At 42.4% G+C, this 115,343-nt stretch carries 121 protein-coding genes, 2 pseudogenes and 1 other annotated feature (2 of these 124 cut by a window edge); of the genes and pseudogenes, 3 read left to right on the forward strand and 120 right to left on the reverse strand.

Going from position 1 to position 115,343, the window contains the following annotated elements; all coding sequences use genetic code 11:
• The 75 genes and pseudogenes from rseP to ACFOZY_RS02265 form a co-directional block, all read right to left on the reverse strand.
• On the reverse strand, nt 1-360 hold the beginning of the coding sequence (gene rseP / locus ACFOZY_RS01895; RefSeq protein ID WP_378151667.1) for an RIP metalloprotease RseP. It extends 900 nt beyond the left edge of the window; 360 of the gene's 1,260 nt are visible here — the first part of the coding sequence; the start codon lies at nt 358-360; the stop codon falls past the left edge of the window.
• A 40-nt stretch (nt 361-400) separates the two neighbouring features.
• The gene (locus ACFOZY_RS01900) at nt 401-1,549 is read right to left on the reverse strand and encodes a 1-deoxy-D-xylulose-5-phosphate reductoisomerase (protein ID WP_378151669.1); all 1,149 of its coding nucleotides are present in this window, start codon (nt 1,547-1,549) and stop codon (nt 401-403) included.
• A gap of 16 nt (nt 1,550-1,565) precedes the next feature.
• On the reverse strand, nt 1,566-2,357 hold the full coding sequence (locus ACFOZY_RS01905) for a phosphatidate cytidylyltransferase (RefSeq protein WP_378151671.1): 792 nt from the start codon (nt 2,355-2,357) through the stop codon (nt 1,566-1,568).
• The gene (locus ACFOZY_RS01910; RefSeq protein WP_378151673.1) at nt 2,354-3,145 is read right to left on the reverse strand and encodes an isoprenyl transferase; all 792 of its coding nucleotides are present in this window, start codon (nt 3,143-3,145) and stop codon (nt 2,354-2,356) included. Before ACFOZY_RS01910 ends, ACFOZY_RS01905 begins: the two co-directional genes overlap by 4 nt.
• A 766-nt stretch (nt 3,146-3,911) precedes the next feature.
• The gene (gene frr / locus ACFOZY_RS01915) at nt 3,912-4,469 is read right to left on the reverse strand and encodes a ribosome recycling factor (protein WP_378151675.1); all 558 of its coding nucleotides are present in this window, start codon (nt 4,467-4,469) and stop codon (nt 3,912-3,914) included.
• Nucleotides 4,469-5,194: a UMP kinase gene (gene pyrH / locus ACFOZY_RS01920; RefSeq protein WP_378151677.1), complete on the reverse strand. Its 726-nt coding sequence runs from the start codon at nt 5,192-5,194 to the stop codon at nt 4,469-4,471. The genes frr and pyrH overlap by 1 nt, the downstream gene beginning before the upstream one ends.
• Nucleotides 5,195-5,269: 75 nt before the next feature.
• Entirely contained in the window at nt 5,270-6,154 is an 885-nt protein-coding gene (tsf, locus tag ACFOZY_RS01925; RefSeq protein ID WP_378151679.1) for a translation elongation factor Ts, read from the reverse strand.
• A gap of 134 nt (nt 6,155-6,288) precedes the next feature.
• Nucleotides 6,289-7,017: a 30S ribosomal protein S2 gene (rpsB, locus tag ACFOZY_RS01930; protein ID WP_378151681.1), complete on the reverse strand. Its 729-nt coding sequence runs from the start codon at nt 7,015-7,017 to the stop codon at nt 6,289-6,291.
• A 146-nt stretch (nt 7,018-7,163) separates the two neighbouring features.
• Entirely contained in the window at nt 7,164-7,631 is a 468-nt protein-coding gene (locus ACFOZY_RS01935; protein WP_378151683.1) for a hypothetical protein, read from the reverse strand.
• 5 nt (nt 7,632-7,636) lie between these two features.
• Nucleotides 7,637-7,930: a hypothetical protein gene (locus ACFOZY_RS01940; protein WP_378151685.1), complete on the reverse strand. Its 294-nt coding sequence runs from the start codon at nt 7,928-7,930 to the stop codon at nt 7,637-7,639.
• Between the two features lie 15 nt (nt 7,931-7,945).
• Entirely contained in the window at nt 7,946-8,713 is a 768-nt protein-coding gene (locus ACFOZY_RS01945) for a FliA/WhiG family RNA polymerase sigma factor (protein ID WP_378151687.1), read from the reverse strand.
• 62 nt (nt 8,714-8,775) lie between these two features.
• Nucleotides 8,776-9,267, reverse strand: coding sequence for a chemotaxis protein CheD (locus tag ACFOZY_RS01950; protein WP_378151689.1), 492 nt, complete (start codon nt 9,265-9,267; stop codon nt 8,776-8,778).
• Between the two features lie 2 nt (nt 9,268-9,269).
• Nucleotides 9,270-9,911 (reverse strand): chemotaxis protein CheC, encoded by a 642-nt coding sequence (locus ACFOZY_RS01955; RefSeq protein ID WP_378151691.1) that lies wholly within the window; start codon nt 9,909-9,911, stop codon nt 9,270-9,272.
• On the reverse strand, nt 9,892-10,356 hold the full coding sequence (locus ACFOZY_RS01960) for a chemotaxis protein CheW (RefSeq protein ID WP_378151693.1): 465 nt from the start codon (nt 10,354-10,356) through the stop codon (nt 9,892-9,894). The genes ACFOZY_RS01955 and ACFOZY_RS01960 overlap by 20 nt, the downstream gene beginning before the upstream one ends.
• Before the next feature lie 19 nt (nt 10,357-10,375).
• On the reverse strand, nt 10,376-12,424 hold the full coding sequence (locus tag ACFOZY_RS01965; protein ID WP_378151695.1) for a chemotaxis protein CheW: 2,049 nt from the start codon (nt 12,422-12,424) through the stop codon (nt 10,376-10,378).
• Between the two features lie 13 nt (nt 12,425-12,437).
• Nucleotides 12,438-13,520: a protein-glutamate methylesterase/protein-glutamine glutaminase gene (locus tag ACFOZY_RS01970; RefSeq protein WP_378151697.1), complete on the reverse strand. Its 1,083-nt coding sequence runs from the start codon at nt 13,518-13,520 to the stop codon at nt 12,438-12,440.
• A gap of 1 nt (nt 13,521) precedes the next feature.
• Entirely contained in the window at nt 13,522-14,385 is an 864-nt protein-coding gene (locus ACFOZY_RS01975; RefSeq protein ID WP_378151699.1) for a MinD/ParA family protein, read from the reverse strand.
• Entirely contained in the window at nt 14,378-15,499 is a 1,122-nt protein-coding gene (gene flhF / locus ACFOZY_RS01980) for a flagellar biosynthesis protein FlhF (RefSeq protein ID WP_378151701.1), read from the reverse strand. Before flhF ends, ACFOZY_RS01975 begins: the two co-directional genes overlap by 8 nt.
• A gap of 2 nt (nt 15,500-15,501) precedes the next feature.
• Nucleotides 15,502-17,535, reverse strand: a complete 2,034-nt coding sequence (gene flhA / locus ACFOZY_RS01985; protein ID WP_378151703.1) for a flagellar biosynthesis protein FlhA — start codon at nt 17,533-17,535, stop codon at nt 15,502-15,504.
• Between the two features lie 20 nt (nt 17,536-17,555).
• Nucleotides 17,556-18,635: a flagellar biosynthesis protein FlhB gene (gene flhB / locus ACFOZY_RS01990; RefSeq protein WP_378151705.1), complete on the reverse strand. Its 1,080-nt coding sequence runs from the start codon at nt 18,633-18,635 to the stop codon at nt 17,556-17,558.
• Nucleotides 18,636-18,640: 5 nt separating this feature from the next.
• Nucleotides 18,641-19,423: a flagellar biosynthetic protein FliR gene (gene fliR / locus ACFOZY_RS01995; protein ID WP_378151707.1), complete on the reverse strand. Its 783-nt coding sequence runs from the start codon at nt 19,421-19,423 to the stop codon at nt 18,641-18,643.
• Between the two features lie 4 nt (nt 19,424-19,427).
• A complete protein-coding gene (fliQ, locus tag ACFOZY_RS02000; RefSeq protein ID WP_378151709.1) occupies nt 19,428-19,697 on the reverse strand; it encodes a flagellar biosynthesis protein FliQ in 270 nt (89 codons plus the stop codon).
• 12 nt (nt 19,698-19,709) lie between these two features.
• Nucleotides 19,710-20,375, reverse strand: a complete 666-nt coding sequence (gene fliP / locus ACFOZY_RS02005; RefSeq protein ID WP_378151711.1) for a flagellar type III secretion system pore protein FliP — start codon at nt 20,373-20,375, stop codon at nt 19,710-19,712.
• On the reverse strand, nt 20,375-21,052 hold the full coding sequence (locus ACFOZY_RS02010) for a flagellar biosynthetic protein FliO (RefSeq protein WP_378151713.1): 678 nt from the start codon (nt 21,050-21,052) through the stop codon (nt 20,375-20,377). The genes fliP and ACFOZY_RS02010 overlap by 1 nt, the downstream gene beginning before the upstream one ends.
• Nucleotides 21,053-21,058: 6 nt before the next feature.
• Nucleotides 21,059-21,421 (reverse strand): response regulator, encoded by a 363-nt coding sequence (locus tag ACFOZY_RS02015; RefSeq protein ID WP_378151716.1) that lies wholly within the window; start codon nt 21,419-21,421, stop codon nt 21,059-21,061.
• Nucleotides 21,422-21,442: 21 nt separating this feature from the next.
• A complete protein-coding gene (gene fliY / locus ACFOZY_RS02020; protein WP_378151719.1) occupies nt 21,443-22,624 on the reverse strand; it encodes a flagellar motor switch phosphatase FliY in 1,182 nt (393 codons plus the stop codon).
• On the reverse strand, nt 22,617-23,612 hold the full coding sequence (gene fliM, locus ACFOZY_RS02025; protein ID WP_378151721.1) for a flagellar motor switch protein FliM: 996 nt from the start codon (nt 23,610-23,612) through the stop codon (nt 22,617-22,619). Before fliM ends, fliY begins: the two co-directional genes overlap by 8 nt.
• A gap of 27 nt (nt 23,613-23,639) precedes the next feature.
• Nucleotides 23,640-24,068: a flagellar basal body-associated protein FliL gene (gene fliL / locus ACFOZY_RS02030; RefSeq protein WP_378151723.1), complete on the reverse strand. Its 429-nt coding sequence runs from the start codon at nt 24,066-24,068 to the stop codon at nt 23,640-23,642.
• Complete coding sequence (locus ACFOZY_RS02035; protein ID WP_378151725.1) at nt 24,058-24,279, reverse strand: flagellar FlbD family protein; 222 nt, start codon at nt 24,277-24,279, stop codon at nt 24,058-24,060. Before ACFOZY_RS02035 ends, fliL begins: the two co-directional genes overlap by 11 nt.
• 66 nt (nt 24,280-24,345) lie before the next feature.
• Nucleotides 24,346-25,323, reverse strand: a complete 978-nt coding sequence (gene flgG / locus ACFOZY_RS02040) for a flagellar basal body rod protein FlgG (RefSeq protein ID WP_378151727.1) — start codon at nt 25,321-25,323, stop codon at nt 24,346-24,348.
• Nucleotides 25,324-25,417: 94 nt separating this feature from the next.
• A complete protein-coding gene (locus ACFOZY_RS02045; protein WP_378151729.1) occupies nt 25,418-25,786 on the reverse strand; it encodes a TIGR02530 family flagellar biosynthesis protein in 369 nt (122 codons plus the stop codon).
• Between the two features lie 15 nt (nt 25,787-25,801).
• Nucleotides 25,802-26,437: a flagellar hook assembly protein FlgD gene (flgD, locus tag ACFOZY_RS02050; RefSeq protein ID WP_378151731.1), complete on the reverse strand. Its 636-nt coding sequence runs from the start codon at nt 26,435-26,437 to the stop codon at nt 25,802-25,804.
• A 12-nt stretch (nt 26,438-26,449) separates the two neighbouring features.
• On the reverse strand, nt 26,450-27,622 hold the full coding sequence (locus ACFOZY_RS02055; protein WP_378151733.1) for a flagellar hook-length control protein FliK: 1,173 nt from the start codon (nt 27,620-27,622) through the stop codon (nt 26,450-26,452).
• Nucleotides 27,623-27,651: 29 nt separating this feature from the next.
• Nucleotides 27,652-28,344: a MotE family protein gene (locus ACFOZY_RS02060; RefSeq protein ID WP_378151735.1), complete on the reverse strand. Its 693-nt coding sequence runs from the start codon at nt 28,342-28,344 to the stop codon at nt 27,652-27,654.
• A complete protein-coding gene (gene fliJ / locus ACFOZY_RS02065; RefSeq protein ID WP_378151737.1) occupies nt 28,265-28,714 on the reverse strand; it encodes a flagellar export protein FliJ in 450 nt (149 codons plus the stop codon). Before fliJ ends, ACFOZY_RS02060 begins: the two co-directional genes overlap by 80 nt.
• Nucleotides 28,711-30,045 (reverse strand): flagellar protein export ATPase FliI, encoded by a 1,335-nt coding sequence (gene fliI / locus ACFOZY_RS02070; protein WP_378151739.1) that lies wholly within the window; start codon nt 30,043-30,045, stop codon nt 28,711-28,713. Before fliI ends, fliJ begins: the two co-directional genes overlap by 4 nt.
• Complete coding sequence (fliH, locus tag ACFOZY_RS02075) at nt 30,042-30,803, reverse strand: flagellar assembly protein FliH (RefSeq protein WP_378151741.1); 762 nt, start codon at nt 30,801-30,803, stop codon at nt 30,042-30,044. The genes fliI and fliH overlap by 4 nt, the downstream gene beginning before the upstream one ends.
• Nucleotides 30,796-31,815 carry a flagellar motor switch protein FliG gene (fliG, locus tag ACFOZY_RS02080; RefSeq protein ID WP_378151743.1) on the reverse strand — a complete coding sequence of 340 codons (1,020 nt, stop codon included), beginning with the start codon at nt 31,813-31,815 and terminating at the stop codon, nt 30,796-30,798. The genes fliH and fliG overlap by 8 nt, the downstream gene beginning before the upstream one ends.
• 14 nt (nt 31,816-31,829) lie before the next feature.
• Nucleotides 31,830-33,413, reverse strand: a complete 1,584-nt coding sequence (gene fliF / locus ACFOZY_RS02085; protein WP_378151745.1) for a flagellar basal-body MS-ring/collar protein FliF — start codon at nt 33,411-33,413, stop codon at nt 31,830-31,832.
• A 43-nt stretch (nt 33,414-33,456) separates the two neighbouring features.
• Entirely contained in the window at nt 33,457-33,759 is a 303-nt protein-coding gene (gene fliE, locus ACFOZY_RS02090) for a flagellar hook-basal body complex protein FliE (RefSeq protein ID WP_378151747.1), read from the reverse strand.
• 44 nt (nt 33,760-33,803) lie between these two features.
• On the reverse strand, nt 33,804-34,265 hold the full coding sequence (flgC, locus tag ACFOZY_RS02095) for a flagellar basal body rod protein FlgC (RefSeq protein WP_378151749.1): 462 nt from the start codon (nt 34,263-34,265) through the stop codon (nt 33,804-33,806).
• 2 nt (nt 34,266-34,267) lie between these two features.
• On the reverse strand, nt 34,268-34,657 hold the full coding sequence (gene flgB, locus ACFOZY_RS02100) for a flagellar basal body rod protein FlgB (RefSeq protein WP_378151751.1): 390 nt from the start codon (nt 34,655-34,657) through the stop codon (nt 34,268-34,270).
• 237 nt (nt 34,658-34,894) lie between these two features.
• Nucleotides 34,895-35,674 carry a GTP-sensing pleiotropic transcriptional regulator CodY gene (gene codY / locus ACFOZY_RS02105; RefSeq protein ID WP_378151753.1) on the reverse strand — a complete coding sequence of 260 codons (780 nt, stop codon included), beginning with the start codon at nt 35,672-35,674 and terminating at the stop codon, nt 34,895-34,897.
• Between the two features lie 95 nt (nt 35,675-35,769).
• Nucleotides 35,770-37,164 (reverse strand): HslU--HslV peptidase ATPase subunit, encoded by a 1,395-nt coding sequence (hslU, locus tag ACFOZY_RS02110; RefSeq protein ID WP_378152195.1) that lies wholly within the window; start codon nt 37,162-37,164, stop codon nt 35,770-35,772.
• The gene (gene hslV / locus ACFOZY_RS02115) at nt 37,151-37,708 is read right to left on the reverse strand and encodes an ATP-dependent protease subunit HslV (protein ID WP_378151755.1); all 558 of its coding nucleotides are present in this window, start codon (nt 37,706-37,708) and stop codon (nt 37,151-37,153) included. Before hslV ends, hslU begins: the two co-directional genes overlap by 14 nt.
• A gap of 18 nt (nt 37,709-37,726) precedes the next feature.
• Nucleotides 37,727-38,623, reverse strand: a complete 897-nt coding sequence (xerC, locus tag ACFOZY_RS02120; RefSeq protein ID WP_378151757.1) for a tyrosine recombinase XerC — start codon at nt 38,621-38,623, stop codon at nt 37,727-37,729.
• Between the two features lie 139 nt (nt 38,624-38,762).
• Nucleotides 38,763-40,838 (reverse strand): type I DNA topoisomerase, encoded by a 2,076-nt coding sequence (gene topA / locus ACFOZY_RS02125; protein ID WP_378151759.1) that lies wholly within the window; start codon nt 40,836-40,838, stop codon nt 38,763-38,765.
• 217 nt (nt 40,839-41,055) lie between these two features.
• On the reverse strand, nt 41,056-41,946 hold the full coding sequence (gene dprA / locus ACFOZY_RS02130) for a DNA-processing protein DprA (protein WP_378151761.1): 891 nt from the start codon (nt 41,944-41,946) through the stop codon (nt 41,056-41,058).
• Between the two features lie 56 nt (nt 41,947-42,002).
• A complete protein-coding gene (sucD, locus tag ACFOZY_RS02135) occupies nt 42,003-42,905 on the reverse strand; it encodes a succinate--CoA ligase subunit alpha (RefSeq protein WP_378151764.1) in 903 nt (300 codons plus the stop codon).
• A gap of 18 nt (nt 42,906-42,923) precedes the next feature.
• Entirely contained in the window at nt 42,924-44,084 is a 1,161-nt protein-coding gene (gene sucC, locus ACFOZY_RS02140) for an ADP-forming succinate--CoA ligase subunit beta (protein ID WP_378151766.1), read from the reverse strand.
• 207 nt (nt 44,085-44,291) lie between these two features.
• Complete coding sequence (locus ACFOZY_RS02145; protein WP_378151768.1) at nt 44,292-44,579, reverse strand: EscU/YscU/HrcU family type III secretion system export apparatus switch protein; 288 nt, start codon at nt 44,577-44,579, stop codon at nt 44,292-44,294.
• Complete coding sequence (locus ACFOZY_RS02150; protein WP_378151770.1) at nt 44,576-46,366, reverse strand: hypothetical protein; 1,791 nt, start codon at nt 46,364-46,366, stop codon at nt 44,576-44,578. The genes ACFOZY_RS02145 and ACFOZY_RS02150 overlap by 4 nt, the downstream gene beginning before the upstream one ends.
• A 5-nt stretch (nt 46,367-46,371) precedes the next feature.
• The gene (locus ACFOZY_RS02155) at nt 46,372-47,139 is read right to left on the reverse strand and encodes a ribonuclease HII (protein ID WP_378151772.1); all 768 of its coding nucleotides are present in this window, start codon (nt 47,137-47,139) and stop codon (nt 46,372-46,374) included.
• A gap of 92 nt (nt 47,140-47,231) precedes the next feature.
• Nucleotides 47,232-48,086, reverse strand: coding sequence for a ribosome biogenesis GTPase YlqF (gene ylqF / locus ACFOZY_RS02160; RefSeq protein WP_378151775.1), 855 nt, complete (start codon nt 48,084-48,086; stop codon nt 47,232-47,234).
• A 16-nt stretch (nt 48,087-48,102) separates the two neighbouring features.
• Nucleotides 48,103-48,672, reverse strand: coding sequence for a signal peptidase I (gene lepB, locus ACFOZY_RS02165; RefSeq protein WP_378151777.1), 570 nt, complete (start codon nt 48,670-48,672; stop codon nt 48,103-48,105).
• Between the two features lie 172 nt (nt 48,673-48,844).
• The gene (rplS, locus tag ACFOZY_RS02170) at nt 48,845-49,189 is read right to left on the reverse strand and encodes a 50S ribosomal protein L19 (RefSeq protein ID WP_378151779.1); all 345 of its coding nucleotides are present in this window, start codon (nt 49,187-49,189) and stop codon (nt 48,845-48,847) included.
• A 505-nt stretch (nt 49,190-49,694) separates the two neighbouring features.
• Nucleotides 49,695-50,429 carry a tRNA (guanosine(37)-N1)-methyltransferase TrmD gene (gene trmD, locus ACFOZY_RS02175; protein ID WP_378152197.1) on the reverse strand — a complete coding sequence of 245 codons (735 nt, stop codon included), beginning with the start codon at nt 50,427-50,429 and terminating at the stop codon, nt 49,695-49,697.
• The gene (gene rimM / locus ACFOZY_RS02180; protein ID WP_378151781.1) at nt 50,429-50,938 is read right to left on the reverse strand and encodes a ribosome maturation factor RimM; all 510 of its coding nucleotides are present in this window, start codon (nt 50,936-50,938) and stop codon (nt 50,429-50,431) included. The genes trmD and rimM overlap by 1 nt, the downstream gene beginning before the upstream one ends.
• A gap of 51 nt (nt 50,939-50,989) precedes the next feature.
• Nucleotides 50,990-51,223: a KH domain-containing protein gene (locus tag ACFOZY_RS02185; RefSeq protein WP_378151783.1), complete on the reverse strand. Its 234-nt coding sequence runs from the start codon at nt 51,221-51,223 to the stop codon at nt 50,990-50,992.
• 14 nt (nt 51,224-51,237) lie between these two features.
• Nucleotides 51,238-51,510, reverse strand: coding sequence for a 30S ribosomal protein S16 (rpsP, locus tag ACFOZY_RS02190; protein ID WP_378151785.1), 273 nt, complete (start codon nt 51,508-51,510; stop codon nt 51,238-51,240).
• Nucleotides 51,511-51,635: 125 nt separating this feature from the next.
• Nucleotides 51,636-52,982, reverse strand: a pseudogene (gene ffh / locus ACFOZY_RS02195) (signal recognition particle protein); the annotation flags it as partial.
• Between the two features lie 12 nt (nt 52,983-52,994).
• A complete protein-coding gene (locus tag ACFOZY_RS02200) occupies nt 52,995-53,330 on the reverse strand; it encodes a putative DNA-binding protein (RefSeq protein ID WP_378151787.1) in 336 nt (111 codons plus the stop codon).
• Between the two features lie 67 nt (nt 53,331-53,397).
• A complete protein-coding gene (ftsY, locus tag ACFOZY_RS02205; protein WP_378151789.1) occupies nt 53,398-54,417 on the reverse strand; it encodes a signal recognition particle-docking protein FtsY in 1,020 nt (339 codons plus the stop codon).
• A 14-nt stretch (nt 54,418-54,431) separates the two neighbouring features.
• Complete coding sequence (gene smc / locus ACFOZY_RS02210; protein ID WP_378151792.1) at nt 54,432-57,995, reverse strand: chromosome segregation protein SMC; 3,564 nt, start codon at nt 57,993-57,995, stop codon at nt 54,432-54,434.
• Between the two features lie 2 nt (nt 57,996-57,997).
• Complete coding sequence (gene rnc, locus ACFOZY_RS02215; RefSeq protein ID WP_378152199.1) at nt 57,998-58,675, reverse strand: ribonuclease III; 678 nt, start codon at nt 58,673-58,675, stop codon at nt 57,998-58,000.
• Between the two features lie 207 nt (nt 58,676-58,882).
• Complete coding sequence (gene acpP / locus ACFOZY_RS02220) at nt 58,883-59,119, reverse strand: acyl carrier protein (protein WP_378151794.1); 237 nt, start codon at nt 59,117-59,119, stop codon at nt 58,883-58,885.
• 37 nt (nt 59,120-59,156) lie between these two features.
• Nucleotides 59,157-59,903 carry a 3-oxoacyl-[acyl-carrier-protein] reductase gene (gene fabG, locus ACFOZY_RS02225; RefSeq protein ID WP_378151796.1) on the reverse strand — a complete coding sequence of 249 codons (747 nt, stop codon included), beginning with the start codon at nt 59,901-59,903 and terminating at the stop codon, nt 59,157-59,159.
• A complete protein-coding gene (gene fabD / locus ACFOZY_RS02230; RefSeq protein WP_378151798.1) occupies nt 59,903-60,850 on the reverse strand; it encodes an ACP S-malonyltransferase in 948 nt (315 codons plus the stop codon). The genes fabG and fabD overlap by 1 nt, the downstream gene beginning before the upstream one ends.
• Before the next feature lies 1 nt (nt 60,851).
• The gene (gene plsX / locus ACFOZY_RS02235) at nt 60,852-61,838 is read right to left on the reverse strand and encodes a phosphate acyltransferase PlsX (RefSeq protein ID WP_378151800.1); all 987 of its coding nucleotides are present in this window, start codon (nt 61,836-61,838) and stop codon (nt 60,852-60,854) included.
• Nucleotide 61,839: 1 nt separating this feature from the next.
• Nucleotides 61,840-62,421 carry a transcription factor FapR gene (gene fapR, locus ACFOZY_RS02240; protein WP_378151802.1) on the reverse strand — a complete coding sequence of 194 codons (582 nt, stop codon included), beginning with the start codon at nt 62,419-62,421 and terminating at the stop codon, nt 61,840-61,842.
• A 93-nt stretch (nt 62,422-62,514) separates the two neighbouring features.
• On the reverse strand, nt 62,515-64,563 hold the full coding sequence (gene recG / locus ACFOZY_RS02245; protein ID WP_378151804.1) for an ATP-dependent DNA helicase RecG: 2,049 nt from the start codon (nt 64,561-64,563) through the stop codon (nt 62,515-62,517).
• A complete protein-coding gene (sdaAA, locus tag ACFOZY_RS02250) occupies nt 64,560-65,450 on the reverse strand; it encodes an L-serine ammonia-lyase, iron-sulfur-dependent, subunit alpha (protein WP_378151806.1) in 891 nt (296 codons plus the stop codon). The genes recG and sdaAA overlap by 4 nt, the downstream gene beginning before the upstream one ends.
• Before the next feature lie 15 nt (nt 65,451-65,465).
• Nucleotides 65,466-66,128, reverse strand: a complete 663-nt coding sequence (gene sdaAB / locus ACFOZY_RS02255) for an L-serine ammonia-lyase, iron-sulfur-dependent subunit beta (RefSeq protein WP_378151808.1) — start codon at nt 66,126-66,128, stop codon at nt 65,466-65,468.
• Between the two features lie 148 nt (nt 66,129-66,276).
• Nucleotides 66,277-67,938 carry a DAK2 domain-containing protein gene (locus tag ACFOZY_RS02260; protein WP_378151810.1) on the reverse strand — a complete coding sequence of 554 codons (1,662 nt, stop codon included), beginning with the start codon at nt 67,936-67,938 and terminating at the stop codon, nt 66,277-66,279.
• Nucleotides 67,939-67,955: 17 nt separating this feature from the next.
• On the reverse strand, nt 67,956-68,318 hold the full coding sequence (locus tag ACFOZY_RS02265) for an Asp23/Gls24 family envelope stress response protein (protein WP_378151812.1): 363 nt from the start codon (nt 68,316-68,318) through the stop codon (nt 67,956-67,958).
• Nucleotides 68,319-68,546: 228 nt separating this feature from the next.
• On the opposite strand from ACFOZY_RS02265, the gene rpmB reads away from it, so the two are divergent.
• Complete coding sequence (rpmB, locus tag ACFOZY_RS02270) at nt 68,547-68,735, forward strand: 50S ribosomal protein L28 (RefSeq protein WP_378151814.1); 189 nt, start codon at nt 68,547-68,549, stop codon at nt 68,733-68,735.
• A 157-nt stretch (nt 68,736-68,892) separates the two neighbouring features.
• Here rpmB and spoVM read toward each other — a convergent pair whose 3' ends face one another.
• From spoVM to gmk, 13 genes are all read right to left on the reverse strand, one after another.
• Nucleotides 68,893-69,009, reverse strand: coding sequence for a stage V sporulation protein SpoVM (spoVM, locus tag ACFOZY_RS02275; RefSeq protein ID WP_378151816.1), 117 nt, complete (start codon nt 69,007-69,009; stop codon nt 68,893-68,895).
• 15 nt (nt 69,010-69,024) lie between these two features.
• Entirely contained in the window at nt 69,025-69,678 is a 654-nt protein-coding gene (locus tag ACFOZY_RS02280) for a thiamine diphosphokinase (RefSeq protein ID WP_378151818.1), read from the reverse strand.
• Complete coding sequence (gene rpe / locus ACFOZY_RS02285) at nt 69,675-70,340, reverse strand: ribulose-phosphate 3-epimerase (RefSeq protein ID WP_378152201.1); 666 nt, start codon at nt 70,338-70,340, stop codon at nt 69,675-69,677. Before rpe ends, ACFOZY_RS02280 begins: the two co-directional genes overlap by 4 nt.
• 2 nt (nt 70,341-70,342) lie before the next feature.
• On the reverse strand, nt 70,343-71,224 hold the full coding sequence (gene rsgA, locus ACFOZY_RS02290; protein WP_378151820.1) for a ribosome small subunit-dependent GTPase A: 882 nt from the start codon (nt 71,222-71,224) through the stop codon (nt 70,343-70,345).
• 99 nt (nt 71,225-71,323) lie between these two features.
• The gene (pknB, locus tag ACFOZY_RS02295; protein WP_378151822.1) at nt 71,324-73,276 is read right to left on the reverse strand and encodes a Stk1 family PASTA domain-containing Ser/Thr kinase; all 1,953 of its coding nucleotides are present in this window, start codon (nt 73,274-73,276) and stop codon (nt 71,324-71,326) included.
• On the reverse strand, nt 73,263-74,033 hold the full coding sequence (locus ACFOZY_RS02300) for a Stp1/IreP family PP2C-type Ser/Thr phosphatase (protein ID WP_378151824.1): 771 nt from the start codon (nt 74,031-74,033) through the stop codon (nt 73,263-73,265). Before ACFOZY_RS02300 ends, pknB begins: the two co-directional genes overlap by 14 nt.
• 76 nt (nt 74,034-74,109) lie before the next feature.
• Complete coding sequence (rsmB, locus tag ACFOZY_RS02305; RefSeq protein ID WP_378151826.1) at nt 74,110-75,441, reverse strand: 16S rRNA (cytosine(967)-C(5))-methyltransferase RsmB; 1,332 nt, start codon at nt 75,439-75,441, stop codon at nt 74,110-74,112.
• Nucleotides 75,438-76,379: a methionyl-tRNA formyltransferase gene (fmt, locus tag ACFOZY_RS02310; RefSeq protein WP_378151828.1), complete on the reverse strand. Its 942-nt coding sequence runs from the start codon at nt 76,377-76,379 to the stop codon at nt 75,438-75,440. Before fmt ends, rsmB begins: the two co-directional genes overlap by 4 nt.
• Nucleotides 76,376-76,873: a peptide deformylase gene (gene def, locus ACFOZY_RS02315; protein ID WP_378151830.1), complete on the reverse strand. Its 498-nt coding sequence runs from the start codon at nt 76,871-76,873 to the stop codon at nt 76,376-76,378. The genes fmt and def overlap by 4 nt, the downstream gene beginning before the upstream one ends.
• 19 nt (nt 76,874-76,892) lie before the next feature.
• The gene (priA, locus tag ACFOZY_RS02320; protein WP_378151832.1) at nt 76,893-79,298 is read right to left on the reverse strand and encodes a primosomal protein N'; all 2,406 of its coding nucleotides are present in this window, start codon (nt 79,296-79,298) and stop codon (nt 76,893-76,895) included.
• Nucleotides 79,295-80,512 (reverse strand): bifunctional phosphopantothenoylcysteine decarboxylase/phosphopantothenate--cysteine ligase CoaBC, encoded by a 1,218-nt coding sequence (coaBC, locus tag ACFOZY_RS02325; RefSeq protein ID WP_378151834.1) that lies wholly within the window; start codon nt 80,510-80,512, stop codon nt 79,295-79,297. Before coaBC ends, priA begins: the two co-directional genes overlap by 4 nt.
• A 97-nt stretch (nt 80,513-80,609) precedes the next feature.
• The gene (gene rpoZ / locus ACFOZY_RS02330; RefSeq protein WP_378151836.1) at nt 80,610-80,834 is read right to left on the reverse strand and encodes a DNA-directed RNA polymerase subunit omega; all 225 of its coding nucleotides are present in this window, start codon (nt 80,832-80,834) and stop codon (nt 80,610-80,612) included.
• Between the two features lie 3 nt (nt 80,835-80,837).
• Nucleotides 80,838-81,455, reverse strand: a complete 618-nt coding sequence (gene gmk / locus ACFOZY_RS02335; RefSeq protein ID WP_378151838.1) for a guanylate kinase — start codon at nt 81,453-81,455, stop codon at nt 80,838-80,840.
• Nucleotides 81,456-81,752: 297 nt separating this feature from the next.
• Between gmk and ACFOZY_RS02340 the strand changes: the two are divergent.
• Together ACFOZY_RS02340 and ACFOZY_RS02345 are read left to right on the forward strand one after the other, a co-directional pair.
• Nucleotides 81,753-81,833 (forward strand): annotated as a pseudogene (locus ACFOZY_RS02340) (YjcZ family sporulation protein); the annotation flags it as partial.
• A gap of 129 nt (nt 81,834-81,962) precedes the next feature.
• Complete coding sequence (locus tag ACFOZY_RS02345) at nt 81,963-83,648, forward strand: Rqc2 family fibronectin-binding protein (protein ID WP_378151840.1); 1,686 nt, start codon at nt 81,963-81,965, stop codon at nt 83,646-83,648.
• A gap of 422 nt (nt 83,649-84,070) precedes the next feature.
• Here the strand turns inward: ACFOZY_RS02345 and pyrE are convergent, their stop codons facing one another.
• The 32 genes from pyrE to mraY all read right to left on the reverse strand — a co-directional run.
• Entirely contained in the window at nt 84,071-84,700 is a 630-nt protein-coding gene (pyrE, locus tag ACFOZY_RS02350; protein ID WP_378151842.1) for an orotate phosphoribosyltransferase, read from the reverse strand.
• Nucleotides 84,697-85,410 carry an orotidine-5'-phosphate decarboxylase gene (gene pyrF, locus ACFOZY_RS02355; protein WP_378152203.1) on the reverse strand — a complete coding sequence of 238 codons (714 nt, stop codon included), beginning with the start codon at nt 85,408-85,410 and terminating at the stop codon, nt 84,697-84,699. Before pyrF ends, pyrE begins: the two co-directional genes overlap by 4 nt.
• Nucleotides 85,410-86,321 carry a dihydroorotate dehydrogenase gene (locus tag ACFOZY_RS02360; RefSeq protein WP_378151844.1) on the reverse strand — a complete coding sequence of 304 codons (912 nt, stop codon included), beginning with the start codon at nt 86,319-86,321 and terminating at the stop codon, nt 85,410-85,412. The genes pyrF and ACFOZY_RS02360 overlap by 1 nt, the downstream gene beginning before the upstream one ends.
• Entirely contained in the window at nt 86,318-87,088 is a 771-nt protein-coding gene (locus ACFOZY_RS02365) for a dihydroorotate dehydrogenase electron transfer subunit (RefSeq protein ID WP_378152205.1), read from the reverse strand. The genes ACFOZY_RS02360 and ACFOZY_RS02365 overlap by 4 nt, the downstream gene beginning before the upstream one ends.
• A complete protein-coding gene (carB, locus tag ACFOZY_RS02370) occupies nt 87,088-90,285 on the reverse strand; it encodes a carbamoyl-phosphate synthase large subunit (RefSeq protein WP_378151846.1) in 3,198 nt (1,065 codons plus the stop codon). The genes ACFOZY_RS02365 and carB overlap by 1 nt, the downstream gene beginning before the upstream one ends.
• Nucleotides 90,278-91,378, reverse strand: a complete 1,101-nt coding sequence (locus ACFOZY_RS02375) for a carbamoyl phosphate synthase small subunit (protein ID WP_378151847.1) — start codon at nt 91,376-91,378, stop codon at nt 90,278-90,280. Before ACFOZY_RS02375 ends, carB begins: the two co-directional genes overlap by 8 nt.
• Nucleotides 91,375-92,655, reverse strand: a complete 1,281-nt coding sequence (locus ACFOZY_RS02380) for a dihydroorotase (RefSeq protein WP_378152207.1) — start codon at nt 92,653-92,655, stop codon at nt 91,375-91,377. The genes ACFOZY_RS02375 and ACFOZY_RS02380 overlap by 4 nt, the downstream gene beginning before the upstream one ends.
• The gene (locus ACFOZY_RS02385) at nt 92,655-93,536 is read right to left on the reverse strand and encodes an aspartate carbamoyltransferase catalytic subunit (protein ID WP_378151849.1); all 882 of its coding nucleotides are present in this window, start codon (nt 93,534-93,536) and stop codon (nt 92,655-92,657) included. Before ACFOZY_RS02385 ends, ACFOZY_RS02380 begins: the two co-directional genes overlap by 1 nt.
• A 159-nt stretch (nt 93,537-93,695) precedes the next feature.
• Nucleotides 93,696-94,976, reverse strand: a complete 1,281-nt coding sequence (locus ACFOZY_RS02390) for a solute carrier family 23 protein (RefSeq protein ID WP_378151852.1) — start codon at nt 94,974-94,976, stop codon at nt 93,696-93,698.
• Nucleotides 94,977-94,992: 16 nt separating this feature from the next.
• Nucleotides 94,993-95,529 (reverse strand): bifunctional pyr operon transcriptional regulator/uracil phosphoribosyltransferase PyrR, encoded by a 537-nt coding sequence (pyrR, locus tag ACFOZY_RS02395; RefSeq protein ID WP_378151854.1) that lies wholly within the window; start codon nt 95,527-95,529, stop codon nt 94,993-94,995.
• 230 nt (nt 95,530-95,759) lie between these two features.
• Complete coding sequence (locus tag ACFOZY_RS02400; RefSeq protein WP_378151856.1) at nt 95,760-96,671, reverse strand: RluA family pseudouridine synthase; 912 nt, start codon at nt 96,669-96,671, stop codon at nt 95,760-95,762.
• Nucleotides 96,672-96,679: 8 nt separating this feature from the next.
• Complete coding sequence (lspA, locus tag ACFOZY_RS02405) at nt 96,680-97,147, reverse strand: signal peptidase II (protein WP_378151858.1); 468 nt, start codon at nt 97,145-97,147, stop codon at nt 96,680-96,682.
• A 195-nt stretch (nt 97,148-97,342) separates the two neighbouring features.
• A complete protein-coding gene (ileS, locus tag ACFOZY_RS02410; RefSeq protein ID WP_378151860.1) occupies nt 97,343-100,105 on the reverse strand; it encodes an isoleucine--tRNA ligase in 2,763 nt (920 codons plus the stop codon).
• A gap of 63 nt (nt 100,106-100,168) precedes the next feature.
• Nucleotides 100,169-100,388, reverse strand: a binding site (T-box leader).
• Between the two features lie 50 nt (nt 100,389-100,438).
• Nucleotides 100,439-100,948, reverse strand: coding sequence for a DivIVA domain-containing protein (locus tag ACFOZY_RS02415; protein ID WP_378151862.1), 510 nt, complete (start codon nt 100,946-100,948; stop codon nt 100,439-100,441).
• A 109-nt stretch (nt 100,949-101,057) separates the two neighbouring features.
• On the reverse strand, nt 101,058-101,837 hold the full coding sequence (locus tag ACFOZY_RS02420; protein ID WP_378151864.1) for a YlmH family RNA-binding protein: 780 nt from the start codon (nt 101,835-101,837) through the stop codon (nt 101,058-101,060).
• 80 nt (nt 101,838-101,917) lie between these two features.
• Nucleotides 101,918-102,178: a YggT family protein gene (locus ACFOZY_RS02425; protein ID WP_378151866.1), complete on the reverse strand. Its 261-nt coding sequence runs from the start codon at nt 102,176-102,178 to the stop codon at nt 101,918-101,920.
• 17 nt (nt 102,179-102,195) lie between these two features.
• Nucleotides 102,196-102,633, reverse strand: a complete 438-nt coding sequence (locus tag ACFOZY_RS02430; protein ID WP_378151868.1) for a cell division protein SepF — start codon at nt 102,631-102,633, stop codon at nt 102,196-102,198.
• Nucleotides 102,634-102,635: 2 nt separating this feature from the next.
• Complete coding sequence (locus tag ACFOZY_RS02435; protein ID WP_378151870.1) at nt 102,636-103,325, reverse strand: YggS family pyridoxal phosphate-dependent enzyme; 690 nt, start codon at nt 103,323-103,325, stop codon at nt 102,636-102,638.
• A 68-nt stretch (nt 103,326-103,393) separates the two neighbouring features.
• The gene (locus tag ACFOZY_RS02440; RefSeq protein ID WP_378151872.1) at nt 103,394-103,639 is read right to left on the reverse strand and encodes a PRC-barrel domain-containing protein; all 246 of its coding nucleotides are present in this window, start codon (nt 103,637-103,639) and stop codon (nt 103,394-103,396) included.
• A gap of 89 nt (nt 103,640-103,728) precedes the next feature.
• On the reverse strand, nt 103,729-104,526 hold the full coding sequence (gene sigG / locus ACFOZY_RS02445) for an RNA polymerase sporulation sigma factor SigG (protein WP_378151874.1): 798 nt from the start codon (nt 104,524-104,526) through the stop codon (nt 103,729-103,731).
• A gap of 93 nt (nt 104,527-104,619) precedes the next feature.
• Entirely contained in the window at nt 104,620-105,327 is a 708-nt protein-coding gene (gene sigE, locus ACFOZY_RS02450; RefSeq protein WP_378151876.1) for an RNA polymerase sporulation sigma factor SigE, read from the reverse strand.
• Entirely contained in the window at nt 105,317-106,180 is an 864-nt protein-coding gene (locus tag ACFOZY_RS02455) for a sigma-E processing peptidase SpoIIGA (protein ID WP_378151878.1), read from the reverse strand. Before ACFOZY_RS02455 ends, sigE begins: the two co-directional genes overlap by 11 nt.
• Nucleotides 106,181-106,728: 548 nt before the next feature.
• A complete protein-coding gene (locus tag ACFOZY_RS02460; RefSeq protein ID WP_378151880.1) occupies nt 106,729-106,929 on the reverse strand; it encodes a hypothetical protein in 201 nt (66 codons plus the stop codon).
• Nucleotides 106,930-107,082: 153 nt separating this feature from the next.
• On the reverse strand, nt 107,083-108,267 hold the full coding sequence (gene ftsZ / locus ACFOZY_RS02465) for a cell division protein FtsZ (RefSeq protein WP_378151882.1): 1,185 nt from the start codon (nt 108,265-108,267) through the stop codon (nt 107,083-107,085).
• Nucleotides 108,268-108,321: 54 nt separating this feature from the next.
• The gene (ftsA, locus tag ACFOZY_RS02470) at nt 108,322-109,602 is read right to left on the reverse strand and encodes a cell division protein FtsA (protein ID WP_378151884.1); all 1,281 of its coding nucleotides are present in this window, start codon (nt 109,600-109,602) and stop codon (nt 108,322-108,324) included.
• A gap of 104 nt (nt 109,603-109,706) precedes the next feature.
• On the reverse strand, nt 109,707-110,078 hold the full coding sequence (locus tag ACFOZY_RS02475; protein WP_378151886.1) for a small basic family protein: 372 nt from the start codon (nt 110,076-110,078) through the stop codon (nt 109,707-109,709).
• 4 nt (nt 110,079-110,082) lie between these two features.
• The gene (locus ACFOZY_RS02480; RefSeq protein ID WP_378151888.1) at nt 110,083-110,796 is read right to left on the reverse strand and encodes a DUF881 domain-containing protein; all 714 of its coding nucleotides are present in this window, start codon (nt 110,794-110,796) and stop codon (nt 110,083-110,085) included.
• Between the two features lie 19 nt (nt 110,797-110,815).
• Entirely contained in the window at nt 110,816-111,544 is a 729-nt protein-coding gene (locus ACFOZY_RS02485; protein WP_378151890.1) for a DUF881 domain-containing protein, read from the reverse strand.
• Nucleotides 111,516-112,340, reverse strand: a complete 825-nt coding sequence (locus ACFOZY_RS02490; protein ID WP_378151892.1) for a cell division protein FtsQ/DivIB — start codon at nt 112,338-112,340, stop codon at nt 111,516-111,518. The genes ACFOZY_RS02485 and ACFOZY_RS02490 overlap by 29 nt, the downstream gene beginning before the upstream one ends.
• A gap of 20 nt (nt 112,341-112,360) precedes the next feature.
• A complete protein-coding gene (gene ftsW, locus ACFOZY_RS02495; RefSeq protein ID WP_378151894.1) occupies nt 112,361-113,431 on the reverse strand; it encodes a putative lipid II flippase FtsW in 1,071 nt (356 codons plus the stop codon).
• Between the two features lie 66 nt (nt 113,432-113,497).
• Nucleotides 113,498-114,847, reverse strand: coding sequence for a UDP-N-acetylmuramoyl-L-alanine--D-glutamate ligase (gene murD / locus ACFOZY_RS02500; protein ID WP_378151896.1), 1,350 nt, complete (start codon nt 114,845-114,847; stop codon nt 113,498-113,500).
• Nucleotides 114,848-115,343, reverse strand: the 3' portion of a protein-coding gene (gene mraY, locus ACFOZY_RS02505) for a phospho-N-acetylmuramoyl-pentapeptide-transferase (RefSeq protein ID WP_378151898.1). It continues 476 nt past the right edge of the window; 496 of the gene's 972 nt are visible here — the last part of the coding sequence; the start codon falls outside the window, past its right edge — the gene reads right to left on this strand; the stop codon is at nt 114,848-114,850. It lies immediately after the preceding gene.

The following is a 115,343-nucleotide window of genomic DNA, read 5'->3' on the forward strand; positions in this document are numbered from 1 at the left end:
CCCTTTTTCCAAATCAGCTTTCTCAACCTCAAGAAAAAGCATATCAGGAAGCTGCTTATTTTGATTCAAGTAAATCTTTTCGACTTTTTCATCTTTGTTCAACAATACAGCAAGTCGGAAACCCGGCTGCAATTCAACCGAATCTAAATCCTCTCCCGCCATCCGGACATAACCGCCAAGAGGCAGCAAACGGATTGTATAGAGTGTCTCGCCTTTTGTAAGGCCTAAAATTTTCGGTCCGAAACCGATAGCGAATTCCCTGACCATGATTCCTGCTCTTTTAGCAAAGATGAAGTGGCCTAATTCGTGGAAAAATACTAATGAACCGAAGACGATGATAAACGCAATGGCTGTTTCCATTTAAACCCACCTTTAGTCCTCTCGAAAGAGTTATATCTAATCATTTTACCATTTCCCGTACATTTTCTCGAACTTCGGCATCGACTCTTAGAACAGTATCTAAATCCGGAAGCGAGATATTATCATGTTGGTCTAAAGCCTGTTCAATCAATTCGTCTATTTGCAGGAAGGTGATCTGACCATTTAAGAATAGCCCAACTGCAGCCTCATTCGCTGCATTGAGGACTGTTGGCATCGTTCCTCCTGCACGTCCTGCATCGTATGCAAGTTTAAGTGCACGGAACCGATTGAAATCCATTTGTTCAAAATGCAGAGTACCGATTTCAGCAAGGTTCAAACGTTTAGCGTGTGGTCTTGGCAGCCGTTCTGGATATGTTAATGCATACTGTATTGGTACCCTCATATCCGGAGTTCCTAATTGAGCAATAACACTAGTATCCTGGAATTCAACCATCGAATGAATCATACTTTCACGATGTAACAATACATCAATTTGATCATATGGCATATCGAATAAGTAATGGGCTTCAATGACTTCTAAACCTTTATTCATCATGGTTGCTGAATCAATTGTTATTTTGGCCCCCATCGACCAATTCGGATGATTCAATGCCTCTTCGACCGTTACACCTTCTAACTCTTCCCTCGTCTTATCACGGAAACTTCCGCCAGAAGCGGTTAAAATCAGTTTTTCAATGTCTTTTGTGTTTTCACCATTCAGTGATTGGAAGATTGCGGAATGCTCACTATCTACAGGAAGAATAGCCACTCCTTTGTTCCTCGCTTCTTTCATGACAAGGTGTCCGGCTGTGACCAATGTTTCCTTGTTGGCAATGGCTATTTGTTTACCTGCTTTAATCGCTTCCATTGTCGGACCAAGTCCCACGCTTCCTAACACTGAATTCAGAAGCACTTCAGAATCTGAATGAGCAGCAATCTCTACAAGGCCATCTTGACCGTAGTAAAAACGGACAGCCGGAAACTCAGCCTGTAGACTATGTGCATCATCCTTGTCCAAAACCGAAACAGCTTCTGGTTTGAACTGTTGAATGAGCTCTCGAGTCTTTTCCATATTCCGACCTGTTGAAAATGCCGTTAATCTAAAATGTTCGGGATTCTCTTTTAATATATCGACAGTTTGTAATCCGATAGAACCTGTCGCCCCTAATAAGCTAATTTTTTTTACCATGATGTAGGTCCTTTCGTTATATGAAGTGCAAGAAATGTAATAATGGCAGCACAAACAGCAAACTATCAAATCGATCAAGTATACCGCCATGCCCCGGAAGTACATTCCCCGAGTCCTTTACACTGTAATGCCTCTTTAGAGCCGATTCGACAAGATCACCAAGTTGGCCGAAAATGGAAGCTAAAATCGTCACAATGATTAAATAAGGAATGGAATCACTTACCGGCATAATCATTTGGAAAATCAAAGCTACAATGATAGCGGAAATGATTCCTCCAACAAAGCCTTCTATTGTCTTATTCGGTGAGATATCAGGCCATAGTTTGTGTTTACCGAGTTTTCGTCCTGTGAAGTAAGCGCCGGAGTCTGTCGTCCAAATAATCAATAATGCATATATGACATATTCGATTCCCACTGCACGAGTCTCAATAAAGTAATAAAAGCCGATGCCAACATAGAGTGCGCCTAAAATCGAAAAAGCGGCATCGTCAAATGAGTATCTATTTTTGACGACTACAGTATATGTAAGTAATAAAAGAACCGCAATAAGTGCAAGGTCTATCTTTGTATAATCTACTGTTTCGTTAATATATCTTTCCCATGCCTCAGGCATTAAAAAGCTAAAAAGTGCAAATAGTGAAATGAGGCCAGGCAGAGAAAAGAGCTTTAAGCCTTTCATTCGGAGTATTTCAAATAACCCGACCGCGGCCAATCCATAAATCAAGATCGTAAAAGGCAAACCTCCCCAAATGACGACCGGAATGAATAATGCGGCAGCAACCACCGCAGTGATAATCCGTTGCTTCAATTAGTTTCTTCTCCTTTCAGGCCGCCATATCGCCTGCTTCGCAATTGATAATCCTCCACTGCTTTCAGGAGGGATTGATCATCGAAATCCGGCCATAACGTATCAGTAAACCAAAATTCGGTGTAGGCGGACTGCCATAGCATAAAGTTACTTAACCTTACTTCTCCGCTCGTTCGGATGAGCAAATCAGGTTCCGGTAGATTACGGGTCATTAATTGTGATGATATGAGCTCTTCATTTATATCATGTACATTAATTTTTCCTTCAGTAGCCATTTGTGCAATTTGTTGAACAGCTTTTACAATTTCCACCCGACTTCCGTAATTCATCGCAAAGTTCAATATGAGTCCTGTATTATCTTTAGTGGATTCCATTGCTTTTGTAATTGCTTGTCGTGTGTGGCGTGGTAGAGAATCTATATCCCCAATCATTTTAACTTGGACATTTTGTTCAATCAATTCTGGTAGGTACACACCTAAAAATTCATTTGGCAGCTGCATTAAAAATTCGACTTCTATCTTTGGTCTTTTCCAATTTTCAGTCGAGAATGCATACAACGTCAATACCTTGACGCCGAGTTCATTGGCAAACCTTGTAATCTTTCGGACAGTCTTCATTCCTTCGTGATGGCCAGCAATGCGCGGCAAGGACCGTTTTTTTGCCCATCTTCCGTTTCCATCCATTATGATTGCGACATGCGCTGGAATCTGCTCCTTTTTGACGAGCTCTATGCGCTCCGTCAAAGGAGATTGTCCTTCGGTTTTTTTCCGAATGATCTTTTCTAACATTCTAACTTCCTCCACTCGACTTCTATTCGGAACGTATACTTCACTATCATACCAAAAATTGAAAGTCATTTCCTTATAAACTCGTTGCCTTAAGGACCAAATTCAAATGGTAACTTATACACAAACGATAGATCAAGTTCTAAAGTATATCAGCAGTTCCCGCCACTTCGCTTTCCGTGGCTTGGGCAAACAGGACGTTGGTCACAAAGGTGTTGCCGCAGGACGCGGCGCATTTAGCCTTTGTTCTGCTACTGACGTCACTGACGTTCCTGCGGGGTCTTCAGCTCAAGCTATTCCCACAGGAGTCTTCGTGGCGGAAACTGCTTAGTTTCCATTCTTGAATTAGAAAGTAGTCTTATACTCGCTCAATATTTATTAAATTCTTATAAATACAGAATTTATAAAGGCAGTTAGTATTAACTCTAATATTAGTTCTGTACAGGAAGCGGAAGGCGGCGACTCCTTAGAGGAAGGCGTCCTAAGTTCGCCACGTCCTGTGGCAACGGACGCATGACCCGCATCCTGCGGGCCCGACAGCGAGTCAGTCCGAGACCCCACAGGCGAATAAGGATGGGATGCTAAGTGCGCCGCATCGTGCGGCAACGCATCCATAACCGACATCCTGTCGGTCCGAGGCTTGGCGCGAGCCCGCGGAAAGCGTCCGCCTGGAGCGATTGCTTCATGTATCAGTTCTAATGAACTTTTCTAACTATAAAATTGGAAAAGGCGTCCTCAATTAAGGACGCCTTTTTATAGATAAGGTTCGTTATACTTCCAGTACTTCTTTCTCTTTTTCCTTCGCCAACTGATCAATTTTTACAATATGATCATCTGTCAGCTTTTGAACGTCATCTGAGTAGCTTCTCAAATCATCTTCTGTGATTTCTCCGTTTTTCTCTAACTTTTTCAAGTCGTCATTAGAATCACGGCGGATGTTACGGATTGCAACTTTTGCATCTTCCGCTTCTTTCTTTACAACCTTAACTAAATCTTTACGGCGTTCTTCTGTTAATGCTGGCATTGCAAGCCGAATAACGGAGCCATCATTCGTTGGTGTAATGCCCAAATCCGATTTTAAAATGGCCTTTTCAATTTCACCAAGGACGGATTTGTCATATGGTTGGATGACCATTAGTCTTGCTTCTGGAACAGAAACACCTGCAAGCTGATTAATCGGTGTTGGAGCACCGTAGTACTCAACAGTAATCCGGTCCAACAAGGATGCACTTGCACGGCCAGCACGGATCGAAGCAAGTTCCCGGCTAAAAGCTTGAATCGCCTTTGTCATTCTTTCCTTCGTTTGTTCCATGACTGCTTTCGGCATTATGATTTCCTCCTGACAACCGTCCCGATCTTTTCACCAAGGACGGCTTTTTTTATATTTCCATTCTCCATAATCGAGAATACTATGAGCGGTATATCATTGTCCATACATAGGGTCGAGGCCGTAGAGTCCATTACCTGCAAACCTTGTTGAATCACTTCCAAGTATGAAAGTTCTTCATACTTGACTGCAGTACTATCCATCTTAGGATCAGCAGAATATACTCCATCAACATTGTTTTTACCCATTAAGATCACATCAGCCTCTATTTCCGCCGCACGAAGGGCTGCTGTCGTGTCTGTTGAGAAAAATGGATTCCCAGTACCAGCCGCAAAAATAACGACACGTTTCTTTTCTAAGTGGCGAATGGCTCTTCTGCGTATGTATGGTTCAGCTACTTGTGTCATGACGATTGAAGACTGTACACGTGTTTCAATACCCAGTTTTTCCAATGCGTCTTGCAAAGCGAGGGAGTTCATCACTGTAGCCAACATTCCCATATAATCTGCTGTGGCACGGTCCATACCCATTTCGCTTCCTGTTTTACCTCGCCAGATATTTCCTGCTCCAACGACTACGGCAACTTCTACATCCAAGTCAACAACTTCCTGAACTTGTTGGGCAACCGTTTTAATTATTTCTGGGGAAAGACCGAATCCCTTTTCCCCTGCCAATGCTTCTCCGGAGAGTTTTAATAGTACACGTTTGAATTTTGGTACGCTCATAGATATCCTCCATTACACGATTTTCTTGAAAAATAGGGAACACAAAAAGTGTTCCCTACAAAATCATATTTTGAATCAGTTGCCTTTTACTTGGCTCATAACTTCTTCAGCGAAGTTATCCTGACGTTTTTCAATTCCTTCTCCTACAGCGTAACGGACGAATTGTGCTACAGTTCCACCAGTGGATTTAACGTAGTCACGAACTTTTTGGTCAGAGTTCTTAACAAATGTTTGATCCAATAGGCAGATATCTTCGAAATATTTACCAAGGCGTCCTTCAACCATTTTCGCAACAATGTTTTCTGGTTTGCCTTCGTTTAATGCTTGTTCAGTCAACACTTTACGTTCGTGTTCAACTTCTTCTTCAGAAACTTCATCTCTTGAGATGTATTTAGGGTTCATAGCTGCAATATGCATTGCTACATCTTTCGCAGCAGCCTCGTCAGATGAACCAGTCAAAAGAACAAGTACACCGATACGGCCACCCATGTGTAAATAAGGACCGAATGCATCGCTGTCCGTTTTAGTCATAATTTCGAAACGACGAAGTGTAATCTTTTCACCAATTTTAGAAATCGCATTCGAAATATGGTCTGCTACTTTTGAACCGTTTGGCATGTTTGTTTCAAGAGCTTCCTCAACAGTTGCTGGTTTTGTAGCCAATAAGTGTTCAGCAAGTTCATTAACAAGTGTTTGGAACGCTTCGTTTTTAGCTACGAAGTCCGTTTCTGCATTTACTTCAAGAATGATTGCTTCATTTCCTTCAGTTAAAACGAAAGTTGTACCTTCAGCAGCAATACGGTCAGCTTTTTTTGCTGCGCTTGCTAACCCTTTTTCACGAAGGAAATCGACTGCAGCTTCCATATCTCCATCAGTTTGAGTAAGTGCCTTTTTGCAGTCCATCATACCTGCGCCAGTTTTTTCACGAAGTTCTTTTACCATTTGGGCTGTAATTGCCATTCGAAATTCCTCCTAAATAGTAGTTTTACCTACAACTTTTATTATCTCGGGCACATGATGTATCCGATGCTTCATTTCTCAAAAAAAGGTGATAAGGGTTATAAGCCGCTTATCACCTATCTCTTGTACGTGAATTACTCAGCAGCTGCTTCAGCTGGAGCTTCTTCTTCTACTTGTTCTTCGCCTAATTTTGATTCAAGCAAAGCGTCAGCCATTTTAGCTGTAAGAAGTTTTACCGCACGAATTGCATCGTCATTTGAAGGAATGACGTAGTCGATTTCATCAGGATCACAGTTAGTGTCAACCATTCCGACGATCGGAATGTTCAATTTGCGAGCTTCAGCAACAGCGATGCGTTCTTTACGAGGGTCAACAACGAACATTACATCCGGAAGGGATTTCATGTCGCGGATCCCGCCCAAGAATTTCACAAGGCGTTCATGCTCTTTTTTCAATTGGACAACTTCTTTTTTAGGAAGTACGGAGAAAGTTCCGTCTTCTTCCATGCGCTCGATTTCTTTTAAACGAGCTACACGTTTTTGGATTGTACCGAAGTTTGTCAACGTACCACCCAACCAACGTTGGTTGATGTAGTACATACCAGCGCGTTCTGCTTCTTCTTTGATCGCTTCTTGCGCTTGTTTTTTTGTACCTACGAATAGAACTTTACCGCCGTCTTCTCCGACTTGGCGCATAAATTCGTAAGCTTCTTCTAATTTTTTCACCGTCTTTTGAAGATCGATGATGTAGATTCCGTTACGCTCCATGAAAATGAATTTTTTCATTTTCGGATTCCAACGGCGTGTCTGGTGACCGAAGTGTACACCAGCTTCAAGCAATTGCTTCATAGAAATTACTGACATGATTCTTTTCCTCCAATTTGGTTTTTTTCCTCCGCAGCCATCCTTTGAATCAGCTACCTTTAGAAGGCACCATCTGTATTCATCCGGACTGCGTGTGTGATAACACCATTTGATAATATACCATACAGGCAACCGAGACGCAACTGTTAACTTCTGAACTTAAGCAATAGCTCTACTTCAGTTTTCCCCATATTTAGTTGTTTGGCAACCTCGTCAACAGTATATCCGCTTTTGCTCAACTCTAAAGCCTGTTCTTCTTTAGATTGCTCTTTAGGATTGGCAGCCAACTGCCTATAGGTGTTTACTGCTTTGGACTTAGGGACAATCCGATTTGATATCACTTTTGAAGGAGATTCCACTTCTTTCTGCACTTTAGGAGCTTCCGTTAATTGACTCTCTGATGATTTCAATGTAGAAAGCTCAGAAAGAAGACGGTCGTTTTCGTCTTTAATTTCTACTAAATACGCGCCTACCGCATCTTCCATCTCCCTCATCATCATATCCTGCTGTTTCTTCAGTTCGTTGAACTTACCTAATTTCGTATAGAGCATCGCAATTAGAAATAAGGAGACCAATTGAAGAATGAAAAGAAATATGATCATGATTGTTGTCATCTGTTTTACCCCATAAAATCTACGTGATTTCCCTTGAAGGGATGTAGGTTCTGTTCTTCGGTTTCTTTGTTGTTGTTCTTTCTTCTTTCCTCGCCCTTTTCCTTGGAGCCGTCCCTGTCCGTCTTTTCAGAAGCTAAAGAAGTTGTTACGGTGGAACGGTGCTTTAAAAGTTGACGTTCCATTTCAGACTTTGCAGCTTCCTGTTGCAACAGAGACTGTTGTTGGAGTGATTCTGATAGTTTCCCTGCTTCGAATGTTTTAGGAATTGCGATTTGCAATTCTATCGCTTTTAAACTCATGTTTTGCCCCTACTTTCAAGAAAGATGGTTCATTTCAACTGAAAGAAGCTTTCTTAGCTTAAATAAGGCCTTTGAATGGATCTGTGAAATTCTTGATGTCGAAAGCCCCATAATTTCACCTATTTCCGTCAAGGTCAATTCTTCCGTGTAGAAAAGGCTTAACACAAGTTGTTCTTTTTCATTTAACGCTTTGATCTGCCCGGTTAGTTCGGCTAATAGTTCCTGCCATACCATAGTCTGTTCAGGAGTTTTTGTCTCTTCATCCCGGATGGAAAATGTTTTTTTATCGTCATCCTGATCAAGCAATTGCTCATCGATTGATAGGACATTGGAGAAAAAATGCTCTTGAACTGTATGATAAATTTCATCTACCGGTAAACCGGCATACTCTGCAATTTCCTCAGGAGAAGGATGCCGCATAAGTCGTTGCTCTAATTTCTCGACTTGAGTTTCAAGCTTCTTTGCCTTTTCACGTGCCGAACGGGGAAGCCAGTCTTCCTTGCGAAGACCATCGATAATGGAACCCCTTATTCGGAATGAGGCATATGTATCAAATTTAAGATCCCGTTTTGGATCAAATTTATTTAATGCATCAAACAACCCAACCATTCCAAGACTGACCAATTCATCTCGAGGAACATTTTTAGGCAGTCCTGCATAAATGCGTTGAACATGGTAACTTACCAAGGGGGTATACTTTTTGACAAGCAGATCACCGGCATCCGGGTCACGATCTGAAACCCATTTATCCCAATATACTGTTTCATCCGTTTTATCTGGCATCGATAACACCTCTTCCTTGGTAGTGTTACGTTATATAGTAGTATACCAGACACATAGAATGTTTATATTTCTGTTGTGCCTGCATTAACTGTTCGAATCTTTAGTTTGCATGATTCAGGATCGAACTCTATTGTTCGTCCATTATTACCACCTGTATCTTCGGAAATGAGAGGGATTGATAGCCGTTCCAACTCTTTTTTGACCGATTCCACATTTCTTGGACCAATTCGCATCGTATCACCTGGCCCTAACTGGAACATTTGAGCGCCTCCAGCTATCTTTGCCTTCAATCGCCAAGGGGAAATCCCTTCTTGTTTTAGCATTTCCAAAAGCGCAAATACACCGGTATCTGCATATTTAGCGGGATTCACGATTTGTTGTCTTCCTGCAGAAGAATCAGGTAAGAGAATGTGAAGAAGTCCTGCTGTTTTTTTCGTTTCATCGTAAAGAACAACTCCAACACATGAACCAAGTCCTGTTGTTCTGATTGTATCGGGTACTTTGACGATATTCATGTCAGCAATGCCGACCTTTACGACATTTTTTTCTTCCATGTTTACAATACTCCCAATGTCTGGAATATGGTCCGATAGGAAGGAGGATCTGGCAAAAGGAAAAAATGTCCTTTTACCCCTTCTGTACCCTCTGCAGAGTCGAATATTCCAGTTTCAATCACTATTACATCGTCACTGACTGTAGATATTTCCATAAGACCAAAACTAATAATAGAACCTGCCATATCCACACTCAGTGACGGTACACTCGGCATAATCTTGAGTCCTGTGAAATCCGAGAGTGCGGATAAATAGGAGCCTGAAAGGATATTACCCAACTCCTGCATTGCAGAAATACCAAGTTCTGAAAATGGAGGTTCCTGAAAGTCAAAAGTTGCATCGTTCGTCAAATGTCGAATGAACCGATTCGCCTGTTCGACCGGTAAGATGAAGAACATACTGCCGGTTACTTCGCCCTCGATCCTTAAGAATACTCCAGCTACAACCTTCTCCGCTCCGCCAGCAAGTTCCATCATTTCGTCAAATGAAACAAGTTTTACATCCGGTACATGCATATCAATTTTCTTCCTCATTAAGGAGGAAAGAGAGGTTGCAGCATGAGCAGCCCCTATATTTCCAATTTCTCTTAACACATCAAGATGCAGATCTCTAATTTGCTGTTCTTCATGCATACTGGTCGACATCCGATTTGGCAGAATTCAATACTTTCTTCAAATCGAGAAGAACAATCAATCGATTATCGACTTTTGCAACACCAGATATATACTCGGCTTCAACTGTGCCGAACACTTCAGGCTGAGGTTCAATCGCTTGGATATCCAGATCCAATACGTCTTTCGCCGCATCAACAATTAAACCAACCGTGTATTCTTCTAAAGTTGTAATGATGATTCGCGTATGTTCATCTTCCTGACCCTTCACCATTTCGAAACGTTCACGAAGGCTTAAGATCGGTGTGATGATCCCCCGAAGATTTATTACCCCTTTTACATAGGAAGGAGTATTCGGAACCCTTGTAAGAGGCATAACTTTTTCAATGGATTGGACTTCATTTACCGGAACGGCATATTCTTTATCCATCAGACGGAACACGATGACTTTAAGCGATGCTGCTGTATGTTGAACCATTGATAACCCTCCTATCGTATTATTTTATAAGTGCATTACAGTCAACGATCAATGCTACTTGCCCAGTACCTAATATCGTAGCACCCGAGATGGCAAAAATATCAGTTAAGTAATTGCCCAAGGATTTAAGGACGACCTCTTGTTGTCCGATGAATGAATCAACAACAAGTCCAGCAAGCTTGTCCCCTTTACGTACAATAATGACGGAATGGAATTCCTCTTCAATTTGGCCTTCCGTATCAAAAATGTCTTTCAAAAAGATCAACGGGACCACTTTTCCGCGGAAATCGATGACTTTTTGGTTATGGGCGTTCATGATATCAGAAGACCGGATGATCGATGTCTCGATAATCGAAGATAATGGAACAGCATAAATTTCATCGGCCAACTCTACAAGCATTACTGAAATAATCGATAGAGTCAGAGGCAGCTGAATGGAGAATAAAGAACCTTTGCCTTGAGTCGAATCGATTGAAATCGATCCACCGAGTGATTCGATTGTCGTCTTTACCACATCGAGACCGACACCACGGCCGGAAATATCGGAAATTTTTTCGGCAGTGGAAAATCCTGAAGCCATGATCAGTTCATTTACTTGTCGATCAGTAAGTAATTTCCCGGATTCCTCTGTGACGATTCCTTTCGAAATTGCTTTACTTAATACTTTCTCACGGTTTATACCCGCACCGTCATCTTCTAATTCAATAAACACATGATTGCCACTATGGAAGGCACGAAGATTCACAGTTCCTTCAGCTGATTTACCAGCAGCAATACGTTCTTCCGGACTTTCAATTCCATGATCAAGCGCGTTTCGGATCAAATGGACAAGCGGATCGCCTATTTCATCAATGACCGTTCGATCCAATTCAGTTTCGGCTCCGATAATCTGAAGATTAATCTGCTTATTTAAATCGCGGGCGAGCTGGCGGACCATTTTCGGAAAACGATTGAATACAGTATCAACCGGAATCATCCGCATATTGAGAATAATAGATTGAAGGTCTCCCGTGTTACGAGTGATTCGTTCAACCGTTTCATTCAAATCAGCATGTTTCAAATCAGCAGCAATCGATTGTAGACGGCCCCGATCGATAATCAGCTCCTCAAACAAGTTCAAAAGAATATCTAAGCGTTCAATATTGACCCGTATTGTTTTACTACGGGCATGGGATGATGCTGAGCCGCTCTCTTTTTTCGGTTCTGAAGCCTGGTTTCCGACATTCGCCTCAATTACAGCGGTTTCTGAAACAGATGCCGTCAATTCTTGTTCTTCCTTTAAATTGTTCACAGTGGATACTGTAACAGGAGTGATCAATACTTCATCTACTTCTGATACTTTTAAAAGTTTCTTTTGTAAGTCTTCAGTCGTTTCCTTTGTCACAAAGCATACATGGAATTCATAGTCGAATTGCTCCGCTTCAAGCTGGTCGACAGTCGGTAACGATTTGATCACTTCTCCCATTTGCTCCAATAGTTCAAAAACCATAAAGACACGCGCTGCTTTAAGCAATGTATCCTCGCGGAGTTGAACGGAAATTTCATATGTATTGAATTGTTGTTCGATCGATTGTGAGATGATTGTCAGTTCATACTCATCATATTGAAGTCGATTTTCAGAAACCGTACTTATTTCTTGAACAAATGCAGGAGTTTCTGTGGTTGCTGCTGTTTCATTTAAAAGGGGCTCCCCTTTTTCAATCCGGTCAAGCTGTCCTACTACGATTGAAACGTCCAGTTTCCCTTCCCCGCCATCTGCAATATCCATTACCATTTCTTCTAATTGATCGGCGGCTTTAAAAACGACATCCAAGATTTCCGGTGTTACGCTGATCTTCGAATTCCGAATGGCATCCAAGACGTTTTCCATGTTATGAGTTAAATTGGCGATATCTTCAAACCCCATCGTAGCAGACATTCCTTTTAACGTATGGGCAGAACGGAACACTTCGTTGACTATTGCCAAATCGTCCGGATTCTTTTCAAGTTCAAGCAAATGATCATTAACGGATTGTAAATGTTCCTTACTTTCTTCGATGAACATTTCCATATACTGGCTTAATTCCACTGTTCGTCACCTCTTAGGGCAGATATTTCATGATCGTTTTTGCGATATTCTCCAAATCCACTACGTCATCAACTAAATTAGACTCTACAGCGGATTTCGGCATGCCGTAAACGATACATGTTTGTTGTGATTCAGCTATGGCTACTACATTATTTCGGCTTTTCATTTGTCGGAGACCCTTTGTTCCATCAGCACCCATCCCGGTCATAATAACTGCAATCAGATCTTTGCCAATAAAGGATACAGATTCAAAGAGTACATCTACTGCTGGACGATGACCTCCTCGTGGCGGTTCATCACCATCTAAATATAAACTGAGAGCAGAACCAACTACCTTAATCTTCATGTGAAATCCACCTGGTGCAATGTAGGCTGTTCCTCTTTTGACTAATTCTCCATGTTCGGCTTCCTTCACATGGATCGAACAAATTTGATTTAACCGCTCAGCTAATGACTTTGTAAAACCAGGTGGCATGTGCTGAACAATCAGGATAGGCGCATCGATGTCAGCCGAAATTCCGGACAAAACTGTCTGCAAAGCTCTTGGACCTCCAGTAGATGTCCCGATAACAACCAATTTCTTGCGCCCATGAAGAAAAGGGTTTGGTCGGCTCGGCAATGCGGGTTTAGGTTTTTGCAATCCCGATTCACGAACTGCTTTTTCCACTTTTTTCAACTTTGATACTTTTGCTTCAGACCCCGCAACAACCTTTTCAATTAAATCATCACGAACCCTGTGCAAATCAAGGGATATTGTCCCACTCGGTTTTGCTACAAAATCGAACGCTCCATATTCCATAGCTTTCAGAGTCGCGTCAGCTCCAGCCTTCGTCATACTTGAGAGCATCACCACAGGGATTGGATGTTCTTCCATAATAGCTTTTAAAGCTTGGAGACCATCCATTTCAGGCATTTCAATATCAAGCGTTATTACGTCTGGTTGTAAATGACTGATTTTAGTCAATGCATCTTTTCCATTCCGTGCAATCCCAACAACTTGTATTGTCGGATGCCCTTCAAAAAAATCAGCAATTAGCTTTCGCATAAAGGCGGAATCATCGACGATCAGTAATTTCTTTTTTTGGAAAGCCTCCACCTTACCCACGTCCTTTGAAAAATATAGTTTTCATTTTCTGCAGGAACTTGCTACCTTTAGGCTGAGTTTCCTCTTGACTATTCGTAAACTTCCGAACGATTTCTTTTAGAGCAAACGTGATATCAGATTGCGGGTAAAGTATGCTAAAAGGTTGCTGGGCTTTTACTGATTTAGAAACGGCGGGATCTTCCGGCAAAGAACCGAGCGAGAAAACTTTTTTTCCTAAGAACTTTTCCATAGCAAAGCTGATCCGGGATACTGTTTCGTCTCCTTCAGCTTTACTGCTTGCTCGATTACAGATTAAATAGAAATCTTTATCCGGATCCTTCATAAAAATGAATTTCATCATGGAATAAGCATCAGTGATCGATGTCGGTTCTGTTGTACTTATCACGATAATTTCATCAACGGCAGTCAACAAATCAAGCGATTCTCTTGTCGCTCCTGCTCCCATGTCGAATAAGATGATGTCGTATTCCTTTTGAAAGTACTCAAAAGCTTCCATCAATTTAGCAAATGAACGTTCTGACCAATCCATTAAATGATTTAAACCGGAACCCCCGGAGATAAAATGAAGACCATTCGGTCCTTCATGTATCAAATCTGACACTCCACAACGGCCTTCAAGGTAATCCTGTAAATTTGAGTGAATTGTCTTACCGAGTAGAATATGTATGTTTCCCATCCCGATATCCATATCAATAAGAATGGTTTTTTTTCCTTTAGCAGCTAATACAGAGGAAAAGTTCATTGAAAAATTACTTTTCCCAACACCGCCTTTACCACTGACAACTGCAATCGACTTTCCAAGTTCACCGTGTTCCTTCAACATTCTTAATCTCAAATTTTCAGCTTGATCACGCATGAGAAAACTCCTTAAACAATCGGTCAATCAGTTGATCAAACGAACCTTCTATAATATCTTCCGGGACTTCTTGCCCATCTGTATAGTACGCAAGTCCCTTATTATATTTAATCATTAAATTGAGCATAGAACCAATTGAATTTGTTTCATCCAGTTTAGTAAATATGAATTTTTCAATTGGAACGGTTGAAAACTGTTGGATTATAGATTCCATATCTTTCTCTTTACCTGTCATCGATAAAACAAGATAGGATTCCATTTCTCGGTTAAAGTCAATCAATTCTTTCAAGTCCTGAACATATTCTTCTTCCCGATAATTCCTGCCTGCAGTATCTATGAATATTAAATCCACATGTGAAAGCTTTTCCATCGCTTTTGCAAAATCCTCAGCGGAATAGGCAACTTCTACAGGTGCTTGAAGTAAGTTGGCATAAGTCTTTAGCTGTTCAATTGCCGCAATACGATATGTATCTGTTGTAACGAATCCAACCTTTTTCTTCTGTTCAAGCATTGCCCTTGCAGCCATTTTCGCAATGGTCGTAGTCTTTCCAACGCCTGTCGGACCCACTACATTAATGTATTTCTTCTCAAAGTTAGTTCCGCCAAAAGGCAATTCTTTCATATTTTGCAGGAGCACCTTTTTGGAGATTTCCAATTGATCTTCCGGGTGTAGCTCAATGTTTTTAGCTGAAGTTACCCGAAGCAGTTCATCCCCAATTAGCTTGACTAGCCAATCTGAAAGTTCCGCATCAGTCAAATACTCCAAAATAGGTTTTATGGAATCAGGATAAATATCAACAGTAACAGGACGTTGTATATTTTGGACCATTCTTTTTAACTCTAAAAGCTCTTTCTTCATCTCTATCGATTCTTCAGATCCTGAAGAGTGAAGTGGTTGGACTTTTTGTGTTGCAGGTAAATCCACAGATTCAGTTGAAGGAGCATCGTATACCTTATCGTAGCCCGCGACAACTTCAAATGACTTTTGTTTAAACAGGCCAAAAAAACCTTTTGAATAGACGACTTCTGAACTGAGTATGACAGCGTCATCCCCAAAATCTCCACGCACTTTTTTCATCGCTTCGACCATGGAAGGTGCCTTATATCGTTTCATTTTCATGCGACATTCACCACTCCTACACTTTGCACTTCAATCATCGATTCTAGTTCGTTGTATGAAAGAATCGGAATCTGAGGGAAGTAACGTTCCGTAATTTGGCGTAAATACATTCTAATTGCCGGAGAGCAAAGAACAACTGGTGTTTGATCCATCAAGGAAACCCGTTCAACTTCCTGAGCAATAGATTCTAAAATGTGCTGGGAGTCATTTGGATCGATAGATAAAAAGTTCCCCTGCTCCGTTTGCTGAATATGATCAGCAATCAGCTTTTCTACTCTTCCAGAAACGGTCAAGACTTTTAATGTCTTACCGTCCCCGGCATACTGATTTGTAATTTGACGAGCGAGCGCCTGCCTTACATATTCCGTTAATAGATCTACATCAGAAGTATACTTCGAATAATCAGCAAGCGTTTCAAAGATAATGGGCAAGTTTCGGATGGACACATGTTCCCGGAGCAACTTTGCCAGGACCTTTTGAATCTCTCCAATGGATAAAGGTGTAGGAGTCAATTCCTCTACTAAAATCGGGTAAGACTCCCGCATATGGTCGATCAATTGTTTCGTTTCCTGTCTTCCCAACAATTCGTGCGCATTAGCACGGATAATTTCGGTCATATGAGTAGAAACAACACTTGGCGGATCTACGACGGTGTAACCCAGCATTTCAGCTTCTTCCTTTACAGATTCAGTAATCCATTTGGCAGGTAAGCCAAAAGACGGTTCAATCGTATCTATTCCTTCGATCATATCTTGATCATCCGGGCTCATCGCTAAATAGTGGTCTAACAGGAGTTCTCCTCTTGCCATTTCACTTCCTTTAACCTTGATACGGTATTCGTTTGGTTGTAGCTGAATATTATCACGGATCCGAACAACCGGAATTACCATGCCGAGTTCCAAGGCAAGTTGCCTGCGGATCATGACTACCCGGTCGAGGAGATCTCCCCCCTGTGAAGTATCAACAAGCGGAATCAGGCCATAGCCAAATTCAAACTCGATCGGATCGACATTCAAAAGATTAATGACATTTTCCGGACTTTTCAATCCATCGGTCGTCTCTTCCTCTTCATGCATTTCTATTTCTTCAGGATCTGTCACTTTAGCTCTACCCATGAAAAATCCTCCGGTTGCCAAAGCTAAAGCGATCGGGATAGTAAGTAGATCCGTAATAGGAGTGGCCACTCCAAGCAATAGAATGGTAGCTGCAGCAACATAGAGGAGCTTAGGTTGGGCAAACAATTGACGGGTGATGTCTGACCCCAAATTCCCTTCGGATGCAGCACGCGTTACTACAATACCCGTAGCAGTGGAAATAAGTAACGCCGGTATTTGGGATACAATCCCGTCCCCGACTGTTAATTGTGAGAAAAGAGCAGCGGCTTCACTAAAAGGTAAGCCCAATTGGACAACACCGATGATCATACCGACAACCAGGTTGATCAGTACGATGATAATTCCAGCAATAGCATCCCCTTTAACGAACTTGGTTGCACCATCCATCGCTCCGTAGAAATCCGCTTCTCTGCTTACATTTTCACGTCTTCTTCTTGCTTCTGTTTCCGATATCATACCGGCATTTAAATCAGCGTCGATACTCATCTGTTTACCAGGCATTGCGTCGAGGGTGAAACGAGCAGCCACTTCTGCAACCCGTTCGGAACCCTTTGTAATGACAATGAATTGGATGATGACAAGAATGGTAAACACAACTAGTCCGACGATTACATTTCCACCGACAACGAATGTTCCGAAGGTTTCAACTACCCCACCAGCATGTCCTTCACTTAAAATCGCCCGTGTGGTGGAGACGTTTAATCCTAATCTAAATAAGGTAAGAAGGAGTAATAACGTCGGAAAGATTGAAAATTGAAGTGCTTCTTGCATATTCATGGAAGTCAAAAGGACTAACAATGCAAGTGTAATATTAATAATTATTAGGAAACTTAGCAGCCAAGGAGGCAGCGGGATTATGAGCATCGCCACGATCATAATGACAGCTCCAAGCACCCCTATATCTCGAAATTGCATGTTTCCCTCTCCTGTCCAACTTAAATTTTTCGTTTAATACGGTAAACATAGGCAAGAATTTCCGCGACTGCCCGGAAAAATTCTTCCGGCACGGAATCGCCGATTTCCACTTGATCATACATAGACCTCGCAAGCGGCCGGTTTTCCACCATTACTACATCGTTTTCTTTGGCGATTAACTTTATCTTTTGGGCAACGAAATCTGCCCCTTTCGCTACGACAACTGGCGCATCATTCTTTGACTCATCGTATTTCAAAGCGATGGCAAAGTGGGTCGGGTTCGTAATAACTACATCAGCGTTCGGAACTTCTTGCATCATACGCCTCATCGCCATTTCTCTTTGTGTTTGTTTAATACGGGATTTGATCAAAGGATCACCTTCCGTATTTTTATGTTCATCCTTTATATCCTGTTTGGACATACGGAGATTTTTTTCATAGTCGAATCGCTGATAGAAATAATCCAAAACCGCAATGAACAATAGTACAAATGCAGCGGCAATCCCCATAATCGCAGTTAATCTCGCTACTGTATGGAGAGATTCCCATGGACTTTTAAAAGATAGCGAAAGTACAGATTCAATATTCATCCATAGAATGAGAAACGTTACGGTACCTATAAGAGTAATTTTTAAAATAGATTTTATGAGTTCAATAATTGCCCGTAACGAGAAGATCCGTTTCAATCCCTTTATGGGATCAATCTTTTTTAAATCAAACTTTAATGGTTCTGCGGTAAACAGCAATCCGAATTGCAGAAAGTTACCAGCTACTCCGCCAATTACCGCGATGGCCATGACCGGTAAAATGATGATCGCCATCTCAAACAAAATATCTGTGAATAACACCATGACCGTTTCAATCGATAACGTTTCCATCAATGTATATTTCGAAATAGATTCATGAAAAAAGTTTAAAAAGTTATCAAACATTGACCGGCCTGCAAATAAAAGAAATAAGAAAACAGATAATAAGACAATAGCACTTGTAATATCCTGACTTTTAACAACTTGGCCTTTTTTCCTTGCATCTTGACGTTTTTTCGGAGTGGCTTTCTCTGTTTTTTCCCCCGCAAAATATTGCAAATCTAATCGGAGCATCGTTTTTAGCCACCCCCTAAAATCATCATAAGATCCCGCATACTGACTATCATAAATTCAAAAAGGTTCTTCATAACAGCAATCATGACACCCATCATGATAAACAATACAATGAAACTGACTCCGATTTTGATCGGAAAACCGACTACAAAGATGTTTAACTGTGGTACCGTCCGAGCAATAATTCCGAGAGCAAGGTCCACAAGGAATAAACAAGCGACGACTGGTATGGACATTTGGAAAGCAATGGCAAAGACTGCTCCGAATGTCTTCATAATTTGACCGACGAAAGCTTCACTTCCAAAGTTCAACCCTGAATCCATTGGTATAAATTGATAACTGTAAAAAATTCCGTCAAGCAACAAATGATGACCGTTTAAAGATAATAACAGGAGAAAGGACATCACATTGAAGAACTGACCGAGCAAGGGCGATTGCGCACCCGTCTGCGGATCAATTACGTTCGCAATGGCAAATCCCATTTGAAAGTCAATGAAACCTCCGGCCATTTGAATAGCCGACATAATGATTGCGGCAAAGAGCCCGATTCCAAGTCCGACCATTGCTTCCTTGAGAATTAACAGAATGTATTCCCCGTTCACCTCTAAAGCCCCGATATCCAGCGTAAAATACATAATGTAGGAAAGGAATGCGGCTATTCCGATCCTTTGGACTGTGGGGATCGTACGGTATGAAAAAAATGGCATTGCAATAAAAAATGCACTGACTCTTACTAAGATTAGTAGAAATGCAGTGATGTTCGGCAGGCCTTCCAACAATTCAATCATCTAATCACCCGATATAGCGGGACAGATTATCAAATATGTCTTTTGCATATGTTGTAATCTGTGCCAGCATCCATGGACCGAAGAATACGATTCCAACTAAAACCGCAATGATTTTCGGAACAAACGCCAATGTCTGTTCTTGAATTTGAGTTGTTGCTTGAAAAATACTGACGAGCAAACCTGTTATTAAGGCGATCAGCAGCAAAGGACCCGATATGATCAGCACCATCCAGACAGCACGTTCGGCTATCGATATGACCAATTCTCCGGACAAATTTATCAACCCCTAAAAGCTTTGAAGCAATGATTTGAAAACTAAGTGCCAGCCATCTACCAAAACAAATAACAAGATTTTAAACGGCAATGAAATCATGACGGGTGGAAGCATCATCATCCCCATGGACATTAGAACACTTGCTACGATCATATCGATGACAAGGAATGGGATGAAAATCATGAAGCCCATCTGGAATGCGGTTTTAATTTCACTTAAAGCAAAAGCAGGGACAAGGTGAGACATCGGGACTTCTTCTAAAGATGCAGGTCTTTCGGCACCAGAATACGATAGGAATAATTCCAAGTCCTTCTGTCTCGTATGTTCGCTCATAAATTCCTTAAATGGGATTACGGCACGATCATACGCTTCATCCAACGTGATTTCCTCATCGAATAACGGCGTAAGCGCTTGTTCGTTAACTTGCTGCAGCGTAGGCGCCATGACAAAGAAAGTCAGGAACATAGCTAAGCCGATAATGACTTGGTTAGGTGGCATCTGTTGTGTTGCCAAAGCCGTTCTTGTGAAGGAAAGGACGATGACAATCCGGGCAAAGGATGTCATTAATAATAGAATTCCTGGTGCAATCGATAATACCGTCAGAAGTAGAAGTAATTTGATGGAAGTTGAAACTGATGAAGGATCAGTGTCAGAAAATAGCTGAACGAAATCTTCCATTAGTCCTGGTCCCCCTTCTTCCAATCCTCAATGCCTTTTTTCCTGCTATCTTTCAGTTCTTTCAATCGTTGCTGAAACACATCCTGAAACTTGGATTCGGAATCAGTCGATTTTAATTGTCCTGATTTTCCTTTTAGGGATTCCCAAACTTCTGCGATAAAAGGAAGAGGAGCTGTTGATTCACGTTCCTCGAAATTTTTCTGGAATTTTTCAATCTCTGCAGGATCAGTAATTTCCTTTAATAAGGTTATATCCTCCCCTACGCCTACTAAGTAGAAGCTGCTTCCAATTTCAAGGACCTGGACTGATTTATGCTGCCCTAAGTTAATTCCTCCGTGGTTTTGGATCAAACGGTTTTTTTGGTATTGCAAGTTCCGCTTGTTCACAAATCGTAGTAAGCCGTACAACAAACCAACGACAAACAATAACGCAAACAACATTTTTAAATAGTCCCACAAAGAAAGACTGACAGTCCCGGAGTCAGATTGCTCATCTTCTGCTGGGCTGTCAGGTCGGTCATTGCCGGAATCAGTCCGGTCACTTCCATCTGAATTTGGATCTGGCTGTTTATACCAATCAGACACCGGTGCGTTGGGGGATGCTGACACCAACTGTACGGGTTGAAGCACAAGGAGCAATAGCATAACCGATACTAATGTAATTAGCCTATTTACCATTCTTGCTTATCCTAATGCTTTTTGGATCGCTTCTACGACGCGGTCAGCCTGGAAAGGCTTCACGATAAAATCCTTAGCTCCAGCTTGGATAGCATCAATGACCATCGCCTGTTGGCCCATAGCTGAACACATAATAATAACAGCACTCGGATCCTTTTCTTTGATTGATTTTAAAGCGGCAATGCCATCCATTTCCGGCATCGTTATGTCCATCGTGACAAGATCAGGTTTCAGTTCATTGTACTTTTCAACAGCTTGAGCGCCGTCTGCAGCTTCCCCTACAACCTCGAAGCCGTTCTTCGTTAAGATATCTTTAATCATCATGCGCATGAATGCTGCATCGTCCACAATTAGGATGCGTTTTGACATGGTTGTTCCCCCTTAAACTAATTAGCGTAAATTATTTAGACGATCTGCCTGACTAACGATATCCGTTATGCGGACACCGAAGTTTTCATCTATGACAACGACTTCGCCCTTTGCGATGAGCCGGCTATTGACAAGTATATCAACAGGCTCACCGGCAAGCTTATCCAGTTCGATAATCGAACCGCCGGTCAGCTCAAGAATTTCTTTTACGGACCGTTTTGTTCTGCCAAGTTCAACTGTGACTTGAAGCGGAATATCGTACAGCATATTTAAATTCCTGCTTTCAACCGTGTTAGCCCCAGGAGCTTCAAAGCTCGCAAACTGTGCTGATTGCACTTCCACTTGCTGTGTCTGTTTACGTGGCATTTGTTGTTGAGGTTGTTGAACGTATTGCGGTTGAGCAGGCTGTTGCTCAGAATGAGTACCACCAAATGAATTCAATTGTTCAGTTACTCTCGAATTCACAACTGGCGGTTCTTCGAATGCAGTAGCTGCCGCTTCTTCCTCCTGATCATTCATCAAAGAAGCAACAATGTTCTTGGCGAATTGCAAAGGTTGAAGCTGCATAATATCAGAATCTATCAAGCTACCTACTCTCAAATTAAAAGAGACCTTCACTAAAAGATCCTCTTCAGGAATGGTTTCTTTCCCTTCGTCTTCTTTTACATTTAACAGATTGATCGACGGAGGAGATATATCAACCTTCTTATTAAATACTGTCGACATGGACGTTGCAGCTGAGCCCATCATTTGATTCATGGCTTCTTGAACCGCACTCAATTGGATTTCATTTAATTCGTCGCTTGGTGACGTACCGTCTCCTCCAAGCATCAAGTCTGCAATAATCGCAGCATCACTTTGCTTAATGACTAATAAGTTCATACCCTCTAAACCTGATGTATATTTAACCTGAATCGCTACATACGGTTGTGGGAACTCATCCTCCAAGTTTGCACGATTAATCATCGCGATCGAAGGAGTTGTAATATCTACTTTTTGTCCGAGTAAAGACGATAGGGCTGTTGCAGAACTTCCGAATGAAATATTACCGATTTCACCTAATGCATCTTGTTCGAATGACTCTAAATAATCATCTACATTCATCGCATTCTGATTAGACGTCGATACGGTTTCCATATCACCTATAGATTCACCGCGCAGCAACGCTTCAATCTCCTCCTGAGAAAGCATACCATCATTCATCGTCTTCTCCTCCTTTCAGTTGCTCTAAAACTTGTACCGCCATTTTGTTTCTGAGTTTCCCAGGCTGTACTGTAAACTTCGGGATATTCCCGATTTTTAAGATTAATGGCGCTTCGATGCTCTTATTCAACTGAATGACATCTCCAACATCAAGGAAAAGAAAGTCTTCAATCGTAATTTCGCTTTCGCCAAGTTCGGCAATAATCGGAAGCTCCGAATATTTCAACTGTTTCTGAATCGTATCCATCTGCTCTGGCGTTGTTTCCTTCTTATTGGATTGCATCCAATAACGGACAGATAAATTCGGCACAATCGGTTCTAACACAACATGGGGAATACAAATATTGATCATCCCACTTGTCTCACCGATGACTGTATTAAATGAAATGACTACGACCGTTTCATTAGGTGAAATCATTTGCAAGAATTGTGGATTCACTTCAAGTTCCGTCAAAATCGGATCAATGTCTGCAATTGTTGCCCATGCTTCTCTCAAGTTATCAAAAGAACGTTCGAATAAATTTGTCATAATCTTTGTTTCAATTTCTGTTAATGAATTGACTTTGTTCGGACTTTCTCCTGCTCCACCCATGATACGATCCAGCATGGAATAAGCGATATTCGGATTAATCTCCATTAAAATATTCCCATCCAATGGCGGAACTTCAAAAACATTGATTAATGTCATATTCGGTATAGAACGGATAAATTCCTCAAATGGGATTTGGTCCACAGAAGCCACGGAAATTTGCACGTAGGTACGCAATTGTGATGAAAAGAAGGTTGTCAACAATCTGGCAAAATTCTCGTGCACTCGGGTCAGACTGCGGATCTGATCTTTAGAGAAACGTAATGCCCGCTTAAAATCGTACGATTTTACTTTTCTTGTGTCTTCTTCTTTTTTCATTTCCTCCGCTGTCATTTCACCTGTCGATATTGCAGATAACAGCGCATCTATTTCAGATTGCGATAAAACATCCCCAGCCATTTGACCACCTCCATTTCAAAAAAGGTCTTATTGAATGATATAGGAGGTAATGTACACTTTTTGCACTTCACCTGAATCCATCAATTCATCTACTTGCGCTTTAATCGCATTTTCAAAGGATTGTTTTCCTTCTTTACCCTCAAGTTCAGCAGCAGTCATCTCAGAAAGTTCTTGAATGACGATGTTTTTCACTTGGAAATCTCGTTTTGTCAGCTCTTCAGCTGCATCTTTTCCATCAGTCTGGATTTTCAGTGAAAGGCGGATGACATTCTTGCCTTCAAGATTCGTCGTGATTTCAGGTACATCGACGGACGCCTCAATGATCTCATCAATAGTCGGTCCTTGTTCGGCCTTTGCGCCATTATTAAACTGAAAGACAAAGATAAGTGCTACAACACCAACTAAAGTGATAGACGTCAAAATAATGAGCATGATCGTCAGCATTTTATTCTTCATGATTTTCACCTCTCAAATAGGGATTGGATAATAACTGTACATCCCGGAAGAATCGGGCCGCCAATTCCCTAACCATTTCTTCAGACTCTCTCACAATCATCTTTGTGCCGGTAGTCAACGTAATGGTCGTATCAGGAAATGATTCGACCGTTTCAATATAGAGTGCATTTAGAGTAAATTTTTTGCCGTTTAATCTTGTAAGTTCAATCATTTTTATAAAGGGCCGGTTTCAAAGTAGCCGGCCCGGCCCTCCCTATATCGTTAATAGTTTAATAGATTAACGTTTAAGATTCACTAGTTCTTGTAAAATTTCGTCAGAAGTTGTAATAATACGCGTGTTTGCTTGGAATCCACGTTGCGCAACGATCATATCGGTAAATTCTTCTGAAAGGTCAACGTTCGACATTTCGAGGAAACCAGAGTTTACTGATCCGATTCCTTCAGCAGTTGCAACTTGATTTATTGGGTTGCCAGAGTTAGCAGATGATTGGAAGTAATTCGAGCCAGCTTTTGCTAAACCACCAGGATTAGGGAATTTAGCTAAGATAAGTTGACCAGCCCATCTTAATGAACCTTCAGCATCTACGAAAGTGACTGTTCCATCCTGACCAATACTCATGCTTTGTGCATTTGTTGGAATTCTTATAGGTGTAAATTCGACAGTACCAGCAGTGGCAGTGACCGGAAGAGAATCATCTGTGAAATCTGTTGGTGTACCGGTAGTTTCTAAACTCCCAGTTACTCCAGCATTTGTAACTTCAGATGCAAGTGGATAAGATGTTGAAACATTAGTTGCTTCTCCATCCCATCCAGAAGCAGCAGCCCCTACTACAAATTTCCCGTCAGAATTCACTAAGTAACCGTTATTATCCATATAGAAGTTTCCTGCTCTGGTATACAAGGGATTCGTAAAATCCCCAGTTCCAGCTGTAGCATCAATATTTGCTCCATCAGCTACAATGAAAAATCCATCGCCTGAAATGGCCAAATCTAACGTATTCCCCGTGTATTGCGTAGATCCACCAGAATGGATAGTATCAATTGCAGCAATTTGAGATCCAAGTCCAACTTGCTTAGGGTTTACTCCTCCGCGAGTTCCTGTAGCTGCAGATGCTCCCGCAACAGTTTGGGAAATAAGATCTTTAAAAACAGTTCTCCCTTTTTTAAACCCATAAGTGTTTACATTGGAAATGTTATTCCCGATGACATCTAATTTTGTTTGAAAGTTTTTAAGACCACTGATACCTGAATACATTGAACGTAACATATTAATTTTCTTCCTTCCGTTGTTTGGATTGCACTGCGTCTATCAGTCGGCAGTGCTTTGGCATCCTTTTCAGGTCCTGCCATTATGCAAGTACGATTGTACCGTCAATATTCGTAAAGATTTGATCATTCGCTTCTGCGCGTCCCATCGCTGTGATGACCGTGCCATTTTTCGCACTGACGATCAGTGCTGCCTGTTCCATCAAAACTAACGATTCCTTAATCCCTTTTGACTTAGCTTCCAAGACCTTGTCCGATACTCTTTTCCATTCTGCATCGGAAATACTGATATTCCGTTCAGCTAAACGTTCAGTCGCATGCTTGCTCACTTTTAACTTTGTAGTTTGTACTTCCTGTAAATGCTGAGCAAAAGACTGTTTAGGTGATTGGACTTGTTGGGATTGACGGATGATCGGCTGCATCGGAAGACGATGTAAATTGATCTTCTCCATCTTTCCACTCCCTTTTTACTGGCTGATCATCAAAAATTGATCGGCCGTTAGGCGTTTTCCATCAGTTAATACGTATTCAATTTTCCCAGCTTTATTGGCAACAGATTGTACAGTACCAGACATTTCTGTTTCATCATCCATGTAGGTTACTTTTTTTCCAATGAGTAAGCTCGCTTCCACGAGGGAATTTGCACTTCCGCTTCCTGCCAATACCTCTGATACATTCCCCGGTGTCAATTCCTTGCCATCTTCTAAGATGAATTTGACAGTCCCATCGATGAACTTAGCTGATACAATTTTGCCCGTACCTTCATTGACAACTGGTTTGCCGTCTTCACCTAATTTATCAGTCAACTCATGCCAATTAATCGTTTTTCCAACAAAAGAGTTATATTGAATCAATTGCATTTGCTGCTGACCTTCTGCAAATTTTTCAAACGCTTTCCCCATATTTGTCATTTGTTCTAATGAAGAAAACTGAGCCATTTGCGCGATGAATTCAGTATCTTTCATCGGATTGGTGGGGTCCTGATTTTGAAGCTGTGTAATTAATAGCTTCATGAAATCATCTTTACCGAGTACACTATTGCCAGTTTGGCGTTCCTGCTTTTTATTGTTCGCCAAATACATGTTGCTTGTGATTGGTTTCATATCTGTCATCGATTACACCTCTGCTTCCATCAACAGATCAAGGAATGAATCCTGTGGTTTATCTTGTTCTGATTGTTCTTGTCGTTCTTGATCTTGCTGTTGTTTGAACTGTTGTCCAAAGGACTGGTTTTTATCATGTCTTGTAGGGTCCTGCAATGCCTGTGAAATCTCTAATCGCTCAACCGTTAAGTTTTGTTGGGCAAATGCATGACGTAATTGTTGAGATTGACTGTCCAGCAACTCTTTACCTAAAGCAGTAGAAGATAACAATCTTGCAGTTAAAACTCCGTCTTTTTGCACTAACTCAATTCGAACAGTACCTAAATTTTCAGGATAAATTTTAATAAGTAGCTTAGTTGCTCCTCCTGCTTGTCCAAACGCAGATCTGTTCATAATCGCTTGAAATTCTTTCACTAATGCTTCACCTTGAGAAGAACGGTTAGTAGGCAGCGCGACTGAATGAGTTTCCATTTTTGCAACGGATCTCTCAATATTCATTGTAGTGCCTTCAACAGTGTCAGTTTTAACTTCAACGACTCTCACCATTGGTCTGAATTCCGGAAGTGTCACAGTTTTTTCCGATTGAAGTATTGACGTTTCTAACTTTGTGACTACTTCTTTCAAACTAAAGGTAAGGGCTTCCTGTTTCATCGTCATATCGGTTTTAGGCAAAATAAATTCCATCGTTTTAATGAACTTGATGACATCGACTGCATTTTGAATAGGAAGTCCATCGCCTTTTAAGGAACGAATCAGCTCTCGCTGTATTTCTGGAGCCCTTTGCTCAACTGCTTGTACCAGTTCCCACAAATTTTCAGATAGGTCTGTTATTTTTTCAACAGTTCCATTTAGTAGCATTTGGAGCGTCCCGATCAACTCTTTCGGATCGATATTTAAAATCTCAGCAACATCTTGAAAGTGAATCTCTTCGCTTGAAAGGACTTTTTCGATATCCGATACATCTACATCCAGTAAATCGAATAAGCCTTTTAAGTCTTTAGATTGGATTAGTTGCTTCGCTTGTTCGAAGACCAGTTGTGTTCCAGATCCATTATTACTTTGGGTGGAAGAAGCTTGCGAAAGGATGGCACTCATCACCGAACCGAATCCTTCCATTTTAGCTGTTCCTTTCGGTGCAGTTTTGGCAGGCTGCTGAATCATTTGTGAAATAGTTGCGATATTCATGTTTTCACCTCCCTTCAATGGGGTATTAATTATCTGGTTGACATTAACTCGGAATACTTAGCGGCATCTTCCGGAGACATTTTCTCTAAAATATCCGCAAGCACATCCGGTTTCATGCTTGTTAGGATTCGAAGTGCTTCCGTTTCACTCATATTTGTAATAATGGGTGCTGCGGATTTAGCGGACATATTTTCAAATGTCTTCACTATCTCTTCGAATTTCAATCGTGAAGCCTCATTCTGCCTTTGCAAAACTGCAATTTCATCCATGAGGCGTTCCTGTTCTATTAACAGGCGCTCGTTTTCTGATGAGGTTTCTTCAAGCTTCGATTGAATGGAGACAATTTCAGCTTCTTTTTCTTCTATTTGAGCTTGCAAAGTTACAACGCGTTCTTCCAGTCTTAAATCTACTGGTGTTTCAGCTTCTTGCTTGTTTTCCGATACAAAAGGAAGTTTTTCAGTAAGTTGTGCCGCTTTCTCAAAAACATTAACATTCATGATTTGTGCGAAAATCAACAACACGGTAAAAGTGAAAAGAAGTGGAATGAGCACCCAGTAAAATAGAATTTGTGCCTTATTCGTCTTTTCGGGCTCTATGTCTGCCGCTACACTAGTATTCTTTTTGTTTGTTTTCGCCATTAAATCACCCGTTTTCTTTTGGTTGGAACCGGACAGACGCGATCTCGTCCAATCTGATTGCTTCCAACCGCTCCTGTTCTTCATGAAAGACCTTTTGATCTTTTTCTTTCATTTTTTCATATTTTTTCACTTCTATTGACTTCTCCAACAGACGTTCCTCATGCCAGTTCATCTTTGTTCTGGCAGCAGCTACTTTTTGTTGAAATAGATCAATGGACTTCTCAAGTCCAGTAATGAAGGAAGCATAACGGTGGATCTCCAGAATTGAGAACCCACTTTGCATCTGATTCTCCTGGTCAGCAATCGTTTCTTCTTTCTTTTTCAATAACTCATAAAGAGTAGTTGCGGCCTCTTCGAATATCTGGACCGATTCTTTATATGAAATCTCCATCTCGTTTTTCTCTTGTTCCCGAATGGTCAATATCTGATCAAACCGATATTTGTATGCAATCATCGCTGTTCACCATTTGCCAATGCGATTAATTCACGAACACTTTGTTCTGAGTCAATCTTTTGTTTAAAGCTTTGTTTCAAGTAGCCGGTTATTTGCGGTTCAAAGTGGATCGCTTCATCGATTTCTCTTGATGTGCCTCGTTTGTATGCTCCGATATTAATCAAATCCTCCGATTTACTATATGTGTAATACAGTTCACGCAACCGCTCCGCTGCAGCAACGTGTTCCGGATCAGCAATATGATTCATTAGACGGCTGACACTCTTCAATACGTTAATGGCAGGATACTGCCCTTTGTTCGCTAATGTCCGATCCAATACGATATGTCCATCCAAAATTCCCCTTACAGCATCCGCAATCGGCTCATTCATATCATCACCGTCTACTAATACCGTATAAAAAGCAGTAATTGACCCAGTTAAGTTGGTCCCGGTCCTTTCAAGAAGCTTCGGGAGAATAGAGAAAACGGAAGGTGTATACCCCCTTGTCGCAGGTGGTTCGCCCACTGCAAGCCCGACTTCACGTTGAGCCATAGCAACCCGTGTAACAGAATCCATCATCAACATGACATTCAATCCACGATCCCTGAAATATTCGGCAATTGCGGTAGCGGTAAATGCCCCTTTAATCCTCATAAGCGCCGGCTGATCAGAGGTGGCTGCTACAATAATTGAACGTTTCAATCCTTCTTCGCCCAAGTCATTTTCGATGAACTCCCTCACCTCACGACCACGCTCACCTATTAAGGCAATGACATTTAGATCAGCTGTCGTATTTCGTGCAATCATACCGAGAAGAGTACTTTTCCCAACGCCGGATCCGGCAAAAATACCCACCCTTTGCCCTTTACCGACAGTGAGCATACCATCAATCGCTTTTACACCGACTTCAATTTTTTCTCGAATCGTCGGCCGCGTTAACGGATTAGGTGGATCCTGTTCCGTTCTGACTGGCACAAGCCCTTTTGGCAAAGCTGCTTCATTGATCGGCATACCCATGGAATCCAATATAGAGCCGATCAGACTGGGTCCTACTTTCACCTCAAGTGGTTTGCCAGTACCTTCTACCAAACATCCGATTGATATTTCTCGAATATGTGTAAAAGGCATAAGAATCACGATTTCATCCTTAAAACCGACAACCTCTGCCTGAATGACAGATTTACCTTGAAGTGCAGAATTCACATGAATCAGGCAAACATCTCCTATAGAGCTCTCTGGTCCTTGAGATTCAATCATCAAACCAACCACTCTGGATACACGTCCGTACTTCTTAAAAGTAGGTATATTTTGTATGAAGTTGGTCAAATCCGCTGCTTTAGCCAAGTTCATTCCACACTTTCTATTAGTTCCACCAACCGGTTTCTCAATTCCGTCAATTGATCATCAATACTAACTACTACACGGCCATGGGTTGATTCGATATAACACTCCGTATCCATTAAATCTTCATTCACAAATAATAGAAATGGTACATCTGGAGGGAAAATAGCCGAAAGTTCATCCATTTGCTCGCTGATGACTTTGTGATAACGAGTGGAAACATAGAGCCTTACCTCTTTCATTTCCCGGACCTCTTTCAATCCTCTTCGAACGATGGAGAGGAATCGTTCGTCATCCTCTTCTAACGTCTCCCCAATAATTCTTCCTGCTGATTTGATCGCTAATTCCAGGATAAGTCGTTCTTGGCTCGCCAGGTAATCGCTCGCCTGTACTAATGAGTGAGCAACAACTTCGTTTGCTTGCGTGATGGATTCCTGCATATCAGCCAGCGCCTTCTGACGGCCTTCTTCATAACCCATTTGAAAACCTTCGTCGTACGCTTGTTGTTGAAGCATTGTTTTTTCGTCATTCCATGACTCTCGCTCTAACTCAATCTCTTTGTTTAATTGAAGCCGTTCATTTTTGATACTTTCCCGCATGGCGGCAATTTCAGCACGTGCATTCTTTAATAATCGATCTCGTTCTGATAACACCTGGTCAAGAGTCAGTTCAACATTTCCCTCTTCAGTGGAGGCAACGAATATATTGCGGATTCCAATCGTTTTTGTATCCCCTACATTTGCTGAAGGCCGAAAAACTTTAGACAATGACGTCATCTCCTCCACCACGGGCAATAATGATTTCTCCAGCGTCTTCCAATCGTCGGATGACCCCTACGATGCGAGTTTGAGCTTCTTCCACATCACGAAGCCGGACCGGCCCCATGAATTCCATTTCTTCTTTGAAAGTTTCTGCCATCCTTTGGGACATGTTTCTGAAAATAACATCTCTTACTTCTTCGCTCGAAACTTTCATAGAAAGAATTAAATCTTCATTTTCACAATCTCTGATTACGCGTTGAATCGAACGGTTATCCAATGTAACGATATCTTCAAATACAAACATCCGTTTTTTAATCTCTTCAGCTAACTCCGGATCTTGAATTTCCAATGCATCCAGAATAGTTTTTTCAGTCGAACGGTCAACCCCATTCAATACTTCTACCACCGCATCGATTCCACCGGTTTCCGTGAAGTCTTGTGTAACAGTAGAAGAAAGTTTCCGTTCCAATACAGATTCAATTTCACTAATGACTTCAGGTGATGTGGAATCCATAATAGCAATCCTTTTTGCAATATCTGCCTGAACTTCTTGTGGTAAGGAGGAAAGGATTGTTCCAGCTTGCGTCGGATCTAAATACGAAAGAATCAGTGCAATCGTCTGTGGATGCTCATTTTGAATGAAATTCAAGATTTGTGCAGGGTCTGCACGTCGGGCAAAATCGAATGGACGAACTTGCAACGACGAAGTCAGGCGATTAATAATAGCTTGCGCATGATCTGAACCGAGTGCTTTTTCCAAGACAGTTTTCGCATAACCGATTCCGCCTTGAGAAATATAATCCTGTGCTAAAGCGATATTGTGAAATTCCTCAATTATTTCTTCCTTCACTCCAGGGTCCACTTTCTTTACACCTGATATTTCAAGAGTCAATCGCTCAATCTCTTCTTCATTCAAATGCTTATAAACTGATGCTGAAACCTCTGGCCCTAATGAAATGAGCAGAAGGGCCGCTTTTTGTTTACCCGATAACTCTTTCTCTTTTACAATTCTGGACAAAGACGACCCTCCTTTTAATCTTCAGCAATCCAAGTGCGTAGCAGTTTCGCAAATTCTTCCGGCTTTTCTTTCGCCATCTTTTCTAATTGCTTTCTGCGCAGAGTGGATTCTGTTTCTTTTTCCGTATTAATGTCTTCCACGTTGAGCATGATTTCTTCTTCCAAGACTTTTTCGTCTATAACCGAACGACGGGAACGGAACATAAAGAAGAGAAGGAGTACAATTACAACGAGCAATACTGCACCAACGACATATACCCACCAAGGGATTGCTGACCCAGTTAATACCGTTGCAGTTGATTTGCCGGAGAATGGTTGTACGGAAACTGCAATTTTCTCACCGATTTGTTCTTCCGTAAGTTCTCCAGCGGATTCTTTATCTATTGAAGTACGTACAATGGTACTAAGAATCTGTTCAACATCTTCTTGAACTCCTGCGGGTAATGATTCCGGATCATCCGGTACAGGAGGCTCGACCATTACCTGAATTCCGATATCACGGATGCGATAAGGACTTTCTACGATATTCTTCCGGATTCGGTTGACTTCGTTGTTAATGGTCTCTTCAATCCGTTCATAATCGCCGGAAGCCGTTGAACCTTCTGCGTAATTGGTAAAGTTATCCGTCGGGTCTCCCCCTTCCGGAGTTCCACCATCAACTGGCGGATTCCCTGTAAATGTTTCGGAAATCCGTTGGGCACTTAACGCAATTCCTTCCATGTTCTCTTTATCCACTGGTTCTACAAGATTCTCTTCACGTTGCTCCTGTTGGAAATCGATATCCGTGGTAACAGACACAACCACTTTTTCCTGGCCCATTAATGTACCCAACATCATTTGCACTTGACGCTGGAGATCACGCTCAATGGTCTTTTTAAGTTGTAGCTGATCAGCAATAGACGTGCCAGTAGATCCGGATTTCGAATTGTTTAAATCGAAATACTCAAAATATTGGTTCGTGATGACGATATTATCTGTAGATAAATTCGGTACACTTTTTGAAACTAAGTTATAAAGTGCTGTAATCTGTGTATCAGAAAATTGATAACCCGGCTCTGTGTTCAATACAATCGATGCGGAAGCTTCTGCATTCCCCTGATTGAGGAATACACCTTGCTCTGGCATAGTAATCATTACCTTGGCATCCTTAACTCCTTGTACACCCTTAATCAAATTTGATAATTCAGTTTGCATAGAAGCGAGCTTAAGGACATCAAACTCATTATCTGTCATTCCGAATCCCGCATTTTGAGAAAAGAAGGAATAATCGATTCTTCCTGATTCCGGATACCCTTCAGATGCTAATTGCACCAATAGGTCGTCTACCATCTCACTTGGCACTAAAATGGATGTGCCACCTGGAGCTACTTCATTCGGAACGCCCTGACTATCTAAAGTTTCTTTTATTTTTCCGATTTCGGAACGGGATACATCTGTATAAAGCGGAACAAAATTCGTTTTAGTGGCAAAAAACGTAATCAGCGCAGCAAGGACAATGACACCTGCTAAAGTGCCAATTAAAGTGCCTTTCTGCGCTCTCGTACGGCTTGTCCAGTATCCCGAGAGATCGGATCTTATTTTCATTAATCTCTCTTTCATTGCAATCCTCCGGTCAAGTGATCAAGTCAACTAAGTATTCCATTTAGACTGGCATTCTCATGACTTCTTGGTATGCTTCAATCACTTTATTTCTGATTTCCATCGTGGCATTGAGTGTAATGCTTGCCTTCTGGGAAGCGATCATCACCTGATGCAGTTCCACTTCTTCTCCACGAATCAGTTTTCCTGTCAGCTTGTCAGAGACAGCTTGCTGATCATTAACAGACTGGATTGCGTCTTTCAGCATGGTTCCAAAATTTTGTTGGGCTTCAAATGGTGTAACTCTTGCGGATTGCGGTTGTGCAGCCAAACCCGGACCCATGAGTGATACTGATTGAATTGCCAAAACAACTTCCCCCTAAACTGAACTATGTATTCTTTATTTCTTTCTTACTTCCCAATCTCTAATGCTTTCATAAGCATCGATTTATTGGCATTCAACGCTGTGACGTTCGCTTCATAAGAACGCGTAGCAGATATAAGGTCAACCATTTCACGTAATGGATCGACATTCGGCATTTCGACATACCCAGCGTCGTTTGCGTCAGGGTGTGAAGGGTCAAAAACCAATTTAAACGGTGTCTCATTATCTTCGTTCACAGCTGTAACTTTCACACCTGATCCAGCACCATTACGATCAGCCTTGCCGATTGCGGTATTGAGGAATGAAGAAAATTGTCCACCTTGAGATTGCAACGTAACGGTCTTCCTGCGGTAAGGCTGCCACTCTCCCTCGACAAATTTCGCACGAGTGGTATCAATATTCGCCATATTGGAGGAAATGACATCCATCCGCAGGCGTTGGGCAGTCAGCGCAGAGGCTGAGGTATTTATACTATGAAAAATTGACAACGTTACCTGCCTCCTTTAATCACGTTCTGAAGGGTGTTCAGTTTACCATTCATTCGATCAACTAATGCATTATAGTAGATGGTATTCGTTGCAAGATTAGCCTGCTCCTTATCCATATCTACTCCGTTTCCATTACTTCTGTAACGGAATTGGGAACTGAACGTGCCACCGCCCGATCCGCTGGATTCAAATTCAATATGACGTTGGTCTGTACGATATGCTTGGATAGGCGAAGTTTTAGCTTCATTCAGCATCTGACTGAAACTGACATCTTTCGACTTATAGTTCGGCGTGTCGACGTTTGCGATATTTTGAGAAATCACTTTACTTTTTAGCGCAGAATAATTCAATCCACGTTCTAAATCCGTAATAGTCCCACTAAACAAACTCATTTCCCCTACACCTTTCCATAATTATCTATTATTATTACAAAACTATAACTCTATTGTAATAGAAGCAAGAAAGTAGTGTCTACGGCATTTGAAGTACTTTTAATAGGTCGAAAAGCCTGTTTTTTAGTAAATTCATGAAAGTTCGTCGACTTTTTTGAAACCAGGGTCCTATTTGTCGAACATTGTCGAAAAAAGAAAAAGCACTTCCGTTACGGAAGTGCCTTCTTTTTACCTACATTATTTAGATTTTAAATTTTCCAGTTCTGTCAGGAATTTGTCATTTAATACTTTAATGTAAGTCCCTTTCATTCCTAAGGAACGAGACTCAATTACGCCTGCACTTTCCAATTTACGCAAGGCATTAACGATGACCGAACGAGTGATGCCGACGCGGTCTGCAATTTTAGATGCAACTAATAGGCCCTCTGTTCCGTTCAACTCTTCAAAAATGTGCTCAATGGCTTCCAATTCACTGTAAGATAGGGAGTTGATGGCCATTTGAACCACAGCCTTGCTGCGTGCTTCAAGTTCAATTTCTTCAGATTTCTCACGTAGAATTTCCATACCAACAACAGTAGCACCGTATTCAGCCAAGATTAAATCATCATCTTCAAATTCTTGGTTCATACGTGCAAGGATGAGTGTTCCTAAACGTTCCCCTCCACCAATAATCGGAACGATTGTTGTCAAACCCTCTTGGAAAAGATCGCTGTTTTCAATAGGGAAAGCAGTCAAATCGTTATTGAGGCGTATATTGGAAGATGTTCCCGTAACTCCGAAAAGCTTTTGTGTATATTCTTCCGGGAACTGGCGCTCTTCAAACATCTTCTTCATACGTTCATTTTCAATCTGTTGATTGATCGCAAGACCTAACAACTTACCTTTGCGGCTTAAAATGTACACATTACTTTCGATGACATGGCTCAAAGTTTCCGCCATCTCTTTAAAGTTTACCGGTTTTCCGGCAGATGCCTGAAGCATCGAGTTAATTTCGCGTGTTTTCTGTAATAAATTCATCTACAACTTCCTCCTATGGGAATAATATACCCATTAATTCAAAATTCTAAAGGTTTTTAATCGTTCAGAATAGTTTTTGCCTACATTAGTCTACATTATAAGATAAATTGTGACAAATCTTTATTCTTTATTATGGTTCCTAATTTTTGATCGACATACTGTGAAGTGATTTCAATTTGCGTCGGTGCTATATCAGAAGCCTCGAATGACAGATCTTCCAATAACTTTTCTAAAATGGTATGCAAACGTCTGGCCCCGATGTTTTCAGTATTCATATTCACTTCATCAGCGATTTCAGCTAATCTTACAATTGCATCATCCTTGAAGTTAATGGAAACCCCCTCAGTTTCTAAAAGCGCCGTATACTGGGTGATCAAGGAATTATCTGGTTCTTTCAAAATCCGGATCAAATCATCTTTCGTCAACTTCTCAAGTTCTACACGGATAGGGAAACGGCCTTGCAATTCGGGTATGATATCAGAAGGCTTTGCCATGTGGAAAGCCCCTGCTGCTATAAATAGCATATAGTCTGTCTTAACCGGACCATATTTTGTCGTTACAGTAGACCCCTCTACAATCGGTAATATATCACGTTGAACACCTTCACGCGATACATCTGCGGAAGATGAACCGCCGCTCCGACTCGCAATTTTGTCCATCTCATCTATAAAAATGATTCCTGATTGTTCAGCACGTTCGATAGCAATTTGAGAAATCTCCTCGGTATCCACCAATTTTTGAGCTTCTTCCAATGTCAGTACTCGGCGTGCGTCTTTTACTTTCATTTTCCTTTTTTTCTTGCGCTTTGGCATCATACCGGATAACGCGTCTTGCATACTTGAGCCCATCTGTTCCATACCCGAACCTTGTAAAGCGTCAAACAAGGAAGGCGTCTGCTCTGTAACCTCTACCGTAATCCATTCGTCCTCAAGCTTTCCTTCTCTTAATCGATCCGCGACTTCCGAACGCTTTATACGAATTTCGGTTTCTTCACCAGAATCGGTCTCCTCTTCCATCCGCTGTCCAAAAATCATTTCGAAAGGATTTTGTCCGCTTTGTTTCTTTTTTAAAGATGGCACTAAAAGCTTGACAATCCGCTCATCGGCTAACCGTTCAGCCTGATCTTTCACTTCGTCCATTTTCTCTTCCTTAACGATACGGACTGCCGATTCCGTCAAATCACGGACCATCGATTCAACATCCCGGCCAACATAGCCGACCTCAGTAAATTTCGTCGCTTCTACTTTAATGAAAGGAGCATTGATCAACTTGGCAATTCTACGGGCAATTTCAGTTTTCCCCACACCGGTAGGACCTATCATCAATATATTTTTCGGAATAATTTCATTTCGCTGTTCTTCTGTTAAAAGATTCCGTCGATAGCGATTCCGGATAGCGACAGCTACTGCTTTTTTGGCATTCTGCTGTCCTACGATATACCTGTCCAAATGCTCCATCAACTGTCTTGGCGTCCAATCATTCTTTTTCATCATCTAACGCCTCCACAATAATTTCATGGTTTGTAAAGACACAAATATCCGCAGCAATTGTCAAAGCCGCTTTAGCAATTTCCACTGCACTCAGTTCCTCTCCAGAGTATTGACGTAATGCGCGTCCTGCAGCAAGGGCATAATTGCCGCCAGAGCCGATAGCCAAAATTCCGTCGTCTGGTTCAATTACTTCTCCCGTTCCCGAAACTAATAGCAGCTGATCTTTATTCATGACGATTAACATCGCTTCAAGTTTTCGAAGAATGCGGTCACCCCGCCATTCCTTAGCAAGCTCTACTGCTGCACGCTGCAAGTTGCCATTATACTCCATTAACTTTCCTTCAAACATTTCGAACAATGTAAATGCATCCGCTACCGAGCCGGCGAAACCTGCCAATACTTGACCGTTGAATAGTCTTCGTACTTTTCGGGCAGTATGTTTCATCACCACGGAATTACCTAACGTTACTTGTCCGTCACCGGACATGGCACATCGTCCTTTATGATGTATAGCAAATATCGTTGTTGCATGGAAATCCGTCATGGTGTTTCACCTTTCCTTTCACGCCCTTGGATGGGCATTTATATAGGTTTTCCGTAAATGTTCCTTCGTTACATGGGTGTACACTTGGGTAGAGGAGAGGTGGGCATGCCCCAACAATTCCTGCACAGTTCTCATATCTGCTCCGTTATTCAACAAATGTGTTGCAAAGGTATGACGGATCATATGAGGATAGATCTTTTGCAAGGAAGCTTTTTTTACCATCTCATCGAGTATGTAACGTACTCCTCTATCCGTTAATGGTTCACCACGAAGATTGACGAAAAGGGAGTCATGTAGCTTTTCTTTCATGATGAAGGGGCGTGACTCCTCACTATATGCCTTTAATGCTTCTGCTGCATAATGGCCGAACGGAATATAACGTTCTTTTCTTCCCTTCCCCATCACTCGGACGATCCCTAAGTGGAGATCGGCATCCCCTACTTTTAAAGACGTCATTTCGCTCACTCGGATTCCTGTCGCATAGAGAAGTTCTAAAATCGCCATATTTCGCAGAGATTTTCGGTCGCTCCCTAAGTTAGCCTTGAATAATTGTTCAAGTTCCTCTTCATAAAAAAACTGAGGAAGTTTCTCCTCTTTCTTTGGGTGGTAAAGCGATCTGAATGCATCTTCTTTGATTCCATACTTGCGATTTGCGAATCTGAAAAAAGATCGGATGGATGAAATTTTTCGTGATATGGACGTCCTCGCCAATTGCTGATCATACAAATTGTTCACAAATAATCTGGCTTGTGAATACTCCACGTCATCCAAATCCATTATTGACTCCGTTTTTAGAAAATCAAAAAATTCTTTTACATCCTTTTCATATTCAGCAACCGTGTACGGAGAAAAGTTTTTTTCAAGCTGTAAGTAAGTAATAAATTCATCGATTGCTTGCTCAGTGCCTAATTTCATGCAATCTCCTCCACAATTCAAAAGCCTCTAAATTATAACAACATTTAGAGGCTCTTGACAATAAAAGTGATATTGAATTCTTAAAATTTAGAATTGTATCTATCACAATTTATTCAATTATTTGGGAGAATATTCAAATTCACTTTTGTGGTTCTTCTTTATAATCGCATTTCACACATTGGATTTGGATCCCTTTTTTAAGCTTTTTCTCAACTAACAAACTACTGCACTTTGGACAAGGACGATTGATCGGCTTATCCCATGATACAAATTCACATTCTGGATAACGACTGCAACCATAGAAAATCCGTTTAGTCTTACTCTTCCGCTCTACAATTTCCCCTTGCTTACAGGAAGGGCAAGTTACGCCAATCGTTTTAATAATCGCTTTCGTGTTCCTACATTCAGGGAAGTTGCTGCAGGCCATGAATTTTCCATAGCGGCCAAGCTTGAATACCATCGGCGACCCACAATTCTCACAATCTTCACCAGCCGGTTCATCCTTGATTTCTATCTTTTCCATTTCCTTGTCGGCCACTTTTAAATGTTTTTCGAAGTCCTTGTAGAATTCATCAATGACTTCAACCCATTTCACTTTGCCGCCTTCGATTTCATCGAGGTTCTTTTCCATTTCAGCAGTGAATTCGATATTAATGATATCCGGGAAAAATTCAGCCATTATGTCATGGACAATCGTTCCAAGTTCAGTAGGAACAAATCGCTTCGCATCTAAAGTGACATATCCACGCTTCTGAATCGTATCTAAAGTTGGCGCATACGTTGATGGCCTTCCAATCCCAAGTTCTTCAAGGGTTTTTACAAGCCTTGCTTCTGAATAGCGCGGAGGCGGCTGAGTAAAATGTTGTTTCGGATCTATTTTAATATTTTTGATCGAATCTCCTTTTTCCATCTCCGGAAGGATCCGATCCTTTTCTTCTACGGTATCATCCGTACCCTCTACATAAACTTTCATAAATCCTTGGAACTTCACTTGTGATCCATTTGCACGAAAAACGACATCATCTTGTCGTAAATCAATGGTCACGGTATCCAAAACAGCAGGAGCCATTTGACTTGCCAAGAATCGTTCCCATATCAATTTATATAGTCTATAAAGGTCCTTCGACAAAATATTTTTGAGCTGGTCAGGAGTCCTTAGCGTACTCGTCGGGCGGATTGCCTCGTGGGCATCTTGTGTATTAGCACCTGCTTTAGCCCCTTTTGAAGAGGATGAAATATATTCTTTTCCATATTCTCTTTCAATGTAGTCTGACGCTTCTTTCTTTGCTGTATCGGAAATTCTTGTTGAATCCGTTCTCATGTAAGTAATGAGACCGACTGTCCCTTCCTTCCCGATATCAATACCTTCATAGAGTTGCTGAGCAAGCATCATAGTTTTTCTTGCCCGGAAATTTAGTTTCCGAGCGGCTTCTTGTTGCAGGGAGGAAGTGATAAAGGAAGGTGCCGGATTTCGTCTGCGTTCCTTTTTAACTACGCTATCTACAACAAACTGATCACTTTTAATCTTGTTTAATAGTTCATCTACCGATTTCTGATCGGTAAGTTTCACCTTTTCTTTTCCGTTGCCATGGTACATCGCTTCAAAAGTATATTTCCCTTTTTCAAATTGACCAGTAATCGTCCAATATTCTTCGGGTTTGAAGTTTTTGATTTCATTTTCCCGGTCAATAATCAGTCTTAGTGCTACTGATTGCACCCTACCTGCGGAAAGTCCTTTTTTCACTTTTTTCCATAGAATTGGGCTGATATTATAACCCACTAAACGGTCGAGAACCCGTCGTGCCTGTTGAGCATCGACAAGTCCCAAGTTAATAGGTCTTGGATGTTTGAATGAGTCTTGAATAGCATCTTTCGTGATTTCATTGAAAACTACTCTACATTCTGAATCGATATCTATTCCGAGTGCTTTAGCCAAATGCCAAGCGATTGCTTCCCCTTCACGGTCCGGGTCGGCCGCAAGATAAACTTTTTTCGCTTTTTTTGCAGCATTTTTTAATTCCGTTAATACTTGGCCTTTGCCACGGATGGTAATATACTTTGGCTCGTAGTTTTTAGTCGCATCTACACCCATTTGACTTTTGGGTAAATCGATGACATGTCCGAGAGATGCTTTTACTTTATATTTTTTTCCTAAATAACGTTCAATCGTCTTCGCCTTCGCGGGCGATTCAACGATGACTAAGTAGTCTGACATGAATGTGCCTCCCCATAGAGGTTACTTTTACTGCGTTTTTCATGAGAGGAAATGATGTAGTGGTGAAGACAAACTGTCGTGGGCTCCAAAAAGAATCCCCTACCAACCAATCAATTTAAATGTCCTCTTTCATAAAAACATTCTTTAAAAGAATTCCTGTTGCAAAATGTATACCAGTTTTAGTTTTTATGCAACTTTTTTTCATCATATGCAACTTTTAGCTTTTTGGTTGAATGAATTCTTCAATGATTTGATACCCATTCCAGACAGGTTTTGCACCCTCTAAAAGTAACTGATGTGGACCTAATGATAACTCTGATTGTATAGAACCTGGAACTGCAAAAACATCTTTTCCGTGTTCCAATGCGTGTTCCATTGTACTAACAGTCCCGCTTTTCTTTGCCGCCTCCGTAACAACGACACCATTCGACAAACCGCTAATAATGCGATTCCGCATCGGAAAATGCCATCTTTTCGGCCCGGTATACGGTGGGTACTCAGATAATAGTAAATGATTTGTAGATATTTCTTCAGCTAATTCTTTGTTTTCTTTCGGATAAATATGAAAAAAACCGGAGCCTAACACGGCAATCGTTTTTCCGCCATACCTTAGGGCAGAGTGATGGGCCATTGTATCTGCTCCTCTTGCAAGACCGCTTACAATCACTATATCTTTCTCGACTAATGGAGGAATAATATAGTTTAAGGATTGTTCTGTGTAAATCGTCGCTTTTCTTGATCCGATGACCGCTATTTTCCATTTAGCAATTAAAAGTTCCAATTTCCCTTTTGCATAGAGGACTGCTGGCGGATCTACCAGTTCGTGAAGTAATGAGGGATAAAGTTCGTGGTTAAACGGGATGGGGGTAATTCCGTGGAACCGATAAGCATCTTTAAATTGAGTTTTCAACGCTTCGCTATACGTGCTGCTTACTCTCTTTGCCTTGTCGGCAGGCAAATTCAGTAGAGATGACAAACGCAACACATCCATCTTGTCCACTTCACATAAATTCGGATCCGAATTTAAAAGTGGCTGTAATTTGTTTAGCGGCACTGGATGTACATAATGAAGTGCTAATAATCGCTGTACAAACAGCTCTTCCTTCATTTCTTCCCTCCTTATTATAGAAAAAAGTGTAGTGCTTGTCGCACTACACTTCCATCTTAATGTGTTTTACATTGTTCGTACAAGCCTTTTTCCTTAATAACTTTAATTAATGTCGAACCGATATCAGAAGGAGTAGGTGCTACTTCCATTCCTGCAGCTTCCATAGCTTTAATTTTGTCGGCTGCTGTACCTTTACCGCCGGAAATAATGGCACCTGCGTGTCCCATACGTTTTCCTGGAGGTGCAGTTTGACCACCGATGAAGCCTACTACCGGCTTCGTCATGTTCGCTTTGATCCATTCTGCAGCTTCCTCTTCAGCAGTACCACCGATTTCCCCGATCATAACAACTGCAAGAGTTTCAGGGTCTTCGTTAAATGCTTTTAGAACATCGATAAAGTCAGTTCCGTTTACAGGGTCCCCACCGATTCCGACTGCAGAAGTTTGACCGATACCCGCTTGAGTCAATTGGTGTACTGCTTCGTAAGTCAATGTTCCGGAACGTGAAACTACTCCAACATGGCCTTTCTTATGGATGTAACCAGGCATGATACCGATTTTAGTTTCATCTGCAGTAATAACGCCAGGACAGTTTGGACCAATCAGACGAGTCTTTTTGCCTTCCATGTACCGTTTTACTTTCACCATATCCAATACCGGGATATGCTCTGTGATACAGATTGTCAAATCCAATTCAGCATCAACCGCTTCAAGGATTGCATCAGCTGCAAACGGAGCCGGAACGTAGATGACAGAAACATTTGCACCTGTTGCTTTCACAGCATCTTCAACTGTGTTATATACAGGAACTCCTTCTACTTCCATACCTTCCTTACCAGGCGTTACACCTGCAACGATTTTCGTTCCATACTCCAGCATTTGTTTTGTATGGAATGTTGCTGTTGCGCCTGTAATCCCTTGTACAATAACTTTTGTATCTTTATCAACATATACGCCCATTAGTTTTCCCTGCCTTTCTTAGCCTACAAGCTCAACAATCTTTTGTGCACCATCCGCCATTGAATCTGCAGCAATGATGTTCAAACCGGATTCATTCAATAATTTCTTGCCAAGATCAACGTTAGTCCCTTCAAGACGTACAACGAGTGGTACTTGAAGACCAACTTCTTTTGTAGCAGTGATTACACCTTCTGCGATGATGTCACATTTCATGATACCGCCGAAAATGTTAACGAAGATCCCTTTAACATTTGCATCAGAAAGGATGATTTTGAATGCTTCTGTTACTTTTTCAGCAGTCGCACCGCCCCCAACGTCAAGGAAGTTAGCCGGTCTGCCGCCAAAGTATGAAATTGTATCCATTGTAGACATAGCAAGGCCTGCACCGTTTACCATACAGCCGATGTTGCCATCAAGCGATACATAGCTCAGGTCATATTTCGATGCTTCGATTTCTTTCGGATCTTCTTCATCGTAGTCACGAAGTTCAAGAATTTCCGGATGTCTGTAAAGTGCATTGGAATCAAAGTTGAATTTTGCATCAAGTGCCATAACATCGCCCTCTTTAGTAACAACTAACGGGTTGATTTCGACAATGGATGCATCTTTTTCGACATACGCTTGGTATAGTCCCAACATGAATTTAGCTGCTTTGTTCACCAATTTAGAAGGGATATTCATATTGAAAGCCATACGACGAGCTTGGAAGCCAGTAAGACCGACAACAGGATCGATCACTTCTTTGAAGATTTTCTCAGGTGTCTTTTCAGCTACCTCTTCAATGTCCATTCCGCCTTCTTCAGAACCCATCAACGTGACGCGGTCTGTAGCACGGTCAAGAACTAAGCCTAAATAGTATTCTTTTTCAATATTGGAACCTTCTTCGATGTAAAGGCGTTTAACTTCTTTACCTTCCGGGCCTGTTTGGTGAGTGACAAGAACTTTTCCGAGAAGCTCTTTTGCATATGTACGAACTTCGTCTAAGTTCTTAGCAATTTTGACACCGCCGGCTTTACCGCGTCCACCTGCATGGATTTGCGCTTTCACGACAACTACCTCTGTGCTAAGCTCTTTCGCGACTTTTACTGCTTCGTCAGGAGAAAATGCTACCTTCCCGTTCGCAACAGCTACACCATACTGTCTAAGGAGCTCTTTCCCTTGATATTCATGGATATTCATCTTACGTCCTCCATTTCGCACTTCTGACAAGTTATTTACTACCCATCCATTGTATAAAATGTGTCAAACAATGTCCACAATTGTCTTTTAAGCGTTTTCAAATTATAAGTAGTTGTTATTTTCAGAAAACCGAAGTCTCTATAAATCAAATAAAAAGGGCTTTGGATTGAACACGACAATAATCGACATGTCCCAAAGACATGCCGATTACTTTTGACGAGATCCATGTTCTTTATCGAGCCGATAGACGAAAGCGAATACTTCTGCAACTGCTTGGTAGAGCTCCTCTGGAATCGATTCGTTAATATCCAGCTTCCCTAACAATTCCACGAGACTGGCGTCTTCTTGAACGGGTACGCCATGTTCTGCTGCTTTTTCTAAAATATTTTCCGCTATCTTTCCCTTCCCTTTCGCTATTACCTTTGGGGCATCCTGTTGTTCCGATTGATAGGAAAGAGCTACGGCTTCTTTTCTTTTGTATTGATGATCCTTCATATCCGGATATCCACCCCTTTCACAGGGTCTGAAGGTTTTTTCTTCACTGTTGTTGATTGCTCAGCAAACGTTTTTATAGTAAGACCTGATAGTCTGTAGTCTGCCGCAGCAAGACCTTCCTTCAGTGCCTCACGAAACGGCTCTGCTGCCCTCATAAGCCCTTCCGCCTCATTATATACATTGATGGTCACCACACGGTTTTGTACCGCCATATCCACCACTGTTTCCTTTAGGAACGATAGTTGCAAATAAAAGAGTACACGGACATATTCAGAATCAATTTTACCGTCTTCTTTCATACGGCCGGTCCAGTTGAGGGTTGCGTCCATCTTCTTGCCGAAAAATTGCAGTGGAATTTGCATCACAATTTGCTGTTGGTGACCTGACTCCGCGGATAACAATTGAGCACCATTCAGACGATATATTATATGCTCTGCGCTTTCTTTCAACTGTGCAGAAGTTGCCGGATGTTGAATAAGCGAAAGCAATTGTGGTTTTAATTGATCGATAACCGAAGGATCGAATGTTTTCCCGTTTAAGCTGTGTTCATAACCTAATCCCATAGTTTTCAGTACGTTTTTGATGACCGTTTCGAAAACCTTGCCATCAATAGTGTTTTCAGTATTTTGCATCGCTTGTTGCAGTAATTGCCTCATTTTAAAGTCATCCGCATCTTGAAAAGCTTGGAGTAGATTATTCAATTTGGGCAGTCCGGGGTCTGCCTGTTCGTCCATACCAAACAAAGACAATAAATGCTTCATAACAGTTTCGTTTTGCTGTAATTCTGGTCCGCTCAATGCCTTAACCAAGTTCTGGTGAAGCTCTTTAATCATAGTAGAAGACACGGATTGATCTGCTATTTTCAGGTTTTCCGGCAGATTCAATGATTCGATTGTTTGATTGTACTGGCGGATGTATTGGCTGGAATTTTTCGGTTCAGATAATAGGATTTGTTTAAGCATCTTTCCTAAAGATTCATCAGGCAGTTTTCCACTCGTTGATAAGACTTCCACTGACCAATTAGACATTGTGGCAGTAGTTGGAAGTATATGACTCTGTTTTAATGTGTTGAATACAGCCGCCTCGCCACTTAAGGTTAAATTTAATGCTGAAGTTGCTAATAATGAAACTGCGGTTTGAGTACGGATGGGTTCTGCTATATTTCCTAATGTATTCATTAAACGTTGTCGGTCCGATAGTGGTAATTGTTGTTCTTGATGCAGCTGATTCGAGAGATTACCGATTAGTGAAAGTAGTCCAGATTTGTCTAATCCTCCTAAAACTGATTGGAATGCTTGAGACGTGAATGGCACTTTCAAAGAAACCATCTTTTCCAACGCCAACAGGGCACTGCTAAGTTGTTCAGGTGGCAATGATTTCAGCCAAGACTCGGCCATTAGAAGCTGTTCATTTGTCATCGGAATTTGCTTACTGACGATCATGGACAGGAGTGTATTCATTTCTTTCGTATTAGGCAACCCTAATGCTTGGGCGAGCAGGCCAATTTGCTTCATATCGGTCGGATGTTGACTAACAGGATCACCTGCAATTTTCAGCTGAATTTCCGGAGTGGTAGAGGTCACAACAAAATAATGGGAATCGCCAGCTTTAAGAGGGACTTCCATTTTCGCCACCAGCCTATGTCCACCTACCGCTACTTCTGCTGTTTGTTCAGGGAAAAGTTGTTGAACGGTTCCATGGAATACCTGTCCCTGTTTCAGCACGAGCGGTTGTGGCTGTTGTATTGGCCGTACTGGACTAATACCTGGGAAATGGCCCATATTCATTGTAATCACCCCTTATAATTCGATTTAATCGGTTCAAAACTCTTTCTATGTTCAGAGATTGGACCGAACTTCTCAAGACCCGCTAAATGTTCTTTCGTACCGTAGCCCATGTTTTTTGCAAATCCGTAATGAGGATATAATTTATCGAGTTGTTCCATATATTCGTCCCTTGCGGTTTTTGCAAGTATGGAAGCGGCTGCGATTGCCAAGCTTTTTTCATCACCTTTGATGATCGATTCTGTCCTCATGAGCAATGGCAGCTTCATCGCATCCACCAATACGACATGTGGAGATGTATTTAAGGATAGTACCGACTCTGTCATGGATCGTTTAGTTGCCTCGTAAATGTTAAGTTCGTCAATAACTTTAGAAGGTTGGAAGTGGACAGCATAGGATACCGCGATTCTTTTGATTTCTGATGCAAATGCCATACGTTTTTCTTTAGGAATCTGTTTTGAATCATTCAGACCAAGAAGGGTTTCTGTATTTTCAGGAAGAATGACTGCTGCCGTCACTACAGGACCCGCTAACGGTCCACGCCCAGCCTCATCCACTCCTGCTATGTATCGATTGATCTCATTACGAAATGAATGATCAAAACGTTCTTTTTCCAGATGTGCCACCCTTACGGCATTCCTTTGTTTATACCGCCGACTCCAGCTCTCTATCGCCTTCTGGACGCCGGAGCGACCGTCTGTTTTCAACTCTTCCATCCACTCTTGCCATTCATCGAATTCTTGCAAAAGTTGTTGGATTTCTTTCACACTTTTCATACTAGCATTTCCCCAATTCTTCCTGCTGTACTCTATATCGGCTTATTACAGGCAAAATAAAGAAACCTCTTTTGCACAAGGCAAAAAAGGCTTTATCCTTCAAGTTCCTCTACAAAATCAAAACTTAACTTTCCTAATTCCTCATTACGGATATCTCGGACGATTAGCTCAGCAACGGCGTCGTAATCGGTCTCTCCACCTTTGACTTTCCCTCGGAGCCTGCCGATATGATCGAAGGTATTGGCAATTTTTTCATCAATCGCTGAGATTTTAAATCGTTTCTCTAAACGTTCCGGATAGTGCACCTCTAAAAAATGGAGTCCGAAAATCGCTAAATCTTCCATATTTGTGATCGTGTCTTTAATCGCACCTGTCAAAGCGAGTTTGTAACCGACTGATTGGTCTTCAAACTTCGGCCACAATATACCCGGCGTATCCAATAGCTCGATTTCTTTCCCTACCTTGATCCATTGCTGTGCTTTCGTGACACCTGGCGTATTGCCTGTTTTCGCTATATTCTTCTTTGCCAGCCTATTAATGAGAGTCGACTTTCCTACATTAGGAATTCCTACAATCATTGCCCGGATCGCTCTCGGCTTCATTCCACGGGACTTCATCCGTTCCCATTTTTCTGTCAAAATTTCCTGTGCTGCCTTCGTTACAATTTTTAAATCCTTACTTTCAAAGCTATTTATGGCAACGGCCATATGACCGTTCTCTTCAAAATAACGAATCCATTTTTTCGTTTCGGCTTCATCTGCCATATCCGACTTATTCAAAATAAGTAAACGCGGCTTTTGTTGGATTACTTCGTCAATCATTGGATTTCTCGAAGAGTATGGAAGCCGAGCGTCGATCAACTCAAAAATAATGTCGACCAACTTTAGTTTTTCGGTTACTTCCCTTCTGGCTTTCGCCATATGTCCGGGAAACCATTGGATCGTCATATATAAACCTACTTTCTTATTTTACAATTCCGAAGTCCTCGACCGGCCAAAATACAAAACTTGTATTGCCGATGATTTCGTCAATCGCTATAACCCCGATATGCCGGCTGTCCTTACTATTCCGTCGATTGTCACCCATCACAAATACGTGGCCAGCAGGAACTTTTTCTTCTTGAATGACATCCATCAGTGTGAAGTCTTCAGTTAGCGTACCTTCAGTCACCTCTGCTTTATATTCATCCAGATAGGGTTCATCATATTCTTTCCCATTAATAATTAGTTGATCATTCTTATATTCAACCGTGTCCCCTGGAAGACCGATTACCCGTTTTATGTAATCTTTCTGTTCGGGTGCATGGAATACGATAATGTCAAATCGGTCAGGCTCTCCCAACGAATAGCCGATTTTATTGACAATCATCCGATCCCCGTGTTCAAGAGTCGGCATCATCGATTCTCCATCTACTACAATCGGCGTAAAGATGAAGTATCGGATTAAAGCTGCCAATCCGAAGGCGATCAATAACGCTTTCGTCCACTCTAAAAATTCATTTTTCGGTTTTTTCTCTTCGATATCTTGTGTCATCCAAACGCCTCCCAGGTATTTCTCTTCTTAATTGTACAGTGTATTTTCCAGACAATCAAAAAGAAAAGAATGCTACTTCTACTGTATCCTTTTATGTAGAACGCTTAAACAAAAAAATAGAAAAGAAAAGGACTTGGCACTAAAAGCCAGGTCCTTTTCTGGAAGTACAAGATTATCGAATTTCTTTGATACGTGCTGCTTTACCACGAAGGTTACGCAAGTAGTACAATTTCGCACGACGAACTTTACCGCGACGAATAACTTCAAGCTTAGCGATTTTTGGTGTGTGTATAGGGAATGTACGCTCAACGCCTACACCGTAAGAGATTTTACGGACTGTAAAAGTTTCGCTGATTCCGCCACCACGACGTTTAATAACAACGCCTTCGAAAAGCTGGATACGTTCACGAGTTCCTTCAACAACCTTCACGTGCACGCGTACTGTATCACCAGGACGGAATGCAGGAAGATCAGTACGAAGCTGTTCTTTCGTGATTTCTGAAATAATGTTTTGCATCGTTTTCTCTCCTTATACAGATGCTCATACACGCTTTTTCTGCTGCAGCGGAACACCGTAATTATGCACTTCGCATAGAAGTACAAAATAGATGTTAACACATTGCGTGTCAGCGTGCAAGCACCAATTACTATATTATCGGAAGTTATCTATATAGTTTCCTTCGGAATCCGGGAGGGAGGATTGCTTAGGCCCGCACGATGCGGGTCATGCGTCCGTTGCCACAGGACGTGGCGAACTTAGGACGCCTTCCTCTAAGGAGTCTTCGCAATCCTCTCTCCCTATAGTTCTTCCTTTTACATATTGAGCGCCTCGCGAAGCGGAAGCGCCTGTACTATTTCGCAAAATTATGATGAATGATTATAATTATTGTTTAGCCAACACCAGCGAGTCGCCTCGCAAGGGGAAGGCGGAGACGTAAGACTGGTGACGATTAAGTCACCGAGGCTTACGGCGGGAGCCCTCCACAAAGCGGCGAGCGAAATTAGCTGCAATAACTCTCAATTTAACTATTTTGATTCTTCAATTGCTCCAAGTACTTTTTCTGATGATCGGATAACGGGGCATTTTCCAGCAAATCGGGTCTGCGTTCAAATGTGCGAAGGATCGATTGCTCTTCTCTCCATCGGTCAATCATCGCATGGTTTCCGGAAAGCAATACATCCGGCACTTTCATCCCCCTAAAGTCAGCGGGTCTTGTATAATGCGGGTGTTCCAACAAGCCGGTTGAAAAAGAATCCTTAACCGGTGAATCTTCATTACCGAGAACCCCTGGCAGAAGGCGGACAACACTATCGACAATTGTCATCGCTGCCAGTTCGCCACCTGTCAATATGAAGTCTCCAATTGAAATCTCATCAGTCACAAGATGCTGTCGGATCCGTTCATCATAACCTTCATAATGGCCACAAAGCAAAATGAGTTCTTCTTCTTCTGCGAGCTCTTCTGCCTTTGCTTGTGAAAAACGTTCCCCTTGTGGATCCATTAAGATGACCCGGGGTTTTTGTCTACCTTCCGTTAGAGATTCCACAGCACTGAAGAACGGTTCGGGCTTCAATACCATACCAGCTCCTCCGCCGTAAGGATAATCATCTACCTGATTATGTTTACCGACAGCGAACTGCCTGAAATCCATTACAGAAAGCTCAACTGCCCCTTTTTCTTGAGCCTTTTTTAAAATTGATGAACCGAAGACACCCTCAAACATATCCGGGAATAAGGAGAGTACATGGATTTTCATCATAACAGCCCATCAATCACTTCAATCGTGATTTTCTTCTCATCTATATTTACTTCTTTTACAACGTCTTCGATATACGGGATATAATGAGTTTTCTCTTTTCCTTTTACCGCCCAGACGTCATTTGCTCCAGTTTGAATAATTTCAGTGATCGTCCCAATTTCTTCCCCTTCTAAACCAACGACTTGGCAGCCGATGATTTCATGAAAGTAGAATTCATCTTCTTCCAACTCTGAAAGTTGATCCTCTGATACCTTCAGAACGCCGTCCCTTAACGGTTCAACATCATTAATCGTCGGATATCCTTCAAATGTTAGAAGATCAAAATTCTTATGCACTCTGTGACTTGCGACGGTCAACAGGATTGGCTTGTCCGAACCCGGTTTAAAAAAGCCCAGGACGTTCCCTACAGCATAACGCTCCTCTGGAAAGTCTGTACGAGAGATGACGCGGACTTCTCCTCTAATGCCATGTGTATTGACGATTTTCCCTACATTAAACCATTTCACATGAAAAACCCCCTAACAAAAAAGGAAGGAACACGGGCTCCCTCCTTTTTCTTAATCCAAAATATCGACAAATGTCTTTTTCTTATGGTGACTGTTTGCTGCTGAGTAAACGATCGTCCGGATTGCTTTCGCGACCCTTCCTTGCTTTCCAATGACCTTCCCCATATCTTCAGGATGGACAGAAAGCTTATAGACGATACGGCTAGCATTTTCGTCCTTTTCAATTCGGACTTCTTCCGGATGATCAACTAAAGGTTTAACAATCGTTTGGATCAGCTGCTCCATACAGACGCCTCCGATTATTTGCTGATTTTAGAGTTATGGAATTTCTCCATGATGCCTTGTTGAGAGAACAAGTTACGTACTGTGTCAGATGGTTGAGCACCATTTTGAAGCCATTTCAAAGCCAATTCTTCATCGATTTTAACTTCAACCGGTGAAGTAAGTGGATTGTAAGTGCCCACTGTTACGATTTGACGTCCATCACGAGGAGAACGAGAATCTGCTACAACAATACGATAGAAAGGTGATTTTTTTGCACCCATACGTTTTAAACGAATTTTTACTGCCATTGTTTATTGCACCTCCGAATAGTTTCACACAAGATAGTATAATAGCAAGCTTTTTGATGTTTGTAAAGTGTTTTTTCTTAACACCTTATTTTTTTCGAATAAAGTCCAATTTAAATTAGTTATCTGAAAAGTGAATCTAAACCAGGCATGCGTTTTTTCTTCTTGCCTGTTGTCATACCTGACATTTGTTTCATCATTTTCTTCATTTCTTCAAACTGTTTTAACAGACGGTTCACTTCCTGAATAGAAGTCCCTGACCCCTTCGCAATCCGTTTTTTCCGGCTTGAATTGATCATTTCAGGTGTTGCTTTTTCCTGTTTGGTCATGGAATAGATGATCGCCTCGACACGCCCCATCTGTTTTTCATCCACTTTTGCATTTTCAAGCCCTTTGATTTTATTGGCCCCAGGAAGCATTTTCAGTATTTCATCAAGTGGCCCCATCTTTTTGACTTGTTGAAGTTGCTCAACGAAATCATCAAGGGTGAAGCTCTGTGTCCGGAACTTTTCTTCCAGTTCCTTCGCCTTACTTTCATCGACTGTGGCCTGCGCTTGTTCGATCAGGGTCATGACATCGCCCATACCTAAAATACGGGACGCCATCCGATCTGGATGGAATGGTTCTAAAGCATCCATCTTCTCACCCATACCGACAAATTTGACCGGTTTTTCAGTGACTGAACGAATAGATAAAGCTGCACCACCGCGTGTATCGCCGTCAAGCTTCGTCAAGACGACTCCGGTAATACCGAGAGTTTCATTGAAACTTTGGGCAACATTAACAGCGTCTTGACCTGTCATTGCATCGACAACAAGGAAAATCTCATCCGGTTGCTTAAGCTCCCGAATATCCTTAAGCTCCTGCATCAGTTCTTCGTCAATATGAAGTCGACCTGCTGTATCGACGATGACCACATCATTGTGATCTTCCTTCGATTTTTCCAGAGCCTGTCGAACAATTTCAACCGGCGAAACATCTGTCCCCATCGAGAAGACAGGTAAACTAAGCTGTTTACCCAATGTTTCAAGTTGCTGGATAGCCGCTGGGCGGTATACGTCAGCAGCCACAAGCAACGGTTTTCGGTTGTATTTTTTTCTAAGTAAATTTGCAAGCTTACCGGAAGTAGTTGTTTTACCTGCCCCTTGTAAACCGACCATCATAATAACCGTCGGTGGTTTCTTGGCAAATTGAATCGAAGACTGTTCCCCGCCCATCAATTCGGTTAACTCATCTTTTACGATTTTAATAACCTGTTGGCCTGGGGTAAGGCTTGTCATCACTTCTTGCCCAACCGCCCGTTCACTCACGCGTTTGACAAAGTCTTTGACAACCTTTAAGTTAACATCCGCTTCGATCAATGCAAAACGGACTTCCCTCATCATTTCCTTGACGTCTGCTTCGGAAATTTTCCCTTTACCTTTGATTTTTTGGATAGTGCCTTGCAGCCGCTCGGCTAATCCTTCAAATGCCATGCCTGCCGCCTCCTAATCCCATTCTTTTAATCGGTCAATCAATTCGAGCATTTCAGCCGGTTCTGCATTTCCGGATTTCACTTTTTCTGCCAGTTCATTAATAATTGCTTTCCGGTGCTGGAATTTCTCGAAAAGCATTAGCTTTCTCTCGTATTCCTCCAGCATAGCACCAGTTCTCCGGATATTATCATAAACAGCCTGCCTGGATATTTCATATTCTTCTGCGATCTCTCCTAAGGACAGATCATCCAAATAATAATATTCCATATAGCTCCGTTGCTTTTCCGTCAATAAAGCTTGGTAAAAGTCAAAGAGGAAGTTCATGCGCGTTGTCTTTTCTAATTGCATCCGCCACTCCCCCATGCTAAATAGTCTTTAACATTGTATCCTGATGCTATTTTGCTGTCAAGTAAAATTACTTGCTATCTTCTTCCTTATCGCCTTCGGCCTCTGCTTCTTTCTCAAGCCCTTCAGCAAATAGCCCGTAAACATATTTTTCAGCATCAAACGGTTGGAGATCGTCCATCTTCTCACCCAATCCAACGAACTTGACAGGAATCTTTAGTTTACTGCGAATAGCCAGTACGATTCCACCTTTTGCCGTCCCATCGAGCTTTGTCAATACAATCCCTGTTACATTGGTGGCTTCTTTGAAGGTTTGTGCCTGGATTAAGGCATTTTGGCCAGTTGTAGCATCCAAAGCTAACAATACTTCATGTGGGGCACCTTCGATTTCCCGAGAAATGACACGATGAACTTTTTCAAGTTCTTTCATCAAATTGACTTTATTTTGAAGCCGCCCCGCAGTATCACATATGAGAATATCAGCTTTGCGGTTTTTAGCCGCACGAATTGCATCATACATGACAGCGGCCGGATCAGAACCTTCTGCTTGGCGGATTACTTCGACACCTACGCGCTCTCCCCAAACTACTAATTGGTCAATTGCACCTGCACGGAATGTATCCCCAGCAGCAAGCAGGACGTTCTTACCTTCAGATTTAAATTTATGTGCCAGCTTTCCAATGGTTGTCGTTTTTCCAACGCCATTCACGCCAACCAGCAAAATTACAGTCAGGCCACTCTCCTGAATATTTAATTCAATGGAGTCAGATTCGCCGGATTCGTAAATCTCAACAAGCTTTTCGGAGATGACCGATTGGATTCCCGCTGTATCTTTAATATTCTTGCGCTGCACTTCAAAACGCAAAGCGTCCATCAATTCCATGACCGTGTCAAAACCGACATCCGCTTGGAGAAGGACATCTTCCAACTCTTCGAAAAAATCCTCATCAACCTTACGATATCTTGCCACTAAATCATTTACCTTTGACGTGAATTGATTCCGCGTTTTTGACAGACCGTCTTTAAACTTATCGGTTACGGAATCTCCCTGTCCGGTAATTTTCTGCTTCAGTTTTTGAAAAAAACTCACATTCATTCTCTCCTTTATGTGACTAACACTTCAGCTTCTTCAGTAAGTTTAACTGATACCAACTTAGAAATCCCTGATTCTTGCATCGTGATTCCATATAGGACATCCGCACCCTCCATCGTACCCTTCCGATGGGTGATTACGATGAACTGGGTTTCCCCGCTAAATTTCCTCAAATATCTGCTATAACGAAGAACATTCGCTTCATCAAGTGCAGCCTCTACTTCATCGAGAATGACAAACGGCACTGGCCGTATATTCAAAATCGCGAACAATAAAGCAATCGCGGTCAACGCCCGTTCTCCCCCAGAAAGAAGACTCATATTCTGAAGCTTCTTGCCTGGTGGCGATGCCACAATATCCACACCTGTCTCAAGCAGGAGCTCCGGATCCGTCAGTACTAAATCGGCATGACCGCCTCCGAAAAGTTCACGGAATACACTTTGGAATTCTCTTCTTACCGCATAGAAAGTCTCGCCAAATCTTGTAATCATCTCTTCATCCATTTCAGAGATGGTCTGGTATAAAGTTTCCTTTGCTTCGAGTAAGTCTTCCCGTTGTTCAGTCAGGAACACATGACGCTCTGAAACACGGTCATATTCTTCAATTGAAGCTAAATTGACTGGACCAAGTTCATCAATAGACTGTTTCAGCAATTTGACTGTCCTTCTTGCTTCATCTTCCGGAAGAGTTAACGTATGTCCAGCTGCCTCTTCAATTGATAGTTCATATGTCTCCTCAAGCTTTGCCGCCAGTGTAGAACGTTCAACCTCTAAACGGTTTTGTCTTATTTCACATGAACGCACTGCATCCGCATGAATTTTATGGATTTGTTGCAATTCTTTCAGTTTCAGTTCCATTTTTTCCATACGTTCTTGTTCTTTGGTGCGTTCTTCTTTACCGTTCGAAATCTTGTTCGTCAAACGGTCCTTTTCACTCTGCCATTTCAGAATTGCGGTTGATATCTCTTCTTCTGTCGGCCCATTCGCCCCTTCCCCATTCTGGAACCAAGCCATTTCCTGAGAAATTCTCTCTAAGCGGGTTTTTGTTGCCGATTGTTCCTGTTCAGAATGGGCAATTTGTTGACGCAAATTGCTTACTTGCTCTTGTAAAACAGCAGCTTTAGATCGAAGTTCGGCGAAGGTTTCTGTCATTTCATCACGCTTCGCTTGGCTTTCATTTTTAAGAAGGGTAAGCTTTTCAATCGAATGATTAATTTCATTCAATTCGGATTTTAACTCGGTCTGTCTCTTTTCAGCTTCCGCCTTACGTTCTTCTAAACTGCTTTGAAGACCCGTAGCATCATTTTTTTCCGATTCAAACAATGATACGCGATCCCTCAACGATTTCTCTGCTGTCCCCAACTCGCGTAATGCAGAAGCGATGTCCATTTCAAGCTTGCGGAGTTCCTCACCCTCCGTACGCAGAACGGACAACTTTGCAGTCAAATCGGCAACCGAAGCTTTAAGATCGGACACTGCAGTTTCGGCGCTTTGAATCGTGCTTTCTAGAGAAATGAGTTTCCCGGTCAATTGCTCGAGTTCGGCTTTCCGTGAGAATAAGGATGATTGCTGTTTGACAGCGCCCCCTGTCAGGGAACCACCAGCATTCACTACATCCCCATCCATTGTGACAACCCTGTACCGATACCCGCATGCTTTTGCAATTTGTGTAGCGCCTTTCAGTTCCTTTGCAACAATGACATTGCCCAAAAGGTTCTCGACAATGTCTCTATATCTCGGCTCTACAGTAACAAGTTCATCTGCCGTATTTATAAAAGCAGGATGACTTTTGATCGGAGCAAGTGAGGATGGCTGGATTTTGCGCGATTTCATCGTGGTCCGCGGTAGGAAGGTTGCGCGCCCTACGCGCTTAGACTTTAACCAAAGAATGGCTTTCCGCGCGCTTTCATCCGTATCTGTGATGATATGTTGGAGTGCGGCACCTAATGCGGTTTCAAGTGCTTTGGCATATTCGCCTTCCACTTGGATCAATTCAGCGACAGCTCCGTCAATGCCAGTCAATTCTCCTTTTTCCCTTGCCACTAAAATTTCTTTAACCCCAGTATAGAAACCGGAGAAGTCCGCTTCAAGTTCCTCGAGTGTTTCTTTTCTGCCTTTCAGCTGATGCTGAAGCTGATAGGCTTTATAGAGCATTTCCTGTTTCTCATCAAGTGACGTTTTTTCATTCTCCAACTGCTGCTGGCATACTTGAAAATCTTCTAATTTCTTTTGAAGCCGCTCCTGTATTTCCGAAAGTTCATTTTCTTTCCGTGACCGTTCTGTACTTATCTGCTTAAGTTCTTCGTAGACCTCAGTCGAACGGCTGGACATTCGTTTCGATGCCTCATTCTGCTGGATCATCTGCTGTTCAATATGCTTCATTTCATTTCGGACAGTCGCTTCCTCATTCAAGCGTTCGATGTAGATACTTTTTTGTTCCTCAATCTCATCTTCAATTTCGGAAGCCGAACGTTTCAATAAATCTTCGATGTCACGCATTTCCTTCCGGATGGCAGACAATTCTGACTGGCGATTTTCCAAAGCTTGACAGTCCTCTTCAATTCTCATTGAAAATTGATTCAGCTTTACTTCTTCATCTTCACTGTTCGCAGTAAGAGCTTGCAGTTTTTCATCAGCATTTTGGCGTTTTTCAGCCATAAGTAGTTTTCTGCCTTCCCAACGTTCCACTTCAGAGCTTGCTTCAACAAGCTCACCTTGGGCTTGCTCAATTGTTTGATCGATTGTTGACAAAAGCTTTCTAATTTCTGAAAGCTCCTCTTCCTTCGATAAAATCTTCGCCGCAAAATCTTGTTCGTTTTTACTATGAGTCTTCAATTCTTCCGTCAACTGAAGAAGGTCATTCGATAACCGTTGACCGTCTTGCCCTAATAATGCGATCTCAATATCTTTTAATTCTGCAGACATACTTAAAAAATCGGAAGCTGCGGAGGCTTGCATCTTAAGCGGCTCCAATCGATCATCCAATTCCCTTAAAATATCAAGTACACGGTTCAAATTGTCGTCAGTCTCAAAAAGCTTATGTTCCGCTTTCTTTTTCCGCTGCTTATACTTCAAAACACCAGCAGCTTCCTCAAAAATTGTACGGCGGTCTTCCGCCCGGCTGTTTAAAATTTCATCGACCCGGCCTTGGGAAATGATTGAAAAAGCTTCCTTTCCTAAACCAGAATCCATGAACAAATCGGTTATGTCTTTAAGTCTACAAGACTGTTTATTCAATAAGTATTCACTGTCACCCGAACGAAACACTCTCCGGGTGACGCTAATTTCACTAAAATCGATCGGAATTCTGCTGTCGCTGTTATCCAAGATCAAAGTTACTTCTGCATAGTTAAGCGGCTTTCTCGATTCACTTCCAGCAAAGATGACATCTTCCATCTTAGAGCCCCGCAAAGATTTAGCTGATTGCTCACCTAATACCCAACGGATGGCATCAGTTACATTACTTTTGCCACTGCCATTCGGTCCGACAACTGCCGTAACACCCGGAACAAAATCGATTCCAATCCGATCGGCAAATGATTTAAAACCGACAATTTCTAATCGCTTCAGGAACAAACTTACCCCTCCTGACTTTTACTCTGCTGTTTAATCTCTTTGATGGCCGTTTGGGCTGCATGTTGTTCCGCTTCTTTTTTAGATTTTCCATGGCCGTTTCCAAGCTCTTTACCATCCAATAACACTCGGGAAACAAACGTCCGACTATGTGCCGGCCCGCTTTCCTCAACTATTTCATAAGTCAGTGAACCATTGTTCCCTTGTTGGATTAACTCCTGCAATTGGCTTTTATAATCCATCACATGCGAAAAAGCACCCGTTTCTACTTTCGGATATACTACCTTCTCCAAAAATGAAATCACTGCCTCAAGCCCATGTTCCAAATATAATGCACCGATATAGGATTCAAACACATCGGCTAATAAGGCCGGTCTTGTTCTTCCTCCAGTCAACTCTTCACCTTTCCCTAAAAGGACATACTCACCAAAGTTCAATTCATTGGCAAAAATAACAAGTGATGGCTCACAGACGATCGCTGCACGCAATTTTGTCATTTCACCTTCACTCATAGAAGAGTACCTCTGGAACAAGTATTTGGACACTGCAAGTTCAAGTACAGCATCCCCTAAAAATTCAAGGCGTTCATTATCCGTAAAGAGTTTCCGCCGATGCTCATTCACATAAGATGAATGGGTAAAAGCCTGATATAACAAATCGATATGTTCAAATTGGACTCCCATCTTACTTTGGAATTCAATAAATTTTTTACGGACTGATTCGGGATATTGTTCTTTCCCGGGTCCATTTCCTTTTCGCTTAACATTCATGGACGATTCTGCCTTTCGATAGTTTCTTCACTATAGTTTACCCTTTCTTTAGCCGCACTGCAAAACGGAAAAAGAGACGCTCCCTCCTTTTTTATAAAGGGGAGTGTCTCTATTGTCGAATTAGTTCACTTTACCTTCGATATAATTGACTGCATCACCGACTGTTGCAATCTTTTCTGCATCCTCATCGGAAATTTCCATGTCGAATTCATCTTCCAATTCCATGACGAGTTCAACTACATCAAGAGAATCTGCTCCAAGATCATCACGGAATGATGCTTCCATTTTCACGTCGCCTTCTTCAACACCAAGACGGTCGACCACTACTTTCGTTACACGTTCAAATACTGTTGCCACTATTGTCACCTCCCCTCAAGGGTCTATATTAAGTAAATTACATGACCATTCCACCGTCAATATGAAGTGTTTGTCCGGTCATATAATCTGAATCCGAAGAAGAGAGGAATAATACCGCTTTTGCTACGTCTTCAGGGTTACCAAGCTTACTTAAAGGTATCTGCGATAACATTTGACTTTTAATGTCTTCCGGTAATTCATCTGTCATTTCTGTTGTAATGAAGCCTGGAGCCACAGCATTGACATTAATATTTCTGCTTGCCAATTCTTTTGCAGAAGTCTTTGTTAGACCGATGACTCCAGCTTTAGCAGCCACGTAGTTAGCTTGCCCCGCATTTCCCGCCACGCCTACGATTGAAGAAATGTTGATGATTTTGCCTGAACGCTGCTTCATCATTTGTCTTGTCACAGCTTTTGTACAGAGGAAGACGCCTTTCAAGTTCGTATTGATGACATCGTCCCATTCATCTTCTTTCATACGCATAATAAGGTTATCACGTGTAATTCCAGCATTATTCACTAAGATATCTACTGAACCGTAATGGGACAAAGCCTCTCCAACCATCGCTTGTACACTTTCGGAGCTGGATACATTTGCTTGAATGGCAATCGCCTCGCCGCCATTTTGACGGATCAATTCCACTACTTCTTCGGCTTTTGCTTGGCTACCGCTATAGTTGACGACTACTTTTGCCCCTTCTTCAGCCAACATTATCGCGATGGAACGGCCGATACCTCTTGAACCGCCTGTCACAATGGCAGTTTTACCGTTAAGTTTCCCCATTAATCCCACTCCTTTGACGTCTCAATGACGGCATTTAACGTTTCCATATCATATACAGGATAGATTTTAGCCGCTCGGTCTACCTTCTTTACTAAGCCACTCAATACCTTTCCAGGCCCAGCTTCAATAAATGTGTCCACCCCTAAATCTATAAGCTTCCTAACCGTATCTTCCCATAAAACAGGTGAATACAACTGTTCGACTAATAGGGGTTTGATTTCCTTGGCTGAAACAACAGGCTCTGCAGTCACGTTTGAGATCACGGGAACAGTGGCATTCTGCATATCAATCGAGCTTAACACATCATCAAGACGACCAGAAGCGGGACGCATCAGTTCTGAATGGAAAGGACCACTGACTACAAGTGGAATCGCCCGTTTTGCACCAGCATTCTTTGCGGCTTCACATGCTTTCTCGACACCGGCTTTCGTTCCTGAAATAACGATTTGGCCCGGGCAGTTTAAATTGGCAAGTTGAACTAAATCACCGCCTGAACTAATCTCATCTGTTACATTTTTTAACGCTTCACTTTCCAATCCCAAAATGGCTGCCATAGCACCTTCGCCAGCAGGAACAGCATCATTCATATAAAGTCCACGCTTATGAACCGCTGTAACAGCGTCTTCAAAACTCATCACACCCGAAGCTACTAAGGCACTATATTCACCAAGACTATGTCCGGCAGTATAGTTAGCTTGAATTCCATTCTCATTCAACAATTCTGTAATCATAGCGCTTACGGTCAAAAGAGCCGGCTGTGCATGATAGGTTAATGTTAACTCCTCTTGAGGTCCGTTGGTCATTAAGTTTGAAAGAGAGATGCCTAGTAACTCATCCGCCTTATTAAAGTAACGCTCCTTAAGTTGCGGATACGAATTTAATAGATCCACACCCATTCCGACTGACTGTGCTCCTTGTCCAGGAAACAGAAAAGCAATCTTTGTCATTCTACTTTCTCCCTTCAATGGTTTCTCGAATAGTCCCGATGACATCGTGCTGAACCATCGTTCGTGCTTGTCTAATTGCGTTCATGACTGCATTTGCATCTGATGAACCATGTGCCTTGATAACAGGTGCTTTCAAGCCGAACAATCCAGCTCCGCCATACTCAGAGTAATCGAGCATACCCTTCAGTGACTTTAGTTCTTTTTTCATCATGACTGCAGAAACCTTTGTTAGTGGAGTAGCCATAAAAGCTCCTTTTAACAATTTGAAAATGGCACTCGCTGTACCCTCGATTGACTTCAATACCATATTGCCTGTGAAACCGTCTGTTACAACAACGTCTGCTACACCGTCCAATAAATCGCGTGCCTCTACGTTGCCGATAAAGTTAACAGGTGCATCTTGCAGAAGTTCAAAAGCCGCTTTCGTCAATTCGTTACCTTTTTTGTCTTCCGTTCCAATGTTCAAAAGTCCCACACGAGGACGATTGATTCCACGTACCTTTTCAGCATAGACGCTGCCCATGATGGCAAATTGTAAGAGATGCTCCGGTTTGGCATCTGCATTTGCTCCTAAATCAAGCATAACAAAACCTTTTCCATCGACTGTCGGTAACGTTGGCGCTAAAGCAGGCCGTTCAACGCCTTCGATTCTTCCGACAACAAAAAGTCCAGCAGCCATTAAGGCACCTGTGTTCCCTGCTGATACACATGCATCCGCTTGCGCATTCTTTACAGCTTCCGCCATTTTTACCATGGAAGAATCTTTTTTGCGCCTGATTGCGCGAACCGGCTCGTCTTCCCCTTCTATTACTTCCGAGCAATGATGAATAGTGAGTCGGGGATGCTCTTTTAAAAAAGGAGTCATTTTTTCCTGATCACCATAAAGATCAATATGTATATCTTCGAATTGTTCTAATGCCGAAAATGCGCCCTTGATCATTTCCTCCGGAGCATGATCGCCGCCCATCGCATCTAATGCAATCCGCATCTTAATCACCTAAGCTTTCTTCTTTAGTTCTGTACATTTCAAAGTGTCCTGTTAAGACAACTTCGTTTTCAACTGTACAGGTAACGTCTACAAAAGTTCGTCTTTTCAATTCTTCTTTCTTTGTTACAATAGCTTTTGCAATTACCCGATCACCTGAGTGGACTGGCTTCTTAAAAGAAATGGAGGAATTGACAGTCAACGCGAGTTCATCATCAATCACCGCAACCGCTAATGAGTTGGCCTGCGCAAAAAGATGGTGTCCCCTGGCAATGCCATTTCGTTGGAAAACATGCTCTTCCTTCACGTCAAAAACAGAGACAGCTCTACGATCAAGTTCAATATCTACAATATCACCAATAACCTCATCAATCGGCAAGGAACGGACTTCATTTTCCAAAGATTGAGAGGCAACGAGTTTAATACGTTCACGAAGTTCTGGAATCGATAATTCAAGTCGATCAAGACGGACCGTCTGGACACTCACGCCAAACTCCCTGGCCAAGTCATCATCCGTCACGAATGGGTTCGCTTCAATCATTTCAGCCAATAAACGCTGGCGTTCTTTCTTAGATCGTCTCATCATTTCACACCGCCCGAATTAGCACTTGGTACTAATATCAGTATATAAATACTAAAAAAAGAATGCAAGGACAGATTAGCCTTTGCATTCTTTTTCTCAATCAATGCGTTCACTGCTAAGAGCACCAGACTCATTTAATTGTTCTCGGAGACAAGCAGTCTCTTCGTCCCGCCAGAAATCATCGGAAGCAAGCAGCTTCTCTGCGTCATTCCTGGCAGTTTCGAGCGCTCTATAATCATGTACCAAATCCGCCATTTTAAATTCAGGTAAACCACTTTGTTTTGTACCGAAGAAATCACCAGGCCCACGAAGTTCCAAATCCTTCTCTGCGAGGACGAAACCATCATTCGTCTCCGTCATGGAAATCATACGTTCTTTTCCTTCTTCCGTCTTCGGATCGGCCAATAGAATACAGTATGATTGGTGTTCACTTCGTCCAACCCTTCCCCTTAACTGGTGGAGCTGCGCAAGTCCAAAACGCTCAGCGTCATAAATGACCATGAATGTGGCATTTGGTACGTTTACTCCAACTTCCACGACGGTTGTAGAAACTAATATTTGAATTCGCCCCTCACTGAATTCCCGCATGACACGATCTTTTTCATCCGAATGCAAGCGCCCATGCATAAGTCCGACTTCATATTTTCTACTGAAGTGTGTGGCGAGTTGTTCATAAACATCAACGGCATTTTGAACATCCAACTTCTCGGATTCCTCAATGAGTGGGCATATGACGTAAGCTTGCCTTCCCTTCTCCAATTCCTTTTCAAGTTGGTTTAAGACAGGATGGAGAGACTCTTTTTTCACCCATTGGGTTTCGATTTTTTTACGCCCTGCAGGCAATTCATCCAAAGTGGAGACATCCATTTCCCCAAAGGCAGTTATAGCTAAAGTACGGGGAATCGGTGTTGCAGTCATGAATAATACATTGGGATTTTCACCTTTATCCCGCAATATCCTTCTTTGTTCAACACCGAAACGATGCTGTTCATCTGTTATGACCAGTCCCAACTGCTTGAATTCAACGTCTGGCTGAATAAGGGCATGGGTGCCGATTAGTAAATCGATTTCCCCATCTCTTAGTTTCTCCAACAGGATTCTCCGTGTTTTCCCTTTAACGGAGCCTGATAACAAAGCAATATTAACACCAAATGGAACCAGCCATTCAGCAAGAGAAGCAGCATGCTGTTCGGCCAGAATTTCCGTGGGAGCCATAAGAGCTCCTTGATAACCACCTGTTATCACTGCATATAAAGCAAGTGCCGCTACAACAGTTTTCCCTGAACCAACATCTCCCTGTAAGAGACGGTTCATACGGACGGGTTCTTTTAACTCCTTACACAGCTCATTAACCACCCGCTTTTGGGCGTTGGTCAATTCATACGGCAAGGAAGAAATAAGTTTCCGCAGCTCCTGTACATCATAATGAATCGGTAAGCCGCCTTCGTTTTCTTTTCTTACTTTCTTCATGGCTTGCATTTTCAATTGAAAGTTCAACAGTTCCTCGTAAACAAACCGTCTTCTTGCTTGTTTGAAGTGTTCGGCATTCTTCGGGAAATGTACGCCTTCGAGCGCCTCCTGTATAGAGATTAAGCGATACCCTTCACGTAAGTATGTAGGGAGGCAATCTTGAAGAGAGTCCTGTAGAAGATCCAAAGCTTGTCTCATATACTTCCTGAACGTTTTTTGATGAATTAGACCTTTTAAACTATACACGGGCTCAAAGTCGGCATGGTCCATTTTCGGTCCATTCGTAAAGGAACTAACATTGATCACCTGGCGTCCGCGGTCCCATTTACCGGTCAATGTGACGACCATACCGGCAGAAAGTCTATTTTTCAAATATGCCTGATTAAAGAATACTGCCTTAATGAGGTGTCTGCCGGTCAGTACATGGACTTGTAAGCGCGATTTATTTTTCCCCAAAAAAAGAACGGAAGGTTCACTTTCGACCCTTCCTTCAATGGTGACTCGTTCATTATGTGGTGTTTCAGTCAAATCCTTTAGTCGAAAATCTTCATGCCGATATGGGAATGTCATGATTAAATCATATAGAGAAATGATCCCCAGTTCAGACAGAACTTCCTCCGTCTCCTTCCCGATGCCCTTCAGGATTGAGACAGACTCCGTGTTCATCGTTGTCATTGCTTAATTGCTCCGCCAAAGATTTTAGATTCCAGCCATCTTCCAGTCGGTGTATTTGCCAAACCGCCTTGGGCAGTCTCTTTAAATGCGCTCGGCATTCTCTCACCGATTTCATACATCGCAGAAATAACTTCGTCCGTCGGGATTCTGCTGGTCACACCAGCCAGAGCCATATCTGCTGCAACAAGAGCATTGGAAGCACCCATTGCATTTCGTTTAACACAAGGAACCTCCACTAATCCGGCAACCGGATCACAAACGAGTCCGAGCATATTTTTCAATGTAATCGCAAAGGCTTCGGAGCATTGTTGCGGTGACCCACCTGCCATCTCCACAATAGCGGCAGCAGCCATGGCAGCAGCGGAACCAACCTCTGCCTGACAGCCTCCTGCAGCTCCGGAAATGGATGCATTATTAGCGACGACAAAGCCAAATGCTCCAGAAGTAAACAAGTACCGGATCATTTGTTCACGGGTCGGGTTGAGCTTGTTCTTTACAGCAAACAAAGTCCCTGGCACTACTCCAGCTGACCCAGCAGTCGGGGTAGCACAAATTGTTCCCATTGCAGCATTCACTTCATTTGTCGCAACTGCCTTGCTGACAGCGTCCAACATGAGCTCACCTGACAATGTGTTGCCCTTGTTCATATAGTTTTGTATTAAGACAGCATCTCCTCCCGTTAAGCCGGAAACGGAGTTCACGCCTTTCAATCCTCTTTCCACTGCCTGTTCCATGACCGTCAGATTATTGTCCATCTGCGCCATGATTTCTTCTCTACTGCGCTTCGTCACAAGGCTCTCTTGTTCTAACATAATTTCTGATATTAATTTATTTTGAGAAACGGCGAGTTCCACTAATTCTTTTACACTACGAAATAAGATAGTCATATAAGGACCTCCTGTTTAGTCCACGATTCTGGTCACTTGTGTAATATGCGGAAGAGCAGATATTTCTAACATGATCTTTTCATCCACATCTGAATCCATCTCAATAACCATTAATGCCATTTCACCGACCGCTTTTCTTGAAACTTCCATTCTGCCGATGTTGATATCATAATCGGCAAGGCTTGTGGCAACCTTTGCGATACTGCCCGGCCGATCTTCATGAAGAACAAGGATGGCTGGATGTTGACCGGTCAAACGAAGAGGAAAACCATTGATTTCAGTCATTTCAATTTTTCCTCCGCCAATAGAAATTCCCGTTATCTCCATGACACCTTCGTCATCCCCGATGACAAGCTTTGCGGTATTCGGATGATCTGCATGTGCATCTTCCGGAATGAATTCAAACTCCAGGCCGACTCTTTCGGCTTCTTCAAATGACGTTTTGATACGTTCATCAAACGTGTCGTAGTCAAGAAGACCTCCAATAATGGCTACATCCGTCCCATGTCCCTTATATGTTTCAGCGAAAGATCCATATAGATGGATTTTGGCCCACTTTGGCTGGCGGCCAAACAATTCTCGGGCCAATCTGCCAATACGGGCTGCACCTGCGGTATGTGAGGATGATGGTCCGATCATTACCGGACCGATTATATCAAAAACAGATTTGAACTTCATGCCCAAACCCCCTTGTAATTATAAGTTACTATTAGTCTATTCTAACACGTCACACACTGAATAGACACAAATATCGAATTATATGAAAGCGCTTTCTGACTCAATTGAGAAAAAAGCGCATGTTGTGACATACGCTTTTCCCTCGATGTTATTCTACTGAGATGATATACGGGTACAACGGTTGTTTTCCATTGTATGTTTCTACTTCAACATCGGGGTATTGTTCTTCAATGAAAGCTGCAAATTCATCTGCATCTTCCTGTGTTACATGTTCTCCGAAAAGTAAGGAAACGATTTCTGATTCTTCGTCAATTAGCAGTTGTATTAGTGTCTTAGTGACTTCTTCCAAGGAAGAATCGGAGCTGACAATTTTCCCTTCTGCCAAAGCCATGTAATCATCTTTTTTAATGTCTACACCATCAATGGAAGTATCACGTACCGCAAATGTTACTTGACCTGTCTTGACGTGTTCAAAAGCACTTACCATTTTGTTCTTGTTTTCTTCCACAGCTATTTCAGGGTTAAAAGCAAGAATGGCAGCCATTCCTTGTGGAACCGTCTTAGTTGGTACTACAGCAGCCTCGATGTCCAATACTTCCGCAGCTTGTTCTGCTGCCATGATGATGTTTTTGTTATTCGGCAAGATCAACACTTTTTCAGCACCGATCTCTTCCACTGCTTTCACAATATCTTCAGTAGAAGGGTTCATCGTTTGACCACCCTCGATGACATAAGAAGCGCCGAAGCTTTTTAGCAAGTCAGCAATGCCTTCCCCCATAGCAACTGTTACTACAGCATAGGGTACCTTCTTTGCCGTTTCTGTTTGTTCTTTCTTGTAGCCTTCACCGACAATTTCAGTATGCTGTTGTCGCATATTTTCAATTTTAATTTTTATAAGACTTCCATATTTTTGTCCGTAGTTTAAAACTTCTCCAGGTTCTTCTGAATGAATATGGACTTTAGCTATTTCATCGTCAGAAATAACCAGCAAGGAATCACCATAATGACTCAAATCTTCACGAAATTTCGATTCATCAAACGGATGTACAGAAGTTTTTTCCCCTTCAAAACGGACCATGAACTCCGTACAATAGCCGAATTCGATTTCAGAAGTATCCATGAAACCTTGAACCATGTGGTGTTCAGCACTGACGAGATCGTCCATCGAAGTATCTGCTGCATTGATTTCAGGAAGCTCTTCTCCCTTCAAGCTGGAGAGGAATCCTTCATACACAAATACTAAACCTTGACCACCACTATCTACTACTCCCACTTCCTTTAATACGGGGAGTAAATCAGGCGTCCTTTTTAAGGATGCTTTTGCTTCCTTTACAATTTCGCTCATGACTTCAAGGATATCTTCTGTTCCCTTTGATACTTCGACCGCTTTACGGGCCGAATCCTTCGCCACGGTAAGGATTGTACCTTCAACTGGTTTCATCACTGCCTTATAAGCAGTTTCAACACCAAACTGGAATGCATCGGCGAATGATTCCGCATTTAGTTCATCACGGTTTTCTACAAATTTTCCGAAACCACGGAAAATTTGGGATAAAATGACCCCGGAATTTCCACGCGCTCCCATAAGCAACCCTTTGGACAAAGCTTGAGCAGTTTTGCCTAAGTGTTGTTGTGTATGAGACTGCACCTCTTTAGCACCAGATGTCATAGATAAGTTCATGTTGGTCCCCGTATCACCATCCGGCACTGGGAAAACGTTCAGTGCATCGACGTATTGGGCATTCCTCTGTAAATTATGTGCTCCCATACGGACCATTTCGGCGAATTTTATACCGTCTAAAGACTTCATGAAAAAGGTTCCTCCTCTTACAGGTTCGTCACTCGGACACCCTGTACGTAAATATTAACGGATTTCACGTCCATCCCAAGTGTTTTAGTGGTTGTATAACGGACCTTTGATTGCACTTGGTAGGCTACTTCCGAGATTTTTGTACCATAACTGATTATGACGTACATATCGATATGTAAATCATTTCCGATTTGACGCACGATGACGCCTTTCGTAAAGTTTTCTTTTCTAAGGATATCCGTCAATCCATCTCGGATCTGATGTTTAGAGGCCATGCCAACAATCCCGTAACACTCAATTGCTGCTCCGCCTGCAATTTGTGCGATTGTCTCATTAGATATATCAATATTCCCAAACTCATTTTTCAATTCGATTGACATAATGATGCCTCCTTAAAGTCCAATTTGACTATAGCAATTGTACTACAATCCTCGTAATTGTTAAAGAAAGCGTCCGTTTCTATGAATAGTGTAAAGGATTTATTCTTGAAAGTACATAGAAATTAAGTTGCAATGGATGTTGGATTATGATAAATTATTATGGTATGTGAAATATATTCGAACTGAAAAAGATCTATTTCAGCTTCTTTGTGAGGAGGGGAAACAACAATGCCAAAACAATGTGTAATCACTGGACGTAAAGCTCGTTCCGGCAACGCTCGTTCCCACGCGATGAACGCCAACAAACGTACTTGGGGCGCAAACCTTCAAAAGGTCCGCATTCTTGTAGACGGCAAGCCTAAGCGTGTATGGGTTTCTGCAAGAGCGTTGAAATCTGGAAAAGTAGAACGCGTGTAATATAATCAAAAAATAGCGCTGTACCGATCATTTCCTATGTAGGATGGGATCGGTACAGCGCTTTTGATTTTTCAAAGAATATCAAGTAAATCCCATTTGATTCCTCAAAACAATAGCTCCTCTATACAAAGCGAGCAAAAAATAATGCCGGGCATGATCAGCCTGGCATTTTTTCTTTTCTTCCTTTTGGACCTTCTTCTTTTTGGAATACTGAAATGCATTTTCTCGCAAAACTGCTAACCATCTTCGGCAGCCTGAATGTATACACGCGCATCGATTCACTCCCTTTTTAAACGTCGGTACCTCTTATCACCAAACATATGCCTGAAGAGAATGAGATAGTACAGACATCAGAAGCGAATTCATTACTTGTAAATTTGGTCATGCCCTGCTTAATACACTCATGTTCGATTTCATACTTAAATCCCCGTAGCGTTACGTCTTCCACAACCTCACCAAAAGAGAAAAAAGAAATATATTTATAGGAATTACTTGTCAACTGATGGACTCCAGGGAATAGGAAGTGCATTTCATTTCCCTGATCACGGATTAGAACTTCCATCCTGGGGAACCGTTTCTGGACCCGTAGCATTAGATGGAGAGCCGAGAGAAAGTGATCGATACGCCCCCCGGTTACGCCTGTAAGTATCAGCTTTTCAGGCTTATATTCCACTGCATGGCGAACGGCTGCTTCCGTGTCGGTTTCATCCTTCTCAACAGGGAGTTTCTCAATAGATGATACTCGTTCACGTAAAGTTGTCCATTCTTTCTGATTTACTGAATCGAAATCCCCAACAATATGGTCAGGGGTGATCCCTTTCGTCAACAAGTGAATGGAACCTCGATCAGCACCGATGTATATAAGATTCCCCTTCTCTTTATGAGGCTTGAAATTCATGAGAAGTTCCTCAGGACCACCTGCACAGATCACGACAACTGTCATTTCGAAATGGCCTGCTCCCCTGCACTGCGAATTCCCTGTAATGCCACTGCACGGTTATCCTGGTTGTAAATGGCAGAGCCAGCAACAAAAATTGTCGCCCCAGCCTCCACACAAGGAACTATGGTCTCTTCATTAATGCCGCCATCAATCTCAATTTCAACACTCAATCCTTTTTCTTTTATGGATTCAGAAAGTTGACGAATTTTAGGGACCACAGAATTAATGAATTTCTGTCCTCCGAATCCAGGATTCACAGTCATAAGAAGAACCATATCCACATCTTCTAATACATGCTGGATCGATTCGACTGGTGTATGTGGATTTAATACAACCCCTGCTTTAACGCCAAATGATTTGATCAATTGGATCGAACGATGTAGGTGGCGGGAAGCTTCAACATGAACAGTTATGTAATCTGCCCCCGCTTTCGCGAATGCTTCGATATATTGATCAGGATTTTCAATCATCAAATGTACATCGAGCGGTAATTGAGTTACCGGACGTAACGCCTCTACAATTAGAGGGCCAATGGTAATGTTAGGGACAAAATGTCCGTCCATGACATCGACATGGATTAGATCAGCTCCAGCGGCTTCCACTTCCCTTACTTCTTCACCTAATTTCGAGAAGTCTGCTGATAGGATGGATGGTGCAATTTTAATCATTACTCATACCTCGGCTTTCGGTCCATAATTTCTTGCAGAAACTGAAGATAATTCTCGTAACGTGACTTAGCTACTTCACCATTTTCCACTGCAGTTTTCACTGCACATTTAGGTTCCTTTACGTGAAGGCACCCACGGAATTTACATGCTTGGGAAAGTCGATCGAATTCGATGAAATTCGCAGACAGGTCTTCTTTGTCGATATGGTCAAAATCGAGAGAGCTGAAACCCGGAGTGTCTGCAATCAACCCTCCTGCCACTTCCACAAGTTCAACATGACGAGTTGTATGTTTACCCCTTCCGAGAGCTTCCGAAATTTCACCTGTTTTTAAATTCAAATCAGGAACCAACATATTTAACAATGAGGATTTCCCTACTCCCGACTGTCCGGCTAACACACTGATCTTACCGGATAGATGTGGGCCTAATTTGTCAATGATTCCATCATCTTCGCGGCTTGTTGAAATCACTGTATAACCAATTGATTCGTAATAGGCAATCATTTCTCTATACAATTCATCTTGCTCTGTCATTAAGTCATTTTTTGTAATACAAATAATAGGTTCTATATGATGAGATTCTATGACTACTAAGAAGCGGTCAAGTAGATGTGGGCTGAACTCAGGCTCTTTAGCCGAAAAAACTAATAAAGCTAAGTCAACATTTGAGACGGGAGGGCGGACAAGTTCATTTTTTCGTTCATGAATGATAGTTATGACACCTTCATTCTCCCCGGCTTTTTCATAATCTACATAGTCGCCGACAAGAGGTGAAATTCCACGATTCCGGAATACGCCCCTTCCCTTGCATGGAAGTAGATTCTGTCCGTCATAAACATAGTAAAATCCGCTGATTGCTTTTCTTATTTGGGCTTGGGGCATCCAATTCCTCCTTCAGGATAAGTTTACAAATAGGTCTCTACCACTTTTACATCATCATAACACGAAACAGTTGGAGGAGCATTCCCCCAACTGTTCCGGTCATTCGAGCTCTTCGTATGAAATTACTTTTTCTTCAATTATTTTTTCATCTCGGACAATTCGATAGTAAGCGTCTTGACCCGGAGCAATTTCCATTTTAATCGTGTACTTTGTATCCTCAGTAATCATCAGTTCTTCTACAGGCTCAACATCACGATTTTTATTGTCATTGATGGAAATGAGGACATGCTGTGCAACCCCTTCTTGTTCTGGCTCGTAGGGGATTGTAATCTCTTTCGAATAAAACTTGATTGGTTCTTCTACTGGTCCTTTGGAGATCACTACTTCTACTGTAGAACCCACTTCAATCTCGGTTCCTGCTTTCGGCTTTTGATCCATCACTTGGCCAGCAGGGATAGTATCGGAATTCTTTTCGTCTACTTTAATAATAGAATAACCAAAAGTTTTAGCATATTCTTCAACTTTGCTTTCCGTCAATCCAATCAAATCAATCAGAGGTCTAGTCTCTTTCCCTAAGCTGACTGTAAACGTGATTTCAGTATCCTCAGGAACTACTTCAGAGCCTCCTCTTGGATTTTGATCAATAATAGTGTCTACTGGTTGATCGGAGTATCTTTTCTCGGTACGAATATTAGCGAAATTCAAGGAATCTAATAGGGTAGTAATTTGACTAATATCCTTGCCCCTATAGTCCTCCAGTGTGATCGTCTCTTTACCGGTACTTACGTATAGTGAAATCTCAGTTCCTTCATCTCGCATTTTGCCGGCCTCAGGAACAGTCCTTATAATATAATTTTCTTCTATCTCATCAGACGGTTGCTCCGTCTTGTCGCCTATGGTAAAACCGGCGGCTGTTAGTGTTTCCTTCGCTTCTTCAATTTCCAAGCCGGAAACATCCGGAACTTCAATTTTTTGTGGTCCAAACAATCCTGGGAATGCGATTACCGTTACCACACCTGTCAGCAGAAGGGCGAAAATGATTCCGACAATCCATGGCCACTTTTTCCTTTTCTTTTTAACAGGTTCGGGTACAGGTTCATTTTTGACAACAGGATCGATTTTCTTCGTTTCCTGAATCTGTCCAAAATCGACAGGTTCCTTAATGACTGGTATCGCTTTTGTTGCAAATTCATCATCCGCAGGTATTAAGAATTTCGGCTCATTGCGCCTCTCCGGCAATAATACAGTATTTAAATCATCCAACATATCATCCGCAGAGCGGTATCGATGCAAAGGATCCTTTGCTGTAGCTTTTAGAACGATATTCTCCAAACTTTGAGGAATGGATGGATTCTTTTCCCTGACGGATGGTGTCTCTGTTTGAAGATGCTTCAGAGCGATTGAGACAGCTGATTCTCCCGAAAAAGGAAGCTCACCGGTCAACAACTCATATAGTACGATTCCTAATGCGTAAATATCCGACTTTTTCGTTGCTGTTCCGCCTCTTGCTTGCTCAGGAGACAAGTAATGAACAGTTCCTAATACTGAATTCGTTTGCGTGAATGATGTTGCGCTTAGTGCCATTGCAATTCCAAAGTCAGTCACCTTGGCCATTCCTTGTTCATCCAATAGAATGTTCTGGGGCTTAATATCACGGTGAATGATTTGGTTTTGATGGGCATGCGCAATTGCTGACGTTAGCTGTTTCATGATGGCAACCGAACGTTCTGGAGAGATTGGTGCACGTTCCATTATATACTGTTTCAATGTTTGACCTTTTACATACTCCATTACAATATAATGAAGATTCTCTTCTTCACCAACATCGTAAATACTAACAATATTAGGGTGTGCCAAACTTGTCGCTGAGAGTGCTTCTCTTTGGAATCTTCTATGAAGCTCCTGTTCGTCGGCAAAGTCATAACGGAGAACTTTAATCGCGACATCCCTGTCCAATATCATGTCATGGGCCAGGTAGACGTTTGACATTCCACCGCCGCCAATCATCTCAAGCACTTTATATCTACCGCTAATACGTTTACCTATCAACATCTTGCTGCACCTCCCCGGACATTTCCGACATGATGATTAAGGAGATGTTATCTTCTCCCCCTCGATCATTCGCTTGGCGGATGAGTTCATCGCCGGCCGCTTCCAGATTCTCTGCTTTTTCAAGGACTGTCAAAATTTCATTTCCTGACAACTTATTTGACAATCCATCGGAACATAAGAGGAGGACGGAATGCTCGTCCACCGGAAACTCTATGAAATCAGGGGTTATCGCCTTTTCGGATCCAATCGCTTTTAAGATTAAATTCTTTTGAGGGTGATGTTCTGCCTGTTCCTGACTGATTTCCCCACTTTCCACCAACGCGTTCACATAGGAATGATCTTTAGTCACTTGTTCGATAGAACCATCAGAGATCAAGTAAACTCTACTATCGCCTACATGGCAAATTAGGCAATAGTCATTATAGAGTAAAGTTGCATCCAGTGTTGTTCCCATTCCTTTGCAAGATGGGTTTTCTATTGCAGATTGATAAATGTGCTGATTAATCTCAAGAACCGCCTCATGTAGCCATTCCTTCCTGAATTCCCGATTTCTGAAATCAGGCTCAGATACAACCGCTTTGAAGGAATCAGCGAGTTGCTCGACAAGGATACTGCTCGCTACATCTCCAGCATTATGACCGCCCATACCATCTGCGATGACCGCTAAAGTAACCTCATCAGAATGCTTATAGACCTCTGCACGATCCTCGTTTACTGAACGTTTTTTTCCAACATCACTTCTGATCACAAACCTCATACATTCATCCCCTCATATCCATCGTTCCCAAATGAAACAATTTTCCTAAGTCAAAGGAAACCTTCTTTTTCTACTCTTATTGCTTCTCAAAAGCGGCTACAAAAAAACCATCACTGCCAAAGTCTTGGGGCAACACTTGAATCATCCCTTTTTGTGGGAATAGAGGAGACAACTCATCTACCGCTTGCATATCCGGATGCTTCTCCATAAATTGACTGGAAACCTCCCGATTTTCAGTAGGTTCTACCGTGCAAGTACTGTAAACTAATATTCCTCCGGGCTTCAATAATGTATAGGCCTCATCTAGTAAATCCAATTGGATTTTTTGAAGACTTTTCGCATCTTGTTCAGTTTTTGTGTACTTAATATCAGGTTTTCTTCTGATAACCCCTAAACCGCTGCATGGGGCATCGACCAAAATCCGGTCAAATGACTCCGTTTTAAACTGCTCACCTGCTTTACGACCATCAGCAGTCTCTGCTTGAATGATTGAAAGACCTAATCGCTCAGCATTTTCACGAATCAATTTAACTTTGTGTTCATGCAAATCGAGAGAAATGATTTCACCCTTATTTTCCATCTTCTCCGCAATATGCGTCGATTTACCGCCTGGTGCAGCACACATGTCAAGGACCCGCATACCCGGTTCCACCTTTAACGCATGGGCCGGAAACATCGAGCTTTCGTCCTGGATCGTGATCAAACCTTCTTTAAAAGCAGTTGTCCTGACAGCTTGTCCATTCGTTACGTAAAGACACTCAGGTACTGTCTCGCTCCGTTCGACTTTCAGGCCATCCTCTTCAAGTTTTTCTACGACGGATTCAATAGTTGTTTTAAAAGTATTAACGCGTACAGTTTGGACTGGGGCACGGTTATTTTCAAAAGCCATTTCTCGTGTTTTTTCAAATCCATACTCTTTTATCCAATCTTTAATCATCCAAAGAGGATGACTCGTTTCAATAGCGAGACGCTCTATTGGATCTGCGATGTCGTCTAAAGAACGAACGCCCTGTCTCTGAATGGAACGCAATACTCCATTTACCATGGAGGATATTCCTTTATGGCCTCTCCGTTTTGCAATTTCTACAGCCTCGTTCACAACTGCATGGGCCGGTACTCTCGACAAATAAAGGAGTTGGTATAATGAAATTCTCAATAACTGTTTCACCCAATCCTCGATTTTCCCACGTAAAAACGGCTTCAAATAATAATCCAAAGTCATTTTGTGTTGCAGAGTTCCATAGGTGATCTCTGTGAGAAGGGAGCGGTCTTTCGGATTAATTCCATGCTTTTCTATCGTATTATGAAGTAACAAGTTACTATATGCCTGATTTTTTTCGACAGCCATCAAAATAGAAAGAGCAGCTTCCCGTACGTTGCCATTTCCTCTTGTCGAGTTTTTACTCATTCATATCTGTCTCCGATCTGAATTTTGGATCCCGCTCCGTTTAAAAAATCGGATACGGCGATACGTTTTTTGCCTGCAGGTTGGATATCAGTCAGACCAATTGCCAGCTGGTCTCCCGTTTTGACAACAATCCGGTCCTTTGTTAATCCGATAATTTCTCCAGGTTCTCCGGACTTATTCGTTTCTTCCGGTTCTCCCCACCAAACTTTGACCGTTTGTCCATCGAACAAAGTATAGGCAACTGGCCAAGGGTGAAGTCCTCTAATTTGGTTATAGATTTGCTTACCACCATTCGTCCAATCGATCCGTTCTTGTTCTCTGGAAATATTCCAAGCGTATGTAACCTTCGTTTCATCTTGTGGAATCCGCGGATTTACTCCATTTAAGACATCAGGCAGCGTTTCTTTTAATAACTTCGAACCTGCATCGCTCAACTTTTCAAACATACTGCCTGTATGATCCGTCACATCGATCGGAACTTCAACTTGGGAAATGATATCACCTGCATCCAACTTTTCTGCCATATACATGATCGTGACGCCGGTTTTATCCTTTCCGTCCATGATTGCTTGATGAATCGGAGCACCTCCGCGATATTCCGGAAGAAGCGAAGCATGGACATTTAAGCTTCCAAGACGTGGAGAGTCCAAAATTTCTTTCGGCAACAGTTGACCAAAGGCAGCTGTGATGATCAAATCTGGATTCGAATGAATGATTTCTTCCATCTCAGGTGAGCCTTTCAGCTTTTCCGGTTGCAAAACAGGCAAGCCGAGTCGCAATGCTTCTTCTTTTACTGGCGTAGGCGTTAGTACTCTTTTTCGACCTACGGGCCTGTCCGGTTGAGTGACTACATAAGATATTGTATGCCCTTCTTCATGAAGCATTCGAAGAATCGGCACAGAGAAAGAAGGGGTGCCCATAAATACGATGTTCGTCATTCCGTCTCCTCCTGTTCTTCATCAACTTCAAGTTCGGAAGGATCCACAATACGAAGTATTTTCGAATCGAAAAGAATACCATCCAAATGATCAATTTCGTGCAATATAGCGCGTGCTTCATAGTCCTCCGCCTCTAATTCATACCAAGAACCATCCCGTTCTTGTGCCTTGATGCGAATGAAGTACGGTCGTTCAACTTCACCATAGAGACCAGGTATGCTAAGACACCCTTCTATATCAACTGATTCTCCTTCAGTACCTGTTACTTCAGGATTAATCATTTCAATCGGATCTTCGCCCTCACCTAAATCGACGATCGCCACTCGCAGTGGGACGCCGACTTGTGGAGCCGCAATGCCGACTCCGTCAGCATCAAGCATTGTTTCGTACAAATCATCAAGCAAAACGGTCAATTCTTCATCGAAGGCTGTTACCGGTTTGCATACTTCTTCTAATATTGTTGCGGGTTTTACTACTATCTGTCTTATTGCCATGTGGTGCCCCCATTTCTGCTCACATGATGGTGGATGGGTCCATGTCGATCGTCATGTAAAGGCCTGTTTTGAGCCATTCTGTCCTATACATCTTGATGAGCTGCTGTAAAGTTTCGGTCAAACCAATTTCTTTTTTGTATTTTATCAAACATTGATATCGATATCTATTGTTCACGCGGCTGATGGCTGCAGCTGTTGGTCCGATAACAGCAGATTGGTCGGATAATCGTTGTCGCAGCCATTCCACCGTTTTTCCTGCATACTCGGAGACTTTCATTAAATCCTCATGAGAGAACTGAATGAGAGTTAAATAATAGAACGGTGGATATTCATACTGTTTTCTCGCCATCATTTCTTGCCGGTAAAAAGGTTCGTATGAGTGGTTCTTTGCATGTTGAATGGCATAATGCTCAGGTGAATACGTTTGAATAAACACTTCGCCGGGTTTATCATGGCGCCCAGCCCTGCCGCTAACTTGTGTTAGTAACTGGAAGGTCTTTTCCGCAGCCCTAAAATCAGAAAGATTTAAAGTTGTATCTGCAGTTAAAACACCAACAAGTGTTATGTTCGGAAAATCGAGCCCTTTTGCAATCATTTGCGTTCCTAACAAGATATCCGCTTTCCCATCTCCAAAATCCTTTAAGATTGCCTCGTGTGCACCTTTTTGACGGGTAGTATCGACATCCATCCTTAATACCCGAGCTCCCGGAAACAACTTGGAGACTTCTTCCTCCACTTTTTGAGTTCCGGTACCGAAAAAACGTATATGTTCACTACTGCACTCCGGACAGTTAGTCGGAACATGCTCCTCATGGCCACAATAATGACATCTCAATACTTCGGATGCCCGGTGGTATGTCAAGGAAATATCGCAATTCGGACATTGGACAGTTGTACCACAATCACGGCAAAGAACGAAAGACGAATATCCACGCTTATTCAGGAACAAAACAATTTGTTCTTTCCGTTCAAGCCTTTTTCTGACGGCATCCGCGAGATCAACAGAGAACATGGAACGGTTCCCATTCTTCAATTCATCTCTCATATCAACTACATGCACTGCCGGAAGAGGATGATGGTTTGCCCGCTCCTTCATCGTTAAGAGCCTATAAACCCCTTTAGATGCACGTGCATAAGATTCCAAAGAGGGAGTAGCGCTCCCCAAAATAACGGGACACGAATAGTATTGACTCCTCCAAATGGCAATATCCCTTGCATGATAGCGAGGCGTATCGTCTTGTTTATAAGTGGACTCATGTTCCTCATCCAAAATGATTACACCCAAATTCGTAAAGGGTGCAAAAATGGCAGAGCGAGCACCGACTACCACTTTTACTTCTCCACGTTGGATCTTCCGCCACTCATCATATTTCTCACCTGCTGATAAACCACTATGCATGACAGCTACCAAATCACCAAAACGGGATTTGAATCTAGAGTTCATCTGCGGAGTTAAGGAGATTTCAGGAACTAATACTATGGCCTCTTTTCCACGGCTGATGACATCTTGGATCATTTGCAAATAAATTTCAGTCTTGCCACTTCCGGTTACACCATGCAAAAGAAACGTAGCCGGTTGATCCTTTTCTTTCATTAATGCATCCATCACTTTTGCTTGCTCTTCTGTAACTTGGAAAGGAACCGAATGATCACCTAAGTCAACTATGTTGGGATCTCGGTACACTTCTTCCATTGAAGTGATAGCGGCCCCTTTCTCGATAACTGCGTTTAAAACTGCAGGCTGCACCCCGGTCGATTCAAGGACGTATTTAGCCGAGAGTATCTCTCCTGCATGTCCTATCATCCAATCCATTAGCTCTTTTTGCTTTTTTGCCTGTGGGGATAGTAAAGATAATAATTTACTAATTTCCGTTTCAGACTGAATCGTTAATATTCTTTCTTTTTTTACTGACGTCTTCTGTTTGACGATGGTCTCAACTTCTATAATTCCTTCTTCGCTATACTTCTTTAAGATGGATAGTAGTTTCATAGATGTTACATCGTGTAGTGGAATGGCTTCCCTTTTTTCAAACAAGGCCTGTGCTTCTGAATCGACCAAACGGCTGCGGTCTTTTAATCGGATCACCCGTTCATACTTCGCTTTTAATGCAGAAGGGAGCATAGCGAAAAGTGCATCAATTTCAAAACAGAGCACATGGTTTTTCATCCAGTCTGCCATTTCAAGCATTTCCTTCGTCAATACAGGTGTTATATCTAAGATTTCTTCGATTTGTTTTAATTTTACGATGTTCAAATCAGATTCATCTTTAATTTCGGTAATAAAACCCAGCAACTTCCGGTTTCCAAAAGGAACTTTTACGCGAACACCCGGTTCAACAATATCTTCCATTTCTTTTGGGACGACATAGTCAAACGGTTTGTCAATCGGATAGGCTGCAATATCGACAATCACTTCAGCGATCAATGCGTATCACCTGTTTCCCACTCCATTATCGTCAAGAGAAGTTCTTTACTCAATTCCTTTTTCGGTAGGACTGGAAATTCTTTTTCGAAGTCATTGCCGATTAATGTGACGATGTTAGTATCAGTGCCAAAGCCGGCATTCGCTTCCGTTACATCATTGGCAATGATATAGTCTGCATTTTTTCTGACAAGCTTGTCCTTCGCATACTGGATGACATCATTTGTTTCTGCCGCAAATCCGATGAGAAGCTGTTGCTTTTTCATAGCTCCCAGTGTCTGAAGTATATCAGTGGTCTTTGTTAGCTCAATTGTCAGTTCTTCCGACTTTTTCTTCATTTTACTTGGGAGGATCATTTTCGGTTTATAGTCAGCAACTGCTGCCGTTTTTATGACTATGTCCGCATCTTCGAAATGACGCAAAACCGTATTTAGCATTTCCTCGCTACTTTCAACAAAAATCGCATTAACTTCAGTAGGAACAGGAAGACTTACCGGACCCGAAATTAAGATCGTTTCAGCTCCTAATGAAGCAGCCGCCTCCGCCATTGCATAGCCCATTTTCCCACTTGAAAAATTCGTTATATAACGGACCGGATCGATCCGTTCCCGTGTAGGACCAGCCGTTACAATCACTTTTTTACCTTTTAGCGGCAAAGGTTTTTGCGAAAAGTGCTCCTGTAACAAACTGACGATTTTTTCTGGTTCCTCCAGACGTCCTTTACCAATATAACCGCATGCTAAAAAACCCTCTGAAGGTTCAATGAATCGGTAACCGTCAGAGAAAAGCTGGCTGATATTACGCTTAACTGAAGGGTGGTCATACATATGAACGTTCATTGCGGGCGCTACCCAGATGGTTGCCTTTGATGCAAGCAAAGTTGTCGTCAACATATCGTCTGCAATTCCATTGGCAAGCTTACCGATCGTATTTGCTGTCGCTGGTGCTACAATAATTAAATCCGCCCAATCTGCCAAATCGATATGCGCAATGACCGATGAATCCTTTTCATCGAATGTATCAGTATAAACATCGTTTCTTGAAAGTACTTGGAAACTTAATGGTGTCACAAATTTAGTTGCTGATTCTGTCATTATCACCTTTACATTTGCTCCTGCTTGAGAAAGTTTGCTGACAAGAGCAACTGCCTTATATACAGCAATCCCGCCTGATACACCGACCAAAATATTTTTACCTGTTAGCACAACAGTCGTCATCCTTTCATTTGCCTTAAGGCTAAACAGTTCCAATATAAAACAAATAACTCCCATAGAAAAATCAGGATTTTCTAAGGGAGTTTTCAGCATCTATTTATTAAACTTCATCCTCGTAAACAATGGAGGCGTCTTGTTCCTTTGTCGTCAGTGCACCTGCTGCAACTTCCTCTAAAGCCTTACCTACATATTTATGCGAGACATACGAGTCAAGCTTTACCGTTCCTGTTTCCTGTAATTGACGCGCTCTTTTTGATGCAAGGCTAACTAAAGTATATTTCGAGTCAATTTTACTTTTTAATGAGTCCACTGATGGATATAACATAAATCATTCTCCCTCCAACATTCGTAAATACCTTTTTTCGACGCGCTCACGCCTGCAGTGCTCGGCTGTCACAATGGCATTAATCCGATCGCATGCAAGCTGTACTTCGTCATTTTCAACTACGAAATCATAAAGATTCATCATTTCGAGTTCAAGCCGGGCAGTCTGGATACGTGAAGCAATGACTTCATCCGTTTCCGTCCCACGACCGACAAGACGCTGCTCCAATTCCGACAAGCTTGGAGGAGCCAAAAAGATGAATAAACCATCCTTTACTTTCTCCCTTACTTGCGCAGCACCTTGAACCTCAATTTCAAGGAATACATCCCTACCTGCATCGAGTGTTTCATTCACATAATCCAGTGGGGTTCCGTAATAGTTCCCTACATATTCTGCGTATTCCAGTAACTTGCCTTCCGCGATCATCTGTTCAAACTCTTCACGGCTTTTGAAAAAGTAATCCGCTCCATCGACTTCTCCTTCCCTTGGGGCCCTTGTAGTCGTGGAAATGGAGTATTCATAGTTCGTATTCGGCTGCGAAAATAGTTCTTTCCGCACGGTTCCTTTACCGACACCGGACGGGCCGGATAAGACAATCAGCAGTCCGCGTTCTCTTCTCATGCTATCCCTCAACAATCTTTTCGTTCAATTTCAAGTAGAATCAAGTCTCTTGTCCCTTAGACAGATTCCCTGTATTTTCTACAGAACATTATATCATATTACTTTTGGATTGACTCTTTAATTTAATTTCTATGGGAAAGTTGCCTCCTTTTCTTTTTCAGCGTCGCATCTTCTCCGCTAATCCCTAAGTCACCTTTTTAAAGCTGCATATACTACACTATCTTTCAAGAAAAGGTGGTGTTCTGTATGTACGGAGGATTCGGTTGTGGATACCCAGGTTACGGTTACGGCTATGGTTTCGGCGGTGGGCGTGCATTCGCTTTAATCGTTGTCTTGTTCATTCTATTGATCATTATTGGCGCAAGCTATGTACGATAATCCCCTATAATGCCGGTTAACCGGTCCCCTCACCGAGAGCGCATCACGCGCTCTTTCTTTTTGCCATTCCTTATCTTCTCCTGAAAAAGATGATAAGATAAGAGGAAAAGCTTGAAAGAGGATTACATAATGGCATTTGATGGATTATTTACAATCGCAATGACAAAAGAACTTCAACAATTAGTTTCGGGAAGGATTTCGAAAATCCATCAACCGAACTCACTTGAAATCGTTATGCATATAAGGGCAAGCGGATCTAATCATAAAGTTTTGTTTTCAATCCACCCTTCTTATGCGAGGGTTCAACTAACTGGGGAGACAATTGAAAACCCTTCGGAACCGCCTATGTTCTGCATGTTTTTAAGGAAACATTTAGAGGGAGGATTCATTTCTTCAATCAGACAGCTCGGTACTGACCGTGTAATTGTGTTTGAAGTGCTCTCGAAAAATGAAATTGGCGATGATATCCGACGAGAGCTGCATATGGAAATCATGGGGCGCCACAGTAATCTACTTTTGGTGGATCCGGATCGTGAGATTATATTAGACAGCCTCAAACATCTACCACCATCAGTAAATAGCTACCGTACGATATTACCGGGCCAAAAATATATAGCCCCTCCTCCACAGGACAAACTGAATCCGATTGAAGCAAAGGATGACCAGTTGACAGCTATTTTAAACAGCGCTCAGGAGCCAAAAGAAATCGTACAATCCATATCGGGTTTTTCTCCTCTTCATGCCAATGAGTTGCTCTTCCGAATGAAAGAAGACAATCCGCTGTCAGTTTACCGTCATTATATGAAGGAATTTCAGTGGGAAGCTTCTCCTGAATATGTGGAAGATGAGAAAGGGAAAGTACATTTCTCAGCAAGTGCCCTCACCCATTTAAGTGGAACAAAAACCCGCTACGCCTCCCTTGGTGAATTACTGGACCGTGTCTTTTTTGCACGTGCTGAAAGAGACCGGGTCAAACAACAGGCCGGGGATTTGGAGCGTTGGCTGCAAAATGAAATTGATAAGTTGAAATTGAAGATGAAAAAGCTTCAACGTGATCGGGAGCAAGCCGAACAGTTGGACCAATACCAATTATATGGCGAGTTGTTGATGGCTAATCTTCATGCATTTAAAAAAGGGGCGAAAGAAGCAGAGGTAGTGAACTATTATTCTGAAATAGGGGAGACAATACGGATACCTCTTGATGTTCGGAAAACTCCAGTGGAAAATGCCCAAAAATATTATAGCCGATACAATAAGGCTAAAACCGCACTCAAGATGACAGAGGAGCAGTTAGCTAAAACAGTTGAAGACATCGAGTATTTCGAAATGCTTCAGCAACAAGTCAATCAGGCCTCACCTTCAGATATTGAAGAAATCCGGGAAGAGCTGGCGGAACTTGGATTCATGAAAGCCCGTACGTTGAAGAAAAAGAAGAAAGATACGAAGCCAGTTCCAGAGAAATATGTTTCATCCACAGGGTTACCAATTTCTGTCGGTAAGAACAATAAACAGAATGATTATTTAACATTCAAGATTGCCGCAAGAACAGATACATGGCTCCATACGAAAGACATCCCGGGCTCTCATGTGGTGATTCATCATCCTGATCCGGATGAGGAGACCATTTTGGAGGCAGCACATCTTTCCGCTTATTTTAGTAAAGCGAGGGAATCCTCTTCTGTGCCTGTGGACTATACTTTAATCCGTCATGTGAAAAAGCCGAACGGCTCCAAACCAGGCTTTGTCATTTACTTTGAACAGCAAACGGTATATGTCACACCTGACGAAGAACTGGTTAGACGCTTAAGGAAATAAAATTTTTAAATTTCTTCTCTATATAAAATAGTATAAAAAAATCAGCAGTGCCCGCCACTTCGCTTTCCGTGGGCTTGGGCCAACAGGAGGTTGGTCACAAAGGAGTTGCCAAATAGCTACCTGAATCTGCTCCCCAGCAATTTTGCGACGAGCGAAGCGGTGGAGCAGCCAGGACGCGGCGCAATTAGCCTTTGTACTTTAACTTAGCCTTTGTTCATTCAACAGTCGTTACTGTGGGTTCTCAAGGCTCACGCTTTTCCCGCAGGAGTCGGCGCCTGCACTTCAAGCAATAGTCGCTAAACAGGGATTTATATAACCTTTCTAAAGGATTACATTTCAAATAGACGTTAACGAGTTTCTCTTTTTTCCGCTTTTTTAATTCTACCTACAAACTGAAAGCTCGCGGTTTGCCCGCGAGCTTTTTATAATTCGCCGTTCTTTAGTTTACTGTGCCATTCTGTCAGTTCTTCAATTTCTGTTTCAGATATGGAGCCGTTCTCTTTGGCGGCTTGCATTAATGCAGCGAAGTTAGACAGGCTATAGTAAGTTAGATCAGCTTCCATAAATGCTTCAGTTGCACTGTTCAATCCGTACGTGAAGATCGACACAACCCCTAATACTTCACATCCAGCATCCCTCAAAGCATTTGCAGCGGTTATGCTGCTACCGCCTTTAGAAATCAAGTCTTCCACTACTACTACCTTGTCACCTTCTGAAATCTTTCCTTCAATCTGATTTCCACGGCCATGCTCTTTCGGTTTCGACCGGACGTATACCATTGGGAGTTCTAATAGATCACTGACCCATGCAGCATGGGGAATTCCTGCTGTAGCTGTTCCTGCAATCACTTCCACTTCCGGGAAATTCTTTCGGATCAACTCGGTTAATCCTTCCGCTATTTCCTTTCGGATTACAGGCTCGGACATCGTTAGCCGATTATCACAATAAATAGGTGATTGTATTCCCGATGCCCATGTGAATGGTTCTTTTGGGCTTAATTTGACCGCTCCCGTCTCAAGTAAAGCCTGCGCAATTCTCTTTTGCATTTTCATTCGAAACCAGCCTCCCACCAATTTTTTATATCGAAATAAGTCGCAACCGGATCTGCAGAATTTGTTATTGCACGCCCTACTACGATATGTGTAGAACCTGACTTTCTCGCTACTGCTGGTGTAGCTACACGCTGTTGGTCATGATTCTTCCCACCATCAAGCCTTATTCCAGGTGTTACTTTTAAGAAAGCATCCCCACAGGATTCACGGATGACAGCTGCTTCCTGAACAGAACAAACCACTCCATCCATTCCTGCTGTTTTTGCTAATTCAGCGTAATTCAAAACGCTTTCCTTTAGAGTACGCTCAATGAGTTGTTCTGTTTTCATTTGTTCTTCACTCGTTGAAGTTAATTGGGTGACTGCAATAATCTTAGGTCTTTTTTGTCCAGCTAAAGTTCCAGCCTCTAATCCTTCTATAGCTGCCTGCATCATTGCTTCTCCGCCAGCGGCATGGACATTCACCATATCAGCCCCAATTCTGGCTAACCCTCTCATCGCTGAGCCTACTGTATTTGGAATGTCATGCAGTTTCAAGTCAAGAAAGACATCATGTCCCAATTCCTTTAACTTATAAACAATCGACGGTCCTTCCTGTAAATAGAGTTCCATTCCCACCTTAACGAAAAGGGATTCATTGAAAACGTTTAAAAATCCAATCGTTTCTTCTTCTGATGGAAAGTCAAGTGCGATAATCGGGCTGTTTTTCATCATCGATGACTCCTTCCTACTAATTCTGAAATGTGATCTATTCCCAATTCGTCAAGCTTTGCAGGAAGTTGTTCAATGATCGTGGGACATATGAATGGATCCACAAAGTTTGCGGTTCCAATGGCTACAGCACTCGCTCCTGCAGATAAGAAGTCGATCACATCGTCTACTTCGGTAATGCCACCCATTCCGATAATCGGAATGGAAACGTGTTTACTAACTTCGTAGACCATCCTGATAGCTACTGGTTTGATCGCAGGACCGGATAACCCGCCAGTTCCATTTGCTATTACCGGACGGCCAGTTTTCGTATCGAGCCGCATCCCTACTAAAGTATTAATCATAGAAATTCCATCCGCTCCCCCTTCCTCGACCGCCTTCGCAATTGAAACGATATCGGTTACATTGGGAGATAGTTTTACATATACGGGTACAGCGGAAACGGCTTTTACGGCCGCGGTCAATTCCTTCGCAACGACTGGATCAGTACCAAATGTGATTCCGCCCAATTTCACATTCGGACAGGAGATATTCAATTCAAGTGCTTTTACATTCGGCGATTTTGAAATCTTTTCGGCAACCTCTACATAGTCTTCGGTCAACGTCCCCGCTACATTGGCAATAATCGGTACATTATATTGCTCTAACCAGGTAAGTTCTTCCGAAATCACTTTTTCAAGTCCGGGGTTTTGAAGGCCAATTGCATTTAGCATCCCGGAGGATGTTTCTGCGACCCGTGGCGTCGGGTTTCCTAATCGCGTTTCTACAGTAGTTGCCTTGATCATTATCGAGCCTAAAACGGAAAGATCATATAACTTGGCGAACTCTTTCCCGAAACCGAAACAACCGCTTGCCGGCATAATTGGATTTTTCAATGATAACCCTGGCAATTCAATATTTAACCGGTTCATAGTTCAACAACCCCCGCCTTGAAGACCGGACCGTCGGAACAAACCTTTACATAGTCCCGGCCATCCACCTGATTATTGGTCTTGCATACACATGCAAAGCAAGCCCCGATTCCGCACCCCATTCGTTCTTCAAATGAAAGAAAGCCTTCTATACCGGCTAACTTCGAGGAAACGGCTTTTAGCATGGGCATCGGTCCACATGCATAGTAGTGGCTGATCTCTTTGGGCAGCTGATCGATAATATGGGTGACAAAACCTTTTTCTCCTGCTGTTCCGTCTACGGTAGCTATATATGTCTCACCAAGCGCATTGAATTCTTCTTCGTAGAACATAACATCTGAGGACTGGAAGCCTAAGATATGGATTGGTTCCACCCCTACTTCCCTTAATTGTTTTGATAACTCATAAAGAGGGGGTACTCCTATTCCTCCTCCAATCAGGAAGACTTTTTCGCCTTCAATATTCACAGGGAAACCATTACCGAGAGGACCTAATACATCGACCACATCACCCGGCGTTTTTGTAGAAAGGATGGATGTACCCTTCCCCTCGGCACGGTATATGATTGTAAATTCCCCTTTGTCTTTATTAATCGACGAAATACTGATCGGCCGTCGAAGCAAAGGCTCAAAACCACCGCTTACGCGTATATGGACAAACTGTCCCGGCGTCCCCATTAAAGAGACGAGTTCGCCGGCCAGTGTCATTTCGAAAATATTCGTTGCCAATGCTTTCTGCTTGATGACCGTCATCTGTTCCTGTCGGATCATGCATGCACCCCCAAAGCGGGCATTGCTTCTGTTGAGAATGTCATGGATTCCAATACTCGGAGAACCGCTTCTGCTGTATCCAATGATGTTAAGCATGGAATCCCGTTTTCGACCGACTCACGACGAATTCTGAAGCCGTCACGTTCTGGCTGTTTGCCCTTCGTCAACGTATTGATGACGAGTTGTGCCTCGCCCTTTTGGATAACATCTAATAGTGTCTGTCCTTCAGAACCGATTTTCCCAACTACTTTTACCGGTATTCCTTCGTTCTTCAATACGGTTGCTGTTCCTTCTGTTGCTAAAATCTGATAACCGATTTCAGTAAAGCGTGCAGCCAGAGTGGCGGCTTCGGCTTTATCTTTGTCTGAGATGGTCATTAATACAGACCCATACTCTCTGATTTTCATGCCAGAAGCGATTAACCCTTTATATAATGCTTTTTCAAGTGTAGTATCTTTGCCCATCACTTCACCTGTCGATTTCATTTCCGGCCCTAACGTAATATCAACTCGCCGTAATTTTGCGAAACTGAATACTGGTACTTTAACGTAAACGCCAGGTATATTCGGTTTGAGTCCTGTACCATAACCCATTTCCGGAATCTTATATCCTAAAATAGCTTTTGTTGCAAGATTCGCCATCGGAATATTCGTGATTTTACTTAAGAATGGAACCGTCCTGCTTGAACGGGGATTTACTTCTATGACGAAGACCTCATCGTCCGAGATGACAAATTGTATATTTAACAATCCAATAATGTTCAGCCCTTTTGCCAATCGTTCTGTATAGTCGGCAAGTGTTTGAATATGTTTCGCGTTAAGACTTTGAGGAGGATAAACAGCGATGGAATCACCGGAGTGTACGCCTGCTCGTTCGATATGCTCCATAATCCCCGGAATTATTACATGTTCGCCATCACTGATTGCATCCACTTCTATTTCCATCCCTGTCAAATACCGATCGACTAACACAGGATGTTCATGAGAGGCTTCCACCGCAAACTCCATATAATGTCTAAGTTCCGCCTCATTGTAGACAATTTCCATTGCACGCCCGCCTAATACATAGGATGGACGTACAAGTACTGGGTAACTGATTTCCTCTGCAATTTGCACGGCTTCTTCAACAGAAACGGCTGTCTTCCCTTTTGGCTGAGGAATGCCGATTTCTTGAAGAGCGCGTTCAAACTTGTCACGGTTCTCCGCGCGGTCCAAGTCTTCCAAGCTCGTTCCTAAGATTTTGACACCTCGTTGGGCAAGTCCTTCAGCTAAGTTGATTGCTGTTTGGCCGCCAAACTGTACGATGATCCCTTTCGGCTTTTCTAAATCGATAATATGCATCACATCTTCAATGACCAGTGGCTCGAAATACAATTTATCCGAGATGGAGAAATCCGTTGAAACCGTTTCTGGGTTGTTGTTAATAATAATCGCTTCATAACCTGCTTCTTTTATTGCCCAGACAGAATGGACTGTTGCATAGTCAAACTCAACGCCTTGACCAATCCGTATCGGACCGGAACCGAGCACGACAATGCTCTCCCGCCCACTCTTGACTGATTCGTTTTCTTCTTCATAAGTTCCATAGAAATATGGCGTCTCGGATTCAAACTCTGCAGCACAAGTGTCTACCATCTTATAAACTGGCAAAAGTCCGTTTTCTTTCCGCCAATTATAAACTTCAACTTCTGTCATATTCCAAAGAGCGGCAATCTTCACATCTGAGAAGCCCATACGTTTCGCTTTTTTCGCAATGACTACATTTAGCTTGTTCTCTTCAATCACCGTCTCGTATTTTACGATATTGTTCAGTTTGTTAAGGAAGAAGCGATCAATTTGACTCCATTCATGGATTTCATCAATCGAACTACCTCTTCGAAGTGCCTCCCCGATGAAGAACAATCGCTCATCTCCAGCCCTGCGAATCCGTTTCTCAATCCATTCGTCTGTCATGCCCCCTGCATTTTTCAGTTCAATATGCATGTGACCTGTTTCTAATGAGCGGACCGCTTTTAAAATCGCTTCTTCAAAATTCCGGCCAATGGCCATTACTTCGCCTGTCGCTTTCATTTGTGTTCCTAAGTTCCGTTTCGCTGATTCGAACTTATCAAATGGCCATCTCGGAATCTTCGCAACCACGTAGTCAAGTGCTGGTTCAAAGTGTGCGTAAGTTTTACCTGTGACCGGGTTCATCATCTCATCAAGCGTTAAGCCAACTGCAATTTTTGCAGCCAGCTTCGCAATCGGGTATCCCGTTGCTTTGGAAGCAAGTGCGGAAGATCGGCTTACTCGTGGGTTTACTTCAATAATGTAGTAATTGAAGCTGTCTGGATCGAGTGCAAGCTGAACGTTACAGCCACCCTCGATTTTCAGAGCACGGATGATTTTCAATGAAACATTGCGGAGCATCTGATATTCCCGATCTGATAATGTTTGGCTTGGCGCTACAACTATGGAATCTCCTGTATGAATCCCGACTGGGTCAAAGTTCTCCATATTACAGACAACAATTGCATGGTCCGCCGAATCACGCATCACTTCGTATTCGATTTCTTTATAGCCAGCAATCGATTTTTCAAGAAGACATTGACTTACCGGACTATACTTTAAGCCGCTCGCAACAATTTCAAGCAACTCTTCTTCGTCTTTGCATATTCCACCGCCTGTACCTCCTAATGTAAAGGCTGGACGAACAATGACTGGATAGCCGATTTCATTTGCAAATTCCACTGCTTCTTTCACGGAATGGACAATTTCGCTATCCGGTACTGGTTCATTCAATTCATTCATCAATGAACGGAAAAGTTCACGGTCTTCCGCTTTGTGGATCGCATCTAATTTTGTCCCTAAAATTTCGATATTCAGTTCGTCTAAAATGCCAGAGTTTTGGAGTTCAATCGCCATGTTCAATCCAGTTTGTCCGCCAAGCGTCGGCAATAGGGCATCCGGACGTTCTTTTCGAAGTATCCTGCTAACAAACTCAAGAGAGATAGGCTCTATATATACTTTGTCTGCAATTTCAGTGTCCGTCATGATGGTTGCCGGGTTTGAATTGATCAAAATTACGCGATAGCCTTCCTCTTTTAGGGCAAGGCAGGCTTGAGTACCGGCATAGTCGAATTCTGCTGCTTGACCGATGACGATCGGACCGGATCCGATCACTAAAATGGAGTTAATATCTGTACGTTTAGGCATGGTGAATCTCCTTTCGGCTCTGTTGTTGAATCATGTCAATAAAGTCATCGAATAAGAAATTGGAGTCTTCAGGTCCTGGTGAAGCCTCAGGATGATACTGAGCAGAGAACGCTAAGTGTTTCTTGTGGCGTAAACCTTCTACTGTGCCGTCATTGAGTGCAATTTCCGTCACCTCAAGATCAGTGCCTTTGAGTGATTCAGGATCTACTGAATATCCATGGTTTTGTGAAGTTAAAAATGTCTTTCCTGTCACTAAGCTTTTAACCGGATGATTTCCGCCGCGATGTCCGAATTTCAACTTAAACGTGTTCCCGCCACAGGCTAAGGCAAGCAACTGATGACCAAGACAAATACCGAATACCGGTACTTTTCCCAACACGCCGTTTAAAAGTTCGATTGCTTCAGGAACATCTTTTGGATCCCCTGGTCCATTTGAAAGCATGATACCGTCAGGGTTAAGCGAGAGTACCTCATTTGCAGTTGCATTATACGGAACGACGACCACGTCGCAATCTCTTCGATTCAGTTCCCGTAAGATTCCATGTTTCATGCCAAAGTCGACTAACACAACACGTTTCCCTCTACCAGGACTTGCATAGGAACGTTTAATGGAAACGGAGGCAACTTGATCAGTAGGTAGGTCTGTGCTTGATAGTTCTGCTAAAACAGTCGCCTTGTCTAAGTCGGCACCGGCTTCAGTGAAGTAACCTTTGATCGTTCCGTAATTTCGGATCTCTCGGGTTAATCTTCGAGTGTCCACTTCTGAAATCCCTGGAATTCCTTTTTGTATTAAGAACTCGTTAAGTGAACGCTCACTTCTGAAGTTAGAAGGTTCTTCGGCTAATTCTCTTATTACCAAGCCTTTTGCAGCCGGCTCAATCGATTCAAAATCATCCCGGTTTATACCGTAGTTCCCAATCAGAGGATATGTCATCGTGACAAGCTGTCCACAGTAAGATGGATCAGAAAGGACTTCTTGGTAGCCAGTCATTCCTGTATTGAATACGACCTCTCCAACGGAAGCTTTTTCTGCGCCAAAAGCCACCCCTTCATAAATAGAGCCATTTTCCAATACTAAGTATCTCTTCTTCATGCCTGTTCCTCCTGCCATACTATATTACCTCCAAATAGCGTCATGATCGGCCAGCCTTTACAATCCCAGCCTGCAAATGGAGTGTTTTCTCCTTTTGAAAGGAAATCTTTTGGATTGATTGGTCTTTGTTTTGTCAGGTCAATCAATACAATATCAGCTTCTGCACCAGTCTCCAGTTTCCCATAAGGCATACCGAATACTTCAGCGGGTCGGATCGTCATCCAATCAGTCAGTTGCTTGAGTGTCCATTTTCCTTTTTCGACAAAATGTGTGTAAAGAAGAGGGAACGCAGTTTCAAAACCGACAATTCCGAATGGAGCAGGTTTCATGCCGTTTGATTTTTCTTCCTTTGTATGTGGTGCATGATCGGTTGCTATACAGTCCAACGTACCGTCTTGCAATCCCTCTCTTAGAGCTCTAAGATCTTCGGCCCCACGAAGAGGTGGATTCATTTTGTAATTTGCATCATCTACAGGAATGTCGTCTTCACAAAGCAGCAAATGGTGAGGGCTAACTTCTGCAGTTACTTTTATGCCGGCTCTTTTTGCGTCTCGGATTACTCTGACTGACTCCTTCGTGCTGACATGGCAGACGTGGTAGTGAGCACCTGCAGCTTCCGCTAAAAGTACATCACGTGCAATATGAACCGATTCCGCAATCGAGGGAATCCCTGGCAATCCAAGTTCGTGATTACGTTTTCCTTCATGCATGACACCGTTATAAATGAGAGAATTATCTTCACAATGTGCAACGATTGGCATATTGATCTCCGCTGCGTCCTTCATTGCCTCATACATCATTCCCGCTTCTTGAATTCCGACTCCATCATCAGTAAAAGCGAATGCTCCGTGCGCTTTCAATTCCGCTAAGTTTGTGCGTTCCTTCCCCGCTTCACGGATAGTAATGGAAGCATACGGAAGGACACGGATTAATGCATTCTCCTCTATTAATCTGTTCACTATTTGAATGTTCTCTTTTGTGTCAGGAACTGGCTTTGTGTTCGGCATCGCGCAAATTGTTGTATATCCTCCCCTTGCAGCAGCCCTTGTACCTGATTCAATCGTTTCCTTCCGCTCACCGCCCGGCTCACGTAGATGTACATGGACATCTATGAATCCCGATGATGCGAAAGCTCCATTACCTTCAATCAGTTCTTCACCTGCATGTTCAATCGTTTCTCCGATTTCAGCAATCTTTCCATCTATGATTCGAATGTTCGAGTTGATAAGCGCGCCCTCTTCATTCAAGATGTTGATATTTTTCAAGAACTTATCCATCATTTCTCTCTCCCTTTCAAAACAGTTTCTAAGATTGCCATGCGGACAAACACACCATTATGCATTTGTTTGAAAATCCTGGACCGATCGCATTCAACCAACTCATCAGCAATTTCGACCCCTCTGTTGATCGGGGCAGGATGCATGATAATGGCATCTTTTTTCATCATTTTTTCCCGTTTTAACGTGAGACCATATTTTTCGTGATATTCCTCTTTTGAAAAAGAACCATCATTCCCATGCCGTTCGTGTTGAACTCTTAGAAGCATGACGACATCACTGGATGGAAGAATTTCTTCCCATGAGGAAACAGTTTCAAATTCGCCTTTCCATTCTAAAGGGCTTAAATAATGGACATTTGCACCTAACATTTTCAGAGCATCTGCATTCGAGCGAGCAACACGACTGTGTGCGATATCCCCTGCAATCGTAATGGTAAGTCCTTCAAACCTTCCGAATTCCTGTCTGATCGTGTAAAGGTCCAACATGGATTGTGATGGATGCTGCCCAGCTCCGTCCCCGCCGTTAATAACGGAGATTCCGACGCCATTCAATAATTCGTTGTAATACTCTTCTGCTTCGTGGCGGATGACTAATGCATCCACGCCGATGGCTTCAAGCGTTTTAACTGTGTCAATTAATGTTTCGCCTTTGACCGTACTGGATGTTGCAGCTTCAAAGGGTAAGACATGGAGGTTCAGTTTGCGTTCAGCCATTTCAAAACTCATCTTCGTTCTGGTGCTTGGTTCAAAAAATAAGTTTGAAACGGTATACGTCTCTTTTAGATTTGGTTTTGCTCCGCTTTCAAATTCTGCAGCCCGATCCAAAATCCGGATGATGTCTTCTGTGGATAAATTCTTCATGGACAAAACGTGTCTCATTCTGATCCTCCTCCTATTTTTCAGCAAAAGAAAAGCCTTCCTGACAGTCTGGAAGGCTTTGAGAGCGTAAAAGGGCGGTAAGAGGATATTCGGATCCCTCAACTCTTTTACTCACTCACCTTTGACTGCCTCACGGGACAATTCTTAAAAGGTGTTCAATTATTCTTCTGTTTCTTCTACTTTCGGTCTTCCGGGAAGTACTAAGTTTAGAACCACCCCAACAATTGCTGCAAGTGCCATTCCTTGAATACTAAAGGTTTCTGAGAAGTTAATCGCAGCTCCGCCGATTCCGATAATCAGAATGACCGATGCAATGACAAGATTTCGTTTATCGTCAAAGTCTATTTGACTCTCAACCAACATCCGAAGACCTGAAGACGCAATAATACCGAATAACATGATGGATATACCACCGAGTACAGCTGTCGGAATCGTTTCGATGAACGCCATTATATCGCCAAGGAAGGCAATCAGAATGGCTGCAATTGCTGCACCAAATATGACATACACACTGTATACACGTGTAATTGCAAGTACACCGATGTTTTCTCCGTATGTTGTTTTTGGGGGACCACCGACCAAGGAGCTGATAAACGTTCCAAGTCCATCTCCTAATAAGGAACGGTGCAAGCCGGGCTCTTTTATAAAGTTTCTGTCCACGATTTTTCCTAATACTAATTGGTGTCCAATATGTTCGGATATCGTGACAATTGATATTGGTACCATTGCTAACAACAAAGTGGATGTTATTTTAAATTCGTAATCTATACCTGGAATCAGGAACTCCGGTACTGCCAAAAAACTGGCTTCATGAATTGGTGTGTAGTCGACAATGCCGACTAAAGCTGAGTAGATGTATCCTACAATAATCCCCATCAAAACCGGCATCAAACTGATAATGCCTCTGAAAAAGATGGTACAGATAATTGCTGTAGCTAATGTCACGATGGCTGCAGAGAAATGGATTAGGCTATATTCCTTCACACCATCAACCGTGATATTCATGGCCATATCTACAGCTGTTCCAGCTAGTCCTAAACCGATGACGATGATCACAGGTGCAACAACAATCGGAGGCATGATTTTCATGATCCATTTATAGCCGCTCTTCCAGATGATCAGTGAGACAATGGCATAGACAAGTGATACAAACATGGCACCAATCATCGCACTTCCAATACCGCCTGCAGTAGTTGCAACTATTATCGGCGAGATGAAAGCGAATGATGAGCCCAAGTATGCTGGAACCTGGAATCGAGTAACAAGCAGAAAAATAATTGTTGCTATTCCACTCGTCAATAATGCGATTGCCGGGCTGAGCCCTACGAGCGTCGGCACTAAAATTGTTGAGCCGAACATGGCAAACATGTGTTGTAAGCTCAATGTAATGAGATGACCTGTTTTCGGTTTATCTTTAATATCTAACACAGCATTCGACATTTACAATTCCCTCTTTCTATTCGTGGATGGTTACACTTTCAGCATCGTCAACTTCCTTCAAGTTCACTACAATCCGTTCTACATTAGAGGTCGGAATGTTCTTGCCGACAAAGTCTGCACGGATCGGAAGTTCTCGATGTCCGCGGTCAACCAATACAGCCAACTGGATTTGTGCCGGTCTCCCAAGGTCCATTACAGCGTCCATGGCAGCTCTGACAGTCCGTCCTGTAAAAAGGACATCATCGACTAAGACAATCTTCTGCCCTTCTACTGTGTACGTAATATCAACTTGTTGGACTAACGGCTCCTTATTCACCGTTTTCTCTGTCAGGTCATCACGGTATAAAGTGATATCCAATTCCCCTGTCCTGATCGGCTTCCCTTCAATCTTCTCAATCTTTTCAGCAAGCCTTCTTGCAAGGAAAGCCCCTCTTGTTTTAATACCGACCAGTATGCACTCATCAATTCCTTTGTTTTTTTCGATGATTTCATGTGCAATCCGGGTCAAAGCCCGATTGACCGCCTGCTCGTCCAAAATATTAGCTTTCTCCAAAACGAATCCTCCTTCATTTCTGTACCTTATAATATCCGGAACATCAAAAAACCTCCTGAACAGTCGAGTTCAGGAGGTTGTACGTACAATAATTCAATGCATGGCCGAATGTATCCGCAGACACACTTCACCCATACGTTCCGTTTACCTTCCCAGCCTCTCTGGACTGTCTTTAAAGGTACTGCTATTCAATTCATTGAACTAAGTATAGTTCTATTGCAAATAGAATGTCAATGACTTCTTCTAACTTTTTCGATCAATTCCGCTAAATCATCCGGTAGCGGCGCTTCAAATTCCAGGTATTCTCCAGTACGTGGATGCGTAAAGCCTAACACTCCTGCATGCAATGCTTGTCCTGGGAATTCCAAAGTTTTTTTCGGTCCGTATTTTGGATCCCCTGCAAGTGGATGTCCGATGTATTTCATATGAACTCTTATTTGATGGGTACGACCAGTTTCAAGTTTGCATTTAATCAGCGTAAAATCACGGCCGAATCTTTCAACGACAGTAAAATGGGTAACAGCATGTTTCCCCTTATCAACAATGGCCATACTTTGTCGGTCTTTTTGATCACGGCCGATTGGCGCGTCGATCGTACCGTTGTCGTGCGGAATAGTCCCATGTACTAAAGCGGTATATACTCTCGTCACAGTTTTTTTCACAAGCTGATCCACTAATGATTCATGGGCTAAATCATTTTTTGCCACCATCAATAATCCGGACGTATCCTTGTCGATACGATGGACAATACCTGGACGCATCACACCGTTTATTCCCGATAGGTCCTTCACTTGATACATCAACCCGTTAACCAGAGTTCCGTTTAAATGACCTGGAGCAGGATGAACCACCATTCCTCTTGGTTTGTTGACGACTAAAACATCCTGATCTTCATATACAATTTCCAAGTCGAGATTTTCTGCCTCAATCTTATATTCTTCAGGTTCAGGCGGCATAACTGTAATGATGTCGCCAACCTTCGTTTTATAATTTGTTTTTACAGGATTTCCGTTTACTAAAACGAGACCATCCTTAACCCATGCCTGAATTTGTGTACGCGACCATTCCTCTTCAAGAGAAGCCACCGCTTTGTCGATGCGCTCGCCTGCTTGCTCTGTTACCTCAAATGTGAAGTCTTCCATTATTCCACCTATTTCTTCTGCAATTTTTCTTCAAATAAAATATAAATGATCATCATAATGACGCCAATAGTAAGGGCAGCATCCGCAACATTGAAAATCGGAAAGTCATAATTAACCACCGGTATTAAAATATCGACAAAATCGACCACTTCTCCACGTAAAAGTCGGTCAATGAAGTTTCCGACTGCTCCACCCAACAGAACCATCAAGCTGACTTTCAACAAAGGCTGATCTTTTCCATGAGTGTGAAAATAATAGAGGATACCGACTACGACAGCTGCTGTGACAATATAAAACAGCCACATTTGCCCTTCTAACATCCCCCATGCAGCGCCTTTGTTCCGATGAGATAATAACGCTATGTATGGCTCAACGATCGAAACCCGTTCTCCAATTTCCATCTGTTGGACGACCAGCCACTTCGTCCACTGATCAAGTATTACAATGATAGCCGCAATTCCGTAGTAAATAAACACGATGTTTCCCCCGTCTACTCATAATCTTTCCCATTTTACCATAATCCCTGCAAAAAACGAAAAAGCCACTCTTTTAACAACAAAATTAACTTGAATACGTAAAATTAGGGAAAAGCAAAAGAACCTCCTACACTTGCCGAAGCAAGTGAGTAGGTTCTTTTTGCTCTATGTGAAAAGGAAAAGAATTCCCTTCACTTATTCGTATTCGTTTGTTACAACAGTTGCACAACGTTCACACAATGACGGATGGTCTGGATTCTTTCCGACTGTTTCCGAAATTGTCCAACAGCGCTCACATTTCTCACCATTTGCAGGTTCAACCAAGACTGCTGAAGTATCAAGCTGAAGTGCTTGTTCTGGTGCTTCATCTTTTGTTCCAGCGACTTCAAATTGGGAAACGATCATCAATTGTGCAAAGTCGATATTTCCTGATTCAATGAGTTCACGAAGAGCGGAATCTACGTAAACAGTCACTTTGGCTTCAAGTGATTTACCGATTGTTTTCGCATTACGCGCTTCTTCCAATGCCTTCAGTACGTCATCACGGAAATCCATGATGACTGTCCATTTCTTACGAAGTTCCTCAAAAACAGGAAGAGTGAATACTTCCGGCATATCCGTCAACTGGATACTCTCCGCTTTCTCATGTTCCAAATAGCCCCATAGTTCATCTGTTGTATGTGGGATGATAGGCGTCATCACTTGTGCTAAAGAAATTAGAGTATCGTACATAACGGTCTGCATCGCACGACGATGTGGATGGTTTTTCCCTTCAATGTACACAACATCTTTTGCAATATCCAAGTAGAACGAACTTAATTCGACCGAACAGAAATTATTGACTGCATGATAAACACCTTGGAAATCATATTTTTCATACGCTTTGAGAGCAGTATCAACGACTTCCTGTAATTTCATGACCATAAACTGATCGATTTCTCGCAAATTCTCAAATGAAACCCGATCTGTTTCCGGATTAAAATCTGACACGTTTCCGTGCAGGAAGCGGAAAGTATTCCGGATTTTCCGATAAACTTCAGAAACTTGTTTGAAGTTCGAATCAGATACGCGAACATCAGCCGTATAGTCAACAGATGAGACCCATAGTCGAAGGATATCTGCACCATATTGGTTCATGATTTTAGAAGGCTCAATGATATTACCGATGGACTTACTCATTTTACGGCCTTCGCCGTCAAGAGTAAAACCATGACTAAGAATTCCTTTATACGGAGCAAAACCAAACATGGCAACACTTGTTGTCAAAGAAGAGTTGAACCAACCGCGATATTGATCGGAACCTTCCAGATATAAATCTGCAGGGAACACTAAATCATCACGTTCAACTAACGCACCTTGATGGGAAGAACCGGAGTCGAACCATACATCCATGATATCTGTCTCTTTTCTAAAGATACCATTCGGGCTTCCCGGATGTGTAAACCCTTCAGGCAATAAATCCTTCGCTTCACGTTCAAACCAAATATTGGAGCCATGCTCACGGAAAAGTTTTGACACATGTTCGATTGTTTCGTCTGTAATGATTGGCTCATCATTTTCAGTATAGAATACTGGAATTGGCACGCCCCATACACGTTGACGTGAGATACACCAGTCTCCTCGGTCACGTACCATGTTGAACAAGCGAGTCTCGCCCCAATGAGGTGTGAACTTTGTATTACGGATCGCTTCAAGAAGTTCATCACGGAATGCATCGATGGATGCAAACCATTGAGCAGTTGCACGGTAAATAATCGGTTTCTTCGTTCTCCAGTCATGTGGATAGGAGTGAGTGAAGAAAGTCAGCTTCTCTAAAGCACCTGCCTCATTTAGTGCTTCCGTGATGGCTTTATTTGCATCGTCATAGAAGAGCCCTTCAAATCCTGGTGCTTCTGCAGTCATGATTCCGCGGTCATCAACAGGACTTAATACATCAAGACCATATTGCTGACCGATATAGAAGTCGTCTTCCCCGTGGCCAGGAGCAGTATGCACACAGCCTGTGCCCGCTTCAAGTGTAACGTGTTCGCCTAACATAACTAAGGAATCACGGTCGTATAAAGGATGAAGTGCTACAACACGGTCCAATTCAGATCCCTTTACAAGCCGGTCAACTTCATAGGATTCCCATTCCAATTCTTTCGCTACATGCTCAAGAAGATCCTTAGCTACAACAAATCGGTCTTCACCAACTTTTACAACTGCATAATCGAATTCAGGATGCACAGAAATCCCTAAGTTTGCCGGAATCGTCCATGGAGTTGTTGTCCAGATGATAATCTTTTCTCCAGCGTTTAAAGCACCTTTTCCGTCCTTCACTTCAAAGCTGACATAAATCGAAGGCGAGCGCTTATCTTTGTACTCGATTTCTGCTTCAGCAAGTGCCGATTCGCTTGAAGGAGACCAGTAAACAGGCTTAAGTCCTTTATAAATATAGCCTTTCTTAGCCATTGCACCAAAAACTTGGATTTGTCTTGCTTCAAACTCAGGTTTTAACGTGACATAAGGATTTTCCCAATTCCCTCTTACTCCAAGCCGTCGGAATTGAGAGCGCTGATTGTCGATTTGTTCCCAAGCATACGATTCACACAACTTACGGAATTCTGCTACAGACATTTCCTTCCGTTTGACACCTTTGTTCGTCAATGCTTGCTCAATCGGCAAACCATGTGTGTCCCAACCAGGAACATAAGGAGCATGATAGCCGATCATTGAACGGTGTCTCATGATCATGTCTTTCAACACTTTGTTCAGCGCATGCCCCATATGGAGGTCACCATTGGCGTATGGTGGTCCATCATGTAGTACGAAAAATGGACGGTCTTTTGTCCGTTCAAGAACTTTCTCGTTAATATCCATTTCATTCCACTTTTCTTGCATTTCCGGCTCACGTGCAGGAAGGTTTCCACGCATTGGAAAATCAGTTTTCGGCATGAGCAACGTATCTTTGTAATTCATCTGAACTCCTCCAATATATTTTCGTAATGGTCCAAGCAAATAAAAAAAGCCCCCCATCCCTGAAAAAGGGACGAGAAGCTCTACTCGCGGTACCACCCTAATTGCGACACAAATGCCGCCACTTAGAACACCGTAACGTGGTGTGAATACGGGATTGCCTACTTTGTTCTGCAATCCAGCTCCGGAGTGATTTTCGTATTGCCTGCTTCCGTCCGGGCTTTCACCATCCCCGGCTCGCTACTTCTCTGCAAGTGCAAACTACTGTCTCCATCTGCGCAATTTCAATATGTTGACATTATAAGAAATACTCCTCAATACGTCAAGGGGTGGAACTTACTCTCCACTTTTTTCGATTCGTTCCAACTCTGTTACATCGACTTCGTACTCCATCAGATGATCCCAGTCGTCAGTTTGAATAAGATCAAGTTGTGCTTCAATCAGCATTTTAAAGCGATTCCGGAATACTTTGGATTGCTTTTTAAGTTCTTCGATTTCCATAGCAATCTTCCGTGCTTTCGATAACGATTCATTGACAATGCGATCTGCATTTTTTTCGGCTTCGCGGACAATCAGTTTCGCTTCTTTCTGTGAATTTCGGCGAACCTCTTCCGCAGCTTCCTGTGCAACAAGTATAGATTTTTGAAGAGTTTCTTCAATTGACGTGAAATGAGTAACTCGATCATTTGTATTTCGAAGGCGCTCTTCTAACTCTTTCTTCTCTTTAATGAGAATTTCAAAGTCCTTGATAATTTGATCAAGGAACTCATTTACTTCATCCTCATCATAGCCACGAAAACCTCGGCTAAATTCTTTGTTATGTATATCAAGGGGTGTTAAAGGCATTATAACCATCTCTCCTTAATCTTAAATCGGTTTTCTTTCAATCTATTATAACGCTCAAATTAGTTCTTGACAGTAGTAATCTACATTTTTCCACCTTTTTTCGCAAAAATCATTCTATTCTACCGATTTGCAGACGAATTTTGTCCTTCTTTGTTCGTCCCTCAATCATGAAGATTTTCATCCTGCCGTAACCACGGACGGATAAAAGATCGGATTCTTGCAATTCAAATGCAGGTTGTTCCCGTACTGTCCAGTTCACTTTGACTCGACCACCGTGGATGAGCATAGACGCTTTTTGCCTCGAAATATTCAATACGGAGGATAAGACGGTATCCAACCTCATGGAACTGATTATATGGAGTTCCTCAAGCCACTCATCTTCATAAGGGATCAAGGATCCCGATTCCGATACTTCGTTCAGGTGCACTTTCGCTTTTCCAATAGTAGTTAAATTCGCCTGAACATAATCAGCCATCTCAGAATTGATGGTAAATTGGATACGTTCTTCATCCAAACGGATATCACCGAATTTAGAACGGTCCACTCCGATAGACATAAGAGCACCTAACACGTCCCGATGCTCGAGTGAAAGAAATTTAGAAGGATACGTTATTTCAAAAGCGGTCACTGAAAAATCCTCTTGTGTAGGCTCGAAGTACGGTGGATGAATATACATCCTCATCCTTTCCGCCTCTTCAAATTTGCCATACGCTGAAGTATCAATCTCTTGTGCCGCTCCAACAATAGATTGGACGATGAACCGTTGGCGCGGATCCAGGAAATCCGTTAATTTCGGCGAATACCGGTCCTCAGTTTCCCGGACCCAGCCCGCAACGAGTTCTATGAAAGGCTGTTCATCTTTACGAAAATGCTGGAATAGTGTTTCCATGACGTCTCCTTCAATGATGCATTCTGGTTGAGTACTAAAAAAACCCCACCGTCGTGAGGTTGTTCTTTTTTCTCAAAGGATTAGAATAATAAGACCCTTAAACCATTCAAGGCCAAATTCAAGACCAATAAAGCTACAATTGGTGAAATGTCAATCATTCCAAGTGGCGGAATGAACTTACGGAAAAAGCCTAAATACGGTTCGCAAATTTTTTCTAAGAAACGACCGAAGCTAGTATCTCTTGAACTTGGAATCCAAGACATCAAGATATAAATGATGAGTAAAAATGAATACGCACTTACTAAATAATTGGCCGCCACAAAAATATAATACTGAATCAACCCATACACCTCAATTATCAAATATCATCATAATAGTAATCAGAAATTGCCCCATCAACTTCCACATTATCTGGTACACATAGGAAAATATCAGTTCCGACACGTTGAATATCTCCTCCGAGAGCATAAACGGTACCGCTTAGGAAATCAATAATCCGGAAGCCTTGGTCTTTTTCAATTCGCTGCAGATTAACAACGACTGCACGCTTATTCTTAAGATGTTCTGCAATATCCTGCGCTTCAGCGTAAACGCGAGGTTCAATCAATATGACCTTCGACGCCTTATGAGCAGCTTGCAGGCTCACAACTGTTGGAGAAGGCATTTCTTGGTTCACCCTTCTTTCTTTCACAGATTTACGTGCCGGTGCTTGCTGCTGGACCGTCTGTTGACGTTGGACCGGTACATCTTCTTCTTCTTCCTCAAGATAAAAGAAATTTTTGATCTTGTTTTTCATGCTCATCGTGATTCCCCACTTTCATCTCCGACTAATGCTGTTCCGATTCGTACGAAAGTTGCTCCCTCTTCTACCGCAATTACATAGTCATTCGACATACCCATGGAGCATTCAGTGCAAGGTGCATGAACCAAATTCAGTGCAGCCACATCTTCTTGCAGAGATTTCAATTCTCTGAACACCGAACGGAGAACGGATTCGTTTTCGGTATTAGGAGCCATCGTCATTAATCCAACGATTCTGATCTTGTCGAATTCCTCTAAACTTTGTATGAAAGATATGACCTCATCAGGTGCAAGTCCATGCTTAGAATCCTCTCCTGATACATTAACCTGTACAAAACAATCCACTTTTCGTGTTGCCCGTTTCTGGATTTCTTTTGCCAAACTTATACGATCTAAAGAATGAAGGTAATCGATTTGATCGATCACCTCTTTAACTTTACGGCTTTGTAAGCTTCCGATAAAGTGCCATTTAACTGAATCAATATCATCAGATTTCAATTTCAGGCCATCCGGGCGGTTCTCTCCCAAATTCATTAGACCCGCGTCAACCGCCTCTTTCGTCCGTCCGACTGACACGGCTTTCGTGACGGCAATTATAGTAACACTATTTGGATTTCTGTCCGTTCGTGCACAGGCTTCTTCTATTCTCTTCGTAATTTGTTCTAAATTATATTTGATTTCTACCATATTAACCCAACTTTTCAAAGCTATCTTCTCTCATTGTACCAAGCATAGCCAAGATTTTCAATGTAAAGTCAATGCTTGCTATATTGGTCTTTCACAAGAATTACATCTTTTCCAATAACAATAATATCTTCAATTTTTATTTTCACAAATTCTTTATCGCCACCAGAGAATAATCGCAGTTTGCTGCTATCCGAAATTAGGAGAGCTTCGATCCTCCCTTCTTTAACGTTTACAACAGTATCCTGCACGTAACCTAAGAATCTGCCTTTCCCGGCTTCTATGATTTCTCTCTTCTGCAAATCGGTGAATCTCATCTTCTATTCCTCCTTTCTTCATCTTATGAAATAAAAATAAGAAAAACGCACAGGCTATAAAAACCTGGCGTTTTTCTGGTCATGTTCAGTCAATTATTTTTTATTTCTTCTTGTACCATATTGTTTTGAATAATACTGATGGCATGTTTTTCAAGCCGGGAAATTTGTGCTTGTGAAATACCCAACTCTCGAGCAATTTCAGTTTGGGTTTCACCGTAATAATAGCGTTTGGATAGAATTGTCTGTTGCCTTTCATCCAGTTTCGTCAATGTTTCTTTTACAGATACATACGTGACCCACCGTTCTTCTGAAACCATATCATCTTGTAGTTGGTCCATCATGTACACTGGATCTCCACTGTCGTGATGAATCGGTTCATGAAGGGATAATGGATCTTGAATTGCATCTAAAGCAAACAAAATATCTTCAGCAGGAATTTCGGTCAATTCTGCCAGGTTCGCTAACGTCGGTTCTTTCAAATTCTCTTGTATATATTGTTCTTTAGCTTTCATCGCTTTATATGCGATATCCCGTAGTGATCTGGAAACGCGTACTGGATGGTGGTCTCGTAAATGCCGCCGGATTTCACCGATAATCATCGGTACGGCGTATGTTGAGAAACGGACGTTATGTTTCAGGTCAAAATTATCAATGGATTTAATAAGGCCGATACAACCGACCTGGAACAGATCGTCAGCCTGCTCCCCCCTGTAAGCGAAACGTTGGACAATACTTAAAACGAGCCTCAAATTTCCCATTACAAGTTCTTCTTTCGCACTGAGATCGCCGCTTTGCAAACGGACAAATGTTGCTCTCATGACTTCATTCGACAGGACTGGCAAAGTAGAAGTATCAATTCCGCATATTTCAACTTTAGTTCTTGTCATATTCTCCTCCGAACTTGTGACTGACTGACTGTAATGTACAGTTTGTCCCCAGTCCGGAAGAATATGCGATGGTGGAATCTCCAATTTCACCCATCATGTGATCGGATGATTCAGCACCTCACGCAAATCATGTATGATCTTTTTCTCAAGTCTTGAAATATAGGATTGCGAAATACCAAGATGGTCTGCTACTTCTTTTTGAGTCATTTCTTCTTTTCCATTTAGACCGAAACGGCATTCCATAATGTATCTTTCTCTTTCTTCCAATTGATGAATGGCATAAAACATATGTTGTTTTTCTATTTTCCTCTCAACATCTTCCGTAATAATATCCTCATCCGTTCCTAAAATGTCCGAAAGGAGAAGCTCATTACCATCAGCATCTGAATTCAATGGTTCATCGAATGACACTTCGGATTTCATTCGGCTTGTTTTTCTTAAATGCATCAGGATTTCGTTTTCAATACATCTTGAAGCATAAGTAGCAAGTTTGATTTTCTTATCTGTGTTAAACGTTTCAATCGCTTTGATAAGTCCGATTGTTCCAATACTAATAAGATCTTCAATATGTGTACCGGTATTCTCAAATCTTCTGGCAATATAGACGACTAATCGCAAGTTTTTTTCAATAAGTGTATCCCGCGCTGCCGGATCTCCAGCCATAAAGGCTTCGATCGCCTTTGCTTCTTCCTCCCTTGTCAGGGGCGTCGGTAATGATTCATGGCCTCCTATGTAGTAGGTGCCGCTTTTCTTGATGGAAGAGAAGATCAGTGATAGCCATCGTAATAGTTCATGAAACATCAGCTTTTCCCCTTTCATTTTTGAATGTGGTCATAGCAGAGACATGGAGGATTGCATCCGCTCCCTTTGGAAACTTTGTATTCTGTTTCGTTAATACAACGTAACCGGGCATTAAATAGTGGCCATTCTCATTCCCCAAAAACCAATTCTCGTATCGGAATGCAATCGCCCACGTCTCTTTTTTCTGGATCGTTGACAGCCGGATGAGACGGATGATTGATCGGTATCTTTCCGGAAACTGGGAGAGTCGAGTCGGATCACCTGCTTCCCACGCCAACAAACTTCTGATTAGTTCCTCATCCATTGCATGCTTGACCGCTTCAAATGCAACAAAATGGACCGGTTTTCCTGAAAGTGGTTCAGTGCATGTGTTACCCGTATCGATGAATACCGTGAGAGGGATATTTTTGCCGAACACCTCTACTTCAGATGAGTGTGTAAGTTGAACATTCATGGCATTCACTTTCCCATCCATCCACTTTGACTGAAAAAAATGAAGACCTGCATAACAAATGATACAAGCGATCATGACAAAGTAATAAGAGGACGCGGCTGAAAGTATCGGTTGCAATGCAGTTAATAAGCCCCCGGCAAATAATGCTGCTATCGCCGTAACAGAAGCTCCTCTTTTCCACTCCATGATTCTCCAGCCAAATGCCCACGCTGTCATGAATACGAAAGATAGCAGGACTACAATGATGGCATCACCTAATACTGTAACAATGGTGCCGCCAATAAGAGAACTGACCAGAAGCCGTTTGAACGATATGCGATACATGCAAATTTTATTGGTAAATGAAAGCATAGAGAAGTTGAACAGGGTATTGATCGCGATCATGACTTCCGCATACATGTCGACTGCCTCCTTACGGAAACGATAACATATGCTTTTTAAAGAATTTGTCAAAGGGAGGCGACAGAGGGGTAAAAGTTATCGACAAAAAGTTGATTACTAAAATGCATTATGCTTAATCAGGCTTGTTTTCACTTATTACCATATGTTTTGCAAGGCGCATTTCAGAACAATTCCACGAAATTTGTTTTTAACGACAAAAAGACCGCCTCAAAAAGGGATAGTCACAGATTGTTGTCAAAGTAAAACCTTTGTGGAGATTGATGTATTAGAAAATCAGCAGTGTCTGCCACTTCGCTTTCCGTGAGCTTGGCTTCGGGCCAACAGGATGTTGGTCACAAAGGCGTTGCCGCAGGACGCGGCGTATTTAGCCTTTGTTCATTCACCTATCGTTCCTGCGGGGTCTTCAGCTCAAGCTATTCCCACAGGACATTGCAATAGCTTCCTCGAATAGACACCGCACGAAGGAAATGCGAAGCATTTTCGAGGAGTCTTCGTTGCGGACACTACTTGTTATACAACATCGAACAAGGGATTGTACTAAATTTCTATTTATCAATATTGAATCCAATCAATATAAAATGTTTAATAAACACTTTTGAATTAGTTTTTGAATTACTATCTTCTTTAGCTATAGATAAGAAGCGGAAGGCGGCGACTCCTGCGGGACAGCGAGACAGTCCAAGACCCCGCAAGGCGAATATAGGATGGGATGCTAAGTGCGCCGCATCGTGCGGCAACGCATCCATAACCGACATCCTGTCAGTCCGAGGCTTGGCGCGAGCCCGCGGAAAGCGTCCGCCTGGAGCGATTGCTCCAGGTTCAATAATATAAGTTTTGTTTTTCCTTAAATAAAAAAATGGAGACCGCCTCTATATAGAGACGGTCTCCTTATATCTTTCTTATCTTCTACGTTGTCGATTGCGGAGGAATGTTGGAATGTCAAGTGTATCCTCCTGCGACTGAGCATGTTGGCGCTCCTGCTGTTGATAAGATGGCTGTTGTTGTTGTTGCGGTTGGTGATGCTGATGAGGCTGTTCTTCTCTCCTCTGTTCGCGTTGAACAGGTTGCTGTGCTTGTTGGCGAGATGCCCCAATGCCGCCGCGTGTCGGACGGGTAGCGGTTAACTGTTCTTCAGTGAAGCCTGTTGCAATAACAGTTACAACAATTTCGTCTTTTAGATTATCATTGATCACCGATCCAAAAATCATGTTCACGTCTTCATCCGAAGCGGATGCAACGATATCTGCCGCTTCTTGGACTTCATAAAGGCTCAAATTAGAACCACCAGTAATATTCATCAAGACACCTTTAGCACCATCGATTGAAGTTTCGAGCAATGGGCTAGAAATTGCTTTCTTCGCAGCTTCTGCTGCACGGTTCTCCCCAGACGAAACACCAATCCCCATTAGAGCAGACCCTTTGTTAGACATGATGGTCTTAACATCGGCAAAGTCGAGGTTGATCAATCCAGGTACGGCGATCAAATCCGAAATCCCTTGAACACCTTGACGTAACACATTATCCGCTTCACGGAATGCTTCAAGCATTGGTGTGTTTTTGTCGACAATTTCCAATAGACGATCGTTAGGAATAACGATGAGTGTATCAACCGATTCTTTCATTGCTGAAATTCCACCGATTGCTTGTGTTTGCCTTTTACGACCTTCAAAAGTAAATGGACGAGTGACAACACCAACTGTTAAGGCACCAATATCTCGTGCTATTTGAGCAATGACAGGTGCAGCGCCAGTACCTGTACCGCCTCCCATTCCGGCAGTTACGAATACCATATCGGCGCCACGAAGCGCCTCTTCAATCTGTTCTTTACTCTCTTCAGCAGCTTTTCTACCTACTTCAGGGTTTGCCCCTGCTCCTAATCCGCGAGTAAGTTTAGCACCGATTTGGAGCTTCACTTCCGCCTTAGAAAGGTTTAATGCTTGAGCATCTGTATTTACTGCAATGAATTCAACGCCAGCTACGCCGTGCTCGATCATTCGGTTAACAGCATTGTTTCCGCCACCACCGACGCCGATCACTTTGATAATCGCGAGCTGTTCGACATTTGTATCAAATTCCAACATCATTTTTTCCTCCTCATCCTTGTCGGTTCCACCGGAATCTTCTAATCTACTATCCTTTTATTCAAAGAATTTATCGAAGAACTTTTTAGCCTTATCCATCACACCTTCGCGGTCCTGCTGATTCTTGGACTGCGTTTTCGGCTTTTTCGACGCTGAAGCGGCTGCAACCGGTATCGGTTCCAATGCTTGTCCACTATCCTTGCCAAAGAACTCGTCCTGCGCATGTGCATAACGGATCAGACCAGTCGAAGTTGCATATTGCGGTTCTCTGACACCGATATAATCAGGTGTATACAATCTTACCCTAGTTTGCAGGATATGTCTAGCAAGTGGGGCGATCCCCTCAAGTTTAGATGAGCCGCCAGTCAATACTACCCCACCTGGAATGTCTTGAATCCCCATCCGGTAAAACTCGTCCAAGATAAGTTCAAACAACTCTTCTAAACGGACACCGATGATTTCCGATATGTATCGTTGACTGTATTGTTCTTTCGTATCCACTCCGATCACCGGCACTTCAAACAATTCATCATCAGAAGCGTCATCATAGAAGGCATGTCCAAATTGATGTTTAATCTTTTCTGCCTGCTCAGTTGTGGTCTTTAATACGATGGAAAGATCTTTTGTTATGTGGTCCCCTCCAACAGGGATCACGGCTGTTTTTGTCATATGTCCTTCTTCAAAGACGGCTATCGTTGTTGAACCACCACCGATATCGATAAACGCAGTTCCATGATTTTTCTCGTCGTCCGACAATGCGAAATAACCTGCCGCCAATGGCTGCAAGTAAATTTCACGGACTTCAAGTCCGGCACGTTCAACACATCGGAGAATATTATGGAGGATTGTCTTAGAAGTCGTGACCATCAATCCGTCCATTTCCAAGCGAATACCAATCATGCCCCGAGGGTCTTTAATCTCGTCCAAATGATCAACGATAAACTGCTTCGGCACTAAGTTGACGAGCTCCCTCTCTGGAGGAATGGACATTACTTGAGCGGAATTGATGACCCGATCGAGGTCGTCATCGGTAATTTCACGATTCTCACTGTTAACGGCAACGACGCCCTTCACTTGTTGAAGCAGCACCTGATTTGCCGGAATACCTAATACTACATCGCGAATCGACATGCCGATCATTCTCTCGGCTTGATCCACTGCTTTTTTTATAGACTGCACAGTTGCATCGATATCGACGATGGCCCCTTTTCGGATGCCATTGGACTTTACATTCCCGACACCGATTACATGCAATGTATCATCATTCATCTCACCGATTAAAACTTTTACGGAGGACGATCCTATATCAAGAGAAACATATAATTCATTTTGACTCAACTCATGGCACCTCCTTCAAAACTATCCTTAATCACCATTCTATTGCATTCTTACTGCGTTGTCTAAGCAATTTCGTCATGTTTTGTAAATTTCCCTCTATTCGACTACTTTTGAGGAATTTCCAATTTATCTTTTTTCCGCTCATCCCACTTTGAAAGCAGAATTCGGCGGATTACGGCAATATTTTGGAACAGCCGGACACCGAACGCAAATATTGCGGCCAGGTATAAGTCGATTCCCAAATGGACACCGAGGAAAGCCAGTCCAGCTGCAAGCGCTATATTAAAGAAAAAACCTGATACGAACACTTTGTCATCGTAGACGTTTTGCAAATGAGCCCGGATACCCCCGAATAATGTGTCCAATGCAGCAAGTACCGCAATTGAGAGATAATTCTCATATTCAGAAGGGATTTTCACATCTGTCATTAACCCGAAAGTTAGTCCCAATATTAATCCTAAAAGTGGTAGCCACATACCATTACTCCTTTTCCGCCTCTGACAAGTACTTATTATCAATCGGCTGGTCATACGCTGGAATTGTCATTTTACTAACGGGATCTTTAATCTCAAGCGATAGATTGTCGATGAAGAAATCATCTCCTATGTTCGAAGCGTGCAATGCATTATAAACTTGCCTTGCTTCTTCCATCGTACTTGTTCCAATTCTGATTTCAAATGGAGGGGTCTTAATTGGCAAGCCATTAACTGTCGTTTCTCCATTTATATCGCGAATTGGACTTAGAAGTGTTAGCCTTTTACCGTCAACCCCGATTGCTTGGCTTCCAAACCTGTTAATCTCATTGATCAGCCGTGTAAGTAATTCTGGTGAAATAATGGAAATACCATTACCAAGCGCCATGCTTTCGATCGATGGTTTAACAACCAAGGTCAAGCCTGGTCCATTGAAATCTGTTAACCCTGCATATTCCCTTAGCTCCATAACTGTTTCACGTAGTGCTTGTTCAGGACTTTCAGACTGGATGTTCTCGTACTTAATAAGTGTATCATTTGCAGAACGGATTTCCTTTAACAGCTCTGAGTGGAGTTGCATTTCCTTCGACAGCTCCTGGCGGATTTCCCAGACGTCACGGGTATCACGGGATTCAGGCGTTTGAATCGTGTTGTATTGAATGGACACCATAAGCCCGATGATGATTAAGATGACCGTAAACCGGAGCTGTACGCGATTCATGCCAATTCTCCTTTCTGTTTTAAGAGCCCTCTGTATGCATAGGGGACATTCGGATCGAATTACTTTCTTCTAATGTCACCACAATATTATCATGGATCAGCTGATCGAAGACCCCCCCTTTCAGCTGGATAGCCGGAAGGAGAACATCAGTATCACCAATGGCTTCAATCGTGAAAGGAGCTGGATACTGATTAGTTCCGATTGTGATGACAGGGCCTGTACATTTGATATAAGTACTTTCGTCTATTCTTTGCCCGTTGACGGCAATCGCCTGTGCGCCTGAAATTCTCAATTCATGGATCACCTTGAAAATATGGCTTTCATGGACGATGTATTCGTTTGGATTCATAGTAGCGGGATCGTATTCCGCATCTTCGAGCTTCACTTTGAGACCTTCACCTTTGGCAGGCACACTCCCAAGTAATAAGCGGAGATCCTTAGCCTCTTCTGCAAGTTTCGAATAGCTTTCTTCACCTTCGGAAAATGATTTCTCATATTCCCTGATTTGCTCCCGCTTGGCCGTCAGCTCCTCGGTCAATTCTTTATTCCTTTCCATTTGTTTGATCAGCTCATCCCGATATTTGCCTTCGTGTTCAGCAACAGAATTTCCGGCTAACGATTCACGTGGATCATTTTTAGAAAGACTATAGGAATAACTGAGGATAAACCCTAAAATCAGAAAAACGGCTGCAAGAATGATCCCGCCCCCGACTTTGCCATTATTCTTCATTTTCTTGTTGTTCCTCATTAACTTCAGCCTCCTCTCCTTCCACTAAATCCTCATCAGGAAGATCAGGACCGTATACTTCCTGATACGGACTGAAAAAGGAACCCACTTCTAAATCTATAACACCATATTGACCCGTTGGAATTTGAGTCACTATTGATGGGTAGTACTTCATTTTTTCAGACAATGATGGAATTAGCGCTCTAACTTCGTTCCCATCATTCATGAATATTTGTAGTGAAAATTGATCCTGCTTATTTGGCGTATATCGAATCTGAGAAATTAATGGAAGAATATCACTCGGCATATCCTGCAATTCCTTGGTCATTCTCTTCAGGATATGCTGCTCAGAAAAACCGCTAAGAATTGGTGCGTCTAATATCATATCCTTTTGTTTCTGAGGAAAAGTTGTCCCATTTTCTAATAGGTGCATATATTCCCCATCTTTTTCAATGAAAGCAAGTCGATCCCATTCTTTTATTGAAATGGAAATTTCATTGATCCAACCACGTTTTACAGTCGCTTCCTTGACTTCGTTACTTGACATAAGAGTTTTCTCGATTGCACCAGCCCGGAATCCCCACATGGACATTCCGTTTTCCAATCCACTTTTTTCTATGTACGCTTCATTACTATTCAGTGATGCACCATCAACATGAATACGGGAGATATGGCTAAAATCCGATTGGAAATACAAGAGACCTGTTAGCGTGAATAGGAAAATGAAAATGAGTAGAAAGAATTTTCGGTTCGTCCGTTTTTTTCTTCTCTCCCGCAAAGTAGGGATCCGTTCTTCAATATCAATAATCTTATCCAAGAAATAGGCCTCCTTTCCAATCAGTTTTTCTTATGGGTTGAAAAATTCAGTATGATGCCTACGCAAATCCAAGCAGCGAGGAGCGACGAGCCGCCGTAACTGATGAAGGGCAATGTAACACCCGTTACAGGTAATAGACCGATAACTACACCTACATTTAAAAAAGTCTGAAACCCGATCATACTAATAATGCTGACTATCATGAAGAACGCCAACTGAGAGCCTGCCCTTGCAGCAAGTCCGAAACCGGACATGATCATTATGAAGAATAAGAAAAGAACAGCGCTAGCACCAATGAATCCGATTTCCTCTGCAATAATAGAAAAAATGAAATCATTCTGTGGTTCCGGAAGATATAAGTACTTTTGGCGACTATAGCCGTATCCGTGACCAAAGAGTCCAGCAGGACCAATGGCCATCAACGATTGAATCCCTTGAAAACCAGTTCCAAGAGGATCACTCCATGGATCTAAATACGCTTTTATACGATCCAAACGATATGGGGCTGATGCAATTAAGGCAGTTAAAGCACCAACTCCTAAAAATGCCAATAAGACAAAGAATTTCATTGGATATCCAGCAATCAGCAGTAAAATGAAAGCCGATACCACTAAAATGACCGCTGAGCCGAAATCCGGCTGCAGCATTATGAGTCCCGCTGGGAGGAGTATCAGGATGAAATGAAGATAATTGAATATCTTCCCTCTTTGCGGAACCACACTCAATTTACAAGAAAGTTTAGCAAGTAATGCGATTTTAGCAAATTCAGCCGGCTGGAGGTTAATCGGTCCGAGTGCTATCCAACTTTGAGAACCGTTCCTTACTACCCCGATACCAGGAATCAGTACAGCAACGAGCAGCAATAGTGACAGTATGTAGATCACATTCCAAAACTTTTCGTTTCGAATGAGCTCGGATTTCGTAATTGCATAAGCAAGCGTACCTGCAATTGCCAAATAGATTGCTTGCTTCAATAGGAATGGGGCTGAATTGCCGTAATGGACTTGCCCCCAATAAGTACCTGCTGAATAGACAAAACTTAGTCCTACTAATGACAATAGCACGACGGAGGACAGAAACGTCCACTTCAATTTTTGATCCAGTACGTGCATCCTTTCGGTGTAAAATTTATGGACCATGGAAGGGTCCTAAAATCATTAAATCTTCATAACGGCTCGGATAAATTCATCACCGCGCATTTCAAAATTCGGATATTGATCCCAACTTGCACAAGCTGGTGAAAGGAGAATGACATCCCCTTCTTCTGAAATAGCAACCGCCTTTTCTACAATATCATCCATTCCATCCGCTTTCATGATGTCTGTGATTCCACATGACCTTCCAAACTCTTCCAAGCGATCAGCTGTTTCACCAAAAACAACCATCCCTTTTACATCATTCATATTGCCACGCATCTCTTCAAATGAGTGTCCTCGATCCAAACCGCCACATAACAAAATTGTTGGCTGCCTGAACGCTTCGAGTGCACTTTTTGTCGCTAACGTATTCGTTGCTTTGGAATCATTATAAAATTTTCTTTTGTTCCATTCCCTTACGTATTGGGTTCGATGCCTAACACCAGTGAAGGACGATAGAACGTGGACAATAGTTTCCACAGTACAACCGGATAAAAGTGCTGCAGCAGTCGCACAAAGTATATTTTCCAAGTTGTGTTTACCTGGAAGTGCAATGATCGAACGTTTCAGCAAAGCCTCTCCTTGCCAATACACCATCTCTTCGTCCGCGCTAATTCCTACATCAGTCTTTCCAGATACAGAAAACGGAATTTTTTTTGCAACGGACTTCTCAGCATAGGAACACACGATTTCTTGTTCGGAATTGTAGATTAACCAATCATCACTAGTCTGATTAGACGTAATTTTAAATTTCGCTTCACCGTAGGCATCAAAATCTCCGTGATAATCCAGATGTGCTTCATAGAGATTTGTCCAAATGGCAATAGTAGGTCTGAACTTTTGAGTTCCCATCAACTGAAATGAAGAAAGCTCTGTGACAATCACTTGATCAGCTTCCGCTTTTTCCGCAACAGAACATGCAACTGTCCCAATATTTCCTGCAATCAGCGGTCTCTTCCCTCCAATATTGAGAAGATGATAGAGGAGAGTCGTTGTCGTTGTTTTACCATTTGAACCAGTAATTCCGATAAACGGTGCCTCACTGATCAAATATGCAAGCTCTACTTCGGTAAAAACAGGAATTCCTCTATGGATTGCATCTTCTACAATCGGGTTATCATAACGGATTCCAGGGTTCTTAATCACGTATTCAAACCCTTCGTCCAATATATGTTCCGGATGATACCCACAAATTACAGTAATACCTTCACTTAGAAGGAATTGGGCATCCGGGCTGTCTTCAAATGGCTGCCGGTCATTGACGGTAACGAAGGCGCCTAACTTATGTAGGAGCTGGGCAGCTGCTACTCCACTTTTCGCCAAGCCCAAGATTAGTACCTTTTTCTGTTGAAAATCGGTAATCTCCTTCAATTAGAACACCTCCCATAACACCGCTGATAAAGCGGCAAGTAAAGCAATACCCCAAAACGTTAAAACAATTCTCCACTCCGACCAACCCACTAATTCAAAATGATGATGGATTGGGCTCATCTTAAAGATCCGTTTACCCGTTGTCTTGAAACTGATGACTTGTAGGATTACCGACAGGGTTTCAATAACGAATATGACACCAATAAGCAGTAGAGTGAATTCCTGTTTCATGAGAACAGAAAGCATGGCAAGCACTCCACCGAGTGCAAGGGAACCAGTATCCCCCATGAACACTTTTGCAGGGTTAATGTTAAACAAGAGGAAGCCTAATAACGCACCCGTGACTGCAAAAGCAAATACAGCCAAGTCGTTTTGACCGTAGATTAATGCCAATACCCCAAATGCTGCAAATGAAATAGATGACGTCCCTCCAACAAGACCGTCCAGCCCATCGGAAAGATTAACGGCGTTTGAAAAGCCCACTAACCAGAAAATG

This window comes from Chungangia koreensis (genome assembly GCF_042651785.1).
Taxonomy (GTDB): Bacteria; Bacillota; Bacilli; order Bacillales_A; family Planococcaceae; genus Chungangia; species Chungangia koreensis.

What these genes read in the sequence shown, in the direction of transcription:
- ACFOZY_RS01900 (WP_378151669.1), bottom strand. Translation starts at nt 1,549, where the DNA reads ATGGTAAAAAAAATTAGCTTATTAGGGGCGACAGGTTCTATCGGATTA.
- ACFOZY_RS01910 (WP_378151673.1), bottom strand. Translation starts at nt 3,145, where the DNA reads ATGTTAGAAAAGATCATTCGGAAAAAAACCGAAGGACAATCTCCTTTG.
- frr (WP_378151675.1), bottom strand. Translation starts at nt 4,469, where the DNA reads ATGCCGAAAGCAGTCATGGAACAAACGAAGGAAAGAATGACAAAGGCG.
- pyrH (WP_378151677.1), bottom strand. Translation starts at nt 5,194, where the DNA reads ATGAGCGTACCAAAATTCAAACGTGTACTATTAAAACTCTCCGGAGAA.
- tsf (WP_378151679.1), bottom strand. Translation starts at nt 6,154, where the DNA reads ATGGCAATTACAGCCCAAATGGTAAAAGAACTTCGTGAAAAAACTGGC.
- rpsB (WP_378151681.1), bottom strand. Translation starts at nt 7,017, where the DNA reads ATGTCAGTAATTTCTATGAAGCAATTGCTTGAAGCTGGTGTACACTTC.
- ACFOZY_RS01935 (WP_378151683.1), bottom strand. Translation starts at nt 7,631, where the DNA reads ATGACAACAATCATGATCATATTTCTTTTCATTCTTCAATTGGTCTCC.
- ACFOZY_RS01940 (WP_378151685.1), bottom strand. Translation starts at nt 7,930, where the DNA reads ATGAGTTTAAAAGCGATAGAATTGCAAATCGCAATTCCTAAAACATTC.
- ACFOZY_RS01945 (WP_378151687.1), bottom strand. Translation starts at nt 8,713, where the DNA reads ATGCCAGATAAAACGGATGAAACAGTATATTGGGATAAATGGGTTTCA.
- ACFOZY_RS01950 (WP_378151689.1), bottom strand. Translation starts at nt 9,267, where the DNA reads ATGGAAGAAAAAAATGTCGTAAAGGTCGGCATTGCTGACATGAATATC.
- ACFOZY_RS01955 (WP_378151691.1), bottom strand. Translation starts at nt 9,911, where the DNA reads ATGTCGACCAGTATGCATGAAGAACAGCAAATTAGAGATCTGCATCTT.
- ACFOZY_RS01960 (WP_378151693.1), bottom strand. Translation starts at nt 10,356, where the DNA reads ATGGTTCAACATACAGCAGCATCGCTTAAAGTCATCGTGTTCCGTCTG.
- ACFOZY_RS01975 (WP_378151699.1), bottom strand. Translation starts at nt 14,385, where the DNA reads ATGCGTGATCAAGCTGAAAATTTGAGATTAAGAATGTTGAAGGAACAC.
- flhF (WP_378151701.1), bottom strand. Translation starts at nt 15,499, where the DNA reads ATGAAACGATATAAGGCACCTTCCATGGTCGAAGCGATGAAAAAAGTG.
- flhA (WP_378151703.1), bottom strand. Translation starts at nt 17,535, where the DNA reads ATGCAATTTCGAGATATAGGGGTGCTTGGAGCTGTCATTATGATCGTG.
- flhB (WP_378151705.1), bottom strand. Translation starts at nt 18,635, where the DNA reads ATGCTCCGATTAGATTTGCAATATTTTGCGGGGGAAAAAACAGAGAAA.
- fliR (WP_378151707.1), bottom strand. Translation starts at nt 19,423, where the DNA reads ATGATTGAATTGTTGGAAGGCCTGCCGAACATCACTGCATTTCTACTA.
- fliP (WP_378151711.1), bottom strand. Translation starts at nt 20,375, where the DNA reads ATGGAAGATTTCGTTCAGCTATTTTCTGACACTGATCCTTCATCAGTT.
- ACFOZY_RS02010 (WP_378151713.1), bottom strand. Translation starts at nt 21,052, where the DNA reads ATGGTAAATAGGCTAATTACATTAGTATCGGTTATGCTATTGCTCCTT.
- ACFOZY_RS02015 (WP_378151716.1), bottom strand. Translation starts at nt 21,421, where the DNA reads ATGTCAAAACGCATCCTAATTGTGGACGATGCAGCATTCATGCGCATG.
- fliY (WP_378151719.1), bottom strand. Translation starts at nt 22,624, where the DNA reads ATGAATGATGGTATGCTTTCTCAGGAGGAGATTGAAGCGTTGCTGCGC.
- fliM (WP_378151721.1), bottom strand. Translation starts at nt 23,612, where the DNA reads ATGGCTGGGGATGTTTTATCGCAATCTGAAATAGATGCGCTGTTATCT.
- fliL (WP_378151723.1), bottom strand. Translation starts at nt 24,068, where the DNA reads ATGAAGAATAAAATGCTGACGATCATGCTCATTATTTTGACGTCTATC.
- ACFOZY_RS02035 (WP_378151725.1), bottom strand. Translation starts at nt 24,279, where the DNA reads ATGATTGAACTTACAAGATTAAACGGCAAAAAATTTACTCTAAATGCA.
- flgG (WP_378151727.1), bottom strand. Translation starts at nt 25,323, where the DNA reads ATGTATTCAGGTATCAGTGGTCTTAAAAACTTTCAAACAAAATTAGAT.
- ACFOZY_RS02045 (WP_378151729.1), bottom strand. Translation starts at nt 25,786, where the DNA reads ATGGAGAAGATCAATTTACATCGTCTTCCGATGCAGCCGATCATCCGT.
- flgD (WP_378151731.1), bottom strand. Translation starts at nt 26,437, where the DNA reads ATGAAACCAATCACAAGCAACATGTATTTGGCGAACAATAAAAAGCAG.
- ACFOZY_RS02055 (WP_378151733.1), bottom strand. Translation starts at nt 27,622, where the DNA reads ATGAATATCGCAACTATTTCACAAATGATTCAGCAGCCTGCCAAAACT.
- ACFOZY_RS02060 (WP_378151735.1), bottom strand. Translation starts at nt 28,344, where the DNA reads ATGAAGAACAGGAGCGGTTGGAAGCAATCAGATTGGACGAGATCGCGT.
- fliJ (WP_378151737.1), bottom strand. Translation starts at nt 28,714, where the DNA reads ATGATTGCATACAAATATCGGTTTGATCAGATATTGACCATTCGGGAA.
- fliI (WP_378151739.1), bottom strand. Translation starts at nt 30,045, where the DNA reads ATGAACTTGGCTAAAGCAGCGGATTTGACCAACTTCATACAAAATATA.
- fliF (WP_378151745.1), bottom strand. Translation starts at nt 33,413, where the DNA reads ATGAAAGAGAGATTAATGAAAATAAGATCCGATCTCTCGGGATACTGG.
- flgB (WP_378151751.1), bottom strand. Translation starts at nt 34,657, where the DNA reads ATGAGTTTGTTTAGTGGGACTATTACGGATTTAGAACGTGGATTGAAT.
- codY (WP_378151753.1), bottom strand. Translation starts at nt 35,674, where the DNA reads ATGAATTTATTACAGAAAACACGCGAAATTAACTCGATGCTTCAGGCA.
- hslU (WP_378152195.1), bottom strand. Translation starts at nt 37,164, where the DNA reads ATGAAAAAGAATGATTGGACGCCAAGACAGTTGATGGAGCATTTGGAC.
- hslV (WP_378151755.1), bottom strand. Translation starts at nt 37,708, where the DNA reads ATGACGGATTTCCATGCAACAACGATATTTGCTATACATCATAAAGGA.
- xerC (WP_378151757.1), bottom strand. Translation starts at nt 38,623, where the DNA reads ATGAAATTAGGCACTGAGCAAGCAATCGATGAATTTATTACTTACTTA.
- topA (WP_378151759.1), bottom strand. Translation starts at nt 40,838, where the DNA reads ATGTCAGACTACTTAGTCATCGTTGAATCGCCCGCGAAGGCGAAGACG.
- dprA (WP_378151761.1), bottom strand. Translation starts at nt 41,946, where the DNA reads ATGAAGGAAGAGCTGTTTGTACAGCGATTATTAGCACTTCATTATGTA.
- sucD (WP_378151764.1), bottom strand. Translation starts at nt 42,905, where the DNA reads ATGGGCGTATATGTTGATAAAGATACAAAAGTTATTGTACAAGGGATT.
- sucC (WP_378151766.1), bottom strand. Translation starts at nt 44,084, where the DNA reads ATGAATATCCATGAATATCAAGGGAAAGAGCTCCTTAGACAGTATGGT.
- ACFOZY_RS02145 (WP_378151768.1), bottom strand. Translation starts at nt 44,579, where the DNA reads ATGAAGGATCATCAATACAAAAGAAAAGAAGCCGTAGCTCTTTCCTAT.
- ACFOZY_RS02150 (WP_378151770.1), bottom strand. Translation starts at nt 46,366, where the DNA reads ATGAATATGGGCCATTTCCCAGGTATTAGTCCAGTACGGCCAATACAA.
- ACFOZY_RS02155 (WP_378151772.1), bottom strand. Translation starts at nt 47,139, where the DNA reads ATGAAAAGTGTGAAAGAAATCCAACAACTTTTGCAAGAATTCGATGAA.
- ylqF (WP_378151775.1), bottom strand. Translation starts at nt 48,086, where the DNA reads ATGACGATCCAATGGTTTCCCGGACATATGGCGAAAGCCAGAAGGGAA.
- lepB (WP_378151777.1), bottom strand. Translation starts at nt 48,672, where the DNA reads ATGACACAAGATATCGAAGAGAAAAAACCGAAAAATGAATTTTTAGAG.
- rplS (WP_378151779.1), bottom strand. Translation starts at nt 49,189, where the DNA reads ATGCAAAACATTATTTCAGAAATCACGAAAGAACAGCTTCGTACTGAT.
- trmD (WP_378152197.1), bottom strand. Translation starts at nt 50,429, where the DNA reads ATGAAAATCCATGTACTCTCCTTATTCCCGGATATGTTTGAGGGTGTC.
- ACFOZY_RS02185 (WP_378151783.1), bottom strand. Translation starts at nt 51,223, where the DNA reads ATGGAGCAGCTGATCCAAACGATTGTTAAACCTTTAGTTGATCATCCG.
- rpsP (WP_378151785.1), bottom strand. Translation starts at nt 51,510, where the DNA reads ATGGCAGTAAAAATTCGTTTAAAACGTATGGGTGCAAAAAAATCACCT.
- ACFOZY_RS02200 (WP_378151787.1), bottom strand. Translation starts at nt 53,330, where the DNA reads ATGCAATTAGAAAAGACAACGCGCATGAACTTCCTCTTTGACTTTTAC.
- rnc (WP_378152199.1), bottom strand. Translation starts at nt 58,675, where the DNA reads ATGGGAGTCCAATTTGAACATATCGATTTGTTATATCAGGCTTTTACC.
- fabG (WP_378151796.1), bottom strand. Translation starts at nt 59,903, where the DNA reads ATGGGGAAACTTAACGGTAAAACTGCCATTGTGACAGGCGGTTCAAGA.
- fabD (WP_378151798.1), bottom strand. Translation starts at nt 60,850, where the DNA reads ATGACAAAGATTGCTTTTCTGTTTCCTGGACAAGGAGCACAGTCAGTC.
- plsX (WP_378151800.1), bottom strand. Translation starts at nt 61,838, where the DNA reads ATGCGGATTGCATTAGATGCGATGGGCGGCGATCATGCTCCGGAGGAA.
- fapR (WP_378151802.1), bottom strand. Translation starts at nt 62,421, where the DNA reads ATGATGAGACGATCTAAGAAAGAACGCCAGCGTTTATTGGCTGAAATG.
- recG (WP_378151804.1), bottom strand. Translation starts at nt 64,563, where the DNA reads ATGACAACGATGAACACGGAGTCTGTCTCAATCCTGAAGGGCATCGGG.
- sdaAA (WP_378151806.1), bottom strand. Translation starts at nt 65,450, where the DNA reads ATGACTATCTTATTTCGTAGTGTAAAAGAATTAGTGGAACTCGCCGTT.
- sdaAB (WP_378151808.1), bottom strand. Translation starts at nt 66,128, where the DNA reads ATGAAGTTCAAATCTGTTTTTGATATAATCGGTCCGGTAATGATCGGA.
- ACFOZY_RS02260 (WP_378151810.1), bottom strand. Translation starts at nt 67,938, where the DNA reads ATGAAGTCTTTAGACGGTATAAAATTCGCCGAAATGGTCCGTATGGGA.
- ACFOZY_RS02265 (WP_378151812.1), bottom strand. Translation starts at nt 68,318, where the DNA reads ATGTCAATCGAATTGAAAAATGAGTTTGGGAATATTGATATATCTAAT.
- rpmB (WP_378151814.1), top strand. Translation starts at nt 68,547, where the DNA reads ATGCCAAAACAATGTGTAATCACTGGACGTAAAGCTCGTTCCGGCAAC.
- spoVM (WP_378151816.1), bottom strand. Translation starts at nt 69,009, where the DNA reads ATGCGCGTGTATACATTCAGGCTGCCGAAGATGGTTAGCAGTTTTGCG.
- ACFOZY_RS02280 (WP_378151818.1), bottom strand. Translation starts at nt 69,678, where the DNA reads ATGACAGTTGTCGTGATCTGTGCAGGTGGTCCTGAGGAACTTCTCATG.
- rsgA (WP_378151820.1), bottom strand. Translation starts at nt 71,224, where the DNA reads ATGCCCCAAGCCCAAATAAGAAAAGCAATCAGCGGATTTTACTATGTT.
- pknB (WP_378151822.1), bottom strand. Translation starts at nt 73,276, where the DNA reads ATGTTGATAGGTAAACGTATTAGCGGTAGATATAAAGTGCTTGAGATG.
- ACFOZY_RS02300 (WP_378151824.1), bottom strand. Translation starts at nt 74,033, where the DNA reads ATGAGGTTTGTGATCAGAAGTGATGTTGGAAAAAAACGTTCAGTAAAC.
- rsmB (WP_378151826.1), bottom strand. Translation starts at nt 75,441, where the DNA reads ATGAGTAAAAACTCGACAAGAGGAAATGGCAACGTACGGGAAGCTGCT.
- fmt (WP_378151828.1), bottom strand. Translation starts at nt 76,379, where the DNA reads ATGACGAACATCGTATTTATGGGCACCCCTTCTTTCTCTGTGCCGATT.
- def (WP_378151830.1), bottom strand. Translation starts at nt 76,873, where the DNA reads ATGGCAATAAGACAGATAGTAGTAAAACCCGCAACAATATTAGAAGAA.
- coaBC (WP_378151834.1), bottom strand. Translation starts at nt 80,512, where the DNA reads ATGACGACTGTTGTGCTAACAGGTAAAAATATTTTGGTCGGTGTATCA.
- rpoZ (WP_378151836.1), bottom strand. Translation starts at nt 80,834, where the DNA reads ATGTTATATCCATCAGTGGACTCATTAAAAAGTAAAATTGACTCGAAA.
- gmk (WP_378151838.1), bottom strand. Translation starts at nt 81,455, where the DNA reads ATGAGAAGAGAACGCGGACTGCTGATTGTCTTATCCGGCCCGTCCGGT.
- ACFOZY_RS02345 (WP_378151840.1), top strand. Translation starts at nt 81,963, where the DNA reads ATGGCATTTGATGGATTATTTACAATCGCAATGACAAAAGAACTTCAA.
- pyrE (WP_378151842.1), bottom strand. Translation starts at nt 84,700, where the DNA reads ATGAAAATGCAAAAGAGAATTGCGCAGGCTTTACTTGAGACGGGAGCG.
- pyrF (WP_378152203.1), bottom strand. Translation starts at nt 85,410, where the DNA reads ATGAAAAACAGCCCGATTATCGCACTTGACTTTCCATCAGAAGAAGAA.
- ACFOZY_RS02360 (WP_378151844.1), bottom strand. Translation starts at nt 86,321, where the DNA reads ATGAACCGGTTAAATATTGAATTGCCAGGGTTATCATTGAAAAATCCA.
- carB (WP_378151846.1), bottom strand. Translation starts at nt 90,285, where the DNA reads ATGCCTAAACGTACAGATATTAACTCCATTTTAGTGATCGGATCCGGT.
- ACFOZY_RS02375 (WP_378151847.1), bottom strand. Translation starts at nt 91,378, where the DNA reads ATGAAGAAGAGATACTTAGTATTGGAAAATGGCTCTATTTATGAAGGG.
- ACFOZY_RS02380 (WP_378152207.1), bottom strand. Translation starts at nt 92,655, where the DNA reads ATGGATAAGTTCTTGAAAAATATCAACATCTTGAATGAAGAGGGCGCG.
- ACFOZY_RS02385 (WP_378151849.1), bottom strand. Translation starts at nt 93,536, where the DNA reads ATGAGACACGTTTTGTCCATGAAGAATTTATCCACAGAAGACATCATC.
- ACFOZY_RS02390 (WP_378151852.1), bottom strand. Translation starts at nt 94,976, where the DNA reads ATGTCGAATGCTGTGTTAGATATTAAAGATAAACCGAAAACAGGTCAT.
- ACFOZY_RS02400 (WP_378151856.1), bottom strand. Translation starts at nt 96,671, where the DNA reads ATGGAAGACTTCACATTTGAGGTAACAGAGCAAGCAGGCGAGCGCATC.
- ileS (WP_378151860.1), bottom strand. Translation starts at nt 100,105, where the DNA reads ATGAATTACAAAGATACGTTGCTCATGCCGAAAACTGATTTTCCAATG.
- ACFOZY_RS02415 (WP_378151862.1), bottom strand. Translation starts at nt 100,948, where the DNA reads ATGCCTTTAACACCCCTTGATATACATAACAAAGAATTTAGCCGAGGT.
- ACFOZY_RS02420 (WP_378151864.1), bottom strand. Translation starts at nt 101,837, where the DNA reads ATGGAAACACTATTCCAGCATTTTCGTAAAGATGAACAGCCTTTCATA.
- ACFOZY_RS02430 (WP_378151868.1), bottom strand. Translation starts at nt 102,633, where the DNA reads ATGAAAAACAAGATCAAAAATTTCTTTTATCTTGAGGAAGAAGAAGAA.
- ACFOZY_RS02435 (WP_378151870.1), bottom strand. Translation starts at nt 103,325, where the DNA reads ATGGTAGAAATCAAATATAATTTAGAACAAATTACGAAGAGAATAGAA.
- ACFOZY_RS02440 (WP_378151872.1), bottom strand. Translation starts at nt 103,639, where the DNA reads ATGAGATTCACCGATTTGCAGAAGAGAGAAATCATAGAAGCCGGGAAA.
- sigG (WP_378151874.1), bottom strand. Translation starts at nt 104,526, where the DNA reads ATGACAAGAACTAAAGTTGAAATATGCGGAATTGATACTTCTACTTTG.
- sigE (WP_378151876.1), bottom strand. Translation starts at nt 105,327, where the DNA reads ATGTTTCATGAACTATTACGATGGCTATCACTGATCTTCTCTTCCATC.
- ACFOZY_RS02455 (WP_378151878.1), bottom strand. Translation starts at nt 106,180, where the DNA reads ATGTATGCGGAAGTCATGATCGCGATCAATACCCTGTTCAACTTCTCT.
- ACFOZY_RS02460 (WP_378151880.1), bottom strand. Translation starts at nt 106,929, where the DNA reads ATGGATGCGTTGCCGCACGATGCGGCGCACTTAGCATCCCATCCTATA.
- ftsZ (WP_378151882.1), bottom strand. Translation starts at nt 108,267, where the DNA reads ATGATGTTGGAATTTGATACAAATGTCGAACAGCTCGCGATTATCAAA.
- ACFOZY_RS02475 (WP_378151886.1), bottom strand. Translation starts at nt 110,078, where the DNA reads ATGTGGCTACCACTTTTAGGATTAATATTGGGACTAACTTTCGGGTTA.
- ACFOZY_RS02480 (WP_378151888.1), bottom strand. Translation starts at nt 110,796, where the DNA reads ATGAATCGCGTACAGCTCCGGTTTACGGTCATCTTAATCATCATCGGG.
- ACFOZY_RS02485 (WP_378151890.1), bottom strand. Translation starts at nt 111,544, where the DNA reads ATGAGGAACAACAAGAAAATGAAGAATAATGGCAAAGTCGGGGGCGGG.